The sequence below is a fragment of the Bradyrhizobium sp. 154 genome (assembly GCF_023073875.1).
Lineage (GTDB): Bacteria > Pseudomonadota > Alphaproteobacteria > Rhizobiales > Xanthobacteraceae > Bradyrhizobium.
Genome location: NZ_JADPKG010000058.1, coordinates 114890 through 226446 on the forward strand (window position 1 = coordinate 114890; position 111557 = coordinate 226446).

Below are 111557 nucleotides of genomic sequence, written 5' to 3' on the forward strand. Positions count from 1 at the left end.
CGCCCGCGTAGGCTTTCCGCTGGTGATGAAGATCCAGTCGCCCGACATCGCGCACAAGAGCGAAGTCGATGGCGTGCGGGTCAACATCACCACCAAGGGCGAGGTCTTCCTGGCATTCGAAGCGTTGCTCAACAATGCGCGCAGGCAGCGGCCGGCGGCGGTCATTCAAGGTGTGCTGGTCGGGCCGATGGCGAAGAAGGGCGTCGAGATCATCGTGGGAACGATGACGGACAAGACATTTGGCCCGATGGTGATGGTGGGGCTCGGCGGCGTCACGACCGAGCTATTCCGCGATGTGATCTATCGTCCGGCGCCTGTCGGTGCGGAGGAGGCCGGCGCGATGCTGGCAGGATTGAAGGCTGCGCCGCTCCTGAACGGTTTTCGCGGAGGGGCGAGGGCGGATGTCACGGGTCTGGCGCAGCTCGTCGCCGATATCTCCGTGCTTGCCGCACGGCATGCAGCGGAGATCGCGGAGATCGAGCTCAACCCGGTGCTGGTGCACCCGGAGGGGCAGGGCGTGACGATCGTCGACGCGCTGGTGGTGGGGCGCACTTAAACCCTCTCCCCTTGTGGGAGAGGGGGGCTCGCCGCATCCCGGCGAGACGGGTGAGGGGTATCTCTCCGCAAATACGGACTTGATCGCATGGATAGATACCCCTCATCCGGCGCTTCGCGCCACCTTCTCCCACAAGGGGAGAAGGAACAAAGAGGTGCCTTCACCCGACGAGCTACCTTCCCCTAAAATTCGCCACGCGCCGTTCTTCCGTCGCCTTCACGCCCTCCTTAAAATCCTCCGTCGCGCGCAGCCGCGTCTGCTCGGCGAGTTCGTGATTGGTCGCCGCCATGACGCGGTCGGCCAATCCGGCGCGCATCGTGGCGCGGGTGGAGAGCAGGCCGAGCGGGGAGCATTCGGCGATCTCGCTGGCGAGCTTCATCGCGGCCGCCTTGACCTGGTCCTGCGGCACCAGCTCGTTGGCGAGGCCCCATTTGTAAGCCTCCTCGCCGGTGACGCGGCGGCTGGTATAGAACATCAGCTCGGCGTTGTTCTTGCCGATCAGCTCGGGCAGCGTCACGGTCAGGCCGAAGCCGGGATGGAAGCCGAGCTTGGTAAAGTTCGCGGAGAAGCGGGCTTCGGGACAGGTGACGCGGAAGTCCGCGGAGACCGCCAGGCCCAGGCCGCCGCCGATGGCAGCGCCCTGCACGGCGGCGACGATCGGCTTCTTGGCGCGGAAGATGCGCACGGCCTGGATGTAGAGATGGTTGATCGGCCCGAGACTGTCGGCCGGATCGCCCTTGGCGGTCTTCTCCGCTTCGCGCGCTTCCTGCGCCTGCCGCGCCGGATCGCCGAAATTGGCGCCGGCGCAGAATGCCTTGCCCTGTGCCGATAGAACCGAGGCGCGGATTTCGATGTCGCGGTCGAACTCGTCGAGCGCATCCGCGATCTGGTTGATCAGCGAGATGTCGAAGAAGTTGAGCGGCGGGCGGCGGATCTCGATGGTGCCGACATGTCCGACCTTCTCGACGCCGATGTCATTATAGGTGCTCATAGGTTGTCTCCAAACATCTCGATCTCTCAGTAGCGAAGAACCACCTCTCCCATCGGGAGAGGTCGGCGCGTAGCGCCGGGTGAGGGGCTGCGGTCCTGGTGAGGGCGTAACCCCTCACCCGATTTGCTGACGCAAATCGACCTCTCCCTATGGGAGAGGTGGCCGGAGCGAGCCGCGATCGTGTCGTCCATTCGTCCTAACGCAAGCCCAGTCCGCGGGCGATGATGCCGCGCAGCACCTCGGTGGTGCCGCCCTGGATGGTGAGTTTCGGTGCGGTCTTGATGGCGAAATCGAGCTGCCGCTCCAGCGTCTCGCGGTTGGTCGCGGTCTCCTCGACGAAGGCGGCGAGATCGCGCACCCGGTGCGGCAGCTGCTGCTCCCAGACCGTGCCGATATCCTTGACGATGGACGCTTCCACCACCGGCTCCTTGCCGGCCTGCAGCATGCCGGCAACCGAAACCGACATGCGCCGCATGGTGTGGAGCTGCGCAACCAGGCGCCCGATGCCCTCGGCGCTGCGCGTGTCCGGGTTGGGGCCGATCGCGCGCACCAGCTCGGTCAGCACGTAATAGGTTTCGAGGAAGCGTTCGGGGCCTGAACGCTCATAGGCAAGCTCCGATGTCGCCTGCTTCCAGGCGCCATCGACCTCGCCGAGCACATGATCGTCGGGAATGAAGTGATCAGTGAAGACGACCTCGTTGAACTCGTACTGGCCGGTGATCTGGCCGATCGGGTTCACCTTGATGCCCGGCTGCTTCATCTTGACCAGGAACTGGGTCAGGCCGTGGCGGCGGTTTTCCTTGGTCGGCGGCGAGGTCCGGAAGATCGCGATCATGTAGTCGGCAATATGCGCCGACGAGGTCCAGATCTTGGTGCCGTTGATGAGATAGCCGCCGTCGGTCTTGGTCGCGCGTGTCTTTGCCGCGAACAGGTCGGAGCCGGAGTTCGGCTCGCTCATGCCGATAGCGAAACAGATCTCGCCGCGGCAGATGCGCGGCAGGATCTCCATCTTGATGTGCTCGGGCGCATATTTCAGCAGCACCGGTCCGCTCTGGCGATCGGCGACGAAGAAGCGCCGCGTCGGCGCATTCGCCACGCGCATCTCTTCGGTCACGACGTAACGTTCGAGGAACGAGCGCTCCTGGCCGCCATATTTTTTGGGCCAGGTCATGCCGAGCCAGCCCTTGGCGCCGACCCGGCGCGAAAATTCCGGCGCGTCGGTGTCCTCGCGGTTGGGCTTGTGCGGATCGAAGGTGCCGGCGGCAATTTCTTCGGCGAGGAAGGCGCGCACTTCCTTGCGCAATTGCTCGCATTTTTCGGGGAGGCGGATCGGATCGAAACGGAGGGCAGCGGTCATTGTGGTCGTCCCCTGATCAGCGCGAAGCCACGAGCGGCCACAATTCATCGGCGCCGCGGTTTGCAACGAGCCTGCCGAGCTCGACGGCCCAATGGCTCTCCGACCCGAAATCGTCGCGCCATGCCAGCGCCCGCAGCGAGTAGCGGTGCAGGATATGCTCCATGGTGAAGCCGATCGCGCCGTGGACCTGGTGCGCGATGGCGCCGCCCTTTTCCGCAGCTTCCGCGCAACGGATTTTTGCGGAGGCGGCTTCGAGATAAACCTCGTCGTCGAACGCCTTGGCGTTCGCAATCGCATCGGCGGCAGAGGTCGCGGCCGCCAGCGCTGCGGCGGATTCACCAGCGAGGCGTGCGAGATTGTGCTGCACCGCCTGGAATTTCGAGATCTTCTTCTCGAAGGCGACGCGCTCGTTGGAATAGCGAACGGAGATATCGAGCATGGATTCCAGCGCGCCGGCGATCTGAAGGCTGCGCGCGACGCCGCCCATCAGCATCAGCGTGGTCTGCTCAAAGCTTTGTGGCGCGGGCTTGAGGGTGACGGGCTGAACCTTATCGAGCGTCACGGTGTCGCTGTGGTCGTAGCCGACATTGAGCCCGGCTTCGATCCGGGACTTGTTCGCATCGACCAGCGCGATGGACATGCCGTCCTTGCCCCGCGCCAGCACCGCAAAATGCTTCGCCGCCTTGGCAAAGGGCACGCCGCGCGCGCGGCCGAAGAGCGCGCCGTCGGCATCGAGCGTGATGTGATCCTTTGGCGAGGCCGGCAGCACCGTCATCTCGCCCTCGGGCGAGGCAATCTTGGCCTGCGCGAGCAGCCAGCCCGCGAGCATGGTCTCGGCCAGCGGAACCGCGACCGCAAAGCGGCCCGCAGCGTTCAGAAGGGCAAAGCCGTCGGCAAGGCTGGCGCCGGAGCCGCCGAGGTCGTCAGGCACCCACGAGAGCGGCAGGCCGGCCTCGCTCAGCGCCTGCCACAGCGGCGCCTGCCACGAATTCTTCTTGTCGTTGTTGATGGTTTGCGGATCGGCGAGATCAGCGAAGATTTTTTCCGCGGTCTCGACGACGATATTGTCACTCTCCGCCACAGCGTTCCCCGTGCTTTGCCATTGGCGCGTCCGCCCGTGGATGGGCGCGCGGTGTCTTCTTGCGCCCGATGATCGGAAAAAGCCATGGCCCTGACAAGCGTTGATCGCAGGCCAACCTGCAGCGCCGGCATGGGCGACAAGCTAATTCCGCTTAGCGGAGTTTGCTCGATTTGCAGGGCGCGGCAAACTCGCTAAACAAGACGCCGACATCAGATCAGGGAGGAACATCAGGGATGGCAAAGGACAGCTTGTGCGCAGTCGTGACGGGGTCGGCATCCGGCCTGGGTGCTGCAACCGCGGAAATTCTCGCGCGGAGCGGGGCCCGGCTCGTCATCAACTATTCCTCGAGCCAGAAGGAAGCCGAGGCCACGGCTGAGCTCTGCCGCAAGGCCGGCGCCGCGGAAGTCCTGGTCGCGCAGGGCGACGTCTCAAAGGATGACGATTGCCGCAAGATCGTCGCAGCGGCGGCCGGGTGGGGCCGGCTCGACGTGCTCGTCAACAATGCCGGCACCACCAAGCACGTCGCTCACGCCGATCTCGACGGCTTGTCGGCGGAAGATTTCCAGCGGGTCTATGGTGTCAACACCATCGGATCGTTCCAGATGGTACGCGCGGCACGCAGCCTGCTCGAGGCCGGCGCCAAGGCTTCGGGCCGGTCGTCGGCGGTGGTCAACGTGTCCTCGGTCGCCGGCATCAGCGGCGTCGGCTCGTCGATCGCCTATGCCGCGAGCAAGGGGGCGCTCAACACCATGACCTTGTCGCTGTCGCGCGCGCTGGCGCCGCTGATCCGCGTCAATACGGTCTGCCCCGGCTATATCGACACGCCCTGGTTCACCAAGGGCCGCGGCGAGGCCGGCGCAAAACAGGTGCGCGACAGCGTGGTGGCGAAAGTGCCGCTCAAGGTCGCCTCGAGCGCGGAAGACATCGCGCAGCTCGTCTGCTTCCTCGCGATGCCGGCCTCCAGCAATATGACCGGCGAGGTCGTGCGCATGGATGCGGGGATGCATTTGATTACGTGACCCTGTCATTGCGAGCTAAGCGAAGCAAATCCAGAAAGCGTCCGCGGCGACGGTCTGGATTGCTTCGTCGCAAGAGCTCCTCGCAATGACGCCGTGTGAGGCGGCAGGCTCCCCTACGGCCTGCGGCGATCATCCCTTGATCACGCCGCTGGCCACCAGGCGGTGCCAGATGAACAGCACCACCACGGCGCCGATCGTGGCCATGATGAAGCCGGCGCCCTGGTCGGGGCTGTAATGGCCGATGGCCTGGCCGACGAAGGTCGCGAGAAACGCGCCGGCGATGCCGAGGATGGTGGTGAGGATGAAGCCGCTCGGATTGTTCGGCCCCGGCGCGAGCCAGCGCGCGATGAGGCCGGCAACGAAGCCGACGAGGATGATCCACAACAGGCCGCCCATGCTCATGACAGTGCTCCCCTCCCTTTGACGACAATCAGATGCGGCCCGAGAGCTCGTCCTCGGTCGGCAGCCTTCCGTCCGGCGTCAGATGGTCGACCACCTGCGGCAGATACTGGCTGAGGCCGGAGAGCAGCTCCTCGCGCGACAGGCCGCTCTGGGCGGACAGGCTGTCGATCTGGTCGGCGCCGAGCGCGCTGGCGAGATCGCCCGGTGCAATCGGCTTGTTCTCGCCCTTGCCGACCCAGGAATTTGCGGCGTCGCCATGGCCGCTCTGCTGGAGCTGGTTGAGGAGATCGCCAAGCCCGCCGCTCAGCACGGTGCCGGCCGCGCCGCCCGCTAGCAGGCCGCCAAGGCCGCCCTTCAGCAAGCCTCCGAGACCGCCAAGCCCACCGCTGTCTGCGGTGTTCACCGGCGGCGGCGCAGGCGTCGGCGACGGTTGCGGGGCCGTGCCAGATTGGTTTGCGGTGATATGCTTGAAGGCTTTCCAGGCGAGCAGGCCGAGCAGCGCCATGGTCATCGGCGACATGCCGCCGGAGGATTGCTCGGAGCTGGGCGTGCTGGGGCCGCGCGGGCCGTTCTGCATGCCGTTGAGGACGTCGAGTAGACCCATCGTGCTCTCCCTTTGGCGTCTCGTTCGGCGAGCGCTCGCCGCTGACAGGCCCCCGGGGCGAGAACATATGGGGCAGTCATGACGGTTACAAGGCGGCTGCGACGCGATGGGCAGCCGGCTTCGCCTCTGCTATCGAAGGCCGGTCATTCAGGGAGCGAGATCAGTGCTTACGGATCGACCGATCGTGGTGGCCGGCGCCGGCGCCATCGGCTGTTTCGTCGGCGGCATGCTGGCGGCCGCGGGCCGCCGCGTCGCGCTGCTGGTGCGGCCGCGGGTGAAGGGCGAGATCGAACACTTCGGCCTGCGGCTGACGGACCACGATGGCTCCGAGAACAAGCTCGGTGCTGGCCAGCTCGCTTTGTCGGAGGACCCTTCGATCTTCCACAGCGCCGGCATCGTGCTGGTGACGGTGAAGAGCGCCGACACCGCCGATGTCGCGGAGCAGATCGGGCAGCATGCGCCGCACGACGCCGTCGTGGTCTCGCTTCAGAACGGCATCGGCAATGTCGCGGTGCTAGGCGAGCGTCTCGGCGGCCGGCGCGTGCTCGCCGGCATGGTGCCGTTCAACGTGATCGCGATGGGTGAGGGCCGTTTCCACCGTTCGACCTCCGGCGATATTCATATCGGAGAGGATGCGGAGAACACGGCCGCGGCGCTCTCGGTTCCGGGGCTCACCATGCGCGCGAGCCGCGACATCACCGGCGTGCAATGGGGTAAGCTGATCATCAATCTGAACAACGCGCTCAGCGCGCTCTCCGACATGCCGCTCGCCGCTCAATTGGCGAGCCGCGACTGGCGAAGGCTGTTCGCGGACCAGATGGCCGAGGGCCTCGCCGCGCTGAAGGCCGCCGGCATCGCGCCGGTTTCGGCAACGCCGATCCCAATGGGATGGACGCCGACCTTGCTGAGGCTGCCAGATGTAATCTTCAATGCGATCCTGGGCCGCACGATGAAGATCGACCCCGAGGCGCGTTCCTCGATGTGGCAGGACCTGAAGCAAGGGCGCAAGACCGAGATCGACTATCTTCAGGGCGCGGTCATCGCGCTGGCCGAACAGAACAATATCGACGTGCCGCTGATGCGCCGCATTGTTGCGTTGATCAAGGAAGCCGAAGTCGCGGGCAAGGGCTCACCCGGGCTGACGCCACGGCAGATTCGCGGATCAGCGTGAGCGCGAAGGAGCAGTGCGATGAAGCGTTGTTTGATGATCGGGCTCGCGCTGGCTGCGCTCTGCGGCGCATCCACGTTCGCTGATGCAAGACCGCCGACGGTCGTGAACTCTCCGGGCTATGACGCGCGATTGCAGGAGAGCCGCAAGGCGTTGAGCGCTCCGCCAACGGCAGCGGCGCCCGCAATCAAACCCAAGCGCACTAAGAAGAAGCACGCGAACTGACGCCACGCTCTGCGCCGCCGTCCCGGACAAGCGCGCCCAAAGCGCGCGCCGATCCCCGACCCATAATCACAGGATTGGGTGTGGCGAAGACTCGTGGTTGCCGACTGCGTGCGACAACTCCTCCCTGTGGCGATGGGTCTCGGATCTGCGCTTAAGGTTGTCCGGGACGACAGCGGAGTTGGGAGCGGCCAGCTAACCCTTCTTCGCCGGCTTGCTCTGCGTTGGATTGAACAACTTCTTCAAATCGTTCAAGCTTTCCGACAGGCGCGGCCACTCGCAGGAGAACGAGCCCTTGGTGCAGGGCGCGCCCTTCGGCTTCGGGCCGACAGTCTGCTGCACCTTCGGCCGCTCAACCGGGACGGGCACGCGTGCGCGTTCGACCTCGGTTCGCAGTGCGATCTGCTGGAGCTGCTGGACCTGTTGTTCCTGCTGCTCGCGCTGCTGTCGCGCGGTGGCTTGGGCCGCTTCATTGCTGCGGCGCTGACTGGCGAGATAGGCGGTGTAGGCTTCGTCGATCTTCTTCTGCTCCTCGGGGGTCGGATTCGGCCCGGCGATGTCGAAGGTGCGATCCTGGAGGAAGTCGTAATAGGAATAGCCGCCGCCTGCCTTGCGGCGGCCAGCGAACTTGGCGTTGCAATCGGCGAGCGCCGCCGTCTTCTCAGCCTTGGTCGGAGATTTCTCGGCGGCGTCAGCGCATTGCTCGAAGTCGACCGGCGCGCGCTTCCACCATTGCGCCCGGGCATGCGGCAGCGTCAGCAGAAATAATCCTGCTGCGGTAACGAGAAGCGGCGCCGCACGACGCGATGCAACTACGACCGACATTTTACGAGAGCATTCCTTGCACGACTCAACCCCACCTGAGTCGAGCCGGATTTTTGCCTCTTTATCGCCGGCTTGTCACCCATGGAACCCGGGAATTTCATGGCTGGGCTGCTGACATTTTTTGCTTGACGTGGCGCGGGAGTCACAGCCGCGCGGCAGGTGATGCGCTTAAACTTTTATTGGTCTGAATTCGAAGGAGAATGTCCGTTGCGAGCGCTGGCAGGTATCGTCGCAACCGCCCTGGTGCGAACGTGGCGCCGGCCGCGCTCGAACAGCGCTATGTCGAGCGCGAGGTGATCTATCTGCTCGGCACCCTCGAACCAATCCGGAGCATCGCGCGCTCGACAAGAGCTGCATGGCGAAGGCGCAAGGCGCCACGCGCTACGCCCGCGGACATGCCTATGCGGAGGCGATGGCCAAGCGCAACCACCGCACGCCCAATCACAAGATCTGGACGTTCCCGGCGTCGGCCATGACGGCGACCAGATGCTGACCTCGCGGTGCGGGCTCGCGGCACTGTTCGATAGTGCGGGCTGCAGCGCGGAGCGCTGATGCGCATGCCTTGAAGGCTTGTGCCTTGAAGGCTTGGCTTTGGCTGTTACACTTCGCACTGTGAGCGCCTCATCGTGAGGCGGCGCCAAAAAGACGAAGTGGAAACGCCTGATGCTGCTGCCTCTGTCCGACGTGCCGCGCTGGTACGCTGAGCGCAAACCGCACGGCACGATCGCCGTCCGTCATGGGCAGGAGACGCTGACATGGGACGAGCTCGAGCGTGGCGCCAACCGGCGCGCGCGGGCGTTCATGGCCAAGGGCGTCAAGCCCGGTGACTTCGTCGCGATCGGATTACCCAACAGCAACGCGTTCTTCGAGACATCCTTTGCGGTGTGGAAGTGCGGGGCAACGCCGACCTCGCTGTCGTGGCGGCTGCCGCGCGGCGAAGCCGCCGCGGTGCTCGACATCCTCAAGCCGGCGCTGGTGGTCGGCGGCGAGGCCGATTGGAACGCGCCGAACCGTCTCCCGGCTGATTTCGTGCCGCAAGGTTTTTCGGACGAGCCGCTCGACCCGCCGGTGGCGCGCTACTGGAAGGCCATGACCTCAGGCGGCTCGACCGGCCGTCCCAAGGTGATCCTCGACCATCATCCGGCAGTGACCGACACCGTCGCTGCGCCGCCGCTGAATATCCCCTTCGGGGTCTCACTGCTCAATCCCGGCCCGCTGTATCACAATGCGCCGTTCATCGTGTCGCATTACGCGCTGTTCGCCGGCGGCAAGCTCACCGGCCTCGTCAAGTTCGACGCTGAGGAGACGCTGCGGCAGATCGAACGCGAGCGCGTGCAATGGGTCAATTTCGTGCCGACCATGATGCACCGGATCTGGGCGCTGCCGGAGACCGTGCGCAACGCCTACGATGTATCGAGTCTTCAGACGGTTTTCCATATGGCTGCTCCGATGCCGCCCTGGCTGAAGGAGAACTGGATCGCCTGGCTCGGGCCCGAGCGGATCTGGGAGCTCTATGGCGGCACCGAGCGCCAGGGCGCCTGCATCATCTCCGGTACGGAATGGCTGACGCACAAGGGTTCGGTCGGCAAGATCGGCGACATGGCGAAGCTTCGCATCATCGGCGAGGACGGCAACGATGTCGCGCTTGGCGAGACCGGCGAGATCTATTTCCTCAACAATGACGGCACGGACGCGACCTATCACTATCTCGGCGCCGAGCCGAAGCGCCGTGCCGACGGCTGGGAATCGCTTGGCGATATCGGCCGGCTGGATGCGGAAGGCTATCTCTATCTCGGTGACCGTCTTGCCGACATGATCCTGCGCGGCGGCGCCAACATCTATCCGGCCGAGGTTGAGGCCGCCGTCTCCGCCTGTCCCGGCGTGCGTTCCTGCGTCGTGGTGGGATTGCCCGATCCGGAATTGGGCCAGCGCGTCCACGCCATCATCGAGCCGGAGCCCGATGCCGACGGTCAGGCCATCGCTGATGGCGTGGCCGATTTCCTGAAGGACAAGCTCAGCCGCTACAAGCACCCGGAGAGTTTCGAGATCGTCAACGCGCCGCCGCGCGATGATTCCGGCAAAGTCCGCCGCACCCTGTTGCGCGACGAGCGCGCGGCGTGGATGAAGGAGGGGCGCGCCTTCCGGATTTGGCCGGCGAAGGCGCGGGCGCACGCCGAATAAGACAAAAACACGGACAAGAACACGGAAGGACGACATGACGATCACCATCGCAGCGAGCAGCGTGCCGAAGCCGCCGGCGAGCATCATCGCAGGTTTCGGCGACGCGCCGACCTCGGTGATCTCAGACAATCTGGCCCGGCTGCCGGGCGCAGTGGGGTTAAGGCCCTTTCATCGCGGCGGCAAGCTGGTGGGAGCGGCCTTCACGGTGCGCACCCGTCCCGGCGACAATCTCGCCATCCACCGCGCGCTCGAGCTGGTCGGCCCTGGCGACGTCATCGTGGTCGATGGCGGCGGCGACGAGTCGCGAGCCCTGGTCGGCGAGATCATGAAGAACATCGCGCAATGGCGCAAAGCCGAAGGCTATGTCATCGACGGCGCGATCCGCGACGTTGCGGCGTTCGCGGCCGACGACTTTCCCTGCTACGCCCGCGCGGTGATCCATCGCGGCCCCTACAAGAACGGCCCCGGCGAGATCAACGTGCCGGTCACGATCGGCGGCAGCGTGATTGCGCCCGGCGATATCGTCGTCGGCGACGAGGACGGCGTGGTGTCGTTTCCCGCCGCGGGCGCCGCGGCTCTGCTGGAGGCGGTGCGCGTCCAGGTCGCGCGCGAGGAGGAGACGCTGAAGGCGATTCGCGAGGGGCGCTACCAGGGCTCCTACGGCAAGTCCTGATCAGGCGACGACAAGAGAGGATGGCATGAGCCAGAAGAATGAATTCCACAATATCGATGATCCCAGCGACGGGCTGTTTCGCGAACTCGCGGCTGGGGTGACCACGCGCATCTTCTCCGGCGAGCAGGCGATGCTGTCGGTGGTGACGCTCGCGCCGCACGCGCAGGGCACGCTGCACCATCATCCCGAGGAGCAATGGGGCGTGCTGCTCGACGGCTCCGCCATCCGCGTCCAGGGCGATGAGGAAATCCCGGTCAAGAAGGGCGATTTCTGGCGCACACCCGGCAACGTGCCGCACACGATGCGCGCCGGCCCCGACGGCGCCCGCGTGCTGGACATCTTTAGTCCACCAAGGCCAGAATACAGGAAACCGGGATCCGGTTTCGGGACGACCTGAAGCGCTCAAAAGAAAAAGCAAAGCGCGCGGGGATCAAAGGGAGGGGACCATGACGATCACGCGACGTACGCTCCTGGCTGCGCCGGCCATCCTCGCAATGGCGCAGGCGGCGGCGCAAGGGAGCAAGATCACGCTCGTGGTGCCGTTTCCGCCGGGCGGATCGACCGACGCGATGGCGCGGCTGTTGCAGTCCAATCTGCAAACCAGGCTTGGCCGCATCGTCGTGGTCGAGAACAAGTCGGGCGCCGCTGGCGCGCTCGGAGCGGCGCAGGTGGCCAAGAGCCCCGCGGACGGCTCGACATTTTTGGTGACGTTCGATTCCCATGCGGTGATTCCATCCATCCTCGACAAGCCGCCGGTGGATGTCGAGCGTGAGCTGATGCCGGTCCTGCTGATCGGCACCGCGCCTTACGTCATCGCGGCCGGCGCCGGCCGTCCCTACAAGAGTTTCGCGGACGTGGTGGCGGCCTGCAAGGCGACGCCCGGCGCGGTGAAATATGCCTCGGTCGGCATCGGCACGCTCGGCCATCTCGCCATGACCGTGCTCGGCAGCAAGGCCGGTGTCGAGATCATGCACGTACCCTATCGCGGCGGCGGCCCGGCGATGAACGACGTGCTCGGGGGCCATGTCGATCTGATTGCGGGATCGGCGGCGCTGGTCGCAGCCCAGCTCGGCACCAACATGCTGCGACCGATCCTGCAGCTTGGCCGCGAGCGGCTGCCGGCACTGCCGGACACGCAGACCGCGATCGAGGCGGGCTTTCCGGACTTCGAGACGCTCGCCTGGTGGGGCATCTTCGCGCCCGCCGGCACGCCGCCGGACATCGTTTCGGCCATGGCGACGGCCTCCAAGGAGATCCTGAGTGAGCCCGCGACCGCCGCCCAGCTCAAGGACACCCAGCACATGACGCTGCTGCTCGAGGACGGCGCCGCGTTCAAGGGCTTCTTCGACAAGCAGGTCGCTTATTGGGGCAAGGTGGTAAAGGATAACAATATCAGGGCTTAGCTATCCGGCCTCTTCAAACTCCGCGGAGCGGCCGCGCGAAGCTGAGCTCATGGCCATCGGGGTCGGTGAGATGGAAATAACGTTCGCCCCATTCCGCATCGCGCGGCGTGGTCGAGGGCCGCCATCCGGCGGCGCGCGCCTGCTCAAAAGTCGCGTCGACATCGGCGACATAGAAGATGACGCGGCCCCACCAGGACCAGCGCTTGTCGTCCGGCTGTGCCGTCAGGTTGAGATAGCCGGTCCCGGCGCGAAAGCTGGTAAATGCCGCGGCTTTTCCGCCATAGAGGAGCTCGAACCCCAGCGAATGATAGAAGTGAACGGCGCGCGCCATGTCGTGCGTGCCGAGGGTGATAGCGCTGATGCTTTCGATCATGGGAGCTGCTCCGCAGGGTCAACCCAGACGCGATTGTACAGCCTCCTCGCTCGGCTTGGCGATGACCCGCCTTGCGGCTGGCGAACGGCATCCTGCTCTGCTATGAGGGGGCCGAACCCGCAACTCCGGGTTCCGCGGTCCCGTAGCTCAGCCGGATAGAGCGGCGGTTTCCTAAACCGTAGGTCGGAAGTTCGAGTCTTCCCGGGATCGCCATTTTCAGGGCACCGTTACGGTTTGCCACGCCGCTCGGCGCAAAAATTGCTAGAAGCGAGCGGCTTCCTTCCTTGCTGGCCCGGCCGACGTGCCCGCCACACCTCACAGCACTATCCGGAGACGACGATGCCTTTCGACCTGATCCTGCGCGGCGGCCGTGTGGTCGATCCGTCCCAGAAGCTCGATGCCGTGACCGATGTCGCTTTTGCCGGCGGCAAGGTGGCAGCGGTCGGCAGCGGGCTCAAGGCCGATCCGGGCACCGAGGTCCGTGACGCGTCACGCTACATCGTGACGCCGGGGCTGATCGATCTGCACACCCATGTCTATTGGGGCGGCACCTCGCTCGGCATCGATGCCGAGGAGTTCTGCCGCCTCTCCGGCGTCACCACGGCGGTGGATACCGGCAGCGCCGGGCCGGGCAATTTCGCAGGCTTTCGCAAGCATGTGATCGAGCCGAGCCAGGTCCGCATTCTCGCTTATCTGCACGTCTCGCATGCCGGCATCTTCGGCTTCTCGCACCGGATCATGGTCGGCGAGAGCGAGGAGCTGCGGCTGATGAATCCGATCGACGCGGCCAAGGTGGCGGATGCCAATCGCGATCTCATCGTCGGCATCAAGGTGCGTGTGGGCCTGCACTCCTCGGGCACGTCCGGAACCGTGCCGCTCGACATCGCGCTCCAAGTCGCGAACGAGGTCGGCATGCCCCTGATGGCGCATATCGATCACCCGCCGCCGAGCTATGAGGAGGTGCTGGCCCGCCTGCGCCCAGGCGACGTGCTCACCCACGCGTTCCGCCCCTTCCCCAACACGCCCGCGACCGCGCAGGGCACGGTGAAGAAGGCGGTGCTGGATGCACGCGAGCGCGGCGTGCTGTTCGACATCGGTCACGGCAAGGGCTCGTTCGCGTTCAAGACCGCGCGCGCGATGCTCGCCAACGGCTTCTATCCGGACACGATCTCGTCCGACATCCACATGCTGTGCATCGACGGCCCCGCCTATGACCAGGTCACGACCATGTCGAAATTCCTGTGCATGGGCATGGAGCTACCGGATGTGATTGCGGCTTCGACGGTGAATGCGGCGATGGCGCTGCGCCGCCCCGAGCTCGGCAGCCTCAAACCGGGCAGCGTCGGCGACGCCACGCTGATCTCGGTCAAGCAGGGCCAGTTCGATTACGAGGACGTCGTCGGCGAGCACCTGATCGGCGATCGCAAGATCGTCTCCGACGGTGTCGTTATCGGCGGCCGCTGGTGGCATCCGAATTGAGCAGGACGCGATTACAGCGACCTTGCAATCAACAGCTTCATGATCTCGTTGGTGCCGCCGTAGATCTTCTGGATGCGGGAATCGATGAAGATGCGTGAGATCGGGTATTCCTGCATGTAGCCGTAGCCACCGAACAGCTGCAGGCATTCGTCGGCGGTCTCGACCTGCTTCTCCGAGCACCAATATTTCGCCATCGACGCCGTGACCGTGTCGAGGTCTTTTGCGATCAGGCGCTCGATGCACCAGTCGACGAAGACGCGCGCGATCATCGCCTCGGTCTTGCGCTCGGCGAGCTTGAACGCGGTGTTCTGGAAGTCCATCAGCGGTTTGCCGAAGGCTTTCCGCTCCTTGGTGTAGTCGGTGGTGAGCTTGATCGCACGCTCCATCGCGGCGACGGCGCCGACCGCGAGCGCGAGGCGCTCCTGCGGCAATTGCTGCATCAGCTGGACAAAGCCCTGGCCTTCCTCCTTGCCGAGCAGGTTGTCCGGCGGCACGGTGACATTGTCGAAGAACAGCTCCGACGTGTCGGAGGCGTGCAGGCCGATCTTGTCGAGGTTGCGCCCGCGCCGATAGCCTTCAGTGCCCGCCGTCTCGACCACGATCAGCGAGATGCCTTTCGCGCCCGCCTCGCCGGTACGTGCGACCACGATGACGAGATCAGCGGCCTGGCCGTTGGTGATGAACGTCTTCTGGCCGTTGATGACGTAGGAATTGCCCTGCTTCTTCGCCGTGGTCTTCACGGCCTGCAGATCCGAGCCCGTGCCGGGCTCGGTCATGGCGATGGCGCCGACCATCTCGCCCGAGGCCATCTTCGGCAGCCAGCGCTTCTTCTGCTCCTCCGAGCCGTAATTGAGAATATAGTGCGCGACGATGGCGCTGTGCACGGAGACCCCCGTCGTCAGCTCCGGCACCGTGCTTTCGAGATCGTCCAGCACCGCCGCGTCATAGGCGAAGGTGGCGCCCAACCCGCCATATTCCTCCGGCACGCTTGCCAGCAGCGCCCCCATCTCGCCGAGCCCGCGCCAGGCGAAGCGGTCGACCATTTTCTGCTCGCGCCATTTTTGCGCGTGCGGCGCCAGATCCTTGGCGAGATATTTCCGGAACTGGTCGCGGAAGATTTCGAGCTCTTCGGTCATCCAGGAGGAGCGGTAGGACATGGTTACCTCGGTTAATGCGGCTGTCCGGCTTGGTAGGCCGGCAGGGCGCGGCAATTATTGTGTTTTCAGGCTGCGCCAGTGACGCTACCAAGGCGGCCGGAAATGCATCAGGGTGTCTGATTTTGGCTGCCAAAACTCAAGAGCTCAAGCTCGACATCGAGCGCATCGGCACAGTCTCGGCGATCCTGACGCAGCCGGCCGAGGCGCGCGCCTGCTACGTGCTGGCGCACGGCGCAGGCGCCGATATGCGGCATGCGTTCATGGAGAAGGTCGCACAAGGTCTCGCTGACCGCGGCATCGCGACGCTTCGCTTCAATTTCCCGTACATGGAGAAGAAGCAGCGGCGTCCCGATCCACCGGCGGTCGCCCACGTCGCGATCCGCGCGGCGGCCGTGGAGGCGGCGCGGCTGTGCCCGGGATTGAAGCTCGTGGCCGGCGGGAAGTCGTTCGGCGGGCGCATGACCTCGCAGGCGCAGTCCAAGGCCCCATTGCCTCACGTCAAAGGGCTCGCCTTCCTCGGCTTTCCCCTGCATGCCGACAAAAAGCCGTCGGTCGATCGGGCCGAGCATCTCGCCGCCATCGCAATCCCGATGCTGTTCCTGCAGGGGACGCGCGACGGGCTTGCCGATCTCGGCCATCTCAAGCCGGTCGTCGCGCGGCTCGGAGCGAAGGCGACGCTGCATGAGATCGAGGGCGGCGATCACTCCTTCGCGGTCCTGAAAAAGTCCGGCCGCAGCAATGACGAGGCGCTGACAGAGGTGCTCGACACGCTGGCGGCTTGGATCGATGGGCTTGCCTGAAGCTCACGCCGCATAGAGCCCCTTGTCGCGCGCCTTCTGGATCGCCAGCGCGGCGATCAGGTCGAGGGCAGGCGTCGATAGGCCGGCGGCGCGCGCGAAGGCGGCCGGCGCCTTCACCAGCACGTCGATCTCCATGGCGCGACCGAGCTCGTAATCCTGGAGCAGCGATGGCTTGTGATTGGGGGCGGGGCCGCTGCGGGTCACGCGCTTGACCTCGGGGATGAAGTGCTGGGCGATGTCGTTGGCCTCGTTCAGCATGCGCGGAATGACTTCAGTGAAGGCGGGATCGTCGCGCACGCCGCGCGCGGTCTGGCCGGTGAGCAGGCACAGCACCGACAGCGACATGTTAGTCAGGAGCTTTGACCAGATCGCCTCGCGGATCTCGGCCACCGGCGGCGATTCCAGCCGGGCATCGTTGAAGACACCGCGCAGCCTGGTGATGCGCTCGGAATTGCGGTCGTCGCATTCGCCGATCAAGAGGCGGTTGCGGTCCGGGGTGAGGTTCTGCACCACGCCGGGCGCGATCACCTCGTTGGACGAGAAGACGATGCCGCCGACGATGCGTTCCTTCGGGATGCAGGCGCGCAAGCGCCCGCCGGGATCGAGAAACGAAATGTCCGGCGGCGTGGGGTGTCGCGGCGGCAGGCCGATGCCGTACCACCAGGGAATGCCGTTCTGCGCGAACACGATCGCGGTGTCGTCTTGCAGCAGCGGCTTGATGCTGGAGACCAGTCCCTGAAGCGCGGTTGCTTTCAGCGTCGAGATCACGACGTCCTGCGGCCCGAGTTGGGCCGGATCGCCGGACGCGTTCACCTTGGCGCCGACCTCGGAATCGCCGACGCGCAGCTTGAGGCCGCCGGCGCGCGCCGCCTCCAGGTGCGCCCCCCGCATCACGCAACTGACCTCATGGCCCGCGCGTGCCAGCCGTACCGCAATGTGGCTGCCGACGGCGCCCGCGCCGAAAATGCAGATGCGCATGTCTGTGTCCCGTCCTGATCTCTTGCCGCCTGGTGCCAGCATGACACAAGCCGCCATGCGATGGACGCGGCCGCCCCACGCCGGAAAGATATGGATCAGGGCGCGCGGCCTCGGCCATAGTGCGCGGCAAACAAATCGACCGGAGGATCGCCGATGACCGCCAATCCAGTGTTGTGGACCCTCGACGAGCGCGGCGTTGCGACCGTCACCCTGAACCGTCCCGAGGTCAACAACGCCTATGACGGCGCGTTGATCGCGAGCGTGCTCGCGGCCATGGACGATCTCGGCAAGAAGCAGAGCCTCCGCGTCGTCGTGCTCCGGGGCAATGGCAAGCATTTCCAAGCCGGCGCCGACCTCAAATGGATCAACGGCGTGCGACCGCAATCGACCCAAGCGAACGAGGCGGCCTCGCGAGCGACCTTCGAGGCCGTGCAGCGGCTCAACACGCTGCCGGTTCCGACGGTCGCGCTGGTGCAGGGCGGCTGCTTCGGTGGCGGCACCGGCGTGATCGCGGCCTGCGACGTCGTGATCGCCGCGGACAACGCCCTGTTCTCGATCACCGAGGTGCGCTGGGGCCTGACCGCCGCCATCATCATCCCGCAGCTCTGCGACGCAATGAGTGTACGGCAAGTCCGCCGCTACGCGCTGACCGGCGAGCGCTTTGGCGCCGAGGACGCCCGCCGCATCGGCCTCGTCCACGAGGTGGTGCCGCTCGCCGAACTGGAGGCCGCAGGCAGCAAGGTGGTCGAGCAGTTGCTCGCCAACGGGCCGGAAGCGATGGCCGAAACCAAAATGCTCGCGATGGAGAGCTCGTTCGGCGGCATGGCGGTGGACGATGCCGCTTACACGCGCCTCGTGCACCTGCATTCGGTCAAGCGCCAGAGCGCAGAGGCGGCGGAAGGGCTGGCCTCGTTTGCCGAGAAGCGGGCGGCGAATTGGCGGGGCGGCAAAGGTTAGGCGTTCAGCAGCCGCGGCAGATGTTGTTGATGCTGCGATAGACGGCATCATCGTCCTGCCGCATCCGGCGCAGCGTTTCCAGTGTCCTGCGCTCGTCGATCGCGAGCTTTTTTGGTGGATTGTAGCTCAGTGCGCACTGATCCATAGTCGGCCTCAAGCAAGAGAGTTGTGAACAGGGACGCGTCATGCGGGCGATGATCGAAGAACCGGCACGACAGGTGCCGCTCTATGGCGAATATGAAGTCGTCGTGCTCGGCGGCGGCCCGGCCGGCATCGTTGCGGCGGCGTCAGCGGCGCGCGCGGGGCGGAAGACTCTGCTGGTCGAGCGCTACGGCTTTCTCGGCGGCATGGGCACGGCAGCCGGCGTCACCAATTTCTGCGGCCTGCACGGCAATGTCTACGGCGAGCATCGCCGCTTGGTGCAGGGCATGGCCTCGGAGCTGCTGGCGCGGATCGATCGGCTCAACGGTCTCAATGCGCCGCACCTGATCCTCGGCAAGGTCTTTGCCCAGGCCTATGACACCGCCGCCTACAAGATCGCGGCCGACGAGCTGCTTGCCAGCCATAAGGTGCACATCCTCTTTCACGCGCTCGGCGCCGGCGTGGTGATGGGCGATGACCGCCGCATCGATGCGCTGATGGTCGAGACCAAGGCGGGCCGGCAGGCGGTGCGATCTGAGATCTTCATCGACTGCTCGGGCGACGGCGATCTCGCGGTGTGGGCCGGCGCGCCGTTCGAGATCGGCGACGAGCATGGCCATCCGATGTACCCCTCGATGATGCTGCGTCTCAACGGCATCGATCCTGCGAAGGCAGGGGAGGCCTGGCGAACCATTCCGCAATTGATGGAGAAGGCCACTGCCGCCGGCACGCACAAATTCCCACGCAAGAGCGCGATCGTGCGGCCGCAAAAGTCCGGCATCGAATGGCGGGTGAATTTCACGCAAGTCGCGCGCGAGGACGGCCACGCCATCAATGGCGTCGAGCCCGACGACCTCACCCGCGGCGAGATCGAGGGCCGCAAGCAGGCGCTCGCCGCGTTCGAGTTCCTGCGCACTGTGCCGGGCTTCGAAAATTCCTACATCGTCGACCTGCCGCCGCAGCTCGGCATCCGCGAGACCCGCCGCATTAGCGGCGGCTACCAGCTCAGCGGCGAGGACGTGCTCGGCTGCGCTTCGTTCGAGGATTCGATCGGCGTCAATGGCTGGCCGATCGAGGCCCATGTGCCCGGCGACGTGGTCTTCACCTTTCCGCCGATCCCGGACTCGCGCGGCTATAACGAGCTGCCGTACCGGATGCTGGTGCCCGAAGGCGTCGACAATCTCCTGGTCGCCGGCCGCTGTGCCTCCATGACCCATGAGGGCCAATCGGCGGCACGGGTCTCCGGTGCGTGTTTCGTGATGGGGGAGGCGGCCGGTTCCGCTGCCGCCCTGGCGCTGGCCGGAAACCGGATGCCACGTGACATCGCCGTTGAAAAATTGCAGGAAACGTTGAAACGGCAGGGCGCCTTCATCGGGCGGGACCAGACGGTGCCCAAGGGCCTGTAGCGGACTGCAAGAGAATGCCCAAGAGAAGCACTGGAGGAAATGGGATGATGGGGATGGCGCGGCTCGCGCTGGTGGGCCTTTTGGCGATCACGGCGATGAGCACGGCCCGGGCCGAAGACGCGCTGAAGGCGAAGATCGGCGTGCTTCGTCTGTCGTCCTCCGCGCCGGTCTTCATTGCGCAGGACAAGGGCTATTTTCGCGAGGCCGGCTTGGAGGTCGAGCTGAAGTTCTTCGACGCGGCGCAGCCGATCGCGGTCGCCACCACATCGGGCGACGTCGATTTCGGCATCACCGCCTTCACCGCCGGTCTCTACAATCTCGCCGGCAAGGGGACGCTGAAGGTGATCGGCGGCATGAGCCGCGAGAAGGCCGGCTATCCCCTGATCGGCTATTTCGCCAGCAACAACGCCTATGCCGCCGGCCTGAAGACGCCGAAGGATCTTGCGGGCAAGCGCGTGGCGGTGACGCAGGTCGGATCGAGCTTTCATTACTCGCTCGGGCTGCTCGCCGACAAATATGGCTTCAAGCTCGCGGACGTGAAGATCGTGCCGCTGCAATCGCTGTCGAATGCTGCGGCTGCGCTAAAGGGCGAGACCGTCGATGCGGCGCTGCTTCCGGTCTCGACGGCGCGAAAGCTGATCGATGAGGGCGGCGCGAAATTTTTGGGCTGGGTCGGCGACGAGACGCCCTGGCAGTTAGGGGCGGTGTTCGCTTCGCCGAAGACGCTGACCAACAAGGCGCTGGTGACAAAACTGCTCGCCGCTCTGGCGAAGGCCGATCGCGAATATCACGACGTCATCCTCGCGGCGATGAAGGACGGTGTTGCGCCGGTCAACGACCAGACCAAGCCGCTCTTGGAGATCATTGCCAAGTATACCAACCTCCCGGTCGAGCAGGTGGTTGGCAACTGTGCCTATATTGACCCCGACGGCAAGCTGGATGTGAAGAACGTCGACAACCAGATCAAATGGCTCCAGGAGCAGGGTTTTGCCGACAAGGGCTTTGATGCGAACGCGATCATCGCGAAGGACTATGTGAAGGCGGATTGATGCTGACGATGCAGACTCTCGTGACGGGCAACCTGCCACCTTCCCCTGAAGGGGGAGGGTCGATCGTGCCGGCGATGCGCAGCATCGTCCGGAGCGAGCGGGGTGGGGTGAGCCATGGCGGTGGTCTGTCCGTCGTTCGCTCCGAGTACTCGCGGAAAGTCCGGGAGCAGGCATTGTCAGCATCCATGTGGATAGACCGCCACCCCATCCCGGTTTGCATTTCGCTTCGCCGCATGCAAACCGACCCTCCCCCTCCAGGGGACGGTGAAGAAGGCGGGCGCGCATGGATCTGATCGCCAACCACATCTCTCATCGCTTCGGCGACCTCGCCGTGCTCGACGACGTCTCGTTCACCGTCAGCGCCGGCGAGGTCGTGGCGATCGTCGGTCCCTCCGGCTGCGGCAAGAGCACGCTGCTGTCGATCCTCGGCGGCCTCTTGCAGCCGAGCTCGGGTGCGCCCGAGCTGCGCGGCCAGCCGCCGGCGGACAGCCTCAATCCGCTGACCTTCGTGTTCCAGGATTTTGCGCTGCTGCCATGGGCGACGGTCGAGGAGAACGTCGAATTCCCGTTGCTGCACACGCAGCTTTCAGCAACGCAGCGTCGCGCGCTGGTCGAGGACGCGCTGCGCCGCACCGGCCTGACTGAATTTCGCAAGACCTTTCCAAAACAGCTCTCCGGCGGCATGCGCCAGCGCGTCGGCATTTCGCGCGCGCTTGCGGTCAAGCCTGCGATCCTGCTGATGGACGAGCCGCTGTCGGCGCTGGATTCGCAAACCCGCGAACTGCTGATGGAGGATTTCGTTCGCCTGCTCGCCGACGGCGGCATGGGCGCGGTCTACGTTACCCATAATCTCGAAGAGGCAGCGCGGCTCGCCGACCGCATCGTGGTGCTGTCGCGGCGGCCCGGCCGCATTCGCGAGGTCGTGACCGTGCCGATGACGCGTGCAGAGCGCGGCGAAACCGCTGCGCGGGAAAAGCTGCTGGCGCTGCAAAGCCAGATCTGGTCGCTAATCCGCAACGAGGCGATCGACGCCGAACGCGAGGTTCAGCATGCTTGACCGTGCGCCGGCGGAAGGCGCTTCGAGGGACCAAGCGACTCGACGCGTCCGCTTCCGCGGTGCGGGCTTCGTGCCTGCGTCGAGCCGCTTCGGCGGCTGGATCGCGCTCGCGCTCGTCATCGCGATCTGGCAGGCCGCCGGCACCGCGGGCTTCGTCAATCCGCTGTTCCTGCCGGCGCCGTCGGCGATCGTACGTGCGATCTATCAGCTCGCGATCTCTGGCGCGCTCTGGCAGCACGTTTCGGCCTCGCTGCTGCGCATCGGCATCGGCTGGTTGCTCGGGACGGCGGCGGGCGTTGCCGTCGGGTTCGCCATCGGCCTGTCGCGGCTCGCGCGCAGCGTCGGCATCACCTTGATCTCGGCGCTGTTCCCGATCCCGAAGATCGCGCTGCTGCCGCTCCTGATCCTTTGGCTCGGCATCGGCGAAGAGCCGAAGATCGCGACCATTGCGCTCGGCGTCTTCTTCTCGACCGCGATCTCGGTCTATAGCGGCGTCGACGCGGTGCCGCGCAACCTGATCCGCATGGCGCAGAGCTTCAACGTTCCGTTTGCCACCATCGTGCGCAAGGTGATCTGGCCTGGCGCGCTGCCCGCGATCCTCGCTGGCTTCCGCATCACCGCCTCGGTCGCGCTGCTGCTCGTCGTCAGCGCCGAGATGATCGGCGCGCAATACGGCATCGGGGCCTTCGTGCTCCAGGCCGGCAATCTGATGCAGACGGATCAGCTGCTTGCGGGTGTGGTGATTCTGTCGGTGTTCGGGCTGGCCGTGGGGAAGGTGATCGGCTGGCTGGAGACAAGGCTGCTACACTGGCGGTGAGCACCGCTGTCATTCCGGGGCCCGCGAAGCGTGAACCCGGAATCTCGAGATTCTCAGGTGCGCAAGAGCGCACCATAGTTCGATGCTTCGCATCGTCCCGGAATGACGGGTCAACCCTCACGCGTTCCCGCGATCTTCCCGAAACAGATCCAGCTTCTGCTGCACCGGCCGGTCCGAAAAGCTGAACAGCACAGCGTCCTCATCCGCCTCGTGCGTGACCCAGTGCCAGCTCGGCACCACGAACAGATCGCGCGGGCCCCATTCGAAGGTCGCTTCCCCAATCCGGCTGCGGCCGCGGCCTTCGATCGGGCAGAACACCGTGGCATCGGTCGAGCGATAACGCGCGGTCTTAAAAGCCTTCGGCAGCAGCTGGATGAAGGTGCCGATGGTCGGCATTGCGAAATCGCCGGTCTCGGGATTGCTGAACTTCAGCTTCAGGCCGTGGCAGGCGTCCCATTCCTGACACACGCGGGCTTTCTCCAGCGCTTCGCGGGTGTAGGCATAGGGATAGCTGAAGATCGGCGAGGTCTTCGAGCTCCGCTTTACGTCGACCGGCAGCAGGTTGTGGCCGTAGCGCGCAAAGCTGTCGCCGGCAGGTCTTGTGATCTTCTGCTGGTCCTCCTTTGAGCCTTCCGCAAAGGAGCAATCGAAGAACTGCACCAGCGGGATATCGAGGCCGTCGAGCCAGAACATCGGCTCGCTGGTCTCGTTGGAATGATCGTGCCAGGTCATCGACGGCGTGATGATGAAGTCGCCGGGCTCCATCGCAGTGCGCTCGCCGTCGACCGCGGTGTGTGCGCCCTTGCCTTCGAGCACGAAGCGCAGCGCGGACTGGCTGTGGCGGTGCGCGGGCGCGACGTCGCCGGGCACCACCATCTGAACGCCGGCATAGAGCGAGGTCGTGATCTTGGACTGGCCGCGCAGGCCCGGGTTCTCCAGAACAAGCACGCGCCGCTCGGCTTCCTTGGCAGTGATCAGCTTGCCGGCTTCCGTCATGTAGTCGCGGATGATGTCGAACTTCCATAAGTGAGGCCGGCAGGCGCTCTTCGGCTCCGGCGTGATCAAGTCGCTCATCACCGTCCACAGCGCGGTGAGATTTTCGCCGTCGATCTTCCGGTAAAACGCCTCGCGTTCCGGCGTCTTGGTCACGGCTTCCATGGTGCGGCTCCCGCTCGTTTGTTGATTTGACAGTATACTGACGATATAGGTAGCGTCAACGTGAGGGATGTTGGTCGTACATTTCGGGGCGATGCGGCAGCATCGCACCCGGAATCTCGAGGTTCCGGGTTCTCGCTCCGCGAGCCCCGGAACGACAAGAACCAAGGGAGGTCTCAATGAAGCTGCACGGCTATTTCCGCTCCAGCGCCGCCTATCGCGTGCGGATCGCGCTGAACCTCAAGCGCCTCGGTGCCGAGCATCTGCCGCATCATCTGCGCAAGGGCGAGCAATGCGCGCCCGCCTATCTCGCCATCAATCCGCAAGGCCTGGTGCCGGCGCTGGAGGACGATGCAGGCGAAGTGCTGACCCAATCGGTCGCGATCATCGAATGGCTCGACGAAACGCACCCCAATCCGCCGCTGCTGCCGAAGGACCCGCTGCGCCGAGCCAAGGTGCGCGCGTTCGCGCTCGCGATCGCCTGCGACACACATCCGGTGCAGAACCTGAAGGTGCTGGCGCGGCTGCGCGAGCTCGGCCTTGCCGAGGAGAAGGTCCAGGACTGGGCGGCCTGGGTCAACCGCGAGGGGTTGTCGGCCTGCGAGGCGCTGATCAGGGACGAGCCGGGCCCGTTCTGCTTCGGAGACGCGCCGACGCTGGCCGATCTCTGTCTGGTGCCGCAGCTCGCCAATGCGCGCCGTTTCGGCGTCGATGTGTCGGCCTATCCACGCCTGCTTCAGGCAGAAGCCGCCGCCAAGGCAATGCCGGCCTTTGCCAATGCCGCGCCGGAGAAGCAGCCCGATGCCGAGTAAGCCTCTTCCTCCGATCACGATGGATGCGGTCTATGCCGCGCCAGGCTATCTGTTCCGGCGCATGCAGCAGATCGCGGTCTCGATCTTCATGGAGGAGTGCAAGGCGTTCGACCTGACGCCGGTGCAATATGCGGCGCTGATCGCGGTCCACACCCATCCCGGCATCGACGCGACGCGTCTGTCGGCGGTGATCGCCTTCGACCGCTCCACGCTCGGCAGCGTGATCGAGCGGCTTCAGGCCAAGGCCTATATCGAGCGCAAGCCGGCGCCCGAGGACAAGCGGATCAAGCTGCTCTATCTGACCAAATCAGGCGCCGCGATCCTGCGCGACATCATCCCCGCCGTGGAGCGAGCCCAGGCGCGCATGCTGGAGCCGTTGAAACCCGCCGACCGCAAGGCGCTGCTGGAGCTCTTGGTGCAGCTGGTCGATCTCAACAACGAAGCCTCACGCGTGCCGCTGCGGGCCGAGGATGCGCTGGAACATCTGGGGAAGGGCGGGTGACGGACTCCAGTTGTGTAGCGACGCTGTCGCCTCGATCTCAACTGTCATTCCCCGCGAAGGCGGGGATCCAGTACGCCGCGGCTTCTCGGCTGAATCACATTTGTCTCGGAATACTGGATCGCCCCCCTTCGCGGGCGATGACAGCGTGGTATGGTCACGTGAGCGTATCCCTCACATCCTCGGCCTCACATTCGCAGCAACGCCTGCCGGTCGATCTTCCCCGTGCCCGTCTTCGGCAGCTCGTCGATGAAGATCACCTCGCGCGGATATTTGTAGGGCAATAGCTTACCCTTCACATAATCCTGGAGCTTGCGCGTCGTCTCGCTCTGATCAGTGGTGCGGTTGTTCATCACCACCACGGCCTTCAGCGTCATGCGCCGGTCCGGCAGTTCGGCGGCGAACACCGCGCATTCGCGAATATCAGGGTGGTCGGCGAGGCAGAGTTCGACCTCCAGCGGATAGACCCACTGGCCGGAGATCTTGATGAGATCGTCGGCGCGGCCACGGAAGAAGTGGAAGCCTTCGGCATCGCGCACGAAGCGATCGCCGGTGTAGATCCAGCCGCCCTCGCGGATCGTCTCGGCGGATTTGTCCGGCCGGTTCCAGTACAGCGGCGTGTTGGAATCGCCGCGCACCCACAAGATGCCTTCCTCGTTGTTGGCGACGTCGCAGCCGTCCTTGTCGCGCAGCGCAACCTCGTAGCCGGGAACGCGCAGGCCGGCGGCGCCGAGCTTCTTCCGCTCGGGACGGTTGGAGAGATAGATGTGCAGCACCTCGGTCGAGCCGAGGCCTTCGACGATCTCGAGGCCCGTGAGCGTCTTCCAGCCGTTGAAGACTTCGGCCGAGAGCACCTCGGCGGCGGAGAGCGCCATACGCAGCGACGAGAAATTCGTCTTGTCCGCGTCTTCGGCCTTGGTCAGCGATGTATAAAGCGTCGGCAGGCCGAAGAACACCGTCGGCTTGTATTGCTCGATCGCCGAAAAGATCGATGCGGGCTTCGGCTGGCCTGGCAACAGCAACGTTGCCGCGCCCGCCGAGAATGGGAAGGTGACGGAATTGCCGAAGCCATAGGCGAAGAATATCTTCGGCACCGAAAAGCAGATGTCGCCAGACGTCAGCTTCAACACGCTCCGGGCAAAGGCGGCTTCGCTATAGGCCATATCGTGCTGGAGATGCACGATGCCCTTGGGCCGGCCGGTCGAGCCGGAGGAGTACATCCAGAACGCCATCTCGTCGCGATCGGTGTTGGCTTCCGCGAGTTCGGCCGGGAACTGCATGAGCCAGCTTGCCGCTGCGATCGCAACAGGCGCGGCGTGGTCGCGCACCTCGCCATTGACGACGATCAGCGTGTGCAGACCCGTGTCCCTGCAAGCTTCCGCATTGAAGCGCGCGCAGAATTCGGCATCCACCACCGCAACGGCAGCGCCGGAATCGGCAAGATAGAACTGCAAGAGGTCCGGCGGCGTCAGCGTGTTGATCAGGAGCGGCACGAAGCCGGCGCGCACCGCGCCGAAGAAGGCGGCGGGATAGGTCGGCGTGTCGTCGAGAAACAAGAGCACGCGGTCGCCGCGCTTGAGGCCGAGCGAGGCAAGCCCGTTGCCCCAGCGGCAAGCCTCGGCGCAGAGCTCGGCATAGGTCCGCGTGCCCGCCGGGCCGATGAGCGCGAGCTTGTCGCCGCGCCCCTTGTCGAGATTGTCGAACAGCACGCGGCCGGCGTTATAGATTTGCGGAACGGCAAAGCCGATCTCGCGTGCGCCGGGGCTGTCCGCGGGCACCTGGTCGCGAATCTCGTTGCTCATGCCGCACCCCCGCCGTTCTTGGCCGCCTCGTAGCGCGCCATGAAGGCCGGGGACATCGCCCGCAGCCGGGAATCGTCGATACGGCCGGACCGGGTGATGTAGCTATAGGCGAAATCCATCACGGGCAGCTTCATATGGTCGGCGAAGTGCTCGTACCAGAACGCGCTGGTGCGCGCGGCATCGACGAGTTTTTGCACGATCGGCTTGCGCGCGGCCTGGTACCGATGCAGCGCGGTCGACAAATGCGCATCCGATTCCAGCGCCTTGACCAGCGCGATGGCGTCTTCGATCGCGAGCCGCGTGCCCGATCCGATCGAGAAATGCGCCGAGTGCAGGGCATCGCCGAGCAGCACGATGTTCTTGAACGACCAGTGCTCGTTCCAGACCCAGGGAAAGTTGCGCCAGACCGATTTGTTGGAGACGAGGCAATGGCCGCCAAGCGTGTCGGCAAACACCTCCTCGCAAACGCCCTTGGACTGCTCGACGTCCTTGTAGGCGAAGCCGTAGGCCTGCCATGTCGCGTGGTCGCATTCGACCAGGAAGGTGCTCATGTTCGGCGAGTAGCGGTAGTGATGGGCGTTGAAGGCGCCGCGGTCGGTCTTCACGAAAGTCTGCGACAGCGTGTCAAAGCGTTTCGAGGTGCCGTACCAGACGAACTTGTTGGAGGAGTAGGACAGCGAGGTGCCGAAATCGCCCTCATAGGCCCGGCGCACCAGCGAGTTGAGGCCGTCGGCGGCGACGATGAGATCGTGGCCGTTCAGTTGGTCGATCGCATGGATCTGGGTGTCGAAGCGCGGGGTGACGCCGGCATCGAGCGCGCGCTGCTGCAGGAACTTGAGCAGCTCGAGCCGTCCGATCGAGGAGAAGCCGACCCCGTCGATGGCGACGCTGTCCCCGTGCAGGTTCAGCGTGATGTTCTCCCAGCTCTCCATATGCGGCGCGATCGCGTCGACCGTTTCGGGGTCGTCGGCGCGCAGGAATTCCAAAGCCTGGTCCGAGAACACGACGCCAAAGCCCCAGGTCGCGTCGGCCGGGTTCTGTTCGAACAGGTCGACTTGATCCTCGGGGTGACGCCTCTTCCAGAGATAGGCGAAGTAGAGCCCACCGGGCCCCCCGCCAATCACGGCGATCCGCAACGTCTGCCTCCCTAATTGACAGTATACTCACTATCTAGGGGTAGACTAATGTGCTCCGGCGTCCGGCGCCAGCGGAATTATGAAAGACGAGGCGCGCCGAAGCTCAGTCCCGAACGCGCGTTTGGCGCGTGTCCGAAGCAGTTTCGCGCCCAAGCATAGCCAAACCACGCGGGCTTGGCCATGCGCACCGTCAGACGCAGCGCTTCACGTAGACCCCGTTCACCAGCACCCTGGTGCAGCGGACGGCCGGAACCGGCTTGCGGACCACGACCGCCGCGTTCGGCCCGGCGCAGCCGGCGCGATACACGCCGCGGGCGCAGACCACCGCATTGGCGTCGGTGGCCTCGAACGTCATGGTTGCTGCGAAGGCGAGGAGTGCAGAAGCGACGAGCAGCAATGAACGCATGTTGTCCTCCCGGTCTGGTCGTGATCGAAATCGGATCCTTGCAAAAGACTTGTCGTTGCAGGCGTGCGGGAATTCATTCGCGCACGCTGCCAATCATTGCCCCTGTGCCTTGGCGCGCGATCGTGCGCCGCCTCATCGCACTGCGAACGGGGCGAGCACGTCCTTGCACGCGGGCGATAGCGAGGCGGCATTGCTGGAGATGCATTGAATGATGCGGCCGCCGCCGGGCGCGACGCCGGCGCAGAGCGTGCGGATGTCGGCGCCGCAGGCCGACCTTGCGATGAACAGTTCTTCGCGCGGCCGCAGCGGGCGCAAAGCGATCGCCGCTGGCGCGGCCGCCGGCGCTGCTGCCGCGGGAGCTGCACCCGCGGGCGCTGCCGTTGCAGCCGCGCCACCGCCGGACGCCGCACTCAACGCGCTCTGGCAGGCCGGCGAGACCTTGGCCTTGTTCTTCTCCAGGCATTCGAGCGCGGGGGCGCCGCCCGGCGGCACGCTGGCGCACACCTTAGGATAATCGGCGCGGCACGCGCTCCTGACCGCCGCAACCTGCGCGCTGCTCGGCTGCGTGGCGGCAGCAGCCTTCGGCGCCGGCGCGGCGGCCGGCTTTGCAGCGGGAGCGGAGTCAGCCTTCGGCGCGGCAGGCGCCGCTGCTGCCTTGGGCGCAGCCTCGGTCTTCGGCGCAGCGGGCGCAGCTTCGGTCTTCGGAGCCGAAGCAGGCTCTACCGCGCGGACCGCGATCTGGCATCCCGATGACAGGCTGGACATGTTCTTTGCCAGACATTGATACGCTTCCACGCCGCCGGGCGTCAGGCTCGAGCAATGCGCCATGAAGTCCGAGCGGCATGCCGAGCGGATGGCGCTCTTCTGCGCCTCGGTCGGCGTTTGCGCCAACGCGCCTGTTGCAGTTGCGAAGAACGCTGCCGTCAGCAACACCTTGCGCGTTGATGCATGTTTCAACGTGTTGAACATCTGGCTGATTTCCTGCCCTGTCGGTCACGCCGACGACTCTTAAAATGTAATGCAATCGCAATCGTCGCGAATGATGCCTCGCGCGTGGCATCATTCGCCGCTTTGATCTCTCCTGCAAGTCAATTATGCTGGTGCAATTGCGCCGTGGCGGCGTCTCAGAGCCTTATCATGCGCTTGCCGCGGTTCTCGCCCGCCAGCAATCCAATCAGCGCGTGCGGTGTGTTCTCGAGGCCATCGATAATGTCCTCTTGCACCTTCAGCTTGCCCGATTTGACCCACGCTTGGAGGTCTGCCAGTGCGCGCTGGCTGTCCTTCATGTAGTCCATCACGATGAAGCCCTGCATGACGAGCCGCTTCACCACGATCAAGCCGGGCACGCCGCGCGGCCGTGTGCGGCGGGCGCGCCGTCATATTGCGAGACCGCACCGCAGCAGGCGATGCGGCCGTAATTGTTCATCTGCGGCAGGCAGGCTTCCAGAATGTCGCCGCCGACATTGTCGAAATAGACGTCGATGCCCTTGGCTGCAGCTGCGCGCAGCGCCTTGAACACCGCGCCGTCCTTGTAGTCCACGGCCGCATCAAAGCCGAGCTCGGAGGTCAGCCAATTGCATTTGTCGGCGCCGCCGGCGATGCCGATCACGAGGCATCCTTTGATCTTGGCGATCTGTCCGACGAGTGAGCCGACCGAGCCCGCGGCCGCGGAGACCACGACCGTCTCGCCCTCCTTGGGCTTTCCGATCTCCAGCAGGCCGAAATAGGCGGTCAGGCCGGCGATGCCGAACACGCTGAGCAGATGCGTCATCGGCTCGAGTTTCGGCATCTTGGTGAGATGCTTCGCCGGCACCGCGGCATATTCCTGCCAGCCGGTGTCACCGAACACGATGTCGCCCGCCGCCAGCTCCGGCGCCTTCGAGCTGACAACCTCGGCAATGGCGCCGCCGGCCATCACGCTGTTGGCTTCGACGGCGGAGCGATAGGTCGCGCCGTGCATCCAGGCGCGGTTGGCGGCGTCGAGCGAGATGTATCGCACGCGCAGCAGGGCCTCGCCGTCCTTCGGCTCCGGCACTGCGTTCTCCACCATCTTGAAATGCTCGGGCCCGAGCTTGCCGCTGGGCTTTTCCACCAGGAGAATCTGGCGATTGATGTTGCCGCTCATGGCGTTCCCCTCTCCGATCGTTTTATTGATGCAGCGGCAGCCAAGAAAACGTGCAAGCCGCATTTGTTGTGCGCTGCATGAAAGCTAGATCGCGGCGTTCCATTTCACAACGAGAACATCCGGCCAACACGAGCACACGCAAAGCGTGTTGCGTCGCTGTGATATCTGCGACATCATGAAGCGCCGGTGTACGTGGGGGTAAGCGATGTCCAACAGGTTCACGCAATACATTCTGGCCGCGATGGTGCTGGGCATTGTCATGGGCTCGGCGATCTACAATTTCCTGCCCGACACGCGCGCCGACTGGGCCTCGTCCATCAACCTGATCGCCATGATGTTCCTGCGCCTGATCAAGATGATCATCGCGCCGCTGGTGTTCGCGACCCTGGTCGGCGGCATCGCCCATATGGGCTCCGGCTCCAAGCTCGGCCGCATCTTCGCCAAGACCATGGGCTGGTTCGTCAGCGCCTCCTTCGTGTCGCTGCTGCTCGGCCTCATCATGGTGAATTTGCTTCAGCCCGGCGCGAACTTCCCCGGCACGCTGCCCGCGGCGGGCCAATCGACAGGCCTGCCGGTTTCCGCCTTCTCAATCGAGAAATTCTTGACCCATTTGATCCCGACCTCGATCGCGGACGCGATGGCGCAGAACGAAATCCTCCAGATCGTGATCTTCGCCGTGTTCTTCTCGGTGGCGATGGGCGCGATGCCCGAGCGCTCTAAGCCGATCCTGGCGCTGATCGACGACATCGGCCACATCATGCTAAAGGTGACGAGCTACGTGATGTTGTTCGCGCCACTCGCGGTATGGGCCGCCATCACCGCGACGGTCGCCAAGAACGGCCTCTTGGTGCTCTGGAAGCTCGTCGTCTTCATGGGCGGCTTCTATCTCTCGCTGGCGATCCTGTGGACCATCCTGGTCATCGTCGGCTTCATTGTGATCGGGCCACGCTACGGCCATCTGCTGAAGCTGATCCGCGAGCCCCTGATGATCGCCTTCTCGACCGCGAGCTCGGAAGCGGCCTATCCGAAGACGCTGGAGGGCCTCAACCGCTTCGGCGCCTCGTCGCGGATCTCGAGCTTCGTGCTGCCGCTCGGCTATTCGTTCAACCTCGACGGCACGATGATGTACTGCACCTTCGCCAGCGTCTTCATCGCGCAGAGCTACCACATCGACATGCCGCTCGGCACCCAGCTCGCCATGCTGGCGACGCTGATGATCACCTCCAAGGGCGTCGCCGGCGTGCCGCGCGCCTCGCTCGTCGTGATCGCCTCGACGCTGGCGCAGTTCAACATCCCCGAGGCAGGCCTCTTGATGATCATGGGCATCGACACCTTCCTGGATATGGGCCGCAGCGCCACCAACGTGATCGGCAACACGCTGGCGACCTCGGTCGTGGCCAAATGGGAAGGCGAACTCGGGCCCGAGCACGAGCTTGGACCTAGTGATGCGGTGCCCGAGGATATGGTGCCCGGTGAAGTGCCCGCAATGGCCGGCCATGGGTAGGAGCGAACCATGGGCCAGTTCCTGGCGAGGTCACTGACCTCATTCTGCCTGTGGCTCGCGGCATGTTTGCTGACGACTTCGTTGTTCGTGAGCTCGGCATTCGCCCAGACCGGCAGCGAAGGGCTCAGCCCGACGCTGTCGGCCATCAAGAAGGCGCACGCGGTGCGGCTCGGCTATCGCGAGAGCTCGCCGCCGTTCTCCTTCCTCGACCAGGCGGGTCGCCCGATCGGCTACAGCCTCGAGCTCTGCGAAGCCATCGTCGAGGAGATCGGCATCGAGGTCGACGATCCCAATCTCAGGATAGATTACGTCAAGGTCACCTCGGACGACCGCATCGAGGCCGTGCTCCAGAACAAGATCGACCTTGAATGCGGCTCGACCACCGCCAATGCCGAGCGCGGCAAGCGCGTTGCCTTCTCGCCACTGATGTTCGTCGCCGGCACCAAGCTGATGGTGCCGAAGGCGTCGAACGTCCGGTCGCTGACAGATCTGAAGGGCAAGACCATCGTGGTGACGAAGGGCACCACGAACGAGCAGGCGATCCAGGCAGCCGACAAGAAGCTCTCGCTCGGTCTTAACATCGTGACCGCGCCGGATCACGAGCAGTCGTTTCAGATGGTGAACGACGGCAAGGCGGATGCGTTCGCGACCGACGACATCCTGCTCTACGGCCTGATTGCGCGTCACAAGGCCCAGGAATATTTTCGCGTGGTCGGGGACTATCTGTCCTACGATCCCTACGGCATCATGTTCAGGAAGGGCGAGCCGCAACTCGCCGCCGTGGTCGAGCGCGCCTTCCGCAAGCTCGGTTCCAACCGCGACCTCATCCCGCTCTACAACAAATGGTTCACAGCCAGGCTTCCCACCGGCGAACGGCTGAACGTACCGATCTCGCTGCAACTGGAAGAAGCCTTCAAGGCGATGGACGATTCGCCGGGCGCGAATAATTAGGCGGCTTTCTCTCTTACCCTCCCCTTGAACGGGGATGGTCGAAGCGCGAGCGGGGGTGGGGTAATCTCTCCCCACGGGCAGTGTTCGAAGTGGAGAGATCACCCCACCCCGCTGCGGATTCCGCTTCGCGCCGTGCACAGCGACCCTCCCCCTCCAGGGAGGGTGGGCACCTGCGCCGCCGCTGCTAACGTCCGGCAAACACCCGGTCCAGCGCCGCGTCGTACGTCGCCTGCACCAACTCCGGATGCAGCTTCGCCAGCGACTCCATCATCACGCCGGAATTGATCTCGAGCACGCACCAATCGGCGTCGACGCGCACCACGTCGATCGACGCAAAGGCGATGCCGATCGCGCGCGCGGCATCGATCGCGAGCTTCACGCAAGCCGTTCGAACCTCGCCGCTCTCCAGCAATACCGGCTTTGCGCCGCCATCAAGATTGTGTCGCCAATCTCTGCCACGCTGCTTGCCGTAGACGACGAGGGGTACATCATCGAGCAGCACCACACGGACCTCGTCCTCGATCGCGACATAGGGCGAGATCACGAGGCCGGCACTCATCGAAAAAACCTCGCCAACCGCGTGATCCAGTTCCGCCTCCGTCGTCACCTTGAACACCGAGCGCCCCGATGTCCCCTCATTCGGCTTCACCACCACGCCTTGCGGATGGCCGTGAAGCAGCTCAAGCATTGCACCTCGCCAGGTGGGGCCAACGACATTCTGGCCGAGCTTCGGGTTGAGGAACAGTTGATGCGGAATGCACGGCACGCCCTCCAGCGCCAGCGCCTCGGCGGTGGCCGATTTGTCGTTGGCGAGACGATGCGCGATGGCGCTGTTGAGGCCGATGTCGTAGCCGAAGGCGAAGCGGCGCGTCTTGCCCCGGCGCATCGCAACCAGCCAGCCGCTGGCATGGACATCGACCGCAATGCCATGGTCCGCGCAATAGCGCCTGATCGCCTGGATGAAGATCCGCTCGCCGCTCGCCATGGTTTCGGTCGTTCCTGTCGCCAAAAGCCGCGAAAATGCGGGAAACGGCGCCAAACCGGGGTCAAAATCAGAGCTATTCTTAATGAAATTCTCGTTAGCGCCACGGAAATTAACTGCTGCCATCGAGCCCCCCAGGGAAAAGAAATTGCCCGCCGCGCGCGCGGGGCAGCAAATCCATTAATGATGCGCCCAATTCCGCCCAAATGCCGGTTTGGTCGGCACCAATTGCTTCCGAAACGAGGTTGATTATTGGTCTCAATGGCGTAGATCACACACGCGAAATCCTCCGCCAGGCAAATGGTGCTCGCCCCGCCGTCAGGGGCAGGGCGATGCTTTTGCCCGAAAACCGCAAATATTCGGAAGATCGAAAATCATGAGCGCGTTTTACCGAGAAAAGGTTCTTTCCGTCCACCACTGGACCGACACGCTGTTCAGCTTCCGCGCCACGCGTGATACCGGCTTCCGCTTCCAGAACGGCCAGTTCGCCATGATCGGCCTCGAGGTTGATGGCCGCCCGCTGCTGCGCGCCTACAGCATGGCGAGCGCCAATCACGAGGAACAGCTCGAGTTTTTCTCGATCAAGGTTCAGGACGGTCCGCTGACCTCGCGCCTTCAAAAGATCAAGGAAGGCGACACCATTCTGGTCGGTCGCAAGGCGACCGGGACGCTGATCACCGACAATCTGCTTCCCGGCAAGCGGCTGATGCTGTTGTCGACCGGAACCGGCCTTGCGCCGTTCGCGAGCCTGATCAAGGATCCCGAGGTTTATGACCAGTTCGAGTCGATCGTGCTGGTCCATGGCTGCCGCCAGGTCTCCGAGCTCGCCTATGGCGAGAAGCTGGTCGCGAATTTGCGCGAGGACGAGGTGTTCGGCGAACTGCTCGCGGACAAGCTCGTCTACTACCCGACCGTGACCCGCGAGCCGTTCCGCAACCGCGGCCGCATCACCGACCTCATCAACTCCGAGCAGATCTTCAACGACATCGGTCAAAGCCCGCTCGACATCGCAACCGACCGCATCATGATGTGCGGCAGCCCGGCGATGCTCGAAGAGCTGAAGCTGATGTTCGAAGGCCGCGACTTCGTCGAAGGCTCCGGCAACAAGCCTGGCCATTTCGTGATCGAAAAGGCGTTCGTCGAGCGCTAAGCCCTCGCTCTGTGTCGTCTCGGTGTCGTTCTGGCGAAGGCCAAGACCGGTACCCACCGTGAAGTTTGGCGAAGGCTGGTCGTTGCCAGTCTTCGCAACAACCCCCGCTTAGGGGTGTTGCTGGCTTTGCCCTGGCTTTCGCCAGGAGGACAGCGGCGGGTGAGGCGCCTTTGCCCGCTTAGCCGCGTCCCTTTCCCCTTCTGCTGCACTGCAAAAGCCCGCCCATCGGGCTGATTGATTTGTCTCAGCCGAATTCGCTAGCCTGAAACAAGGGCCGCGTCATATCCGTATGACAGGCACAGGCGTATCGTATCGCCTCATGCTGGCGAGAGGATCGGATCGTGGCCGAGGACAACAAGACGCACGAAGCTCCCAAACGCCTGCCCCTGGCGGAAGAGGGGGTCATGGAAACCCTGCTGCTTCCGTTCTCCCCGCGCTTCATCGTGCTGACGATCTGCGCGGTCGTCACCGCGCTGCTGATCGCCATCGGTATCGTCGACCGCAAGATCTTCGACATCCTGCTGGTCCCGATCCTGATCTTCGGCGCGCTGACCCTGCTCGGCGTCCGCGATCTCTTGCAGAAGAGTCACGCGGTGCTGCGCAACTATCCGATCTCCGCGCACATCCGCTTCCTCCTGGAAGAAATCCGCCCCGAGATGCGGCAATATTTCTTCGAGAGCGAGAAGGACGGCATGCCGTTCTCGCGCGATACCCGCGCGGTGGTCTATCAGCGCGCCAAGATGGAGCTCGACAAGCGTCCGTTCGGCACCCAGGAGGACGTCTATCGCGAGGGTTACGAGTGGATGCATCACTCGGTCTCGCCGAAGGCGCATGCCGAGGAAAAATTCCGGGTCGTCATTGGCGGACCGGATTGCGCAAAACCCTATTCGGCCTCGGTGTTCAATATCTCGGCGATGAGCTTCGGCGCGCTCAGCCCGAACGCGGTGCGTGCGCTCAATGCCGGCGCGAAGAAGGGCGGTTTCGCGCATGACACCGGCGAGGGCGGCGTCAGCCCCTATCACCGCGAGATGGGCGGCGACATCATCTGGGAGATCGGCTCCGGCTATTTCGGCTGCCGTCATCTCGACGGCAGCTTCGACCCTGAGGCGTTCGCGCGCGTCGCCGGCGAGGACCAGATCAAGATGGTTGAGCTCAAGATCAGCCAGGGCGCCAAGCCCGGCCATGGCGGCGTGCTGCCGGCCGCAAAGGTCTCGGAAGAGATTTCCAAGATCCGCGGTGTCGCGATGGGCGAGGATTGCATTTCGCCGGCCTCGCACCGCGCCTTCTCCACGCCGGTTGGCATGATGCAGTTCATCGCCGAGATGCGCCGCCTGTCCGGCGGCAAACCGGCCGGCTTCAAGCTGTGCATCGGCCATCCCTGGGAGTTCCTGGCGATCTGCAAGGCGATGATAGAGACCGGCATCTATCCTGATTTCATCGTCGTCGACGGCAATGAGGGCGGCACCGGCGCGGCGCCGCTGGAATTCATGGATCACCTGGGCATGCCGATGCGCGAGGGCGTCAATTTCGTCCACAATGCGCTGGTCGGCATCAATGCGCGCGACCGTATCAAGATCGGCGCGTCCGGCAAGATCGCCACCGCCTTCGACATGGCGCGCGCCATGGCGATTGGCGCCGACTGGTGCAATTCGGCGCGCGGCTTCATGTTCTCGCTGGGCTGCATCCAGTCGCTGAGCTGCCACACCGACCGCTGCCCGACCGGCGTCGCGACGCAGGACCCGACGCGCGCGCGCGCGCTCTACGTGCCGCTCAAGATCGACCGCGTGCACAATTACCACCATGCGACGCTGCACTCGCTGACCGAGCTGATCGCCGCTGCCGGCCTCGAACATCCGCAGCAGCTGCGTCCGATCCACTTCAGCCAGCGGACGGCGACAACCCAGGTGCAATCCTTCGCACAGCTCTATCCGGCGCTGCGCCCGGGCGAGCTGCTCGAAGGCACGGAAGATCCTCGGTTTCGCGACGCCTGGCGGATGGCGCGCTCCGAGACGTTCCAGCCCGCGCAGTGAGCGTCGCGCCGCCCCGCAAGGACGCCGGTCCCGGCGCGTAAAATCATCGCGAGCTGGACCGCGTTTAACTCTTGGTTCAACTTTGGGTGTAAATTGTGCCCATGGACGAACGGCGCGACAAGGCGAGACATCGCGTGCTGAAGGCCGGGACGATCGAGTTCGGCGGCGGCGCGATCGACTGCACCATCCGCAATCTGTCCGATACCGGCGCAGCCCTCGACGTCACCAGCCCGGTCGGCATCCCCGAACATTTCACCCTGTTCGTCCAGTCCGACGGGACGCATCGATCGTGCGCCGTGGTCTGGCGCAAGGAAAAGCGGATCGGGGTGAGGTTCGGGTGAAGGTTTTGCGTTTGGCCTGCGCCGGGACGAGTGGGTGCGGCGTCCCGCGCTGGTGCATGCAATGGCGCACCCTCACGCCGCCGCCTGTTCGCCCCTCCGGCTCGCCAGAATCTTGTCGATCCGTCGCCCGTCGAGATCGACCACCTCCATGTGCCAGCCGGCGAAATCGAAGGCGTCTCCGACGTTGGGCAGCATGCTGAACTGTTGCAGCACGAGGCCCGCCACCGTGTTGTAGCGATGCGGCGGCAGCTCGATGCCGAGCAGTTCGCCGAACTCATCAACCGGCATCCAGCCGGAGATCAGGAGCGAGTCGTCGTCGCGCCTGATAAAGGCCGGCTCGGGCGGTCCTTCCTCGGAATGGAAGGCGCCGACGATCGACTCGAGGATATCGGCGGCTGTCACCATGCCTTCGAAGGCGCCGTATTCGTCGTAGACGAAACCGACGTGAACCGGCGCAGCTTTCAGGATGGTCAGCACGTCGCGGGCATCGGCCGAGGCCGGAATGCCCGGCGCCTCACGCACCAGCGCGCGCAGATCCGGCGTGCGCTCGTTCATATAAGCGATCAGCAGGTCCTTGGCCTGGAGCACCCCGATCGGCTTGTCGCGATCGCCGTCCGAAACGGGGAAACGCGAATGCGGGCTCTTCGCGATGATCTCGTGAATGGTCTTCACATCGTCGTTCAGGTCGATCTCGTCCACCTCGGTGCGCGGCGTCATGACCGCGCCGACTGGCCGATCGCCGAGCCGCATCACGCCGGCGATCATCTCCTTCTCGCCGGGCTCGAGCACGCCGGCGCTTTCGGCCTCGCTGACGAGGTGATGGATTTCGTCCTCCGAGACCTTTTCCTCGGCTCTGCCGCCGCGACCGAGCAGCGCGAGGATCACCTTGCCCGAGACATCGAGCAGGAAGACGAGCGGCAGCGAGATCCGCGCCAGCAGGTGCATCGCGGGCGCGACCCTGACGGCGATGCTTTCGGGGTCGCGCAGTGCCACCTGCTTCGGCACCAGTTCGCCGACGATCAGGGTGGCGTAGGTGATGAGCGTGACGACGATGCCGACGCCGACGATGTCGGCAATGCCTGGGGACATGCCGAGCTCAAGCAGCCATTGCGTCAGCCGCTGCCCGAGCGTCGCGCCGGAGAATGCGCCGGAAAGCACGCCGACCAGCGTGATGCCGATCTGCACCGTCGAGAGGAATTTGCCAGGATCGGCCGAAAGCGTCAGCGCCCGCTCGGCGCCGCGCACGCCCTTGGCGGCGAGCAACGACAGCCGCGCCGGGCGGGACGACACTACGGCGAGCTCGGACATGGACAGCAGGCCGTTGATGACGATCAGGACGACGACGATGACGAGTTCGATCGAGAGCATTGATGTTCCGAGGTAAGCGAGTGTGCTGGGCGCCCAGGCCTTGATATAGGTATTCAGCGAGACACAATCCCGCCGCATCTGGCGCCGCGGGAACCGCATGATCGATGGTTCCTGCGCGCTGGACGCGCGCAATGCGCGCTCCTCACAGGATGAGGACTGAGTGCGCGGTCGCAATTCGACAAGCACCGGCGTAGCTTAGCCTCATCCTGAGGAGCCCGCGCAGCGGGCGTCTCGAAGGACGAGGCGCGCATTCTGTCGCCAAGAAGCCTTGCGGTTGGCTCGCTACTCAGAACTCCCCGTGCAGCCGTCCCGAAAACACCGACACCGGTCCGCGGTCGGCGTTGTAGGCGGGATTGACGATGAGCTGGTAGTCGGCTGTGACGGTGAGGTTCTTGTTCAGCGCGTAGGCGTAATACGTCTCGAGGATGCGCTCCTTGCGGTAGTTGAGCGCGCCGTCGCCGATGAGCACGCCGAGGCCACCGGCGGCCAGGAAGTCACGATAATCCTGCGAGATCGCATTGACGGCGCCGCCGATGCCGATCACGTCGTCGGGCCGGCCCCATCTCGTGCCCTTGATCGAAAGGCCGGCGGACAGGCTGCGGTTGATGTCGGTGAAGGCAATCGTCTCGAACTTGCCGTCGTTCCAGCTCCAGCGGCCGAACAGTCCGAGGTCGTCGGTGATCGCCTGCTCGAGATTGACGACGTAGCCGACCTTGATGCGGCCGCGCCGGGTCTGCGCGATGTCGAGATTGAGCGCGGGATTGTCCAGCGTCTCGCGGAAGCTGCCCATGTTGGCGCTGTCGAGCCAGCCCATGGTCCTGAGCTTGCCGGGGTGGCCGAACAGCGAGAAGCGCGTCTCGAGCTCGACCACGTACTGGCCGCGCTCTGCGACCTTGGTGTCGAAATGATTCGAATTGGGCTCTGCGACCATCAGGAAATAGCCGCCGCGCAACGCCCATTGCTTCTGGTTGAGCTCGGCGGTGACGCCATAGGTGAGGCCGACCTTGTCGGCGGAATAGTCGAAGGCGCCCGGCGCCCATAGCGACCAGTTCATGAAGTCCTTGCGGGTGTCCTTGGCGTAGGCATTGCCGTCGAACACGTCGACCACCGCGAACTTGCCGGCCTGCAAGGTGAGGCGGGACACGTCGACCTTCTGCCCGAGCTGCAACTGGCCGCTCGCGAGCTCCTCTTGCTCGCCGCCGAAGCCGAAGGTCTGGCGCACGAATAGGCGCGAGGTATTGTAATGCGGATAGGGGAAGTTCGACTTCTGCGCTTCGCCGTTGGGGAAGCCGGCGGCGCCAACGGTGTCGTTCAGTCCAAACCCCTGGAGCAGCTCGGGATTGTAATAGACCTCGCCGCCGTCCCAGAGCCGTGCGTTCAGGAACAGGCTGTTGCTCCAGGTCGCTTTGGCCTGCGCCGACGGGGAGAGCGAATTCGGCCCCGTGTAGAGGGCGGGGAACGACGGATAGCCTTGCGGCAGATAGGTGCTCTGGCCGTGAATCTCCCAGCGATCCGATTCCGTGTCGGTCAGGGAGCTCTTCGGGACGTAGCTCGGCAGGCCCTCCCAATCGACCTTGCGGTTGAGGCCGAGCCTGATCTGCTGGAACTCCAGCGACGATGAGCTGTATTGGGCCCCCGTCGAGAAGGCGACGTTGGCGCCATCGAAGCGGCTGTAGAGATATTCGAGCCGCGCACTCCAATGGGGCGCGAAGCCGTATTCGATGCCGGCGCCTGCGACCCAGCCGGGCCGCGTGTTCAGGATTTTTGGGATTTCGGCACTGGAAGCCGGCGCGTCGAAATAGCGCTCGCCCATCCAGGCAAAGCCGCCGGTGACGTAGAGCAGCCACGGACCGCTGGTGTAGCCGACGCGGCCACGCAAGCTCGCGGTGTAGTCCCATTGCTGCGTGACGGTGTTGGCGGGGGTCGAAAGGAAGGAGACGATCGAGTTCGAGGTGATGTAATTGGGAAACGAAAAATCGCCTTCGATACCAACCAGCCACCCGGAATTGAGCCGGTAATTGTAGCCGGCCTGCACGCCGCCCATCATGCCGCTGAAGACGCCGCTGTCGCTGATTGCAGCCCCGTCGTTCAGCGCAAAGTGCGACGAACCTCGGCCATAGCCGGCATGCGCGCCGATATAGAGCCCCGTCCAGTCATAGACCGCTCTCAGCGCCGGGGCCTTCAGCGGCAGATCGGCCGCGGTGCCTGTGGCGGGAAAAGCCAGCACGCCCGTCGCAATCGCCGCGGCCGTCCGCAAGTACCGGTAACGGTGACCTCTCAACGTCAAAACGCACGCCCCCAAACGCGAATGTGTCCCGATGCTGCGGCATCCCTGCCGATTCGTGGCGACCCTGTCATCAGGTCTTGGTTGGCATGCGATCGGGCGAGATGATCTCGATTCGACGCGATTCCGTCCCAAGCACCTGTGCCTGTTGCGAACTTTATTGCGAGTAATTCTCAATAGCAACTGGTGTCAATTGCCGCAGGTGTTGGTTCGCACCCTCATGTGACGGGCCTGCAACAGGGTCGCGGCCCGAAAACAGATGACCCCGCCCGGGGGGACAGCCGGGCGGGGTCGGGGGCACGACACGGGGTGGATGAGGCGCCCGTGTCGGACGCAGGATCCACGTGAGATCGGCCTCAGGTACTCAAGTCAGTAGCAGGTACGAACGCGGCCGACGTACTGGCCGAAAGCGTTGTACTGGGCGACCCAGCCGCAGCGGTGATAGCCGTAGTAATAGGGATCGTTGCTGACGGCGATTGCGGAGCCGACGACGGCGGCAGTGGCGGTGCCGGCGCCCACACCCCAGCCCCAGCCAAGCGGCTTGGCTTCGGCCTGCGAGGCGGTGGACACGATGCCGCCTGTCACGGCGAGGGCAGCGAGAGCGACAGCGGCAATCCTGGTCTTGATCGACATGTGAAACTCCATCCGGGGTTGAGGCGGTCCGTTGTGGCCCGCGTGCCCAATTGGACGGAGGCTGCGCGCGTCCGGTTCGAAGCCGGCAGATGCGGTCGCGGAGCCCTGTGCTTTCCTGAACAATTCCAGGAGCATGGGATCTAGCCGAGGGGCCCCTTGGCGAGCCTGTTCACGTCGAAGTTATCGACTTCAATCAGCAGCTTGCAAAAGGCCGTCGCGCCCTGATCGATCAGGCGTTCGCCCTTTTCTGCAACGGCCAAAGTCGCATTGCCGACTGCGCCACTGGCGTTGAGATCCTGCGCCTGCCAGGCGAACGGCGCGGGGCGCTGCGTCGACAGCCAGCGATATTGCTGCTCGATCGCGATGCTGCTCGCGGGAAAATCCGCGATCGCATCTTTGCGCACCTGATCGGGGTAGCGCGCCAGCATGATCGAGGTCTCGATCGCACCGCCATGAATGCCGTGGCGAACTTCGTCCGCCGAGAACAGTTTGTCGGCGCCCGACAGCCGCGACCACGACGTCGTCACCACGAACAGTTTCTGGTGCGCGCGAAGATCCTGCGCCACCAGCATCATCGCCGCGCTGTTGCCGCCATGGCTGGTGATGATGACGAGCTTCCTTAACCCGCGTCGGGCGACGTCTTCGCCGATGCCTGTCCATCGCTTCAGCGCAACGTCGGTCGGCAGCGTCTGCGTGCCCGGATAGTCGATATGCTCGGTGGAGATGCCGACTGGTTCAACGGGCAGGAAACTGGCCGGAACAGTTTCGGGCAGCAGCTCGCGCACGCGCGCGAGATAGGCATCCGCAATCAGCACGTCGGTTTCGAGCGGCAGATGCGGGCCATGCTGCTCGGTCGCCGCCAGCGGCAGCACCGCAATCCAACGCGAGGCCTCGGCCGGGGCAACATCGGCCCAGCGGATCTCGGTCCAGTCGCGGGACGGCATCATTGAACTTTCCTTGGAGGTTTCTTTGCCCGAATTTGTCACGTAATTTGGGGTATGAGGGGACGCGGGCCCGGACGGCTCGCGTCCCCGAACTTCATGCGGTTTTATCGCGTTGCGTTCACATGAGCCAGACGCGATTGGGCCAGCAACGATCGACGGAGTCCCTTCATGAGCCCTTCTCATCTGCGGCGAGCGTTAACGGCGGGCTTGATGGCCGCTTTGATCGGAAGCGTCCCGGTGGGGGCCGAAACGCTCGACAAGGTCACCTTCGGCACCAATTGGGTCGCCGAGGCCGAGCATGGCGGCTTCTTCCAGGCGGTCGCCGACGGCACCTACAAGCGTTACGGGCTCGACGTCACCATCGTCCCCGGCGGGCCCAACGAGAACAATCGGATGCTGCTGATCGCCGGCAAGATCGATTTCTTCATGGCCGCGAACACGCTGATGTCGTTCGATGCGGTCGCCAACGACGTTCCCGTCATCACCATCGCCGCGATCTTCCAGAAAGATCCGCAGGTGATGCTGACGCAGCCCGATGCCAAGGTCGCCAAGATTGAGGATCTCAAGCCGCTGACGCTGTTCGTCTCCAAGGAGGGCATGACCAGCTACTTCCAGTGGCTGAAGTCCGAATATGGATTCAGCGAGAAGAACGTCCGCCCCTATAATTTCAATCCTCAGCCCTTCATCGCCAACCCCAAGAGCGCCATGCAGGGCTACGTGACATCCGAGCCCTTCGCAGTCGAGAAGGCGGCCGGCTTCAAGCCCAACGTACTGCTGCTCGCCGATTACGGCTTCAATACCTATTCGACCCTGATCGAAACCCGCCGCGACGTGGTCGAGAAGAAGCCGGATCTGGTGCAGCGCTTCGTCGATGCCTCCATGATCGGCTGGTACAATTACATCTACCGCGACAATTCCGCTGGAAATGCCATGATCAAGAAGCTCAATCCCGAGATGACCGATGATCTGCTCGCCTACTCCGTCGCCAAGATGAAAGAGCACGGCATCGTCGATTCCGGCGACAGCCTGAAGAACGGCATCGGCGCCATGAGCGACGAGCGCTACGCTTCCTTCTTCAACAAGATGGTGAAGGCGGGCGTGGTGAAGCCCGATCTCGACTTCCGCAAATCCTATACGCTGCGCTTCGTCAACAAGGGCGTCGGCGTCGAGCTGCGCCCGAGCAAGCCGTAACGCATGTTGAGATCTGGCGCAGGCGGCTCGGTGTCCTACACCTCTCCCGAAGGGAGAGGTCGCATCGCATCGTCAGATGCGATGCGGGTGAGGGGTTACGCTCCCTGGTGTGACCTGAGCCCCCTCACCCGGCGCTGCGCGCCGACCTCTCCCCGATGGGGAGAGGTGAAGGACGCGGCCCGACCGCGTCTCACAACAGCCTGCGGCCAATGCTAGAGAGCTCAACCTCGCCCGCCGTCGAGGCCAGCCTGACGGCGCTCGCCGTCAGCCTCCGCGGCGTGACGAAAGCCTATGACAACGGCGTCATGGCCCTCGGCCCGCTCGACCTCGCCGTGCGCAAGGGCGAGTTCATCTCGCTGCTGGGTCCGTCGGGTTGCGGCAAGTCGACGGCGCTGCGGCTGATCGCGGGGCTCAGCACGCCCTCGTCCGGAATCGTGCGGGTGGCGCGCCGCGAAGGCGTGCCGCAGCCGGGCCACGGCATCGGCTTCGTGTTCCAGGAGCCGACCCTGATGCCCTGGACCAGCGTGCGCGAGAACGTGCGGCTACCCCTGAGGCTTGGTCGCGTTCCGAAGGCCGAGGCGTGCGCGCGTGCCGAGGCGGCGCTCGCCAGCGTCGGCCTTGCCGATTTTGCCGAGGCCTTTCCGCGCGAGCTCTCCGGCGGCATGAAGATGCGGGTGTCGCTGGCGCGCGCGCTCGTCACCGATCCCGATATCCTGCTGATGGACGAGCCGTTCGCGGCGCTCGACGAGATCACGCGCTTCCGCCTCAACAATGATTTGCTCGCGCTGTGGCGCAGCCTCGGCAAGACGGTCATCTTCGTCACCCATTCGGTGTTCGAATCCGTTTACCTGTCGCAGCGCGTGGTGGTGATGACGGCGCGGCCCGGCCGCATCCAGGCCGACCTCCGCATCGAGACGGTCGAGCCGCGGGGCGAGGAGTTTCGTACTTCAGTCGCCTATTCCGATTATTGCCGCAGGGTGTCGGCGGCCTTGGCGCCGTCCTATGCGGGGCAATCGACGCTATGAACGTGCAAGCTGCGGTCACCGCAAAGCCGTCCGGCGCGCAACGTGCAATGCGCCTCGTGCCGCCCGTCCTCGTGTTCGCGGCCGGCCTTCTCGCCTGGGAACTGGTGGTCCGTATCAAGGAGATTCCGCCCTACGTGCTGCCGGCGCCCTCCGTCATCTTTCTGACGCTGATCAAGGATTGGGCGGTGCTGTCGCAGTCGCTCGCCACCACGCTTCTGACCACGCTAGAAGGTTTTGTGGCAGCGAGCATCGGCGGCATCGGGCTGGCGCTCTTGTTCAACCAGTCGAAATGGGTGGAATATTCGCTGTTCCCCTATGCCATCGTGCTCCAGGTGACGCCGGTCATCGCGATTGCGCCGCTCTTGCTGATCTATCTGGAGCAGCAGACCGCGGTGGTGGTCTGCGCCTTCATCGTTGCCTTTTTCCCGGTGCTGTCCAACACCACGCTCGGGCTGAATTCGGTCGACCGCAATCTCGCCGGCCTGTTCCAGCTCTATGGCGCATCAAAGCCGCAGACGCTGCGCTTTCTCAAGCTGCCCGCGGCGCTGCCCCACATCCTCGGCGGCTTGCGCATCGCCGGCGGCCTGTCGCTGATCGGCGCGGTCGTGGCCGAGATTGCAGCGGGAACGGCCGGTGCCGGCTCCGGGCTCGCCTACAGGATCGCCGAGTCAGGCTATCGATTGAACATACCCCGCATGTTCGCTGCGCTGCTTTTGCTGTCGCTCGCCGGGATTGTCATCTATGGGGTGCTGGCGCTAGTTTCGCACCTCGTTTTACGGCGCTGGCATGAGAGCGCGCTTGGAAAGGAAAACTGATGACCGCCGGTTCGATTTCGTCCGAAAAGATCGATCTTTTGATTTATGGACCGGTGCGGCCGATCCTCGAGAACGGGTTTTCCGACCATTTCGTCGTGCACAAGGCCGAGACGCGCGGTGACCTCGAGCGGCTGACGGCGGCGGTCCGCGACAGGATCCGCGGCGTCGCCGTGACGTATCACACCGTGCGCGCCGACAAGGATTCACTGTCGCAGCTGCCGAAGCTGGAAATGGTGGCGAGCTTCGGCGTCGGCTATGATCACATCGACGCCAAATACGCGGCCGAGCACAATATCATCGTCACCAACACGCCCGATGTCCTCACCGAGGAGGTCGCCGATGTCGCGATGGGCCTTCTGATCTCCACGCTGCGCGAGTTCATCAAGGCCGATCGCTACGTCCGCTCCGGACTGTGGCAGACGCAGAACTATCCGCTCAGCGTCGGCTCGCTGCGTGACCGCAAGGTCGGCATCGTCGGCATGGGACGGATCGGCCAGGCCATCGCGCGCCGGCTCGATGCCTCGCTGGTGCCTGTGGTCTACCATTCCCGTAACCCATCCAAGGATGTCTCCTACAAGCACTACCCTGATTTGATCGAGATGGCGAAGGCGGTGGACACGCTGATGGTGATCGTGCCCGGCGGCGCCAGCACCGACAAGATGATCAACGCCGAGGTGCTCAAGGCGCTCGGCCCGCGCGGCGTGCTCATCAACGTCGCGCGCGGCTCGGTGGTCGACGAGCCGGCGCTGGTCCAGGCACTGAAATCAGGCACCATCCTCGCCGCCGGCCTCGACGTGTTCGCGGCGGAGCCGAACGTGCCGGACGAGCTCAAGACCATGCAGAACGTGGTGCTGCTGCCGCATATCGGCTCGGCCTCGGTGGTGACGCGCAACGCGATGGACCAACTCGTCGTCGACAATCTCAAGGCCTGGTTCGCCGGCAAGGCGCCGCTGACACCGGTTGCGGAAACGCCGTTTAGGGGGCGCTGATGAGAGCTCTTCGGGGCGTTGCATTGATGATCGCGGCATGTGCTGCCGCGATCGATCCTGCGCACGCGCAGGATGCGGCGACCCTGAAGAAGCAGATGCCCGGGCAGTGGGAGCTCTCGACAACCGAGCGCAACAAGACCTGCGTCGTCACCCTCAAGGGCGACGCCAAGGGCCAGGGTTTTAAGCTGGAGCTGGAGCCGGCCTGCAAGACCGCGCTGCCCTTCACCAAGGACATCGTCGCCTGGAACGTCCGGGGCCTCGACATCGTCCGCTTGCAGGACGCCACCGGTGAAGCCGTGATCGACTTTACCGAGGTCGAGGCCGGCATCTTCGAGGGCCTGCGCCAGGGCGAGGGTGTCTACATCCTGCAGGATCTCGCCGCGGCGCGATCGATGGCCAAATCGATGGACCAGATGATCGGCGACTGGTCGATGGTGCGCGGCAACGGCCAGCCGGTGTGCGGGCTGACGCTGACCAACACCGAGGCGGGCGCGGACAATTTCCAGGTCTTCCTCAAGCCGAAATGCGACGCGGCGATCGCGCAATTCAACCCGACGCAATGGCGGCTCGAGCGCGGCCAGATCCTCCTGATGTCGAAATCAGGCGAAGCCTGGCAGTTCGAGGCCGACGACAACGCGCAGTGGCGGCGCGTCCCCGATACCGCCGATCCCTTGATCATGCTGCGTCAATAGGCAAGCCTTCCGCGCTGCCGAACGACGGGTGTGAACGCGGAACCCGCTGCAGGGCAGCCCGTTGACGAAAGAGCGATTTCGTTGGGAGATCCGCATGGCCAAGCGCATCCTCGCGATCGGCATCGAGCCCGGCAATGCGGATTATAGCGCATTCCCGCAGCTCACGCCCGAACATGTCCGCAGCTACATCGAGGCCCAGCTCCTGCGGCTGCGCGGTCTCGGCTTCGAGGTCACGAGCTGTCTGATCGATCTCGATGCGACTGCGGAGGCTGCCGTGACGGCGGCGCTGCGCGACGAGCGCTTCGACTGCATCGTGATCGGCGCCGGGCTCCGCGAGCCGAAGGAACGGCTGCTGCTGTTCGAGAAGGTGCTCAACCTCGTCCACCGCCTGGCGCCGGAAGCCGCGATCTGCTTCAACACGACGCCGGCCGACACAGTCGAAGCGGTGCAGCGCTGGGTCGAGCCATGAATTGACGTCCCGGCCTGCTAGATCAAGCGCATCCCGCGCAGGCTGGCGTGGCCGCTTCTGCCGACGATGATGTGGTCGTGCACGGAAATCCCGAGCGGCTTTGCGATGTCGATGATCGCTTTCGTCATCTGGATATCGGCTTGCGAGGGCGAGGGATCGCCCGAGGGATGGTTGTGCACCAGGATCAGCGCGGTCGCGGAGAGTTCGAGCGCGCGCTTGATCACCTCGCGGGGATAAACCGGGGTGTGGTCGATGGTGCCGGTCTGCTGCACCTCGTCGGCGATGAGCTGGTTGCGCTTGTCGAGGAAGAGCAGGCGGAATTGCTCCTTGTCGGCGAAGGCCATGCTGGTGCGGCAATAGTCGATCACCTCGTTCCAGGACGAGAGCGCGTTGCGGCTGTTGACGTCGCCTTTGGCGACGCGGTGCGCCGCTGCTGCGATCAGCTTGAGCTGGTTGATCGCGGATTCGCCGATGCCCTCGACCTCGCGCAGGCGCGCCACCGGCGCATGCACGACCTCGGCGAACGAGCCGAAAGTCTTTATCAAGGTCTTTGCGAGTGGCTTGGTGTCGCGCCGCGGCAGCGCGGCAAACAGCGCCATCTCCAGCAGCTCGTAGTCGCTGAGCGCATCCGCGCCGGCGCTGTAGAAGCGCTCGCGCAGCCGCTCGCGATGGCCGTGATAATGCGGCGCGTCCTCAGGTTTGCTCTTGTCGTGGTCGGATTTGGCGGGCATCGGCCGCCAGCATTGCCGCGGAACCGCAGCTTTGCAACCGTCAATTGCGATAGCAAGCGCCGTTCATTGTAGGCCGGCGGCCCAAAGCCTCACCCGATCTGCTTCTCGCCATGCCGCTCCGACAGCGTGAAGATCTCGACGCCCGTCGCCGTCACGCCGACCGAGTGCTCGAACTGCGCCGACAGCGAGCGGTCGCGGGTCACCGCGGTCCAGCCGTCGGAGAGGATTTTGACATGCGGCTTGCCGAGATTGATCATCGGCTCGATGGTGAAGAACATGCCGGGCTTGAGCTGGACGCCCTCGCCGGGCCGGCCGATATGGATGATGTTCGGCTCGTCGTGGAACATGCGCCCGAGGCCGTGCCCGCAGAAATCGCGCACCACGCTCATGCCCTGCGGCTCGACGAAACTCTGGATGGCGTGGCCAATGTCGCCGGTGGTGGCGCCGGGCTTCACCGCGGCGATGCCGCGCATCATCGCTTCATAGGTGACTTCGATCAGCCGCTCGGCTTTGCGCGCGATCGGGCCGACCGCATACATCCGGCTGGAATCGCCGTACCAGCCGTCGACGATGAAGGTGACGTCGATGTTGACGATGTCGCCTTCCTTCAGCGGGCGGTCGCCGGGCATGCCATGGCAGACCACGTGGTTGAGCGAGGTGCAGGTCGAGTAACGGTAGCCGCGGTACATCAGCGTCGCCGGATAGGCGTTGTGGCTGAAGGCGAAGTCGCGGACGAATTCGTCGATGCGCGAGGTCGGCACGCCGGGGCCGACGATATCGGTGAGGTCGTCGAGGCACTTGGCCACCAGCGCCCCCGCCTTGCGCATGCCGGCAAAGGCGCTCGGCCCATGCAGCTTGATCTGTCCGGTCTTGCGCAGGGAGGTCTCGGTGGCTTCGACGTAACTCATGCGGGCGCGATCTTCCAAAGGGGCTCAATGTCGGCGGAAAGGCTTGATTTCAGGCTCCAATCTAATGATTGCGGGCCTTCATGCAAGCCAAGCGTGATGTTTGCACCCGAAAGCGGGCCTAATTCGGGACTTCTACGGCCGTTTCGACCGGCAGGGCGCCGCGCACGCGGATTTCGCGGACGGGGTAGGGAACCCGGATGCCCTCGCGCTTGAAGGCGTCCCACAGCGCCAGCATCACGTCGCTCTTGACGTTATCCATACCGTCGGGGTCCGCGATCCAGAACGTCAGCGAGAACTTCATGCCGGCCTCGGCGAACTCGGTCAAAATGCTGTTCGGCGGCTTGCCCTTCTGCGCGCGCGGATGGGCGGCGGCGGTCTCGGCGGCGAGCTTGCAGACGAGGCGCGGGTCGGCGTCGTAATTGGTGCCGAAGGCGATCTTCACCAGCGTGTTCTTGTCGGTATAGGTCCAGTTCACGACTTTCTGCGTCACCAGATCCTCGTTCGGCACCAGGAATTCGCGCCCGTCGCCGGCCGCGACGGAAATATAGCGCGTCTTCATCGCGCTGATCCGCCCGGTATTGTCGCCGATGGTGACGAGGTCGCCGGGCTTCACCGACTTGTCGGCGAGCAGGATGATGCCGGAAATGAAATTGGCCACGATCTTCTGCAGGCCGATACCGATGCCGACACCGACCGCGCCGGAGAATACCGCGAGCGCCGACAGATCGATCCCGACCGCCCCGAGCGCGATCACGATCGCGACCGCAAGCAGCCCGATGCGGATGATCTTGACCAGCAGCACCTGCACCGACGGCGTCAAATCGGTGGTCGCATTGATCCGGCTCTCGGCGAAATTGCTCGCGATGTTGGTCAGCCAGAGCGCGATCAGCAGCAGCGCGCCGGCCTTGAGCGCCAAGAGCGGGGTCAGGCGCAGGCCGCCGAGCACGATCGCGAAGGAATCGAGCAGCTCGACCGTCGCATCGAGCTGGCCGAGGATGGAGAGCGCGGCGATGAACCACGCCGTGATCGACACTAGCTTGACGATGAAGGCGTTGCGCAGCACCGAAGTGAGGAGCCGGATCACCAGCCAGGCCAGTCCGAGCTTGGCCGCGACCATCAACAGATAGCTGCGGCTCGGCCAGGTCGCGTGGTACATCACCACGCGCGAAATGATCACGAGCAGGGTGAAAACCGCCGTCGAGGCGCTCGCGACCATCACCCGGACGAAGTGCCGGAGCGGCAGCGGCCAGCGCATTGCCAGCGACGTCATGTCGAGGCGGCTGCGAATGGCGGCCTCCGCGGCATAGGCCATGCCGGCGGCGGCCAGGATGAGACCGAATTGCAGGTAGAACCAGGGTGAGGAGATTTCCGCCCCGACGCTGCGCGCGGTCGTCTGCACGAACTCCATGAAGTCCTTGAGGTCCATGTCCATCGGGTCGGTCTCGTCGGGAAGCGGGCGGGAGGATTTTGATTCGAGGGCGCCGCAGAATCCCACAAAGGGCACGGCCGGACCATCGATACACCGCGAAGTGATGCGCGTTAAGGCCGCAAAATGCGGGCAGATTGCCGCGAGCGGGAGAAAATAGGTTGGCGCGCGAGTCCGCCGACGATAAGGATGCAAATCCAGCGATTTTTACCCGGAAGGTGGATGGCCTCCCTCGACTCCGTCAGCCTCGCCATATTGCTCGGCGCTGTTCTCGTCATGGCCGGCATCCTCTCGAGCCTGCTTGCGCTGCGCTTTGGCGCGCCATTGCTGCTTGTCTTCCTTGCGATCGGCATGCTCGCCGGCGATTCGGGGCCCGGGCAGCTCCAGTTCGACGACGTCCGCACCACCTATCTGGTCGGCTCGGTGGCGCTCGCCCTGATCCTGTTCGACGGCGGCCTGCGGACGCGCTTTGCCAGCATCCGCACCGTGCTCGCGCCCTCCGTGGTGCTGGCGACCATCGGCGTGCTGCTGACGGCGCTGATCACCGCGCCATTCGCGAAATACGCGCTCGATCTCAACTGGTCGGAATCGTTGCTGGTCGGCGCTGTGGTCGCCTCGACCGACGCCGCCGCGGTTTTTCTGCTGGTGCACACCCAGGGCCTGCGCCTGCGCCCGCGCGTCGGTGCGACACTGGAGGCGGAATCCGGCACCAACGATCCGTTTGCGATCTTCCTCACGCTCATGCTGGTCGAGTACATCTCGCTCGGCTCGAGCTCGCCCGGCCATGTGCTGATGGAGTTCGTCCAGGAGGCGGTGCTGGGTGCCGTCGTCGGCGTGATCGGTGGACGCCTGGTCGTCATCGCGCTCAACCAGGTGGCGCTGCCGCAGGGCCTGCATGCGCCGTTCGTGACGACCGGCGCGCTCGTCATCTTCGGCGGCTCGCAGATCATGCACGCTTCCGGTTTTCTTGCAGTCTATCTCGCCGGAATCATTATCGGCAACCGGCCGACGCGCGCGCATAATTCGGTGGTGGCCTTCCTGGACGCCGCGACCTGGCTGGCGCAGATCGTGATGTTCGTGCTGCTCGGCCTCTTGGTCTCGCCGAGCCGGCTTGGCGCCAGCGTGCTGCCGGCCGTCGGCGTCGCGCTCGTCTTGATGCTGGTCGCGCGGCCGCTTGCCGTGTTCGTGTGCCTTGCGCCGTTCCGCTTCAAGTGGCGCGAGAAAGTCTTCATCGCCTGGACCGGCCTGCGCGGCGCGGTCGCGATCTTCCTGGCCTCGATCCCGATGCTGGTCGGCCTGTCCAAGGCCTATCTCTATTTCGACGTCGCTTTCGTCGTCGTCATCATCTCGCTGCTGCTGCAAGGCTGGACGCTGGCGCCCGCCGCGCGCAAGCTGCACGTGGCGCTGCCGCGCGCCGAGCGCGGCCCGCGCCGCGTCGAACTCGATCTGCCGGGCCAGCTCGAACAGCAACTGGTCGGCTATCCGGTGCGGCCGAAGAGCTTGTATTTTCGCCGCGGACTGATTCCATCCTGGTCCAAGCCGACGCTCGTCATCCGCAACGAGAACATCCTGACGCCGGTGGAGGCCGATCCAATCGCGCCCGGCGATTACATCTACCTGCTGGCGCCGCCGGAAAAGGCGGAGGCACTCGACCGCTTCTTCGTCGACATGCAGCCGAGCTCGGCGCCCGATCCGCATCTGCTCGGCGACTTCATGGTCTCGGGCGAGCACACGCTCGCCGAGCTCGCCGAGATCTACGGCGTGAAGGTCGACAAGGAGGAAAGTAAGCTGACGCTGGCTGATTATTTCGACGTTCATCTCGATCACGCGCCAAAAGAGGGCGCCGAGCTTGCGCTGGATACGATTGTGCTGGTCGCGCGCTCGATCTCCGGCGGCCGCGTCAACGTCGTTGGCCTGCGCCTGCCGGAAGAGGACGAGACCCCGACGCCGCTGACGCGTGCGCAGGCGCTACGGCGCAAGCTCGCCGACGTCTGGGCGTCGGTGGCGGGGGTCTGATTTGGGTGTCGTCCTGGCTTTTGCCAGGACAATCACGATGAGGAACCGCCACCAAATCGCCGCAACCGCCGAAGATTTGCGCGGTTTCGTGACGTCGAAACCCGGAACACTCTGCCATGCCGCTCGTTCTAAGCCGCGTAACAGCTTGGACCGCAGGAGTATGCCAATGCGAAAGTTCATCCTTCCGATCGCAACAGCCCTCGCGCTCGGCGCTGCCGCACCGGCGATGGCCTACGATACCGGCGATCAGATCTCGATGCAGGTCGCGCTCGACGTCGCGACAGATCTTGGCGTCGTGACGGTCTCCCACACCAACTTCCTCGGCGACGAATGGGAGGTTGATGGGCGGGATCGTGCAGGCCGCTGGATGGAAGTCTACGTTGACGCGAGGACGGGTGAGGTGCGCAACGTCGAGCGAGGCTGGTAGCTCTGAATGATATGGCCGCGCAGCCGGATTTCCGGCTGCGTCTTTATGTCAGCACCTTCACCCCGCCGAACGACGTCACGCGGCCCTGCTTCAGCATCACGATCTGCGTGGCGAGCTGGCGCAGCTCGGCGGCGTCGTGGCTGACATAGACCATCGGCACGTTGGCTTCATCGCGGAGCCGCATCAGATAAGGCAGGATCTCGAGCTTGCGGCCTTCGTCGAGCGCGCCGAGCGGCTCGTCAAGCAGCAGGAGGCGTGGCTTCGACAGCAGCGCGCGGCCGAGCGCGACGCGCTGGCGCTCGCCGCCGGAGAGCTTCCCGGGGCGGCGGCCGAGCAGGGTGCCGATATCAAGCAGGTCGACGATGCGCTTGTGCTGGGCCGGATCGGGTGCGAGGCGGTTCATCTGCCGTCCATAGTCGAGATTCTGCGCGACATTGAGATGCGGAAACAGCCGCGCATCCTGGAAGACGTAGCCGACGCGGCGGCGCCAGGTCGGCACATGGATGCCGGCCGCGGTGTCGTCGACGGTTTCGCCGTCGATCACGATGCTGCCGCGGTCGGGCCGCAACAGGCCTGCAATCATGTTGACCAGCGATGTCTTGCCGGCGCCCGAGGCGCCGAACAGCCCGATGACGCGTCCCTCGCCGGTGAAGGACGCGTGCAGCGAGAATTCGCCGAGCTGTTTTTCGACATCCACACGCAGCATGGTCAATTCCCGTGCAGCCGCGCGGTGGCGCGGCGGGCGAACCACTCGGCCGCGATCAGAGCGCCGAGCGCGAGCACGATCGAGACGATGACGAGTCGTCCCGCCGCGGCGTCGCCGTCGGGGGTCTGGATCAGCGAATAGATCGCAGACGAGATCGTCTGGGTCTCACCGGGAATGTTGGAGACGAAGGTGATGGTGGCACCGAACTCGCCGATCGCCTTGGCGAAGCCGAGCACCATGCCGGCGAGCACGCCGGGCAGCGCGAGCGGCAGCGTCACCGTGAAGAACACCTTCCACGGCGCCGCGCCAAGCGTCTCGGCGGCCTGCTCGAGCCGGCGGTCGATCGCCTCGATCGACAGCCGCATCGGCCGCACGAGAAGCGGAAACGACATCACGCCGCAGGCGAGCGCAGCGCCGGTCCAGCGGAAAGCGAAGACGATGCCGAGATTGTCGGCGAGGAAACCGCCGAGGAGGCCGCGGCGGCCGAAGCTAAGCAGCAGCAGATAGCCGGTGACCACGGGCGGCAGCACCAGCGGCAGATGCACGAGTGCGTCGAGCAGCGACTTGCCCCAGAAATCGCGCCGCGCGAGCAGCCATGCCAGCGCGATGCCGAACGGCGTCGCCACCAGCGTTGCGATGACGGCGACCTTGAGCGAAAGCAGGATCGCCGTCCATTCCGCGGGTGAAATCTCGGACATCAAGCCGGAGATATCATGTGGTGGGGCTGATAAGGAACTTGAAGCCGTATTTCTCCAGAATGGTCTTGGCGACCGTCGAGCGCAGGAAGGCAAGATAGTCGCTGGTCTCGCCCTTCGCGGTCGTGGTCGCGGCGACGGGATAGATGATCGCGGGATGCGAATCGGCCGGGAAGGTGCCGACGATCTTCACGTCCGGCTCGACCTTGGCGTCGGTCGCATAGACGATGCCGAGCACGGCCTCGCCGCGCGCCACCAGCGTCAGCGCGGCGCGCACGCTCTCGGCCATGGCGAATTTCGGCTCGGCGGCCCGCCAGGCGCCCAGCTTCTCGAGCGCAGCCTTGGCGTATTTGCCGACCGGCACGGATTTCACGTCACCGGTCGCGATCCTGCCGTCGCCGGCGAGCTTGGCGAGGTCGAGGCCTTGCGCGATCGTGACGTTATCGACCTTTGAGTCCTTCGGCGCGATCAGCACGATGCTGTTGCCGAGCAGGTTGACCCGGGTGGATTCGTTGACGGCTTTCTTGGCGATGGCGTAATCCATCCAGTCGGTGTCAGCGGAGACGAACACGTCGGCCGGCGCGCCCTGCTCGATCTGCCTCGCGAGCACCGAGCTCGCAGCATAGCTGACGCTGAACTTGACGCCGGTCTTGGCGGTGTAGGTCGCGTCGATCTCGTCGAGTGCGTTCTTCATCGAGGCGGCCGCGAACACGGTGATGGTCTTGTCCTCGGCACTAGCGGGCGACAGGCTCGCGCCCGCGAGGATGCCGAAGGCGGTGACAAGTGCGGCAATACGAAACATGGATAGCGCTCCGTGCGAGCTCGCGCGCGGTGACGCGCGCAAATTTGGCGTTGGGTGGGTCTGATGCGACGGGCGGACGCGCTGTTCCACGGAGCCCCACGGCGGCTTACGGCCGGCAGGGATATCGCTGCTCAAAGATAGCAGGCACACGTCTTAGGTCAAAGGCGACCGTTTGTCTAACCAGGGGGCGCCTATTGCGCCGGCAGGATCGCGATCGAGACCGAATTGTCCTTGGCGCCGCTGACCTGGAGCACGAAGGGCTGTGCCGACAGCTGATATTTCATGCTCTTGCGGATGCCGTCGCAATCGGTCGCGCCGCTAAAGGCAACGGGCTTGAGGACATGCCCGTCCTGGACCACGTCAACCCAAGCCCCGGCCGAGAGGCTGATCGAGTAGAGCCCGGCCTTCGGCGCCTTGACGCTGGTGAAGCCCGCGAAGGTGCCGTCCTTGGGCGCGCGCTCAGGCGGCGTCGGCAATTTTGCGTCCGCGGGCGGGACCAGCCCCAGCGTGATGGCGGATGACGGCACTGCCGCCTGTTCGCTGCCCGATGCGAATTTCGCACGGTCCGGCGCGGTGAGCGCCGTGCGGTCGCGCTCGATCGGCCATTTGAACTTGTCGCAGCCGCTGGGCTCCTCAGCGACAAGAACGGGGGCCGTGCCAAGCAGCAGCAGGGCCACGAGGAAAGACGATTTCATGGTCAATCTACGGCAATCATGACATCGGAGGCCTTGATCACAACGGTGACCTTGCCGCCTGCCCTTATGCCGAGGTCGTCGACGGCTTCGTTGGTGATCGAGGACGTCACGATCGTGCCGTCGCCGATGTCGACGCGGATGTGCGAGGTCGTGGCGCCCTTTGTGACCTCGACGACATTGCCTTTGATCTGATTGCGTGCACTGATGCGCATGGAGTTCTCGCGGTGGCTGGTGCTCGGCGATAGCGCCGCGCATGCGGACGGGATGGGCTGGAGCGGGATGCGCGTCCCGGCGGGTGTCGCACGCTTACGGCAGCGCAACGCTGCACCATAGCGCATTCGTGAGGTCATGGATCAGCCGCTGACGGAGTTTTTACCGCGCGCCTGTCACGGCTTCGCATCTGGCGCGTGCAGCACCGCCTTGCATGCGGCCGGCATCTCGGCCAGCGTCATCGGCGGCTTCGGTTTCGGTGGCTCCGGCGGCGGCTTTGGGTGCAGCACCGCATCCGAGAACCAGTAAGCAAGATCGGAAGGCTTGCAGCCTTCGTCCTCGGCTTGCGACGGCTGGCCCTCGCAGTCGCCAGCGCCCGCCGGGCAGTGCATGCGGATGTGGAAGTGATAGTCGTGGCCCCACCAGGGGCGGATCTTCGACAGCCAGGCGCGGTCGCCCTTGGCCTCGCGGCACAACGCCTTCTTGATCGCGGCGTTGACGAAGATGCGCTGCACCGCCGGCTCCCGCGCCGCGTCGCGCAGCACCAGCACATGGCCAGGTGTGAACACTTTCGGATCGATATCGAGTCGGTCGGGACGCACCATCATCACCGCCGACATCTCCTCGCGTTCCTCGCGCGAGAGCCGGCGGTCCGGCATCGGCGTCAACCAGATGTCGGCATCGAGACCGATCTGGTGGCTGGCATGGCCCGACAGCGCCGGCCCGCCACGCGGCTGGGCAATGTCGCCGACCAAAATGCCAGGCCAGCCGGCGTCCTTGTGCGCCTTGGCCGCGAGCCGCTTGATCAGGGCGATCATATCGGGATGGCCGTAGTTGCGGTTGCGCGACAGCCGCATCACCTGCCAATTGTCGCCGTTGAGCGGCATCTGCATGGCGCCACCGATGCAGCCCTTGGTGTAGGAGCCGAAGACATGCGCCAATCCTTTCGACGGCAGCAGCTTGCGCGCGAACAGCTCCTTGGCAGCGAGCGTGGGATCGTTCGGATTGCCGAGCGGCGGCAGCGGCTTCGGGGTGACGCTGCCCTTGTCCTGGGCCAGCGCGGTGCCGGCGATCAGAAGCGCAGCCAGAAGCAGGAGGAGGGTGAGACGGCGGGGACTCATGCTGGGGCTTTTATAGCCCAACGCCGTCTCAAGGGCCAAGAATTAGACTTTCAGCCCGCCGTAACCTGTATCTTCTGATGCCGCCGCGACGACCTTCGGCGCGGCATTCTATCTTCCGAACCGCTCGATGACCTTCGCGAGTTCAACGTCGCCCGCGCGCGCCCCGTTTCCACGGTTGGTCCCCCCTTTCTCCAGATCGGACGCATAAATGACGGCGGGATCGGCTTCCAGCCGCTGGCGCAGAGTCGCCATCTTCGGCCACCGTTCCTTGTCGGCAACTTTATGAAATTCGAGCCAGCGGGCTACGCCGATGAACGCGGCATCGGCCAAGGTCGGGCGGTCGCCGACCAGGAAGGTGCTTCCCTCAATCATCTGCTCGAGCTTGTCGTGGCGCTCAATCACTCGCTCGCGACCCCAGGTCCGCAACGCCGACTGCACCGCCGGGTCGGGCGACTTCATTTCCATCGCAAACCACAACGGGCTGAATGCGGCCGTGAAGCCGGTATTTAGGAATGCCATCAACTGGTGCATCCGGTCGGCCTCACGCGAGAGCGGGTCGAAGCTGATGCGCCGCTCCGGGTCTCGGGCCTCGAGCCAGGCGGCGATCGCCATGCTCTCCGTCAGCACGTGTCCCTCCGCGGTGATCAATACCGGCGTCTCGTGTCGGGCGTTTATGCGGGCGTAGGAAGGCTCGCGCATCTCGCCGAGCATATCGACGCGACACAGCCGGTAGGGTTTCCCCAGCCATTTGAGCGCGGCGACGAGCCCAATAGAGCTTCCCAACGGGAAGCCGTACAATAAGATCGGTTCCATGGCCTTTGTTCTCCGTGACTTCTGATGATCACGCTGCGCAGCGCAGTCAGACCCTACTCGGCCGTGCCGCCGAGTAAATTACGCACTTTTTGGTAACCACGAGCCCTCAATGAAAGATCTCGTTTCCCGCTGTCCCATCGAGGAAGTGATGCAGGTGCTCAGCGGCCGCTGGCCCACGCTTCTGATTTACTATCTGAAGGAGGGCACTAAGCGATTCAGCGATCTGCGCCGGGACAACCCTACCATTTCGCACAAGATGCTGGCCCTGGAGCTTCGCAAGCTTGAGGACGCCGGCATTGTCCAGCGCGCGGAATTCGAGGGATATCCGTTGCGCGTCGAATATGATCTGACCCCATCCGGCCACGCACTCGTGCCGCTGATAGATGCGCTGGGTGAGTGGTGGGCAGCGACCGACAGCGCTCGCGCGGAATTGGCGGATCGCAGCGAGATGGCGGATCGTCACGATTAGAGGAAGCCAGCTTAGGGATTGGACAGTACGAAGCGCCAGCGATCATCCGCTCCATGGTCAGCCTCGGCAAGGTCTCGGGGTCGCCATCACCGCCGAAGGCGTCGAGACCGAAGCCGAGCTCTGCTGTCTCCGCACCGAGGGCTGCGATGAGGGTCAGGGCTTTCTGTTCAGCAAGGCAAGGCCGAATGCGGAGATCATCAGCCTCCTCGCCGCACAGCGCGGCATTGATGCGGACGACGAGGACGCTATCAATGCCCCGCCAGAATCGCCTTTCCGACATCCTCATAATGCGTATCGCGCGCCTGGATCTGCTGCGCGATGGCATGCATGTCGCGAAACCGTCGCTCAAACGGATTGCTGCGGAACACAGCCGTCGCACCGGCCATGTGATAGGCGGCGTCGACCACCTTCGCCGATTGGTGGATGGTCCAGGTCGCGGCGAGGCGAACCGCGCTGCGATGCGTCGGACTGAATTCGCCGGTCGCGCTGAGATCGCGCCACATCGCGTGCGCGGTGGCGTAGAGATAGGCGCGGGCGGCGCGAAGATCGCCCTCGGTGCGGCCGATCAGTCCCTGGACCGCCCCGTTATCGCGCATGGCGCTGACCGCGAGTGACTGGTGTTTTCCACGCGCCAACGCGATGGCCGCATCCAGCGTGGCGCGCGCCACGCCGAGCGAGACTGCCGCAAAGCCGAGGCTGAAGGTCGAGCCGGTGCCGATTCTGTAGAGAGGACCCTGTTCGCGCAGCGCGGACGGCACGTCGCGGAACGCCGTGAAACGCTCGGGGATGAAGAGATCGGTGACCTCGTAGGAGTCGGTGCCGGTGCCGGCGAGCCCGATCGCCTGCCAGACGTCGTGCAGCACGGCGCTCGCGACCGGAAACAGAATGGTGCGCACCTCCGGCGAGCTATCGGCATTTTTCCGCGGCGTGCCGTCGGCATTAACGATACGGACATGCGCCCCCAGCCAGCTCGCCTGCCGCGAGCCGGAGGCAAAGTCCCAGCGCGCCGTGACGCGATAGCCGCCGTCCACGATGCGCGCCTCATGCCCGATCGCGCCCCAGGCAAGGATGCCGGGCGGCGTATTGAAGATCTCCTGCGCAGTATCATGATCGAGCCAGGCGGCGATCATCGCGCAGACGCCGCACTGGCCGAGACACCAGGCGGTCGAGGCGTCCGCCGTCGCGATCTCCTCCAGCATTTGCATGAAGATATCAATCGGGGCTTCAGTGCCGCCGAGGCTTTGCGGCAGCAGCGCGCGGTAGAGCCCGTTCTCGATCAGTGCGGCGACCACGGCAGGCGTCAGCCGCCGCGACTGCTCGATCTCGTCGGCTTCACGCGCGATGAGCGGCGCGATCGCCCGGGCACGTTCGACGAGATCGAAGGCCTGCGATCTGTTCATGCGCGACCTCGTCAGGCCGCAGCGCGGCCAAAGTCGAGCGATGGCCGGCGTCTGGTCGGAAAGCTCAGTGCCACCGCGACCGCTGCGAGCCCGATCGTGAACGAGCCGGCGTGCAGCCACGTGTAGCGCTGGAAATTGTCGAACACGAGCCCGCCGGCCCATGGCCCCAGTGCCATGCCGAGGCTGGCAAAGGCCGACACCGCGCCGAACACCGTGCCCATGATGCGTGCGCCAAAGAATTCGCGGACCAGCACCGCATAGAGCGGCATCACGCCGCCATAGGCGAGGCCGAACACGACCGAGAGCGCGTAGAACTCGCCGAGCTGCGCCACCGCGAGATAGGTCGCGATGCACATGGCTTGCACGAGCAGCCCGCCGACCAGCACGGGCTTTGCGCCGCTGCGATCGGCCAGCGCGCCCAGCAGCAGGCGGCCGCCGAGGCCTGAGACGCCGGCCACGCTGTAGACCGTCACGGCCGTCAGCGGGGCGATACCGCAGACCATCGCATAGGACACCATGTGGAAGATCGGACCGGAATGCGCGGCGCAACAGGCGAAATGGGCAGCGGCGAGCGCGACGAACTGCGGGGTGCGCAGCGCCTGCGCCGCGGTCAGCTCGACCTCCGGCGCCGCGTCCGCCGTTGCAGGGGCCGCCACTGCGGGTGCCGGACGCACCAGGAAGCAGGCGGGGATCAGCAGCGCCCAGGCGGCGATGCCGATCACCAGCATCGCGGTGCGCCAGTCATAGGCCGCGATCAGCCAGCTCGCGGTCGGCGCGATTGTCACTGGCGAGACGCCCATGCCGGCTGAGACCAGCGCCACCGCGAGGCTGCGGTTCTTCTCGATCCAGGCGCTCGCGAGCGCCATCATCGGCGCGTAGAAGCTGCCGGCGGCAATGCCGATCAGTACGCCGAAGCAAAGCTGGAATTGCCACAGGCTTGCTGCCTGACTCGCGCTCACGAGGCCGAGCCCCAGCAGCAGGCTTCCGGCAAGCACCACGATGCGGGTGCCGAACCGGTCCGACAGCGTGCCCCAGAGGAACGCGGCCACCCCCATGCAGAGAAAATCCAGCGTCGCGGCCGCCGACACGCCGGCGCGCGACCAGCCCATCGCTTGCGAGATCGGCTGCAAAAACACCGCCAGCGACAGCATCGTGCCGAATCCGACACAGGTCATCAGCGCACCCGCGGCGACAACGACCCAGCCATAGTCGAAGCTTGACGGCTTGCTCATGCGTTTCCTTAGCGCTTTTGATTTTGTTGATGGTGCGCGCAGGGGATGGTGGCCTATCTGCCGGGCGAGAGCAAGGCGGGTTGCCACCGCGGGCGACACGGCCCGTCCGCAATGATATCATATCTCACGTCACCGGCCTGCGATGTTGTTCTCACAAGCGCACACACATCAACGTGCGAGGAGGCAAATCCAATGAAATGGGGAGCGCTGTGCAGGCCGCGTGGGCGCCGCAGGCTTGCCTTGCCCGTCATTTTCGCCGCCGCAGTCTGGGCACCTTCAGCATGCGCAGAGGACATCCGAAGCGCCGAGCCGGGGCCGGTCTTTTCAGACAGCGGTCCCGATGCCGATCTTTACGGCGCGGCTGACGGCTATCCGGTCGGCACGCGGGGAGGCGTCCCTCAGCTCGACAAGCTCGTCGGGGTCTACAGCCATTTCGGCGAGATCTATCCCTCGCGCGCGGTCGTTCGCGCCACGGCGCCCTGGCAATTCAAACGCGCGCCGGAGCCGTCGATCGCCTACAGTTTTGGCACCGAACGTCTGAGCATCGCGGACTACCTCAAGCGCAACCCGGTGACGGGACTCCTGATCGCCAGGGACGACACCATCCTGTACGAGCACTATCAATATGCGCGGACCGACCACGACCGCTTTGTCTCGCAGTCCATGGCCAAGACGCTGGTGGCTATGCTGGTCGGGATCGCGGTCTCGGAGGGACGAATCAAATCGATCGACGACCTCGTCTCGACCTACGTTCCCGGCCTTGCAGGCACGGAATATGGAAACACATCGATACGCGCCTTGTTGACCATGTCTTCGGGCGTCCAGTTCTCGGAAATCTATGATGGGAACGACGACGTCGCCCGGCTTGGACGGGCCCTGTTCGTCGATGAGCCGAAAGATCCCGCGGCCATCGTTGCGCAATTCAACACCCGAACCGCACCGCCGGGCACCAGATGGCACTATGCCAGCGTAGAAACCGAAATCCTCGGCCTAGTCCTGCGCTCGGCCACGGCCATGCCGGTTGCCGACTATCTCCACGACCGGATCTGGGACCCCATCGGCGCCGAAGCGGATGCGTCGTGGGCGATCGACGGGAGCGGACAGGAGATTGCCTTTTGCTGCTTCAACGCAACCTTGCGCGACTATGCGCGGCTGGCGCGGTTGCTCGCACATGACGGCGCCTGGGAAGGTCGCCAATTGATCCCCCGGCAGTGGCTGCTGGATGCCACGACCGTCAGACCAGCCGATGGCCATCTCGCGCCCCGCGTGGCCACACCTTATTTCGGCTACGGCTACCAGGTGTGGCTGCTCCCTGGCGAGCAGCGCAGATTTGCCCTGCTCGGCATCCGCGGTCAGGTCATCCTGGTCGACCCGGCCTCCAAGCTCGTCATGGTGCACACGGCCGTTCGCCAAAGGCCATCCGAGCCGGCAGCCCTCAGGGAGCCGCTCGCATTGTGGTCCGCCGTGCTTCAGCAGCTCGGGCAATGATGATCCGACAGCTTTGAAACCCCATGAGGGCGCGTTTGCTCGCCTTCAGCGCTGCAGCGTCCGACGACTGGCATACGACCAAGGCGACGGTGACCTGCGGGAAGGCGGCGCCTTCTCGTCCCGGATGGAAGCCAAGGACGGCGGCATGGGCTTCGACTTCGCCGGCACCTACACCAAGATCGTCGAGCACAAGCGGATCGAACACGCGTTCGGCGATCGAACAGCCGAGGTCGAGTTCGTGCCCGGCCCAAATGGCACTGTCGTCCGCGTCGTCTTCGATAGCGAAGCGACTCACTCGGTCGAGCAGCAGCAAGGCGGCTGGCAGGCGATCCTCAATAATTTCGCGCGCTACCCGAGCTGCTCGCCTGCCACGAGCCCGAGGCAAGATCCCAGCGTGCCGTGACGCGATAACCGCCCTCGACCGCGCGCGCCTCATGCGCGATCGCGCCCCAGGCTAGGATGCCGGGCGGCGTATTGAAGATCTCCTGCGCAATGTCGTGATCGAGCGAGGCCGCGATCATCGCGCAGACGCTGCACTGGCCGAGACACCAGGCGCTCGTCCCGCTGTAGGGACGTCAGTAAATTTGGTCGACTGGGAGCCCAAGAGCCATTGCACCCGTATATCTTGCTTGGGCGCCGGGCTGCAGGGGATGATAGCGTGCGGCCTGTATGTCGCGGAAGCGCCGTTCTAGACCGGCCGCGCGATAGAACCCCGCGCCGCCAGCGAGCTCCATTGCTAACTCCACCGCTGCAATTGCATGCCGCGCTACGAGATGGCGGCCGATCACCACCTGGTTCACTGTTTCGGCCGACGGCTTATTCAGGCGCACAGCTGCAAGCATGGTTTGCCGTGCCATCCGTGCGCCAGCAAGCTCGGTATCCATGCGGCCAGCCAGCTGTATAACGTTATGATCGAGCTCTTTGCGCCGCGCGAGCAAGAGAGCAATATCCCGTGCGCTCTCGGCAACGCCCACATAGACCGAGTAAATCAGTGGCAGTGCGATGGTTGCGATCGTCTGGAATAAGGGATCCCACTCACCAGCCTTGCGACGCGCCGATACGGCACTTTCAGGCACTACGTAGCCATCAATCATCACGTCATTCGAACCGGTCGAGCGCATACCCAAAACTCGCCAAGTGTCCAAGATCTTCACCTGGGGTGAGCTCATCGGCACACCAAAGTGAAGCACCATTGGCGGCTCACACTCCTGTTGCAGCACCGCGCCCGTCATCATGAGAGTCCCGGCTGGCGAGCCCGAGGAGAAAACCTTTCGAGCGGTGATCTTATAGCCGCCGTCCACCTTCTCGGCTTTGCCGGAGCCGCCGACCCAATCCGAACCGCCGCTTGAGAGTAGGAAAATGCGTTCCTGGGCGATACGTGTCAGTAGGTTCTCCACCGCCGTCACTTTCTGATGCCGCCAGCGCCAAGCGGTGATGGCGACCTGGTGGGTGTGCATGGAGAATGCAAGCGCTGTGGATCCGCAGTGATACGCCAGGACACGGAGCATCTCGGCCAGCTCATCGACCTCCGCCCCACGGCCCCCGAGCTCGGTGGGGACGCCGGCTTCGACCAATCCCGACGATTTCAAGTCCTCATAGTTTTCGGCTACAAAGCAATCTTCGTCCGTCGCCTGCTCGGCCCGTCGTTGAAACACGGGCCCGAGTTCCCGCGCAACGTCGATCGAACTGCGCGGGCTCGCTGATTGGATATCGTGACCTTGATTGAGGCTCATGGCGGTCCTCCTCCGAGAAGATAGGAGAACCGTAATCCTCTAGGGCCGGACCTTTCCAGTTCAAAATCCGTACTAGCGGTAGCCCAGCTGGGACGGGCTCGATGCCTTCACGTCGGCCTGAGCCCCTTCGCAGAAGTCGAACGACACGTGCGGTGACGCGGCGGAGGGAGCTGTTCTTATGCCGCTAATTGACTCGTGGCGGATGATTATGCGTCAACACAGCTTTCCTGATGCATGAGCCGATACCCGCTATTCAGCAGGCGTCGCCATTTTGCGCGAATGCGAGTTCGCGACATGCTCCGCAACAGTCCGCTTTCTCGCGGCAATCCGAAATCGCAACCAACCGCCCCCATCGGCGCATTTGACCCTGAGCGGAAATGGAACCGCCCCTGTATCGTCATCTCTCCCTGCCACAAGCGGTGAGCATCGTGGCCCGGCCTGCACGAAGATCTTGGCGACATTCAATGACAAGAATGCGTTCATCACTTATCGCCTCACGACCAGCCTTCCATGAAGGCTGCATGGCAGTAGTGGACGCCGGTGTAAGCTTCACATCAGATTCACCTAACGTTCTTGGCCTGGCCACGCTGCAATCAGAGTCCGAACGGATAGGTGTCTGGGACAGCGCTGCGACGATGCTCAGGACCCAAATGTGTCACCGCATGTGTCTCGTCAAACCACACCAGCGCGTTAAACTGTTGAGGCAGTGAGGCCTCGGCATAATGGCTTTGCAGCTCGGTGTCCGGTCGATAGATCACGCCGATAAAGCGTTCCAGGCGCGGTTCGAGCAAGCGACGACGAAGGGCCTCCTCGCGGCGGAATTCGATCAAGCCGCGCGTCGCACCGGCATCGTGAAACAGCCGCTCATAGCTGTCTGGTCGAGACGGCCGAACCTGCATCACTTCCATTTCGGCGTCCCAATCTGAGGCCGCTGCCACCGTGCCGGTATGCGTGCTTAATCCGATCAGCGACGCCGCTTCATCGAATTTCTCCCGACAGAGCTGACCAATGTTGAGCTCGTTGCGGACCGCGCCCATGCTGGTAAAACGCGCATTTCCGATATGGGAATTGTGCGCCCAGACCACGGCCTTGGATTGGGGACCATGTGCGTCAAGTACATGGCTTAGCGTCTCGAACATATGCGTATCCCGTAGATTCCAGGACTCCGCGCCGCCGTAATACATGATCCGGTAGTAGCGCTCCGCTGACGCGATCAAGCGGGCGTTCTGCGCGGCATCGAGGAAGCTGTCTGGATCGTCCGCCGCATAGTCGAGCTGCTTCTTCAGAATATCCTGGCACTGCCGAACCACCTCCGCCTCGCATTTCCGGTAGCGCTCGGTCAGGACGGCGCGGCCATAGGTCGAAGGCTCGCGCTGCCACGGCGTCAGGCAGCCGTAGCGTTCGCGCGCCACCGCTGCCGATTGAGGATCGACCTTGTCGAGGTAAGTGAGAACGGCCGCGATCGAGTCGCGCATGTTGTAAATGTCGAGCCCGAAGAACCCGGCTCGATCGGTTGCCGGCATTCGTTCATTGCGACTGCGCATCCAGTCAACGAAGGAGGCGACATCCGTATTTCGCCACATCCAGGTCGGAAAGCGTTCGAACGGGGTCTGGCTTGACGCTCCGCGGTGCGTTCGACCGCGAACGTACCGGTCGATCGCTGCGGCGTCGGGCCAATCCGCCTCGACGGCGACGATCGTAAATCCGTGTTTTTCGATCAGGCGGCGCGTAATCGCTGCGCGTGCCTGGTAGAACTCCGACGTACCGTGACTGGCTTCGCCCAGCAAGACGATGCGCGATTGTCCGAAGCGATCGAACAGCACACCGAATGCAGGATCATCGAAGGCAGGCAACGGTTCGATAGTAGCACGGATCATGTCTGTCAGCGATTGCAACCGCGTATGACCGGGGATGTGGTTGCTGGCCGAGCGCGTGCCATCCTCGGCCCATCCTTGCTCGCCGATCAACGGCACGAAGCGGACGGCCCCGAAGGTCTCCTCATCGTAATCAGTCTGGCTCCGGCGCGTAATCCGGAGCAGCGATTGTTCGTGCCCGAAATTGCCGACGGGAATGACGAGACGGCCGCCGACGGCCAACTGGCGCTTAAGCGCGTCAGGCACCGAGGGGCCGCCGGCAGCGACCAGGATCGCGTCGAATGGCGCCTCATCGGCCAGGCCGCGGGTGCCGTCGCCGGTATGGACAATGCAATTCGCACATCCGAGCGCAATCAGCCGCTGCGCTGCGATTCTGGCCAGGGCGCCATGTCGCTCGATCGTGTGAACCGTTTTAGCAAGCCGAGAAGCAATTGCGGCAGCATAGCCTGAGCCGGTACCGACCTCGAGCACCTTGTCCGTCGGCTTCAATTCGGCAGCCTCGGTCATCAGCGCGACAATGTAGGGCTGCGAGATGGTCTGGTTGTTTGCGATCGGCAGTGCGCCGTCCTCGTAGGCAAATTCCTCAAAACCGGCTTCCACAAACCGCTCCCGCGGGACCTGTCGCATAGCCTCCAACACGCGACGATCACGGATACCACGGCGCGCGAGTTGAACGTCGACCATACGGTCGCGAAGATCTGAAAATTCGCTCATGCGACCCGTCCATCAAGAATGCCCAGTGCATAAAGCCAATGGGAACGGACGTGACGAGTTCCTTTCCATGGACTGAATCGCGCCGGAACCAAGGCCGGAACCAAGGAGAGAGTTTACCGGTTCCGATCACCCGCAAAGTGAAACGAAATCATACGCATGCGTTGTTCAGTATGGTTCGTGAAGGTCCAGCGCGGACGCCTCCTCCTCACAAGGAGCCTTATCCGACGGAGCGAGCGAGGGGCGGAGAGATCATTCTCCGGACATCGGCAAGGAGAGCAATCTTCCTGACCGGGCTGCTCGGGGCCGTCGTGCTCGCGGTGCTGATCCTGGTTATTGCGCACTGATCGCGCTGGGTTTTGAGGTTGTTGAAGAAGCCATCAGTGGACCGCGATCCATACTCCTGGCTGCCATCATCAAATGGCATCAGGTTCAAAAGTTGGTTCGCCCGATACTTTCCCGTAACATTGTTGGTACAACTTGTTCGACTGATTGCGGCGGGATTCCAAGCTCGGAAAATCCTGGCATTCCCACCGACGCTATGTTGTCGAGCTTCATCAACTCCACCTGATTCCGGGTGATGGGTGGCCTTGGAAGCAGCTCCGAAATCCATCCCGCTGCATGCCAAGCAGCAAACGGCACTGGAACGAGCATGGGGCTGCGGCCGGCTGCGTGCGCAACCTTTTTGAGAAGCTCTTCGTATGTGTAGATGCGAGGACCAGCGCATTCATATGTGATTGCGCTTGTTTCGGCTCTCAGAAGCGCTCTTGTGATCGCGTCGGCCACATCGTCAACATAGGCCGGCTGCAATCTCGTCAACCCGCGGCCGAACATCGGATAGATCGGATATCGGCGGAGTAGCTTGAGGATGACGGTGAGAAACGCGTCATCCGGGCCGAACATTACCGCCGGGCGAACCAGCGTAGCCTGAGAAAATACTGCGCGGACCGCGAGTTCGCCTTCGCCACGCTTGCGAATATAGAGGGACGGCGAAGTGGCGTCAGAGCCGATTCCGGAAACGTGGATGAGCCGCTTGACGCCAGCTCGACGTGCCTGGGCCGCCAGTCGCCGGGCTGATTCCACATGTACGGAATGAAAAGTCTCCTGTCCGTGTTCGACATAGAGGCTGACCGTGTTGATGGCGCCGTATGCGCCATCAACAGCAGCGGCTATCGAACCCTCGTCGCGTAGATCGACGTTCACAGATTGGAGGCGTGGGTCGTCGTGACCAAAAAGCTGTCTGCCCCGTTCGGGATGTCTTGATGCAATCCGAACGAAAAACTCAGGTGCCCGGAGCAGGTGTTGAACAACGCGGCGGCCGAGAAACCCCGTTCCACCGAACACCGTAACAAGGCGATTATGTGCGGGCGCCATGGCGCAACTCGTACTGAGATCGTCTCAAGCAAGGCATGGCCAGCGGAGACCGCAGGCTCGTCGGTCGTCCATTACACACGATCGCGGAGGTCGGTCACGCCTTCCTTCTGGGCGCAGTGGTCGCAGCAATAGTAGGTGCCGCTCTTTTCCAGGCCGTGCCCCACGATGCGCGTTCCGCAATGCTTGCACGTTGGCGCCAAGGCATGAATTGCGCACTCGAAGCTGTCGAACGTGTGCGCCTGGCCGTTCATCACCACCTGAAAAGCCTTGTCATAATCATTGCCGCAGGTTTCGCATGTCGACATTGTGCCTCCTTCACGCCGCGCGGCGTTTGCGAGTTTGAGCAGCCTTCTTGGCTGACCTGGTACGTTCATCGGCCGGTCGGCTGGCTGGTGCTTTTCCGCCAAGTCTGCCGCCCTTGCGTGACGGCGAGGTGTCTGCTTCGGTCCCTCTGCCGGACCCGCTCTTCTTGCCGCCATGGATTTCTTTGTTGACGGTCGCCCAGGCCCGCCGTTCAGCTTCAGTGTCGGGTACACCTCGGGATTCGTAGCCTTCCTCGATGTGTTCGGCCTGTCGCTTCTGCTTATCGATGTAGCTGCGTTTGTCTCCGCGTGGCATCACGGCCTCCCTCTTCAGGTACGCCTCCCTCGCGCCACGAACGGCGAAGTTCACTAATTGTTCCTATTCGACCTGACTTACCGCAGACCGTGTAGGAGCCGGTGTGCACCGCCCGCTGAGACACTCAGTTAGCATCCAGGGCGTAGAGAGGCGGGATCAAGTTGATTGGTCGAACCGTCAACTTGCGCCATGCCTTTCGGAAGTCCGAGGATGTTCGCGGGTCTTTGCCAATGCAGTTTGCCGACCGCGGCGAATTGTTTCGCCGGCATTCCCGCAGGGGGCCCGGAAGCCGACGGAAAGCCATCACCGCTGTGGCGTTCGGATCCCGAGATCGAAGGCTAATCGGTCGGCGTCGAGATGTTGCGTGCTGATGGGCGCCGGCCTCACGCCCGTTGCGATGATGCCATCATGCCCCTGTTTTGCCCGACGGGTCAAATGGATTTCGTAAAATCGAAAAACGCAATACAAACAAGACTCCGGCTACTGTGCATGGGGTTGTTTTTCGATATTTTGTTCTTCGGGTCCCAAACGTCCCGGACCGGCCAATCTCGTCACGCTTGAAACAGGCCTAAGCCCCGCTCAGCTATCCACCTTCAGCGCGGCAATGAAAGCTTCCTGCGGGATGTCGACCTTGCCGAACTGCCGCATCTTCTTCTTGCCTTCCTTCTGCTTCTCAAGAAGCTTGCGCTTACGCGTGATGTCGCCGCCGTAGCATTTTGCGGTGACGTCCTTGCGCAGGGCGCGCACCGTCTCGCGCGCGATCACCTTGCCGCCGATCGCGGCCTGGATCGGGATCTGGAACATGTGCGGCGGGATCAGCTCCTTCATCTTCTCGACCATGGCGCGGCCGCGCCCTTCCGCGCGGGTGCGATGCACCAGCATCGAGAGCGCGTCGACCGGCTCGGCATTGACCAGGATCTGCATCTTGACGAGGTCGGCCGGCTTGTAATCGGTGAGGTGATAGTCGAACGAGGCGTAGCCCTTGGAGACCGACTTCAGGCGGTCGTAGAAATCGAACACGACCTCGTTGAGCGGCAGGTCGTACTTCACCATCGCGCGGGAGCCGACATAGGTGAGCTCCTTCTGCGCGCCGCGGCGGTCCTGGCACAGCTTCAGCACGCTGCCGAGATATTCGTCGGGCGTGAGGATCGTCGCCTCGATCCAGGGCTCGTCGATCTCGGCGATCTTGACCACGTCGGGCATGTCGACGGGATTGTGGATCTCGATCTCCTGGCCGTCGGTGAGCTTCATCTTGTAGATGACGCTCGGCGCGGTCGCGATCAAATTGAGATCGAACTCACGCGACAGCCGCTCCTGGATGATCTCGAGGTGCAGCAGCCCGAGGAAGCCGCAGCGGAAGCCGAAGCCGAGTGCAGCCGAGGTCTCCATCTCGAAGGAGAAGCTGGCATCGTTCAGCCGCAGCTTGCCCATGGCCCCGCGCAGCGTTTCGAAGTCGTCGGCATCGACAGGGAACAGGCCGCAGAACACCACCGGGATCGCCGGCTTGAAGCCGGGCAGCATCTCCGTCACCGGCTTCCGATCGTCGGTAATGGTATCGCCGACGCGGGTGTCGGCCACTTCCTTGATCGCGGCGGTGATGAAGCCGATCTCGCCGGGACCGAGCTCGTCGACCTGCTGCATCTTCGGCGTGAAGAAGCCGACGCGCTCGACGTCGTAGGCAGCACCGGTGCCCATCATGCGCACGCGGCTGCCCTTCTTCATGACGCCGTCGACGACGCGGATCAGCACGACGACACCGAGATAGACGTCATACCAGCTGTCGACCAGCAGCGCCTTCAAGGTCGCCTCGCGATCGCCCTTCGGCGGCGGCAGGCGGGTGACGATCGCTTCCAGCACATCGGGGACGCCTAAGCCGGTCTTGGCCGAGATCATCACCGCGTCGGAGGCGTCGATGCCGATGACGTCCTCGATCTGCTGCTTGATCTTCTCGGGCTCGGCGGCGGGAAGGTCGACCTTGTTCAGGACCGGGACGATCTCGTGGTTGTTGTCGAGCGCTTGGTACACGTTGGCGAGCGTCTGCGCTTCGACGCCCTGGCTCGCGTCGACCACCAGCAGGGAACCCTCGCAGGCCGCCAGCGACCGCGAGACCTCGTAGGCGAAGTCGACATGGCCGGGCGTGTCCATCAGGTTGAAGATGTAATCCTTGCCGTCCTTGGCGCGGTATTGGAGCCGCACCGTCTGCGCCTTGATGGTGATGCCGCGCTCGCGCTCGATGTCCATGGAATCGAGCACCTGCTCCTTGCCCGCCATCTCGCGGTCGGACAGGCCGCCGGTCATCTGGATCAGGCGGTCGGCCAGCGTCGATTTGCCATGGTCGATATGGGCGACGATGGAGAAATTGCGGATGTTGGAAATGGGGACGGTCGTCATGGGCGCGGGATACCACTCACATCCCTGTGCGGCAACCATATTGCTGTATTTTCAGGGCCTTTGTTCACGCCAAGCTGATTCCACGATCGCCCAAAACACGCTAGGCAACCGCTCATGTCGACGACTTCGATCCCCTCTGCCAAAGCGCGCGCGAAGACCCGAGTGAGCTATGCCCGCTTCCGGGCCTGGTTGGTTGCCTGCGCGATCCGCCCCGAGGCCCGCCTCTGGTTGGTGATCCAGCTCGCCATCCTGCATGCAGTGCTCTGGACCTTCATCCTGATCAATCTCAAGGCGGCGCAGGACGTTCACATGGACGTCGCAGAAGCTTATGCTTGGGGCCAAAAATTCCTGTGGGGTTACGGCAAGCATCCGCCACTGTCGGGCTGGGTCGCCGGCCTCTGGTTCAAGCTGTTTCCGGCGGCGGATTGGGCTACCTATGCGCTTGCGATGGCGACCGTCAGTATCGGCATGGTGGTCTGCTGGATGGTTGCCTTGCGCGTGGTCGACGCGCGGCGCGCGTTCCTGGTCGTGGTGATGATCGCTCTCTATCCGATCTTCAATTTCAAAGGCTTCAAGTACAATCCGGATCTGCTCCAGCTCGTCACGCTGCCGCTGCTCGTGCTCGCTTACCTCAACGCCTTCGCGAAGCGGAGCTGGCAATCCGGAATCCTTCTCGGGCTTGCCGGCGCGCTGGCGCTGATGACCAAATATTGGGTGCTGACCATGATCGGCGCCATCGGCCTTGCCGCGCTGATCCATCCCGAGCGGCTGCGCTTCCTGTCGTCGCCGGCGCCATGGGTCGCGATCGCGACGATGGCGGTGGCGATGATCCCGCACTTCGTTTGGCTGGCGAATGCGCATTTCGTGCCGCTGACCTATGCCGGCGACACCTACAGCCTCCAGGACTCGAGCCAGGTGCATCAGCTCGTCGCGGGCTACGTCTTGCATAATTTGGCGCTGCTGGCCCTGCCGGTCGCGCTGGCCGCCCTCGCCATGGCGCTGGCGCCGCCGTGGCTCACGCTGCTGGTGCGGGCGCCGTCGCGCATCGTCACGCGGGCCTGGGCGCGCGGGGTCAATCCGGGCGTCAACCTCTCGCAGGCGCTGAACATCTGGATCATCCAGATCATCGTGGCGTTCGGTCCGCCGCTCGGCGCGCTGGCCTTCAGCATCTACATGAAGACCGATTGGGGCATCTCGCTGTTCTTCCTGGTGCCCTTGGCGCTGGTCGCGATCCCCGCATTGCGGGTGCAGAGCTCTGTGCTGTTCAACATCGCCGCGATCTGGCTCGTGCTCAGCGCAGCCACGCTCGCTGCCTCGCCGTGGATCGCCGCGCGCGAGATGGCGGCCAATGCCGGCAATACCGCAACCTATGGCGCGCGTTCGGAGCTCGCGCGCGAGCTGACGCAGGCCTGGCACGCGCGCTTTGCCTCGCGCTGGGCGGTCGTTGCCGGGACGATGGAGACGATTCAGCCGATGGTGTTCTACAGCCCCGATCACCCCAGCCCGTTCACGCCGAACGAAGCCTGGGCGTCCGGGCTGACCTCGCTCGACGATGTCAAGACATACGGCTTCATCGGCGTGTTCGATCCGACCGACGAACGCCTGCCCGCGTTCGAGAAATGGATGTCGGGGATCGCGCCGAATGCCGAGCGCATGGTGATGACGACGCGCCGCTTCACCCACGGCAAGGCCGGCCCGGCGATGAGCTGGAATATCTACATCGCCCCGCCGGCGAAGTGATCGGGATATCGTAGGGTGACAAAGCGAAGCGTGCCCACCAATTTCAGCACACGATGAGAGAGATGGTGGGCACGGCGCGTCGCGCCTTTGCCCACCCTACGGCGTCGAGCGCTTGGCTCAAATCCCTTCCTCGTTGAACTTGCTCTCGACCAGTTCGGTGATCGCCGCGAGCGCCGCTTCGGCTTCCTCGCCGGCCGCGGCGACCGTGATGGTCGTGCCGGGACCCGCGGCAAGCATCATCAGGCCCATGATCGAAGTGCCGCCGACGGTCTCACCGCCGCGCGTCACCCACACTTGCGCGTTGAAGCGCTCGACCGCCTGGACGAATTTCGCCGAGGCGCGGGCGTGCAGACCGCGCTTGTTGATGATCAGGAGCTCCTTGGAGATCGCGCCTGCGGGCACGCCCGCTGCGGCTTGCGGCGCGTCGTCGCTCATTTGCCGGCGAGCACGCGGCTGGCAATGGTGACGTATTTGCGGCCCGCTTCCTGGGCCATCGCGATCGCGTCGGGCAGCGGACGCTCCTCGCGCACCTTAGCGAGCTTCACCAGCATGGGTAAGTTGATGCCCGCGAGCACTTCGACCTTCGGCCGGCTCATGCAGGATATTGCGAGGTTCGACGGCGTGCCGCCGAACATGTCGGTGAGGATCGCAACGCCGTCGCCGGAATCGACGCGGTTAACCGCCTCGATAATGTCGCTTCGGCAGAGATCGGAATCATCTTCGGCACCGATCGTGATCGCTTCGATTTGCTTTTGTGGGCCCATGACATGCTCAAGCGCTGCCTTGAATTCGTCGGCAAGGCGCCCGTGGGTCACAAGTACTAGACCAATCATCGGAAAACTCCTCGCGGGCGCTTTTGGTGCACCGCACGAACGCGCCACTTTGACCATCCAGAGCCCCCGCGCAAGAGGGGATGTTGCGTATCTCCCTGAACCTAGACGGATGGATGAGGGAAGCTGCGCCGGTCTACTCGGTCGCGATAGTGGGGTTCATATGGTTACCATTTCCCTTCAAACAATCGCCTGAGGGGTTAACGGAAGATGAACTCTTGGTAGTGGTCAAGGCCGCGACAACCAGCGGGAGGGGCGAATAGCCGCGCTCGACCGGGATGCGCGGTATTTCGACACCAGAAATGCTGGCTTTCAGCGATTCTGTCGCAGGCAGACGCTCGGCATCGGCTGCGTCCAGATCGACCACGAGGCCGACGATCGCATGCTCCACGAAGTCGCAGCGGCGAATTCCCAAGCCCCGGATCTCGATCAGGCCAGCCAAGACCGGAGCGGGGCGGACTTCAATTTCATGGCCGACTGTCGCCAGATGGACACGGTCATCTCCGACCAGAACGGCCCTTTCGATCAGGCCTGACCGGCCCGCCATGATCAAATCGAAGGCAAGGCGCGACTTGCCGGAACCGGAGGGACCGCGGATCAGCACGGCAAAAGTCCCGACCTTGACGGCGGAGGCGTGCACGCTGGGGCCGCCGTCGCTCATAGCGCCGGCAGCCTCACCACGAAGCGCGCGCCGGCGACGGTCGGCGCGCCTTCGGCATCCAGCGGGCCTGCGCGGTTCTCGGCCCAGATCCGCCCGCCATGGGCATCGACGATCTGCTTGGAAATCGACAACCCGAGGCCGGAGTTCTGGCCAAAGCCCTGGTGCGGACGATCGGTATAGAAGCGCTCGAAGATGCGCTCCAGCGCGTCGTCGCGGATGCCGGGCCCGTCGTCGTCGATCACGATCTCGATCTCTCCGCGCACGCGGCGGCAGGTGAGGCGCACCTTGCTGCCGGCTTCCGAGAAGGATTGCGCGTTGGACAACAGGTTGGAGACCACTTGTCCGAGCCGCGAATCGTGGCCGGTCACGGAGAACGTGTCGGTCGGGCCGCGGCCCTCGAAGCGGGTCTCGACCGCGACGTCGTGGCCGAGCTTGGTCTCGTTGGCGACCGACACCAGTGTCGTCAGCAGGCGACGCACGTCAACCGGGATCGCATCCTGACGCTGCAATTCGGCATCGAGGCGGCTGGCGTCGGAGATATCCGAGATCAGACGGTCGAGCCGCTTGACGTCGTGCTCGATCACCTCGAGCAGGCGTGCGCGGCTGGTCTCGTTGCGCGCCAGCGGCAGCGTCTCGACCGCCGAGCGCAGCGAGGTCAGCGGGTTCTTCAGCTCATGGGCGACATCGGCGGCGAACATCTCGATCGCCTCGATGCGGCTGTAGAGCGCGCTGGTCATGTCCCGCAGCGCGCCCGAGAGGTGGCCGATCTCGTCGCGGCGGCGGGTGAAATCGGGAATCTCGATGCGGGCTTTGATACGGCGGCGGACGCGCTCGGCGCTGTCGGCGAGCCGGCGCACCGGACCTGCGATCGTGCTGGCAAGCAGCAGCGACAGCATGATCATGACCGCTGCGGCAACGCCGCCGACCTTCAAAATGGCGAGGCGCTCGGCAGTGACCATCTGGTCGATGTCGTCGCCCTGGGTCGACAGCATCAAAGCGCCGTGGATTGCGCGCGAGCGCAGCACGGGGACCGCGACCGAGACGATCACCTCGCCGCGTGCGTTGACCCGCACCATCGAGCGCTTCTGGCCTTGGAGCGCATCGCCCACCTCCGCGTAGCCATTGCCATTCTCGGGCCCGAGCTCACGGTAGAGCGGCAGGTCGCCGCGGTTCAGCCAGGTTCGCACCGCGACCATGCCGCGCTCGACGATGCCGGGCTTCTCGGCCGGTGGCGGCAGGTTGTAGCGCAGCACGTTTTCGAGGTTGCGGCTGTCGACCAGCAGGCTGCCGTTCGGATCGTAAATGCGCGCGCGCGTCTTGGTCGGCGAGATCAGCGTGCGCAGCACCGGCGCCACGCGCTCCGGATTGATCGGGAAATCCAGCGGCGAATATTCGTCCGAGCCGCCATAGGTCTCGCCCGGCTTGAGATCGAGCAACCGGTCGGGGTCGATGGTGATGGCGTTGGTCTGCACGGTCGCAGAGGCCGCGATCGCGCCGGCGATGATCTCGGCCTGGACCAGCAGGCTCTGCGCGCGCGCGTCGATCAGGCCGGCCCGGAATTGCGACAGATACAGGATGCTGGCGACCAGCGCGACCAGGCCGGCGAGGTTGAGCGAGACGATGCGGCGCGTCAGGCTCGAGAAGGACAGCGCGAAGAAGAACTGACCGGCGCGCTTCAGCCAGTTCAGCGGCCGCCAGCCCTGCGGCTTGTCTTCGCCAACGTGCTCCGGAACGCCGTCGGATGCGATATCCTCGGCGCTCTGGTTTGGATCAGGCTGCGTTCGGTCAAGCAATGCTTACGCCCGCGTTAGGACAGCTCGTTGAGAAGGTCCCCGCATCCTAGAGCCATCCCGGTTCCGATGGAATCAGAACCAGCGATGCTCTCCTCTTTCGTGAAACTGCGCGAGTCTCAGGCTTCCTTGAAGCGGTAGCCGACGCCGTAGAGCGTTTCGATCATCTCGAACTCGTTGTCGACCACCTTGAATTTCTTGCGCAGCCGCTTGATGTGGCTGTCGATGGTGCGGTCGTCGACATAGACCTGGTCGTCATAGGCGGCATCCATCAGCGCGTTGCGGCTCTTCACCACGCCGGGCCGGGTCGCCAATGCCTGGAGGATCAGGAATTCGGTGACGGTCAGCGTCACCGGCTCGTTTTTCCAGGTGCAGGTATGCCGTTCCGGATCCATGCGCAAAAGGCCGCGATCGAGCGCCTTGGCGTCGTTCTCCTTGGGCGCGACGGTCGGGTCCTTCGGCGCCGAGCGGCGCAGGACCGCCTTGACGCGCTCGACCAAAAGGCGCTGCGAGAACGGTTTGCGGATGAAGTCGTCGGCGCCCATCTTGAGGCCGAACAGCTCGTCGATCTCCTCGTCCTTGGACGTCAGGAAGATCACCGGCAGGTCGGACTTCTGCCTGAGACGGCGCAACGTCTCCATGCCGTCCATGCGCGGCATCTTGATATCGAGGATGGCGAGATCGGGCTGGGTGGTGCGGAAACCGTCAAGTGCGGAAGCGCCGTCGGTGTAGGTCATGATGCGGTAGCCTTCGGCTTCCAGCGCGATCGAGACGGATGTGAGAATGTTGCGGTCGTCGTCGACCAAAGCGATTGTGGGCATGAGCCTCTGCTTTCTGCTTTCCGTTTTGGGTCGTGGCTTGAAACGGCGAGCAATCAGTGATGCGCCGCATACATGGGTGCCGAAGTCGGCATTCGAACCTTGTCACCGAGCAATGCAAGCTGGGCTGAAGTGTGACCAAGTTCCACGAAACGCGGCAGATTCGCCGCATCTCGACCCATAACCTGGCCCCCGTTTACCCGAGAAAAGGCCTCTATTGCAACCACCCGACCCGAGAAAGCCGATGCAACCGACCCCGGATTTCGATCCCGCAAAACTCGCCAAATCGCTGCTGCGACGGTCGCGGCAGGGGGCGCTGGCGACCCTGATGGCCGGCAGCGGCGATCCCTATTGTTCCCTGGTCAATCTGGCGAGCCACCCCGATGGCTCACCGATCCTGCTGATCTCGCGCCTCGCCGTGCACACCAGGAACATCCTGGCGGACAGCAGGGTCTCGCTGATGTTGGACGAGCGCGCGGCCGGCGATCCCCTAGAGGGGGCCCGGATTATGCTGTCCGGCCGGGCCGAGCAGGCTGACGCCGACAAGGACTTGCTTCTGCGGCGGTATCTCAATGCCCATCCGTCGGCGGAAGGCTTTGTTTCGTTTAAGGATTTCTCCTTCTTTCGGATCCCGCCCACGGGAGCCCATCTGGTCGCCGGCTTCGGCCGGATCGTCGACCTCAAGCCGGAGCAGTTCCTCACGGACCTCACCGGCGCCGAGGATCTGCTGGCGGCGGAACAGGGCGCCGTCGAGCACATGAATGCCGACCATCGCGACGCCATGAACCTCTATGCCACGAGGCTGCTCGGCGCGGCCGAGGGCGGCTGGCGCTGCACCGGCTGCGATCCGGAGGGCCTCGACATGCAAATGGATCAGACCGCGCTGCGGCTGGAGTTCCCGGAGCGGGTGACGGATGGCACGGCACTGCGCAAGATGCTGGTCCGCCTCGCCGGTGACGCGCGCAAGAAGCTGGACCAAGGCGCAACACGTTGATCGTCGCGGCTCATCGCTGCGATCCAAGACCGTAATCGGTCCGACGGTGCAGCGAGAGTGGTGATGGCAAGATGAAATCGGCCGGCGCTGATCGCAGGGGCTCGCGCTCGCGGCGAGCGCATTGCTCGCCACGCCAGAAAGGAAGTCTTGCCGCGGCGGGCGCGTGATCAACCCGCTCATGGGGGCCTGCAAGTATTCGGAAGCGCGCTTCCGCTCGCGCAGGCGATGGTTGCGACCCTGGAGAAAAGCGATATCGGCCGCGAACTCGCCGCGACGCTCAAGATGCTGTTGTCCGCGGTCACGCGCGGCTGGCAAAGGCGCTGTGGCAATTGCCGAATACCGCCGAGTTGAACGCGGTGGCGAGCGATGTCGGCAAGGGATGCCGACATCCATCTCGGTTGCGACGCCGGCGAAACGACGCTCAAGCGTGCAGCGCTTGCTCAATATGGCATCATCAACTTTGCCACCCACGGCCTCTTCGCGGCGACATCAAAGGACTCGGTGAGCCCTCGCTTGCACTCTCGATCCCGATCAGCCATCGGAGCTCGACGGCCTTCTCACTGCGAGCGAAGTCACCCAGCTCAAGCTCAATGCGGACCGGATTGTGCTGTCGACCTGCAACACATCGCGGGCGACAAGCCGAGGCCGTGGCCCGGTCGGGATTGGCGCGCTCGTTCTTCTATGCCGGTGCCTGCGCGCTTCTTGTGTCGCATTGAGCGGTGGATTCGGAAGCTGCCACGCGTTTGACCACGTCGACGTTCGAGCTGCCCAAGACGAACTGAAGATCGGTCGCGGCAAAGCCTTGCGCGTGCGATGCTGACTTATCTCGCCGCCGCCTCGTCTCGTCACCGCAATGCCTATCCCGCGATGTGGGAGCGGTTCGCACGCATCTGCAAAGCCGAGTTACGATGGGAAGCCAACTCGAGCATTGTGCGTCGCAATAACCGGAAGTAACGCGCAAACGCGCGTTTGGTTGCGCGATCATTCGGACTTTTTGATGCGCTTGCTCAGAGCTGACATGCGCGACGTTTGGCGCGGTCTTTGAATAAACCAAATCCTACGGGATCAGCTTGGCAACGCCAGCGTTCATCAGTATTAGGTCGTTCCAGCCGAGGCCAAACGGGCCTATTATTCACGGTGACCGCGATGGTGCCAAAGCTTGGTCGCGCTGAGTGTCGCGGGTTCTAGGAGGACTTTTTCGTGCAAGAGACGGGCGTGCGCAACGGTGCCTTCGGCGCCGACAAATTCGGTTTAAAGAATCTCAAGCAGGTTCACTGGAACCTCGGTGCGCCGCAACTCTATCAGTACTCGCTCTCCGCGGGCGAGGCGGTGCTGTCAGCGGACGGTGCACTCTGCGCCGATACTGGCGAGTTCACCGGCCGCAGCCCGAAGGACAAGTTCACGGTGCGTGACGCCACCACCGACAAGAAGATGTGGTGGGCCGGCAACCAGTCGATCACCGCAGAGCAGTTCGAGACGCTCTACCAGGATTTCCTCAAGCACGCCGAAGGCAAGAGGCTGTTCGCGCAGGATCTCTATGGCGGCGCCGATCCGGCCTACCGGATCAAGACGCGCGTCTTCACTGAGCTCGCCTGGCACTCGCTGTTCATCCGCACACTTCTGATCCGCCCCGAGGCGATCGAGCTGTCGACCTTCGTGCCTGAGCTCACCATCATCGACATGCCGAGCTTCCGCGCCGATCCTAAACGTCACGGCTGCCGCTCGGAGAACGTCGTCGCAATCGATTTCGCCCGCAAGATTGTCCTGATCGGCGGGTCTTATTATGCCGGCGAGATGAAGAAGTCGGTCTTCACCACGCTGAACTACTATCTGCCCGAGCGCGGCGTGATGCCGATGCACTGCTCGGCCAATGTCGGCGCCAAGGGCGATACCGCGATCTTCTTCGGCCTGTCCGGCACTGGCAAGACGACGCTGTCGGCCGATCCCAACCGCACCCTGATCGGCGACGACGAGCACGGCTGGGGCCCGAACGGGGTGTTCAATTTCGAAGGCGGCTGCTATGCCAAGTGCATCAAGCTGTCGAAGGAAGCCGAGCCCGAGATCTACGCGGCGTCGACGCGCTTCGGCGCAGTGCTCGAGAACTGCGTGCTCGACGAGGACACCCGCATCGTCGATTTCGACGACGGCTCCAAGACCGAGAACACGCGTTCTGCATACCCGCTCGACTTCATCCCGAACGCCTCGCACACCGGCCGCGCGCCGCAGCCGAAGAATGTGGTGATGCTCGCCGCCGACGCGTTCGGCGTGCTGCCGCCGATCGCCAAGCTTTCGCCGGCGCAGGCGATGTACCACTTCCTGTCCGGCTACACTGCAAAGGTCGCCGGCACCGAGCGCGGTCTCGGCAACGAGCCGCAGCCGGAATTCTCGACCTGCTTCGGCTCGCCCTTTCTGCCGCTCGATCCATCCGTCTACGGCAACATGCTGCGCGAGCTGATTGCCCAGCACAATGTCGATTGCTGGCTGGTCAACACCGGCTGGACCGGCGGCAAATATGGCGTCGGCTCGCGCATGCCGATCAAGGTGACGCGCGCGCTGCTGACCGCCGCACTCGACGGATCGCTTCGCAACGTCGAATTCCGCACCGACAAATATTTCGGCTTTGCGGTCCCGACCGCGCTGCCGGGCGTGCCGGCCGAGATCCTCAATCCGGTCAACACCTGGAAGGACAAGGACGAGTTCGACAAGACCGCCCGCGCGCTGGTCGGCATGTTCCAGAAGAACTTCGCCAAGTTCGAAGCTCAGGTCGACGCCGAAGTGCGCGCAGCCGCGCCCGACCTGAAGCTCGCGGCGGAGTAGGGCTCGCGCCTTGTAATGCAAAGGGCGGCCGCGAGGCCGCCCTTTTTGTTTACGCGATATCTCTCCAGCGTCATTGGCAGCGCAGCGAAGCAATCCAGACTGTCTCCGCGGAGAGATTCCTGGATTGCTTCGCTGCGCTCGCAATGACGAGTTTGCGGAAGCAGCTACGCTTTGAAATACGCGATCTGCGTCGTGGTCGCGAGCAGCCGCCCGTTCGGCGACCACAGCTCGCCGTTCTGGTCGCCATAGCTCTTGTGGAAAATCTTGGCGTCAGCGGTGGCAAGCACACGCGTGATGTCTTCGGCGGCTAGCTCTTCGGCATCGGTGTGGAAATAGGTCGTCAGCGATACCGTACCGAACGGCACCAGCTCGCGCCGTGCGTGGAAGATGCGGCCGAAGAAGGCGTCCGACATCGACATCAGCGACAGCATGTCGAGCTTGCGCGGCGTGCGGTCGCTGATCCAGATTTTCGAATAGGTGCTGGCGGGCTCGGTCTGTGGCGGGCCGATCCGCATCTCGCCCTCTACGAAGCGGAATTCATACTGGTTGGCCCAGGAGGCCGAGATCTTCGGAAACGGCAGCGTCTGTTCGAACGGCTTTGCGTCCGGCACCTTCGCCACCCTATGCTCCCAGGACGGTCGCCGCTCGGCGAACACGGCGGTGGCGAGCGTTGCCACCCCGCCGCCGCCTTGGCTGAGCTCGACGCTCCAATGCTGGCTGGAGCGATTGGCCTTCACCAGCCGCAGGTCGAGATCGAACGGACCCTTGGCGATCGGCGCGCAGTAATTGACGGTGAGCGCGAGCGGATCGCCGGCGCGGTCCGGATGGTCGATCAGCGCGCGCAAAATCGTCGCGGCAGTGACGCCGCCGAACGGACCGACAAAGGCCCAATAATCGTCGCTGGTGTGCCCCTGCCAACTGGAGTCGCCGGCGCTGACGCGGGTGGCGTCATCGAAGGGGTGCGGGAGCTTGGCGTGCATTGCTGGTCCTCGGTGTCTCACCAACGTCATTGCGAGCGCAGCGAAGCAATCCAGACTATCTCTGCGGAGGGATTCTGGATTGCTTCGCTGCGCTCGCAATGACGGCGCTTGAGGTAGCGGCCTCGATATCGACGCCTTAGAGATGATGACGACCATATCATCATCCGCGGCGCCCGATGCAATAACCTCGCAGGTAACGCCGATTTCACCCCGCGGAAAATCAGCCTGCGACATCGCGCAGATTTGGCAGCAGCGGCGTGGTCGGATTGACCGGCACGTTCCAGATCTCCTCGGCATATTCGCGGATGGTACGGTCCGACGAGAACCACGCCATGCGCGCGACGTTGAGGATCGAGGCGCGCGTCCAGGCCGGTGCCACCTGCCAGCGCGCATCGACCGCGCGCTGCGCCTCATAATAGGAATCGAAATCGGCACTGACCATGTAATGGTCGAGATAGCGCAACGCGTGCGCGATGGATTCGAAACGGCCGGGATCGCCGGGCGAGAACTCGCCGGTCGCGATCGCATTGATGGCGCGCTGGAGCTTCGGCGAGTTGCGGATGACGTCGGACGCATCCAGGCCCTGCTTGCGGCGGATCATCACGTCGCCGGCCTCCAAGCCGAAGATTGCGATGTTCTCAGCTCCGACATGGTCGCGGATCTCGATATTGGCGCCGTCGAGCGTGCCGATGGTGATAGCGCCGTTCAGCGCCAGCTTCATGTTACCGGTGCCGGAGGCCTCCATGCCGGCGGTCGAGATCTGCTCGGACAGATCGGCCGCGGGAATGATCACTTCCGCGAGGCTGACATTGTAGTCGGGCAGGAAGGCGACCTTGAGCTTGCCGCTGATGGCGGGATCGTTATTGACGGCCTCTGCGACGTCGTTGATCAGCTTGATGATCAGCTTGGCATAGCGGTAGCTCGCCGCCGCCTTGCCGGCAAAGATCTTCACCCGCGGCACCCAATTGCCGTTGGGATCGTCCTTGATCGACTGGTACAGCGCGACCGTCTCGATGACATTGAGGAGCTGGCGCTTGTATTCGTGGATGCGCTTGATCTGCACGTCGAACAGCGCGCCGGGATCGACCTTGATGCCGAGCCGCTCGCCGATCAGCCGCGCCAGCGCCGCCTTGTTGGCGTGCTTGACGGCGCGGAATTTCTTCTGGAATTCGACGTCGCTGGCGCGAGCTTCGATCAGGCTGAGCTGGGTGGGATCGTCGAGCACTGCTTCGCCGCAGGTCTCGCGCAACAAATCGGTCAGCTTCGGGTTCGCCAGCATCAGCCAGCGGCGGAAGGTGATGCCGTTGGTCTTGTTGGTGATGCGGCCGGGATAGAGATGGTTGAGATCGTGGAACACGGTCTCGCGCATCAGGTCGGAATGCATCGCCGAGACGCCGTTGATGCGGTGCGAGCCGACGAAGGCGAGCTGGCCCATGCGCACGCGGCGGCCGCTCTTCTCGTCGATCAGCGAGACCGAAGCGCGGAAGTCGATGTCGCCGGGGCAGCGTGCTTCCGCGAGCGCCAGATGCTGCACGTTGATGCGGTAGATGATCTCCAGATGCCGCGGCAAGAGTCGCTCGAACAGCTCGACCGGCCAGGTCTCCAGCGCCTCGGGCAGCAGTGTATGATTGGTGTAGGAGAGCGTGGCAACGGTGATCTTCCAGGCCTCGTCCCAGCGGAAATTATGCAGGTCGACGAGGATCCGCATCAGCTCGGTGACCGCAAGGCTCGGATGCGTGTCGTTGAGCTGGACCGCGACCTTGCTGGCGAGGCTGCGGAGCTGGCCGTCGGAGGCGAGGTGCCGTTTCACCAGATCCTGGAGCGAGGCGGAGACGAAGAAATATTCCTGGCGCAGCCGCAGCTCGCGGCCCGCCGGGCTCTCATCGTTCGGATAGAGGAATTTGCAGATCGCCTCCGCGCGCGCCTGCTCGGCGCTGGCGCTGACATAGTCGCCCTTGTTGAAGGCATCGAGCCTGAGAGGATCGGGCGAGCGTGCCGACCACAGGCGGAGCGCGTTGACGTGCTGGCCGCGCCAGCCGACGATCGGCGTATCGTAGGCGATCGCCTGCACGGTCTCGCCCGGATGCCAGATGGCGCGGTCGCGGCCCTTATCGTCGACATGCTCGACGGCGCCGCCGAAATTGATGTCGTAGATCACCTCCGGCCGCTGCAATTCCCAGGGATTGCCGAAGCTCAGCCATTCGTCCGGATATTCCTGCTGCCAGCCTTGATTGATGATCTGGCGAAACAGGCCGTAATCGTAGCGGATGCCGTAGCCGATCGCAGGGATCGACAGCGTCGCCATGCTCTCCATGAAGCAAGCGGCGAGCCGACCGAGGCCGCCATTGCCGAGCGCCGCATCCGGTTCGCATTTGCGCAGCTCGGGCAAGGAGACACCAAGGTCGCCGAGCGCGACCTCGAAGATCTTCAGGAGCCCCATATTGTTGAGCGCGTCGGTGAAGAGGCGGCCGATCAGGAATTCGAGCGAGAGATAATAAACGCGCTTGCGCCCGGCGTCGTAGCTCAGCTTCTCCGCGCTCAGCCAGCGATGCACGATGCGGTCGCGCAGCGCGAGCGCTGCGGCCTGATACCAATCGTGCCGGGTCGCCATGCCTGCGTCCTTGCCGATGGCAAGGCGCAGCTTGGCCAGGATCGCGCCCTTGATCTCAGCCAGCGCGAGCTCGTCGATGGGCTGGCCGGGAGCGGGAAAATTCGGCTGGAACGATTGATCTTGCAAGGCCTTCACTTCCTGGTCGACTGAACACTCACCCTACGCGTCCTGCTTCCGTGCCGGAACCGTCACTGGTGCGGCCGTGCACTGCGCTGGCGTAAATTTATGCAAGGAACGGGCCGGCTTGGGAACCCGGACGAGCACGGAGAAAGACGGATCTGCTGTTAGAATGCAGGCCAATTCAGCCATCACTGTGGAGGAGACCGTTGAGACCTCTGATGAGACTGCTGATCGAAATCGCCACTGCGACCCTGCTCGTCGTCTGCATCACCGCCGCCTCCGCCGCCGGCAGAACGGGCCGCAGCGCCGATGGCCTCAGTTGCGCCGTCTCGCTTCCGCAAAACGCAACGCCAGCAGCACGCTGCGCCGCCATCAAGCGCCAATGCGGCGGCAAGTTTTATGCGAGCGCGTGCGGAGACAAGTTGATGTCGGCGGCGAGGTGAGGCGAGTGATCGTACCGCAGAATCCGCGTTCGTTTGGCGAACGCTTTCACGCGGTTGTTTCTCGACGAAGGCCGGGAGGACTTTGTGGACGCATCAGAACAAATTAAGAACAGTTTAGCAAGTCTTTGATATCATCGTGATTCGGCATCGTGCCGACACAATATCTAGCGTCCGTCAGACTTTGCGAGGACTACATGTCCACCATTGCCTTCGATCAATTTGCCCTCACCCGGATCGCCGATTTCGCGCGCTCGCTGTCGCTTCTGCATCGGGCGGCGCGGCGCCAGAGGATCGATGACGACCAGTTCGACCGCGAGTTCAATGCGGTGTGCCAGTCGATCTGGGGCTACACCATCGACGATATCAGCGACGAGCTGTTTTCGACCGACGACCATCTGTTCCTCGACACGCTGGACGAAGCGCATGCGCGCATCTTCGCGGCCGAGCAGGGTTATGACCTCGTCGACGATCAGGGCATGCTGACCGATTGGTGGGGCTTTTGCTGGATGATCCTGGCCGAGAAGCGCGGCCTCCTCACGCCGGAAAACCGCGCCGCTGCGCGCACCGCGATCGAGGAGAAATATCTGGCGGCGCCGAATGTGATCGGGGTGATCATCGGGAGGTGACGGCTCAGTTGCCGTCATTCCACTAATCCAACCCCGCCCGCTTCGCCGGTTTTTGCGTCTTCGGCACCGTGACGTCAGGCAGCGCCTCGCGCACGATCTCTGCAGCCGGGGCATCCGCCGCGACGGTCTCGGCCCGCACCGGTGCCACCTTCATCTCGCCGAGCCGCGCGCGGACCTGTGCGGTGAGGCCGGGATAGGAGGCAACCGGGGTGAAGTCCGCAGCCTGATCGTTGCCGACACGGATGCCGGTATAGGCAACGAGGCCGTCGGCCGTGGCAATCACGTCCCCGGCTTTCAGCGATGAATCCAGCGCGAGATCGACCGGGGCGAGGCCGACCGGCTCGCGGCCGTTGCAGGTGCAGTCGGCGCGCAGCGCCTTGCGATAGGCGAACGCGTTCTCACTTTCGGTGTAGCGCTCGCCGGTCTGCGACGCGGCACCCTCGATCGAGGAGCCGAAATAAACCTTCGTCGCACTGGCAGGACAGAACGCCTGACACATCTGGGCAGGCGAGGCGAGTCCGCGCATCAGCGGGAAATATTTACCATCGCAGCTGCGCACGCAGAAGGCCGGGCCGGAGCCGCCGGCCGCCGCCGAACGGGTTGGCGGCACGTATTGCGGAGTTGCGGCATTCTGCTGGCCGGTGAAGGGATCGGCGTAGGAGCCCGCCTGCTGCGGCACCTCGCGCTGCGGGCGCTGTTGCCGCATGCCGCCGAAGAAGAAATCGAACAGCCCTTCGGCCGCAACCGGGGACGGCGCCGCGAGCAGCGGAGCGCCAAGGCTGGCGGCTACAAGCATCGCGCGACGCCGCCGGCGCGCATGGGACGAGATTGTACGCAACGCGCTGCTCCACCCGACGCTACTGAATCAGCCGAGACCAGCGAGGTCTTGGCACATGATTCACCATAAAGCGGGATGGTAAATGAGCAGTTGAGCGGAGGCGGTTTCAAGTCGAGGCCGTGACCTCTTTGAGGCCGGGCACAGCTTCCGACAAATCGTTGCTTCCGGGCCACGCCCGGACATGACGGCCAGGGCTGTTTCGCGGCCTCAAGCCTTCAAGAACTCGGATGCCTTGTACAGCGAGCGGAACGGCAGGCCGGCTGCACCGAACGTGTCGGTGGCGCCTTCCTCGCGGTCGACCATGGTCAGCACCAGCACCACATTGGCGCCGGTCTCGCGCACGGATTCCACCGCCTTCATCGCCGAGCCGCCGGTGGTGGTGACGTCCTCGACGATCACGACGCGCTTGCCGGCCAGGGTCTCGCCCTTGGGCAGGCCCTCGATCGCGAGCTTGGCGCCGTGCTCCTTCGGTTTCTTGCGCACGAAGAATGCCGCGATCGGATGGCCTTTGATCCAGGAGATCTGCGCCAGCGCCCCGGCGAGCGGCACCGCGCCCATCTCGAGCCCCCCGATGAAATCGAGCTGGTCGTCCTTCAGCGCCTCGTAGGTGAGCTCGGCGAGCAGCGTCGCGCCCTCGGGGTCGAGCATGGTCGGCTTCAAGTTGAAGTAGAAATCGCTCTTGCGGCCCGACGCGAGCGTCACCTCGCCGCGGCCGAAGGAACGCCGGCGGATGATTTCGAACAGGCGGGCGCGGGAGGCTGATTTCGACACGGCGGTCCCTCGGAAGCATTTTTGGAGGAGGCGGAATTTATCCGCGACCGCCGCCACATTCCAGAGGGGGCGTCCCCCGTCAACAGAGATCGGCTATCCCGGTCCGCCGGTTGTGGGGGTGCAACCTTCTGGAGTAGGTGAGGGCCGAACCTGTCAGCGGCAAGGAAGCAAGGCATGACCATCGAACTGCACACCTGGAACACGCCGAACGGCCGCAAGATCTCGGTCGCGCTGGAGGAGATGGGGCTGCCTTACAAGGTGATCCCGGTGAACATCACCAAGGGCGAGCAGATGGCCACGGAGTTCCTGAAGCTCTCCCCCAATAACAAGATCCCCGCGATCGTCGACCCCGAGGGTCCCGACGGCAAGCCCGTCAGCATCTTCGAATCCGGCGCCATCCTGCTCTATCTCGGCGAAAAGACCGGCAAATTCCTGCCGAAATCGCTTGGCGGGCGCATCCCCGTCTATGAATGGCTGATGTGGCAGATGGGCGGTTTCGGCCCGATGCCCGGACAGGTGCACCATTTCATCGCGCTCGAAAACGAGCAGGACCGCGCCTATGGCCTCAAGCGCTTCATGGCGGAGACGCGCCGGCTCTATGGCGTGCTCGACCGCCGGCTGGTGGGCCGCGACTTCGTCGCCGGCGACCTCTCGGTTGCCGATTTTGCCATCCTGGGCTGGGCCTGGCGCCATCCTCGCCACAAGGTGGACCTCGCCGACTTCCCCAACGTCAAGCGCTGGTACGACGCGCTGATGGCACGGCCCGCCGTGAAGCGCGGGATGGAGGCGAAGCTGGATTGATCTTTCTCTTACCCTCCCCTCGAAGGGGAGGTCGATCGCGCGTAGCGCGAGCGGGGTGGGTGAAGGTCCCTCCGCATCGAACCGTCCTCGTGGGGAGAGATCACCCACCCCGTCTCACATTTCGCTGCGCTCAATGTGAGCCGACCCTCCCCCTCCAGGAGAGGGTCAGAAATCTCACACCTTCTTCGCCTCGACCGCCATCCGCACAGCGAGCCCGGCCAGCACCGTGCCCATCAGCCAGCGCTGCACCAGCATCCAGCTCGGCCGAGTTGCGAGGAACAGCGCAATCGATCCGGCCGCGAGCGCGATCATCGCATTCACGCTCACGCTGATTGCGATCTGGATCGCCCCTAACACCACCGACTGCGCCAGCACGCTGCCGGCGGTGGGATCGATGAACTGCGGCAGCAGCGCCAGATACAGCATCGCGATCTTCGGGTTGAGCAGGTTGGTGACGAAGCCCATCGCGAACAATTTGCGCGGGCTGTCGATCGCGAGCTTCCTGACCTGGAACGGCGAGCGTCCGCCCGGCTTCACCGCCTGCCAGGCGAGCCACAGCAGATAGCCGGCGCCGGCGAAGCGCAGCGCGTCATAGGCGAAGGGAATCGCGAGCAGCAGCGCCGTGATGCCGAAAGCCGCGCACAGCATGTAGAACACGAAACCCAGCGCCACGCCGCCGAGTGAGATAATGCCCGCCGTCGGCCCTTGCGTGATCGAGCGCGAGATCAGGTAGATCATGTTCGGCCCGGGCGTGAGCACGAGACCAAGGCAAACGAGGGCAAAGCCGAGCAGGGCGGGTGTGTGGGGCATGGGGCGACCGGTGCGAAGGACGGCACGGTTCTAATATGCGCGCCGACGCGAGGCCATTGCGCAATTGCTCGGAGGACAATCGAGGCGGGGCGCGCTCTCTTTGCTCCCTCTTCCAGCAAGGGGCAGGACTGTCACAGACTCTGCGTTTGCCGCCATCCTTCGAGACGCCCGCCTTTGGCGGGCCCTCAGGATGAGGAGCAACTGTGCGACAGCAGTTTCAACGCGTACCGACGCTGCTTAGCCTCATCCCGAGGAGACCGCGCGGCGGTCGTCTCAAAGGACGAGGCGTGCGCTCAGCCGCCTCCAAAGTGATATGCGATCGCTCTGCCGCCAACAAGGAGAGGTTGGGAAGAGCTCAATGCGCCTCGTCCCAGTTCGTCGCTGCCCGCGCATCGACATGCAGCGGCACTGATAGCAGCACCGCCGGGAAGGGCGCGTCCTGCATCACGTGCTGCACCACCGGCAGCGTCGCCTCGACCTCGTCGTCCGGCACCTCGAAGATCAGTTCGTCGTGCACCTGGAGCAGCATCTGCGCCGAGAGCTTCTTCTCTGCCAGCGCGTCCTCCACCCGCGTCATGGCGCGGCGAATGATGTCAGCAGCGGTGCCCTGGAGCCGCGCGTTGATCGCGGCGCGCTCGTTGAAGGCGCGCACCGAGGCATTGGAGGCCTTGATATCCGGATAGTGGCATTTGCGGCCGAACAGCGTGGTGACGTAGCCGTGGCTGCGGCAGAAGTCGCGCGTCTCGTCCATATAGGCGCGGATGCCGGGGAAGCGCTCGAAGTATTTCTTAATGTAGGCGGCCGCTTCCTCGCGCGCGATGCCGAGCTGGTTGGCGAGGCCGAACGCGGAGATGCCGTAGATGATGCCGAAATTGATCGCTTTGGCTCGGCGGCGGATTTCGCTTGGCATGCCCTTGATCGGCACGCCGAACATTTCCGACGCCGTCATGGCGTGAATGTCGAGCTCGTCGCGGAACGCCTGCTTCAGCACGGGAATGTCGGCGATCTCGGCCAGCAGCCGCAGCTCGATCTGCGAATAGTCGGCGGAGACCAGCTTGTGTCCGGGCGTCGCGACGAAGGCCCGGCGGATCTTGCGGCCGTCCTCGGTGCGCACCGGGATGTTCTGCAAGTTCGGCTCGTTCGAAGACAACCGGCCGGTCGTAGTCGCGGCCAGCGCGTAGGTGGTGTGGACGCGGTGGGTCTGCGGATTGACGTAGGTCGGCAGCGCATCGGTGTAGGTCGATTTCAGTTTCGAGACCTGGCGCCACTCCAGGATCTTCTTCGGGAAGTCGTGGCCCTGCTCGGCGAGCTCGTCGAGCACCTGGGCGGTTGTCGACCACGCGCCGGTCTTTGTCTTGGAGCCCCCGGGCAGTCCCATCTTGCCGAACAGGATGTCCCCGATCTGCTTGGGGCTGCCGACATTGACCGGCTCGCCCGCAATCTCCTGGATCTCGGCCTCGACCCGCGCCGCGGTCTGGGCGAATTCGCCCGACAACCGCGACAGCACCTGGCGGTCGATCGAGATGCCGCGCCGCTCCATGCGCGCGAGCACGGACACCAGCGGCCGTTCCAGCGTCTCGTAGACGGTGGTCATGTGCTCGGCGACGAGACGCGGCTTCAGCACGCGCCAGACTCGCAGGGCGATATCGGCGGCTTCCGCCGAGAGCGGCGCGGCCTTGTCGATCGTCACCTGGTCGAAAGTGATCTTGCCCTTGCCGCTGCCGAGCAGCTCGCTCTCCTTCAGCATGGCATGGCCGAACCAACGCTCGGCGAGCTGCTCGATCGCATGCGAGCCACGGCCGGCGTCGAGCACGTAGGAGATGAGCTGCGCATCGTCGATGTTGCGCAGGGTGATTCCGTGCTGCGCCAGCATCACGGCGGTGAATTTGACGTCGAAGCCGACCTTGAGGATGCCTGATGATTCCAGCACCGGCCGCAGCGCTTCGATGGCATCAATGTGCTTGATCTGGTCGGGTGCCAGACCCGCGTCGAACAGGCCGGCACCACCGCCGGATTGCTTGTGCGCCAGTGGCACATAACAGGCCTCGTTCGGCGCCACCGCCAGCGCGATGCCGCAGAGATCGGCCTGCATGGGATCGATGGAGTTGGCTCTCGTCTCGATCGCGACGTGGCCGGCGTCATGGATGCGGGCGATAAAGGCGTTGAGCTCCTGGAGCGTCTTGATCGCCTGATACTTGCTGCGGTCGACCGGAAGCTTGCGCAGCGCCTCTTCGCGCGCGGCGGCCAGCGAGATCGGGGCACCCTTCTGGCTTGCGGCCTTGTCCTCCTTGCTCGCCGATTTATTGCGTTGGCCGGGAGCCGCTTGTGCCGGCGTGCCGGTGCCCGGCGCGGGCACGACGTCCGAGGGCGGCAACGGCGAGAACACGCTGGCGCCGCTCGTATAGCCGGGATCGGCATCGACATTGGCGGGATCGATCTGAGAATATTCGGCGACGCGCCGCGTCAGCGTCGTGAATTCCATCGCCTTCAGGAAGGCGATCAGCTTGCGTGCATCCGGCTCGTGGACGGCGAGGTCGTCGAGTGGCACATCGAGGTCCACCTTGTCGTCGAGCAGCACGAGCTGCCGCGAGATGCGCGCCTTCTCCGCATTCTCGAGCAGCGCCTCGCGCCGCTTGGGCTGCTTGATCTCGCCGGCGCGGAACAACAATTGGTCGAGGTCGCCATATTCGGTGATCAGTTGCGCCGCGGTCTTGATGCCGATGCCGGGCACGCCGGGCACGTTATCGGTCGAATCGCCCGCGAGCGCCTGCACCTCGACCACCTTGTTCGGCGGCACACCAAACTTCTCGATCACCTCTGATATGCCGATGCGGCGATCCTTCATGGTGTCGTACATCGTGACGCAATCGGTGACGAGCTGCATCAGGTCCTTGTCGGAGGACACGATGGTCGCGCTCGCGCCGCGCTCGCAGGCCTGCCGCACATAGGTCGCGATCAGATCGTCGGCCTCGAACCCCACCTGTTCCAGGCAGGGCAGGTCGAAGGCGCGCACGGCCTCGCGGATCAGTGAGAATTGCGGGATCAGATCATCAGGTGCCGGGGGCCGGTGCGCCTTGTAGTCGGGATAGATCTTGTTGCGGAAAGTGATTTCAGACTTGTCGAAGATGATCGCCAGATGCGTCGGCCGGTTGTCCTCGGGCATCTCGCGCAACAGCTTCCACAGCATGTTGCAGAAGCCGAGCACGGCATTGACCTGGAGGCCGTCGGACTTGCGGTTCAGCGGCGGCAGCGCGTGATAGGCGCGGAAGATGTAGGAGGAACCGTCGACCAGGAAGACATGGTCACCCTTGCCGGCCGCCTTCGCCGCGACCGGCTTGGCAGCAGCTTTGGCAGCAGCGGATTTGCTCTCGGCGGCCGCCTTTGGCGCGGCCTTGGTGTCAGCTATGACGGTGGTCTTCGGGGATGTCTTGGGCATGGCCGCAATGTATGAGCTTTTGCGGGCTTTGACAGCCTTGGGAGGCGGATTTTTGGCTCGCTATCCCCACGGTCTCACAGGACCCATCCAGTAATCGGGAGGCCGCCGGCGCCCCATCCTTGAGGAGGATGGCGACACAATCATGCAATCCAGTGCGCCGCGGCTTTTCCGTATCCGACTGATGCCTGTGGAATACTGGATGCCCCGCCCCCGCGTGGCATGACCGCTATTCCGCCGCCTGCAACACCGCCCCGGCTTTTTTCTTCGGCGCGAGCCAGAACGCATCGGGCCGCTCGAACAGGAAGTGCGCATGGAGCCGCAGCGCAAACTGCCAGATCGCGAGTGCCCCGAGCACGCCGAGAACCGTGACGATCAGCGACACCGTGCCGATGTCGCCAATGACGCCCGTGCGCAGCAGCAGCGTCCGCGTCGCCGCCATCGGCAGGAAGAAGGCGAGATAGATCACGATCGAATGCTCGCCGCAGAAGCGGAGAAAGTTCAGCCACTGCGCGCGCGCGAGCAGCGTGCCGATCGTGATGATGGCGCAAGCGCCGGCGAAGCCGAGCACGAGCGAGACGATCTTCCATTCGCTGGCCCCATGCCCGACGAGGCCGGCATTGACCAAGGCCCAGCTCGCGAGCGCTGCAAGCGCAAGGATGGGATGGCTGCGGGCGCGATCCGACAGCGCGAACACGTGAGGCGCGAACAGATAGCCCGAATAGAAATAGACAAAGCGCGCGCAGAACTCGTCGATGACGGTCCAGCCGGTCGTGATGCGTGCCGTCTCCAGTGCCGCGGCGGCGAGCCAGATCGCGAGCGGCGGGATTTTGCGTGTCAGTTTCGTGACGACGAAGAAGATCGGCAGGAGATAGATGAACCAGAGCGTGCCGAACGGCTCGATGAAGGATTCGAGGTACAAGAGGCCAACCTCGCGCCAGCTCGTTTCCGCCGCGAAGGCCGGCGCCTTGAAGCCGAACTGGATTGTCACCCAGACGACATAGAAATAGGCGAAATGCACCACCTTGCGGTCGAGATAGGTTCGCCAGTCCCGATCGATCACCAGGGCCAGGAACAGGCCCGAAATCAGGAAGAAATCCGGCATCCGGAACGGCTTTGCGAAGGCGACGGCGACATGCATGAAGCCTGTCTGGCCAGCGGCGAGCTCAACCCCGAGCACCGAATGCATCATCACCACCATGACGATGCAGATGCCCTTGGCGTAGTCGACCCAGTCGACACGCGCGGCAGAAGGGGGCTTGGAACGGCCGCCTGCAGCGATTGTGCCTGATCGTGCCATGGTGTCCCTTTTTGAGGCGTGTTCCGCCGCTCTCCGTCTGTCAGCGGGGCAGTGTGGCGCCTTGCGGTTTCAGACTTCTTTACCGGTTCAATTCCCGTGCCGCTTTTTTGCATGCGGACTCTTCCCTCGCCTCGGGAAAATGCTAAACCGCCCCGCGTCGGGGTTTCATTAACCAATCTAAGACAGGGATTTTCATGCGCATCGCGATGATCGGCACGGGCTATGTGGGATTGGTGTCCGGGGCCTGCTTTGCGGATTTCGGTCACGACGTCACCTGCGTCGACAAGGACGAGAAGAAGATCGCGGCGCTTCATCGCGGCGAAATCCCAATTTACGAGCCCGGGCTGGACGAGCTGGTGGCGAACAATGTGAAAGCCAAGCGGTTGGACTTCACCACCGATCTGTCCAAACCGGTCGCGGAGGCCGATGCCGTGTTCATCGCGGTCGGCACGCCCTCGCGTCGTGGTGATGGGCACGCTGACCTTTCCTACGTCTACGCCGCCGCTCGTGAGATCGCGCAGTCGCTCACCGGCTTCACCGTCGTGGTGACGAAGTCGACCGTTCCGGTCGGCACCGGCGATGAAGTCGAGCGCATCATCCGCGAGGCCAATCCGTCAGCCGACGTCGTGGTCGCCTCCAACCCCGAATTCCTGCGCGAAGGCGCGGCGATCCGCGACTTCAAATTCCCCGACCGCGTCGTAGTCGGTACCTCCGACGAGCGTGGCCGCAAGCTGATGGGCGACATCTACCGCCCGCTATCGCTGAACCAGGCGCCGTTGATGTTCACTGCGCGCCGCACCGCCGAGATGATCAAATACGCCGCCAACGCGTTCCTGGCGACCAAGATCACGTTCATCAACGAGATCGCCGATCTGTCGGAAAGGGCCGGCGCCAACGTCCAGGAGGTCGCGCGCGGCATTGGCCTGGACAACCGCATCGGCACCAAATTCCTGCATGCTGGCCCCGGCTTCGGCGGCTCGTGCTTTCCGAAGGACACCAAGGCGCTGATCAAGATCGCGCAGGACTATGACGTGTCCCTGCGCATCGTCGAATCCGTGCTCGCGGTCAACGAGAACCGCAAGCGCGCGATGGCGCGCAAAGTGAGCCAGGCGCTCGGCGGCTCGCTGCGCGGCAAGACCATCGCGGTGCTCGGCCTCACCTTCAAGCCTGATACCGACGACATGCGCGATGCGCCCTCGATCCCGCTGGTCACCGGCCTGATCGACATGGGCGCGAGCGTCAAGGCGTTCGATCCCGTCGGCATGGAGCAGGCCAAGAGTGAGCTGCCCAACATCACCTATTGCGAGGATGCCTATTCCTGCGCGCAAGGCGCCGATGCGCTCGTCATCGTCACCGAATGGGTGCAGTTCCGCGCGCTCGATCTCGACCGGCTGAAGGCGACCATGGCAAAGCCCGTGGTCGTCGATCTCCGCAACATCTACCGCCCCGAGGACATGGAAGCCGCCGGCTTCGTGTACGAGAGCATCGGCCGCCCGTCGGTTCAGGGCTGACGATCTGCCGCCAAATAATTCCGTCATGGCTGGGCTTGCCGTCTTCGCCTAGGCTTCGTCGGCCCGATTCTGTAAGCCCGGCGAAGCATTCGCGGAGCCGGGTCCCGGCCATCCACGTCTGTTTTCTAGTCCAATGATGTGGATGCACGGGACCAACCCCCGGGCACGACGAACGGATAGATACTTGCCCCGCAGCTTCGACACGCCCCTCCCGATCGATGCCGTGCTCGATGACCTCTCGCGCACGCTGGAGGCGCATAACGCGGCCGTGCTGGTGGCGCCGCCGGGTGCGGGCAAGACCACGCGGGTGCCGCTGGCGCTGCTGGATGCGCCCTGGGCCAAGGATAAGAAGATCATCGTGCTGGAGCCGCGCCGCATCGCCGCCCGCGCTAGTGCCGACCGCATGGCCAAATCGCTTGGCGAGCGCGCTGGCGAGACCGTCGGCTATCGGGTCCGCTTTGGCTCCAAGATCTCGCGCGCCACGCGCATCGAAGTCGTGACCGAAGGCATCTTCACCCGTCAGATCCTCGATGACCCCGAGCTTTCGGGCGTTGCCGCGATCCTGTTCGACGAATTCCACGAACGCTCGCTCGATGCCGACATGGGCCTGGCGCTGGCGCGCGATGCGCAAACCGGCCTGCGCGAGGATCTCCGTATCCTCGTGATGTCGGCCACGCTCGATGGCGCGCGCGTGGCAAGATTGCTCGGCGAGGCGCCCGTCGTCGAGAGCGAGGGCCGCGCCTTTCCGGTCGAGACCCGCTATCTCGGCCGCAAAGCGGACGCGCCGCTAGAGCGGCAGATGGCCGACGCGATCGCATCGGCACTGCGCGCCGATAGCGGTTCGGTGCTGGCGTTCTTCCCCGGCGCCGCCGAAATCCGCCGCACTCAGAGCTTTCTCGCCGAACGCGTGCAGGACGCTTCGATCGAGATCGTGCCGCTGTTCGGTGCGCTCGATGCCGCCGTGCAGGACCGCGCCATCGCGCCGGCGCCCAAGGGCATACGCAAGGTGGTGCTGGCGACATCGATCGCCGAGACCTCGCTCACCATCGAGGGCGTGCGTATCGTCGTCGATTCCGGTCTCGCCCGCGTGCCGCGCTACGAGCCCGACATCGGGCTGACCCGGCTCGAGACCGTGCGCGCCTCGCGCGCGGCGGTGGACCAGCGCCGCGGCCGCGCCGGCCGCACCGAGCCCGGCGTTTGCTACCGCCTCTGGGACGAGCCGCAGACGGCTTCGCTCGCGCCTTATACCCAGCCGGAAATCCTCAGCGCCGATCTGTCGTCGCTGGTGCTCGATCTCGCGCAATGGGGCGTTGCCGATCCTGCAGCGCTGTCGTTCCTCGATCCGCCGCCGCAGCCGGCCTGGAAGGAAGCCAAGAGCCTGCTCTTGGAGCTCAACGCGCTCGATGGCGACGGCCGCATCACCGCGGAGGGCAGGAGCCTGCGCGCGCTGGCGCTGCCGCCGCGGCTGGCGCGCATGATCGTGGATTCGCATCGCGCCGGCAGCGGCGAGGCGGCTGCCGAGATCGCGGCCATCATCACCGAGCGTGGGCTCGGCGGCGACAGCGTCGATCTCGAGCACCGGCGCGACCAGTTCCGCCGCGACCGCTCGCCGCGTGCCGCGAGCGCGCGCGACCTGGCGCGGCGCTGGGCCTCGCAGGTGGCGGCATCGGAGACAGCGGGGCAGCAGGAGGAACTTTCGACCGGCCTGATGCTCGCCTATGCCTTTCCGGATCGTGTCGCGCGCAACCGTGGCAATGGCAGTTTCGTGCTGGCCAACGGCCGCGGCGCTTCCGTCGAGCAGACCTCTTCGCTGGCCCGCGCGCCTTACATCGCAATCGGCGAAATGACGGGAACGGCGGCGAGCGGACGCATTCTGCTTGCCGCGCAGATCACGCAGGACGAGATCGAGCGGCATTTCGCTTCGCATATCGAGAGCACCGACGAGATATTCTTCGATCGCGGCGCGATGGCGTTGCGGGCGCGGCGCAAGCGCGCGCTGCACGCGATCACGCTCTCCGAGGCGACGCTTGCCGTGTCGCCCGCGGAGGAAACGGCGCGCATCTTCGCGGATGGCCTGATCGCCGCCGGCCTCGACCGGCTGCCCTGGTCAAAAGCCGCCAAGCAGTGGCGCGATCGGGTGATGTTCCTGCGCAAGGCCGAGGGCGAGAGCTGGCCTGACCTGTCGGACGATGGATTGGTCGCGCGGCGCGACGAATGGCTGGTGCCGGCGCTCTATGACAAGACCGCGCTCAAGGATGTTTCCGCCGGCGATCTCTCCGATGCGCTGATGGCGCTGCTGCCGTGGGACATGCGCACGCGGCTCGACCGCGAGGCGCCAACACATTTCGAGGCGCCAACTGGCACCATGCTGGCAATCGATTACGAGGCCGAGCAAGGGCCGACCATCGCGGTGCGGCTGCAGGAATTGTTCGGCCTCAAAACCCATCCCTCGATCGCCGCCGGCAAGGTGCCGTTGGTGCTGGAATTGCTGTCACCGGCGCAGCGCCCGGTGCAGGTGACGCGCGACCTTCCCGGCTTCTGGCGCGGCAGCTACAATGCGGTACGCTCCGACCTGCGCGGCCGCTACCCGCGCCATCCCTGGCCGGATGATCCGGCCAGCGCGCTGCCGACAAGGCGGGCGAAGCCGCGTGGGACGTGAGATGTCTTCTCCCTCTTCCGCAGGCGGCAGGGCTATCGCAGTTGAAGATTGTTCGCCTTGGGCCATCCTTCGAGACGCCCGCCTTTGGCGGGCCCTCAGGATCAGGACGGAGTGTACGGCAGCAGTTTCAACGAGCACCGATGCCGCTTAGCCTCATCCTGAGGAGACCGCGGAGCGGTCGTCTCGAAGGACAAGGCGCGCGCTCACTCGTCGCCAAAAGCCATATGCGATTGCCCTGCCGCAGGCGGGGAGAGGTCAGGCGGCCGCATTAACCGTCCGCTCATCCTTTTCGTCAAAATGGCATCGGTCCAGCCGTGGCTTCGCTCGCGGACGGGCGTGCCGCGTGGTGAAATCGAGCTTTCCGGCTCGGAAGTGATGTGATGCGTAACATAGTGATCTTCGCGGCTGTCATGATCGGCCTCGGCACCTTCATGGCGCAGATGGCGGACAAGATGAGCTCCGCCTCCGCCACCTCGGTGCCGCGCACGACGGTGGCAGTCGCTTCCTCCGCGCCGGCCGGCGGCCGCAGCCTCGCCATCTCTCGCGACGGCCGCGGTCATTTCCAGGCAGAGGGCCGGATCGAAGGCCAGCGTATCGGCTTCATGGTCGACACCGGCGCGTCCGTCGTTGCGCTGAACGAGACCTCGGCCGCCCGCTTCGGTCTGCGTCCCTCGCGCAGCGAATACAACGCGACCGTCTCCACTGCCAACGGCACCATCAAGGCCGCGCGCACCCGCATCGCCATGCTGGAGGTCGGCGGCCTCGTCGTGCGTGACGTCGATGCCATGGTGCTGCCGGACGCAGCGCTGTCGGAGAACCTGCTCGGCCTTTCCTTCTTGTCCCGCCTCAAGCGCTTCGAATACGCCAACGGCCAGATGGTGCTCGAGCAGTAAGTTCGCTTTAGCGGCCCGAAGAGGCTCTCCCACCGGAGCAGGCGGGGTGCTATATTCCATCCATGAACGGCCCCGATGCGATAGCGATTCTGCGACAGTTCGAGCCTGCCCTGCGCGAGCGGGGCGTTTTGCATGTCGCGTTGTTCGGCTCGGTGGCGAGGGGTGAAAATCATCCCGGCAGCGATGTCGATATCATGGTCGAGATCGATCCGAATAAGCGGATCACGGTCTTCGATTACGTCGAGCTCAAGGAATATATTGCCAAGCTCTTTGATGAACCCGTTGACGTCGTCAACCGTGACGGCCTGAAATCATACGTCGCTCCCGCCGCAACGGCCGACGCTATCTATGCCTTCTGATCGCATCCCCGGGGCACTGCGAGACATCTTGCATCACATCGATTTGGCGGCTGAATTCGCCGGACGTCTTGATCGCGAGGAATTCGCGGCGGATCTGCGGACCGTCTACGCAGTTACGCGGTGTCTGGAGATTATTTCAGAAGCATCCCGCCGTCTGCCCGAGGAGTTGAAGGCGAGGCACCCGGCGATCGCGTGGAAACAGATGGCAGCCGCAGCAATGTCTATCGCCACAATTATGAGGACGTTGCCGCCCATTTCGTGTGGGAGACTGTTCAACGGGCTCTGCCGCCTCTCAGGGAGGTCCTTGAAGAGGAGGTTGCACGACTACAGCGTTAGCCCATTCTGGTCAGACATCTATATCGCGCGCGCTTCGTTACCAAACTGCCGCAATTATCGGCCATAAGCCTTTATTCCCGCCTTCCGCTGCGGTCCGGCATTCGCTAAGGCTGCAGCAAATCCTGCCCCCCCCCCTTTTCACGAGACCGTCTCAATGTTCCCGAAGCCGAAATCCGTATTGTTGCCCAACACCTATGCCTTCGAATCCGAGCCGATGGTGAAGCCGACGGGCTTTCGCGAGTACGACGCGCGCTGGTTGTTCCAGAAGGAAATCAACCTGATGGGTGTGCAGGCGCTCGGCATGGGCCTGGGCGCGTTGTTCGCCGAGCTCGGCGTCAGGCAGGAGATCGTCACCGGCCATGATTTCCGCGGCTATTCGGCCTCGATCAAATACGCGCTGATCTCCGGCCTGATGGCGGCGGGCTGCAAGGTGCACGACATCGGTCTTGCCGTGACGCCGATGGCCTATTTCGCGCAATTCGATCTCGACGTGCCCTGCGTCGCCATGGTGACGGCCTCGCACAACGACAATGGCTGGACCGGCGTGAAGATGGGCGCCAACCGCCCGCTGACCTTCGGTCCCGACGAGATGACGCGGCTGAAGGAGATCGTGCTGGGCGCCGAGTTCAAGAACAAGGCCGGCGGCTCCTATCAGTTCCACGAGAACTATCCGGCGCGCTACATCGCCGATCTCACCTCTCGTCCGAAGCTGACGCGCAAGCTCAAGGTCGTCGCGGCCTGCGGCAACGGCACCGCCGGCGCGTTCGCGCCGCAGGTGCTGGAGGCGATCGGCTGCGAGGTGATCCCGCTCGATACCGAGCTCGACCACACCTTCCCGAAATACAATCCAAATCCTGAGGACATGGAGATGCTGCACGCGATCCGCGACGCGGTGTTGCATCACAAAGCCGATGTCGGCCTCGGCTTCGACGGTGACGGCGACCGCTGTGGTGTCGTCGACAACACCGGCGAGGAGATCTTTGCCGACAAGGTCGGCGTGATGCTGGCGCGCGACATGTCGGCGATCCACAAGGACGCGCAGTTCGTCGTCGATGTGAAGTCGACCGGCCTGTTCGTCACTGATCCCGTGCTCCAGAAACAGGGCGCGAAGGTCGCCTATTGGAAGACCGGTCATTCCTACATGAAGCGCCGCACTAACGAGATGGGCGCGCTGGCGGGCTTCGAGAAGTCGGGACACTTCTTCTTCAACAAGCCGTTCGGCCGCGGTTATGACGACGGCCTGGTCTCGGCGATCGCGATCTGCGACATGCTCGACCGCGCGCCGGGCAAGTCGATGGCCGACCTGAAGAACGCGCTACCAAAGACCTGGTCGTCGCCGACCATGTCGCCGCACTGCGCCGACGAGGTCAAATACGGCGTCATCGACGCCGTTGTGAAGCATTTCGAGGGGTTGCAGGCGAAGGGCGCCAAGATCGGCGGCCAGGCGATCCGTGATCTCGTCACCGTCAACGGCGTGCGCGTCACGGTCGAAGACGGCAGCTGGGGCCTGGTGCGCGCTTCCTCCAACAAGCCCGAACTCGTCGTCGTGGTCGAGAGCCCGGTCTCGGAGCAGGGCATGCACGACATGTTCGAGATGGTGAACAGCGTGCTGCGCACGCATCCCGAGGTCGGCGAGTACAACCAGAAGATCTGAAGCGCGCCGTACCGCGGCGGCCCGACTCGAGGCGAGTGCAGCCGACTATGCCATGCGCGGGCGGCTCACGCCGCCTGCAGCGCACCGAGGAAGCCGTTCACCTCGGATTTCAACTGATCGGATTGCGACGACAAGCCGTTGGCTGCCTCTAGCAGCCGGTCAGTGGCCTTGCTCGCGTCTTCCGATGCCCGGCTGACACTGAGGATATTCTTGTTGACGTCTCTGGTCCGGTCGGCAGCCTGTTGCAAATTGTTGGCAATCTCACGCGTCGCTCCGCCTTGCTGCTCGACCGCAGCGGCAATCTCACCGGAGATCCGGTCGATTTCGGCGATGGTGCCGCCGATCGCCTCGATCGCGCCGACGGCCTCACCGGTGGCCGCCTGGATGTCCTGGATCTGGGCGGAGATCTCTTCAGTTGCCTTGGCGGTCTGATTGGCCAGTGCCTTGACCTCGCTCGCGACGACCGCAAAGCCCCGGCCATGCTCACCGGCTCGCGCCGCTTCGATGGTCGCGTTCAGGGCCAGCAGGTTGGTTTGGCTGGCAATACTCTGGATCAGCGTCACCACCTCCCCGATCTTTTGCGTGCCGGTTGCGAGCATTTCGACAACCGTATTGGTCCGACGCGCTTCCTCAGCGGCTTTCGCGGCGATTTGGGCCGATCGCGTCACCTGCTCGGAGATGCTGTTGATCGAAGCCGTGAACTCTTCGGTTGCCGCCGCAACGGTCTCTACATTGGCCGTCGCGCAGGTCGAAGCCGTGGCAGCAGCCGTGCTCTGCCGCATCGCTTCGACGTTACTGCCCCGCATCGATGCGGATAGGTCCTGCATCTCGCCCGCAGCGCGCGCCACTGCTTCGACGACACCGCTGATCCTGTGCTCGAAACCGGCTGCAAGGTTGCGACGGGCGTCGTCCCGCTTTTGTTTGGCGCGTGCGGCCTCCTGTCGGTCTGCGTTGGCGCGGGCTTCAGCGGCGCTCGCAGCCTGGGCCTCGACGGTTTTCTGAGCCGCCATTGCGAAGATCCCGGTGACCGTATGCGCGAGCCAGATCAGGACCCCGGCCTCGATCAGAACGATGACGGCGTGGAGCACCACGCGGCCGAGATCCGCGCCGCCGGGGTAGATGGCCGCCGGCAGAACGAAATTCAGCGTCAGGTGATGCAAAGCGACTGCAACCGTGCCGGCGACGATCGGACGATAGTCGCAATACGCGACGAGACAGGCTAGCGCCGCGAAGAAGTACATGTGCATGTCGACCTGCCATGGGTGACCGGCGAACTGGAACACCAGCATCGAAACGCCGCCCATCAGCGCAACGGCGACGATCATTTGGGTCGAAGGTCCGTTTCCTCCAGCCGACCACGCGATGCTTGCGGCCGAGGCCATCGCGGCCATGAAAATGGCCGGTAGCAACCACCCGGTGCCCAAGATCACCCCGACCACGACCGCGAGCGGGACATGCAGCCAGAGCGCCACGAGCAGGATCTTGCTCGTGCTCGCGCGCAGGACCGCCAGTTCATCACCTTCGAAGGTCATTCCCCAGTCCCCAATGGCTTGTTCGTGAAACAGGCATCGATCGCTTGCGGGTCGAGAGTCAGCCAGGCCCCCGCCTCGTGCAGCTTCTTCAATCCATCGTGGCTGTCGGGACGCAGCACCAGAACGGCCGGCGCAGCCGTCATCCGCACCAACGCCGCGTTCGCCGATGCGGCGGCCAGCAACGCCTGCTGGGCGTCCCACCAGGGCGGGAATGCCACTGCCACCACCTCAGCGTCCGGTCGCGCCTGCAGCGAAAGTGCTGCGACCGCGACCCAGCTCACCAGCAGCAACGCTGCTGCGGGCAGCCAGCTTCTTCTGAGGACGTTCCCCGACTCCATCTCCGAGGATCATAGCTTCACGAAGCTAACCGAGGGTAAATCTCTGGTAGAAGAAAGCCGAGCCCTCGCGAGGCTGCCGCGCTATGCCGCGACCACCGCCGGGATCGGCAGCGCAGTGACCGACTTGATCTTCTCCATCGCGAAGCGCGAGGTGACGTTCTTCAGCGGCACGGCGCTGATGAGCTTCTTGTAGAACACGTCATAGGCCTGCATGTCCGCCACCACCACGCGCAGCATATAATCGACGTCGCCGGCCATGCGATAGAACTCCATCACCTCGGGCATGGCGCTGACGGCTTCGGCGAACCGTTTCAGCCAGGCGTCCGAGTGATCGGCGCTCTCCACCGAAACGAACACGGAGATGCCGAGCCCGATCTTGTTCTGGTCGACGAGGGCCACGCGCTTGATGATCACGCCGTCGGCCTCAAGCCGCTGGATGCGCTTCCAGCAGGGGGTCGAGGACAGGCCGACGCGGTCGCCGATCTCGGCGACGGAGAGGGAGGCATCTTCCTGGAGCACCATCAGGATCTTGCGGTCGATGGCATCGAGGCGGCGGCTGGTCTCGGGGATCTGGACGGCAAGGTCGGTCATTTGAAGAACTTTGTTCCATTTCAGGGGCGAATTCCCCTGATACATAGAAAATCATTCTATCGCAAGTCTATAATGTTGGCGCCTGACCGGGCATCGCCGCCTGCTGCCTTCTCAAAAGCTCTTCAACTTCAACGCGTTGTGGGGCGGCTAGGCCACCGCCATGGCGGGTGCATTTCAGCGCCGCGGCGGCCGCGGCGAATCGCAGCGCCTCCCGCGTCCCCTCACCCTCGGCGAGGCGCAGCGTGAATGCGCCATGGAAGACGTCGCCGGCGCCGAGCGTATCCACCGCATGAACAGGGAAGGCTGGCGTCTCCTTCAGCTCGCCTGTCTCGTTCAGCCAGATCGTGCCGAGGGGACCGCGTGTGGCGGCGAGGAAGGCCGGCGTCAGCTTGGCGAGGCGCTTCAATGCCTCGCCGTCGTCGGCGATGCCGGCGGTCTCCTGCACCTGTTCGCTGGCGAACAGCAAATGAGAAGCGGCCGTGAGCAGGCCGTCCTGCAACGACATCGCGCGGTCCACGCCGACGATGAGGGGAAGGCCGCGCCGCCGTGTCTCGGTGCAGAGGGAAGTCGCGAGCGAGGCGCAGCGGCTTTCGACGAGGACCGCGCGGCAATCGGCCAGCAATTCGTCCAGGTCCGGCAGTTCTACGGTCCACAAAGCGGGATCACGATAGATGGTGATGGTCCGCTCGCCGGAGGGCTCGATCATGATCGCCGAGACCGGCGTGGCCAGGCCCGGCATGCGAACGATATGGCTGATGTCGATGCCCTCCAGCGCCATCCGTTCGAGGATGAAGCTGCTCGACGTCTCCCGCGCATCGCCCATCGGACCAGCGAACGCGACACGACCGCCGAGTCGCGCAATGGCAATCGCGGCATTGAGCGCGTTGCCGCCGCAGATCTCCGCAAGCTGGTTCGCATTGGCCTTGCTGCCGCGCGCTGGCACGTGTTCGACGCGGAAGGTGAGGTCGCGCACGGGAATGCCGATGCAGAGGATGCCCGGCGCAAGTCCCGTTGCGGTCATGGACGCTCTCAGTTCAGGTGCGGCTCTTGTCGTGCACCCAGCGGCCGAGCAGGTGATGGGCGATCGCGAAGGGATGAGGTCCGGCGAGCCCGTCGGGGTGCGTCCGCGCCAGCATCAGCGCAGCCTCCTCGCGCGTGAACCAGCGCGCGTCTTCCAGCTCCATGCGATCGACGACGATGTCCTCGTTCAGCGCCCGCGCGCTGCAGCCGATCATCAGCGACGACGGATAGGGCCAGGGCTGCGTCATGTAATAGTGCACGTCGGTGCAGCGGATCCCGGACTCTTCCAGGATCTCGCGGCGCACCGCGTCCTCGATGGTCTCGGCCGCCTCGACGAAGCCGGCAAGGCAGGAATACATGCCGGGTGGAAACTGCTTCTGGCGGCCGAGCAGGCATTTGTCGCCGGAGGCGACCAGCATGATCACGACGGGATCGGTGCGCGGAAAGTGCTCGGCCTTGCAGGCAGGACAGTCGCGCTTCCAGCCGCCTTCCTTCATGCTGGTGCGCGCGCCGCAATTGGCGCAATAGCCGTGGCGCTGGTGCCAGCTTACCATCGACTTCGCCATTGCGATCGCCGACAGCTCCTGTGGCGGAAGCGCCCCCTGCATCGCCATGCCGCGCAGCTCGGTCACGGTGTAGTCGTCGCGGCCGACGAGCTTCTCGGCCGCCGCCTGCGACATCCCCATGCCGAACATTGCTGCGCCGTCGCGCAGCCCCAGAAAGACCGTGCCGGGATTGGCGCCGCATTTCACTGCCTCGTCAATTCCCAGCAGCGCCCGCACCTTCTCGCCCTCGCGCTTCACCAGGAGCGAGTCGCGATAGACCACATAGGCGCGCGATGACGGCTTCTGCTCCAGCGCGAACAGCTTTTCGTCGTCACGGCGCAGATGCGCGGCACGGTCGAGGACGTTGGTGACGAAGGCCGGCTGTCCCAGCGGGAACGCGTTGAATGCTGACATTTTTTCTTTCAACCCAACCAAATCTTGCGGCGGAGCGCGCTGATGAAATTCTGCACTTCAGTGGCGTCGTGCGCCAGCGGCGGCATCACGCCCCACACCGGCCGCGGCCAGGCCGCATCACTGGTGCGGCGCGCGATGATATGAACATGAAGCTGCGGCACGAGGTTGCCGAGCGCGGCGACATTGAGCTTGTCGCATTTGGTGATCTCCTTCAGCGCGCGCGAGACGCGGGAGATCTCGGTCATCAGCTGCGCCTGCTGCACCTCGTCGAGATCGATGATCTCGATCGCGTCGGGCCGCCGCGGCACCAGCAGCAGCCAGGGATAATGCGCGTCCTTGATGACCAGCACCTTCGACAGCGGCAGATCGCCGATGTCGATCGTGTCCTCTTTCAGGCGGGAATGCAGCGACCAGGCGGGTTCGGGCATGGAGGTTCCGGATGGGCCCGATGGGTTCGGGCTTGTTGGAGCCGACCATACGATACGGAGTCAGCGAGGGGAAGGTTGAGGCTCCGCCGCCACTGCATACGCGATCGTCGTCCTGGACAAGCGCGCGCCGCGCTCGTCGCTGCGTGAGCTAGGGCGGTTTGTCAGTATCGAACGGTTTCTCTATCAATGATGTGTGAGCGCAAGGCGGCGCGCCGCGACATGATGTCGGTCCCGAGGGCTCAGCCGTGCCAATGGGAGTTGCGGATGACGCTGCAGAAATTGCCGCGATGGAAATGCGGCTCCTTGTCGGCGATGACGTCGGCCTTGACGTTGCCGAACGTCGTCTGGGGCCGATGCTTGATGCCGTCGTAGAACGACTGGATGATGTCTTCCTTGAAGTGCGCCGTTCGCGGAAATGCCTTCACCACGGCCTCGCGTTCCTCATCGGGATATTCGTCGTAGGTGAGCCCGAGAACGTCCATTTCGACGCCAGCGGTCACCAGCGCGACGACGGGATGCATGTGCTGGGGAATGCCCGGCGTGGTGTGCAGCGCGATCGCGCTCCAGACCGTGTAGGCATCCGCTTCCGGGATGCCGTGGCTGCGCAGGAAATCGCGCGCCGCATGGGCGCCATCGACTTCGAACCGCTCGTGCTTGCTGCCATGGCCGGGCATCAGGCCGATATCGTGAAACATGGCGCCGGCGTAAAGCAGCTCGCGGTCGAACTTCAGCCCGCGGCGGATGCCTGCCAGCGCCCCGAAATGGTAGACGCGGCTGGAATGGTTGAAGAGCAGGTCCGTCTCGGTGTCGCGGATATATTCGGTAATGGCACGCGCCAGCGTGCTGTCGGGAATCTGGGCGGCTTCGTTGATTTTCGACATGACGTTCTCCTGAAAATCTCTGGTGGCTGGCAGGCTAAGTCTGGGCTATTCTGTCTGCAATTGACGCGATACGTCCAAAACGGACAAATCTGCACCGAGGCGGACATGAATGGGAAGCCAAAATCGAGGACTGTTGTAATCGTTGCGCTGCCAGGGGTGCAGCTTCTCGACGTCGCCGGGCCGCTCGACGTGTTCGCCGAGGCCAACGTGCAGGCCGGCCGTGCGGCCTATGCGCTTTTCGTGGCTGCGACCGAGCCGGGCCCGATTCTCAGCTCCTCCGGCGTTCGCTTAATGCCGGACCGAATCATCGACCGCGACTTCCAGGAGCCCATCGACACCCTGCTGGTCGCCGGATGCCCGAACGCTACCGAGATCCCCGCGAATGCCAATGTGGTCGGCTGGCTTCGCCGGCGAGCGTCGAGGACGCGGCGGTTCGGGTCGGTGTGCAGCGGCGCATTCTTCCTTGCGGCGGCCGGCCTTCTTGACGGCCGGCGGGTTACGACGCATTGGGCAGTCGCCGATACCCTCGCGAGTAAATTTCCGTCGGTCACGGTCGACAAGGATGCGATCTACGTCATCGACGGAAAACTTCGCACAGCAGCCGGCGTGACCGCAGGGCTCGATCTCGCGCTTGCACTGGTGGAGGAAGACCTTGGACGCGAGACCGCGATGAAAGTCGCTAGCCAACTCGTGATGTTCTTCAAACGGCCCGGTGGGCAGATGCAATTCACCCGCAAGGGCGCGGCCGTTCCTGCCGGGCGTGCGGCATTGCAGGAGCTCCAACGCTGGGTCGCCGCCAATCCTGGTCTGGACCATCGGGTTGCGAATCTGGCCAAACGCATGGAACTCAGCCCGCGGCATTTGGCGCGGCTGTTCCATGCGGAGGTAGGCATCACGCCTGCGACCTGGGTCGAAGAAGCCCGCGTCGACGCCGCGAGGCGGCTGCTTGAGTTCGGTAACGAAGCGCCAAAGCAAGTGGCGATTCGTTGTGGATTTGCGGATGCCGATACGTTGCGGCGCGCTTTCGCTCGCCACGTCGGCGTGACGCCGGCCGAATATCGCAAGCAGTTTGCGCACATGGCCGAGGTTCCGGGGCAGGTGCCCTGACCACGCTCGGCATCCGATCTGGCGGTACCCGGCAGGTATGCTGGATTGGGGATGGCCCCGACAGGGAGACCATGTCCGTGGACAGCCGACTTGCTTTCCGCTTCCTTTGGCCCCAAATAGGGACCGGGAGATTGGCGGTGGACGAGCCACTCGCCAACCGGGTCAGGTCCGGAAGGAAGCAGCCCTAACGAGGTCCGGATCGGGTCGCTCGTCAGTCTCCTACCTGTTTTTCGAGCGAATTGCGCCGGCGGCCCCCGCCGGCGCGCTCCTTTCCGCAAAAGCCGGCCAACAGACATTTCATTGCGGATCGACCGATGACCGACGCTGGCGCCCCTCCCGATCCCGACAGAGCGAGCCAGGCCCCCACACCCTACCGCGTGCTGGCGCGGAAATACCGCCCTTCCTCTTTCGATGATCTGATCGGCCAGGAGGCTGTGGTCCGCACCGTCTCCAACGCATTCGAGACCGGGCGCATTCCGCAGGCGTGGATCCTCACCGGGGTCCGCGGCGTCGGCAAGACGACCACCGCGCGTATTCTCGCCCGTGCGCTCAACTACGAGATGCCGGATGCTTCGGTGAAGGGTCCGACCATCCACATGCCGATACTCGGCGTGCACTGCCAGGCGATCATGGAAAGCCGGCACATGGACGTGCTGGAGATGGACGCCGCTTCGCACACCGGCGTCGACGACGTCCGCCAGATCAATGACAGCGTGCGCTATGCCCCCGCCAGCGCCCGCTACAAGGTCTACATCATCGACGAAGTCCACATGCTGTCGACGGCGGCGTTCAGCGCCTTCCTGAAGACGCTGGAGGAGCCGCCGGAGCACGCCAAGTTCGTGTTCGCCACGACCGAGATTCGTAAGGTTCCGGTGACCGTGCTGTCGCGCTGCCAGCGCTTCGACCTGCGCCGCGTCGAGGCCGACGTGCTGATGAAGCACCTCGCCAACATCGCGGCCAAGGAAAGCGTCGAGATCGAGCCCGAGGCGCTCGGCATCATCGCCCGCGCCGCCGAAGGCTCGGTGCGCGATTCGCTGTCGCTGCTCGACCAGGCGATCGCGCATGCGGCTGGCACCGTGAAGGCCGATGCCGTCAGGCAGATGCTGGGCCTCGCCGATCGCACCCGCGTCATCGATCTCTTCGATTCACTGGCGCGCGGCGACATCGCGGCCGCTTTCAAGGAGTTCCGCGACCAGTACGATGTCGGCGCCGATCCCATCGTGGTGCTCTCGGACCTCGCCGAGTTCGTCAATTTCGTCACCCGTGTGAAGATCGTGCCGGCGACCGCCGACAACGTCGCCTATGGCGAGACCGAGCGGGTCCGCGCACGGGACTTCGCGTCCAAGATTTCCATGCGCGTGCTGTCGAGGATGTGGCAGATGCTGCTCAAGGGCATCACCGAGGTGCAGGCCGCGACGCGTCCCGCCGCGGCGGCGGAAATGGTGCTGGTGCGCATTGCCTATGTCGCCGACCTGCCGACGCCGGACGAGGCGATCCGGATGCTGGAGCAGAACGGCGGCGGTTCGCCGGTCGTGAGCAGCGGCAGTGCCACGCGCAGCGCGCCTTCCGCACCGGTCGCGTCTGCTGCGCCGGTTCGCATGCCGACATCCTTGCCATCCTCGTTCGGCGCCGGCGCCCGGCCGCAGATGGCGGCCCCCGCGTCGGATCCGCAAGGTGCAGCGCCGGTGCTGCGCGTCACCAGCTTCACCCAGCTCGTCGCGCTGGCCGGGCAGAAGCGTGACATCATGACCAAGAGCGCGCTCGAAGGCGACATGCGCCTCGTCCGTTTCGAGGAGGGCCGGCTGGAAGTCGCGCTCGAGCCCAACGCCTCCAAGACCATGATCTCCGAGCTCGCGAAAAAGTTCGAGCTGTGGACCGGGCGCCGCTGGACCGTGATCGTCTCCAACGAGCAGGGCCAGCCGACGCTGCGCTCGGTGAACCAGGCCGCGAAGCAGGAGCATGCGCGCACCGCCGAGGCCGATCCGCGCGTGCAGGAGGTGCTGTCGCGTTTCCCCGGTGCGAAGGTCGTCGAGGTCCGCAGGCTTGCCCCCGAGGTGCCGGAAACCAATATTAACGCCGACTATGGCAGTGACGATCCGCCCGACGGTTCCGACGGCGACGATGATCTCTGAGCCATTCTTTCCAAGGACGAGCACCGATGGCTGATTTTCTCGGCATGATGAAGCAGGCGGCGCAGCTGCAATCCAAGATGCAGGAGATGCAGGACCAACTCGCCAACGTGGAAGTCGAAGGCATCTCTGGCGGCGGCCTCGTCGCCGTGCGCATGACTGCGAAGATGGACGTCAAGGCCGTCAAGATCGACCCTGCGCTGATGAAGGCGGACGAGCGCGAGGTGCTGGAAGACCTCCTCGTCACCGCCTTCGGCGATGCCCGCCGCAAGGCGGAGACTGCGATGCAGGAGAAGATGCAGGCCCTCACCGGCGGGCTCGGCCTGCCGCCGGGGTTGTTCGGCCAGTAATATGGGCGCCGTTGCAGGTCCCGAGATCGAGCGGCTGGTCCAGCTCCTCGCGCGGCTGCCGGGCCTCGGCCCGCGCTCGGCGCGACGCGCGGCGCTGCATCTGATCAAGAAGCGCGAAGCGCTGATGATGCCGCTTTCGTCGGCCCTCCAGGTCGCGCTCGACAAGGTCGAGGTCTGCAAGACCTGCGGCAACATCGATACGCAAAATCCCTGCACCGTTTGCATCGATCCGAAGCGCGATCCCTCCATCATCGTCGTCGTGGCCGACGTCGCCGACCTCTGGGCGCTGGAGCGGGCCAATGCCACCCAGGGGCGTTATCATGTGCTCGGCGCGACATTGTCGCCGCTCGACGGCGTCGGCCCGCAGGACCTCACCATCGACGCGTTGGTGGCGCGCGCGCATGATTCGCAGGTGCACGAGATCATTCTGGCGCTTAATGCAACTGTGGACGGCCAGACCACGGCGCACTACATCACCGACCTGCTCCAGGACGCCAATGTGAAGGTGACGCGGCTCGCCCATGGAGTTCCTGTCGGCGGCGAGCTTGATTATCTCGATGAAGGTACGCTATCGGCTGCGATGCGGCA

General features: G+C 64.3%; 105 protein-coding genes, 1 tRNA gene, 1 other RNA gene and 5 pseudogenes (2 of these 112 running past the window's edge). 53 read left to right on the top strand and 59 right to left on the bottom strand.

What is annotated here, in order from left to right:
* On the top strand, window positions 1–556 hold the final stretch of the coding sequence (locus IVA92_RS16000) for an acetate--CoA ligase family protein (protein WP_247276329.1). The gene continues 1559 nt to the left of window position 1, outside the view; the window shows 556 of its 2115 coding nt (coding positions 1560–2115); its start codon lies beyond the left edge, outside the window; the stop codon is at window positions 554–556.
* 172 nt (window positions 557–728) lie between these two features.
* Here the strand turns inward: IVA92_RS16000 and IVA92_RS16005 are convergent, their stop codons facing one another.
* The 3 genes from IVA92_RS16005 to IVA92_RS16015 all read right to left on the bottom strand — a co-directional run bounded on the left by IVA92_RS16005 (window position 729) and on the right by IVA92_RS16015 (window position 3985).
* A complete protein-coding gene (locus tag IVA92_RS16005) occupies window positions 729–1547 on the bottom strand; it encodes an enoyl-CoA hydratase/isomerase family protein (RefSeq protein WP_247276330.1) in 819 nt (272 codons plus the stop codon).
* Between the two features lie 196 nt (window positions 1548–1743).
* Window positions 1744–2904, bottom strand: coding sequence for an acyl-CoA dehydrogenase family protein (locus tag IVA92_RS16010; RefSeq protein ID WP_247276331.1), 1161 nt, complete (start codon window positions 2902–2904; stop codon window positions 1744–1746).
* Window positions 2905–2920: 16 nt separating this feature from the next.
* Entirely contained in the window at window positions 2921–3985 is a 1065-nt protein-coding gene (locus tag IVA92_RS16015; protein WP_247276332.1) for an acyl-CoA dehydrogenase family protein, read from the bottom strand.
* A 233-nt stretch (window positions 3986–4218) separates the two neighbouring features.
* Between IVA92_RS16015 and IVA92_RS16020 the strand changes: the two genes are divergently transcribed.
* Entirely contained in the window at window positions 4219–5004 is a 786-nt protein-coding gene (locus tag IVA92_RS16020; RefSeq protein ID WP_247276333.1) for an SDR family oxidoreductase, read from the top strand.
* Window positions 5005–5133: 129 nt separating this feature from the next.
* Here IVA92_RS16020 and IVA92_RS16025 read toward each other — a convergent pair whose 3' ends face one another.
* Window positions 5134–5406 (bottom strand): GlsB/YeaQ/YmgE family stress response membrane protein, encoded by a 273-nt coding sequence (locus tag IVA92_RS16025; RefSeq protein ID WP_247276334.1) that lies wholly within the window; start codon window positions 5404–5406, stop codon window positions 5134–5136.
* Between the two features lie 28 nt (window positions 5407–5434).
* Window positions 5435–6010 (bottom strand): YidB family protein, encoded by a 576-nt coding sequence (locus tag IVA92_RS16030; protein ID WP_247276335.1) that lies wholly within the window; start codon window positions 6008–6010, stop codon window positions 5435–5437.
* A gap of 163 nt (window positions 6011–6173) precedes the next feature.
* Here IVA92_RS16030 and IVA92_RS16035 point away from each other — a divergent pair, with 163 nt between their 5' ends.
* Together IVA92_RS16035 and IVA92_RS16040 are read left to right on the top strand one after the other, a co-directional pair.
* The gene (locus tag IVA92_RS16035) at window positions 6174–7181 is read left to right on the top strand and encodes a 2-dehydropantoate 2-reductase (RefSeq protein ID WP_247276336.1); all 1008 of its coding nucleotides are present in this window, start codon (window positions 6174–6176) and stop codon (window positions 7179–7181) included.
* Window positions 7182–7199: 18 nt separating this feature from the next.
* Entirely contained in the window at window positions 7200–7403 is a 204-nt protein-coding gene (locus tag IVA92_RS16040; RefSeq protein WP_247276337.1) for a hypothetical protein, read from the top strand.
* Window positions 7404–7595: 192 nt separating this feature from the next.
* Here IVA92_RS16040 and IVA92_RS16045 read toward each other — a convergent pair whose 3' ends face one another.
* The gene (locus tag IVA92_RS16045; protein ID WP_247276338.1) at window positions 7596–8225 is read right to left on the bottom strand and encodes a hypothetical protein; all 630 of its coding nucleotides are present in this window, start codon (window positions 8223–8225) and stop codon (window positions 7596–7598) included.
* Between the two features lie 260 nt (window positions 8226–8485).
* On the opposite strand from IVA92_RS16045, the pseudogene IVA92_RS16050 reads away from it, so the two are divergent.
* From IVA92_RS16050 to IVA92_RS16070, 5 genes and pseudogenes are all read left to right on the top strand, one after another.
* Window positions 8486–8777, top strand: a pseudogene (locus IVA92_RS16050) (alpha/beta hydrolase); the annotation flags it as partial.
* A gap of 111 nt (window positions 8778–8888) precedes the next feature.
* Window positions 8889–10406 (top strand): AMP-binding protein, encoded by a 1518-nt coding sequence (locus tag IVA92_RS16055; RefSeq protein WP_247276339.1) that lies wholly within the window; start codon window positions 8889–8891, stop codon window positions 10404–10406.
* A 34-nt stretch (window positions 10407–10440) separates the two neighbouring features.
* The gene (locus IVA92_RS16060; RefSeq protein WP_247276340.1) at window positions 10441–11079 is read left to right on the top strand and encodes an RraA family protein; all 639 of its coding nucleotides are present in this window, start codon (window positions 10441–10443) and stop codon (window positions 11077–11079) included.
* A gap of 25 nt (window positions 11080–11104) precedes the next feature.
* A complete protein-coding gene (locus tag IVA92_RS16065; protein WP_247276341.1) occupies window positions 11105–11476 on the top strand; it encodes a cupin domain-containing protein in 372 nt (123 codons plus the stop codon).
* A gap of 49 nt (window positions 11477–11525) precedes the next feature.
* Window positions 11526–12482: a tripartite tricarboxylate transporter substrate-binding protein gene (locus IVA92_RS16070; protein ID WP_247276342.1), complete on the top strand. Its 957-nt coding sequence runs from the start codon at window positions 11526–11528 to the stop codon at window positions 12480–12482.
* 13 nt (window positions 12483–12495) lie between these two features.
* On the opposite strand, the gene IVA92_RS16075 is transcribed toward IVA92_RS16070, so the two are convergent.
* Entirely contained in the window at window positions 12496–12855 is a 360-nt protein-coding gene (locus IVA92_RS16075; RefSeq protein WP_247276343.1) for a VOC family protein, read from the bottom strand.
* A 136-nt stretch (window positions 12856–12991) separates the two neighbouring features.
* Between IVA92_RS16075 and IVA92_RS16080 the strand changes: the two genes are divergently transcribed.
* Window positions 12992–13068: transfer RNA gene (locus tag IVA92_RS16080), tRNA-Arg, on the top strand.
* Window positions 13069–13194: 126 nt separating this feature from the next.
* Window positions 13195–14334, top strand: coding sequence for an amidohydrolase/deacetylase family metallohydrolase (locus IVA92_RS16085; RefSeq protein WP_247276344.1), 1140 nt, complete (start codon window positions 13195–13197; stop codon window positions 14332–14334).
* Window positions 14335–14345: 11 nt separating this feature from the next.
* Here IVA92_RS16085 and IVA92_RS16090 read toward each other — a convergent pair whose 3' ends face one another.
* Entirely contained in the window at window positions 14346–15491 is a 1146-nt protein-coding gene (locus tag IVA92_RS16090) for an acyl-CoA dehydrogenase family protein (RefSeq protein ID WP_247276345.1), read from the bottom strand.
* Window positions 15492–15613: 122 nt separating this feature from the next.
* Between IVA92_RS16090 and IVA92_RS16095 the strand changes: the two genes are divergently transcribed.
* Window positions 15614–16291, top strand: a complete 678-nt coding sequence (locus tag IVA92_RS16095; RefSeq protein WP_247276346.1) for an alpha/beta family hydrolase — start codon at window positions 15614–15616, stop codon at window positions 16289–16291.
* Window positions 16292–16294: 3 nt separating this feature from the next.
* Here the strand turns inward: IVA92_RS16095 and IVA92_RS16100 are convergent, their stop codons facing one another.
* Window positions 16295–17269 carry a ketopantoate reductase family protein gene (locus IVA92_RS16100; RefSeq protein ID WP_247276347.1) on the bottom strand — a complete coding sequence of 325 codons (975 nt, stop codon included), beginning with the start codon at window positions 17267–17269 and terminating at the stop codon, window positions 16295–16297.
* Between the two features lie 153 nt (window positions 17270–17422).
* On the opposite strand from IVA92_RS16100, the gene IVA92_RS16105 reads away from it, so the two are divergent.
* Entirely contained in the window at window positions 17423–18226 is an 804-nt protein-coding gene (locus IVA92_RS16105) for an enoyl-CoA hydratase-related protein (protein WP_247276348.1), read from the top strand.
* Between the two features lie 4 nt (window positions 18227–18230).
* On the opposite strand, the gene IVA92_RS16110 is transcribed toward IVA92_RS16105, so the two are convergent.
* Window positions 18231–18371, bottom strand: a complete 141-nt coding sequence (locus IVA92_RS16110) for a hypothetical protein (protein ID WP_247276349.1) — start codon at window positions 18369–18371, stop codon at window positions 18231–18233.
* A 40-nt stretch (window positions 18372–18411) separates the two neighbouring features.
* On the opposite strand from IVA92_RS16110, the gene IVA92_RS16115 reads away from it, so the two are divergent.
* From IVA92_RS16115 to IVA92_RS16130, 4 genes are all read left to right on the top strand, one after another.
* The gene (locus IVA92_RS16115; protein WP_247276350.1) at window positions 18412–19773 is read left to right on the top strand and encodes an FAD-dependent oxidoreductase; all 1362 of its coding nucleotides are present in this window, start codon (window positions 18412–18414) and stop codon (window positions 19771–19773) included.
* A gap of 44 nt (window positions 19774–19817) precedes the next feature.
* A complete protein-coding gene (locus IVA92_RS16120) occupies window positions 19818–20822 on the top strand; it encodes an ABC transporter substrate-binding protein (protein WP_247276351.1) in 1005 nt (334 codons plus the stop codon).
* A 283-nt stretch (window positions 20823–21105) separates the two neighbouring features.
* Window positions 21106–21879, top strand: a complete 774-nt coding sequence (locus IVA92_RS16125) for an ABC transporter ATP-binding protein (protein ID WP_247276352.1) — start codon at window positions 21106–21108, stop codon at window positions 21877–21879.
* The gene (locus IVA92_RS16130; protein ID WP_247276353.1) at window positions 21872–22696 is read left to right on the top strand and encodes an ABC transporter permease; all 825 of its coding nucleotides are present in this window, start codon (window positions 21872–21874) and stop codon (window positions 22694–22696) included. The genes IVA92_RS16125 and IVA92_RS16130 overlap by 8 nt, the downstream gene beginning before the upstream one ends.
* 117 nt (window positions 22697–22813) lie before the next feature.
* Here IVA92_RS16130 and gtdA read toward each other — a convergent pair whose 3' ends face one another.
* Entirely contained in the window at window positions 22814–23854 is a 1041-nt protein-coding gene (gene gtdA, locus IVA92_RS16135; RefSeq protein ID WP_247276354.1) for a gentisate 1,2-dioxygenase, read from the bottom strand.
* A gap of 176 nt (window positions 23855–24030) precedes the next feature.
* Between gtdA and maiA the strand changes: the two genes are divergently transcribed.
* Both maiA and IVA92_RS16145 read left to right on the top strand, forming a co-directional pair.
* A complete protein-coding gene (gene maiA, locus IVA92_RS16140) occupies window positions 24031–24663 on the top strand; it encodes a maleylacetoacetate isomerase (RefSeq protein WP_247276355.1) in 633 nt (210 codons plus the stop codon).
* A complete protein-coding gene (locus IVA92_RS16145) occupies window positions 24653–25165 on the top strand; it encodes a MarR family transcriptional regulator (RefSeq protein WP_247276356.1) in 513 nt (170 codons plus the stop codon). The genes maiA and IVA92_RS16145 overlap by 11 nt, the downstream gene beginning before the upstream one ends.
* A 185-nt stretch (window positions 25166–25350) precedes the next feature.
* On the opposite strand, the gene IVA92_RS16150 is transcribed toward IVA92_RS16145, so the two are convergent.
* From IVA92_RS16150 to IVA92_RS16170, 5 genes and pseudogenes are all read right to left on the bottom strand, one after another.
* Complete coding sequence (locus tag IVA92_RS16150; protein WP_247276357.1) at window positions 25351–26964, bottom strand: benzoate-CoA ligase family protein; 1614 nt, start codon at window positions 26962–26964, stop codon at window positions 25351–25353.
* Window positions 26961–28100 (bottom strand): FAD-dependent monooxygenase, encoded by a 1140-nt coding sequence (locus tag IVA92_RS16155; RefSeq protein ID WP_247276358.1) that lies wholly within the window; start codon window positions 28098–28100, stop codon window positions 26961–26963. Before IVA92_RS16155 ends, IVA92_RS16150 begins: the two co-directional genes overlap by 4 nt.
* 190 nt (window positions 28101–28290) lie before the next feature.
* On the bottom strand, window positions 28291–28506 hold the full coding sequence (locus IVA92_RS16160) for a hypothetical protein (protein WP_018316432.1): 216 nt from the start codon (window positions 28504–28506) through the stop codon (window positions 28291–28293).
* Between the two features lie 132 nt (window positions 28507–28638).
* Window positions 28639–29475, bottom strand: a complete 837-nt coding sequence (locus IVA92_RS16165) for a cysteine rich repeat-containing protein (protein WP_247276359.1) — start codon at window positions 29473–29475, stop codon at window positions 28639–28641.
* Between the two features lie 155 nt (window positions 29476–29630).
* Window positions 29631–30631 (bottom strand): annotated as a pseudogene (locus IVA92_RS16170) (NADP-dependent oxidoreductase).
* A 205-nt stretch (window positions 30632–30836) separates the two neighbouring features.
* On the opposite strand from IVA92_RS16170, the gene IVA92_RS16175 reads away from it, so the two are divergent.
* Window positions 30837–32135 carry a dicarboxylate/amino acid:cation symporter gene (locus IVA92_RS16175; RefSeq protein ID WP_247276360.1) on the top strand — a complete coding sequence of 433 codons (1299 nt, stop codon included), beginning with the start codon at window positions 30837–30839 and terminating at the stop codon, window positions 32133–32135.
* A gap of 9 nt (window positions 32136–32144) precedes the next feature.
* Window positions 32145–33086 (top strand): amino acid ABC transporter substrate-binding protein, encoded by a 942-nt coding sequence (locus tag IVA92_RS16180; RefSeq protein ID WP_247276361.1) that lies wholly within the window; start codon window positions 32145–32147, stop codon window positions 33084–33086.
* 184 nt (window positions 33087–33270) lie between these two features.
* Here the strand turns inward: IVA92_RS16180 and IVA92_RS16185 are convergent, their stop codons facing one another.
* Window positions 33271–34071: an ATP-grasp domain-containing protein gene (locus IVA92_RS16185; protein ID WP_247276362.1), complete on the bottom strand. Its 801-nt coding sequence runs from the start codon at window positions 34069–34071 to the stop codon at window positions 33271–33273.
* 373 nt (window positions 34072–34444) lie between these two features.
* On the opposite strand from IVA92_RS16185, the gene IVA92_RS16190 reads away from it, so the two are divergent.
* The 3 genes from IVA92_RS16190 to IVA92_RS16200 all read left to right on the top strand — a co-directional run bounded on the left by IVA92_RS16190 (window position 34445) and on the right by IVA92_RS16200 (window position 37589).
* Window positions 34445–35218, top strand: coding sequence for a ferredoxin--NADP reductase (locus IVA92_RS16190; RefSeq protein ID WP_247276363.1), 774 nt, complete (start codon window positions 34445–34447; stop codon window positions 35216–35218).
* Between the two features lie 404 nt (window positions 35219–35622).
* Window positions 35623–37248: an FMN-binding glutamate synthase family protein gene (locus tag IVA92_RS16195; protein ID WP_247276444.1), complete on the top strand. Its 1626-nt coding sequence runs from the start codon at window positions 35623–35625 to the stop codon at window positions 37246–37248.
* A gap of 101 nt (window positions 37249–37349) precedes the next feature.
* Window positions 37350–37589 carry a PilZ domain-containing protein gene (locus tag IVA92_RS16200; protein WP_247276445.1) on the top strand — a complete coding sequence of 80 codons (240 nt, stop codon included), beginning with the start codon at window positions 37350–37352 and terminating at the stop codon, window positions 37587–37589.
* 72 nt (window positions 37590–37661) lie between these two features.
* On the opposite strand, the gene IVA92_RS16205 is transcribed toward IVA92_RS16200, so the two are convergent.
* The 4 genes from IVA92_RS16205 to IVA92_RS16220 form a co-directional block, all read right to left on the bottom strand.
* A complete protein-coding gene (locus tag IVA92_RS16205; RefSeq protein WP_247276364.1) occupies window positions 37662–38957 on the bottom strand; it encodes a hemolysin family protein in 1296 nt (431 codons plus the stop codon).
* Window positions 38958–39243: 286 nt separating this feature from the next.
* Window positions 39244–41214: a carbohydrate porin gene (locus tag IVA92_RS16210; RefSeq protein WP_247276365.1), complete on the bottom strand. Its 1971-nt coding sequence runs from the start codon at window positions 41212–41214 to the stop codon at window positions 39244–39246.
* Between the two features lie 396 nt (window positions 41215–41610).
* On the bottom strand, window positions 41611–41874 hold the full coding sequence (locus IVA92_RS16215; protein WP_247276366.1) for a hypothetical protein: 264 nt from the start codon (window positions 41872–41874) through the stop codon (window positions 41611–41613).
* 140 nt (window positions 41875–42014) lie between these two features.
* Window positions 42015–42821 carry a creatininase family protein gene (locus IVA92_RS16220; RefSeq protein ID WP_247276367.1) on the bottom strand — a complete coding sequence of 269 codons (807 nt, stop codon included), beginning with the start codon at window positions 42819–42821 and terminating at the stop codon, window positions 42015–42017.
* A 165-nt stretch (window positions 42822–42986) separates the two neighbouring features.
* On the opposite strand from IVA92_RS16220, the gene IVA92_RS16225 reads away from it, so the two are divergent.
* The 6 genes from IVA92_RS16225 (at window position 42987) to IVA92_RS16250 (ending at window position 47999) form a co-directional block, all read left to right on the top strand.
* A complete protein-coding gene (locus IVA92_RS16225; protein ID WP_247276368.1) occupies window positions 42987–44009 on the top strand; it encodes an ABC transporter substrate-binding protein in 1023 nt (340 codons plus the stop codon).
* A 209-nt stretch (window positions 44010–44218) separates the two neighbouring features.
* The gene (locus IVA92_RS16230; protein WP_247276369.1) at window positions 44219–45034 is read left to right on the top strand and encodes an ABC transporter ATP-binding protein; all 816 of its coding nucleotides are present in this window, start codon (window positions 44219–44221) and stop codon (window positions 45032–45034) included.
* Window positions 45031–45849, top strand: a complete 819-nt coding sequence (locus tag IVA92_RS16235) for an ABC transporter permease (protein ID WP_247276370.1) — start codon at window positions 45031–45033, stop codon at window positions 45847–45849. Before IVA92_RS16230 ends, IVA92_RS16235 begins: the two co-directional genes overlap by 4 nt.
* Window positions 45849–46838 (top strand): 2-hydroxyacid dehydrogenase, encoded by a 990-nt coding sequence (locus IVA92_RS16240; protein WP_247276371.1) that lies wholly within the window; start codon window positions 45849–45851, stop codon window positions 46836–46838. The genes IVA92_RS16235 and IVA92_RS16240 overlap by 1 nt, the downstream gene beginning before the upstream one ends.
* Window positions 46838–47530, top strand: coding sequence for an AprI/Inh family metalloprotease inhibitor (locus IVA92_RS16245; RefSeq protein ID WP_247276372.1), 693 nt, complete (start codon window positions 46838–46840; stop codon window positions 47528–47530). The genes IVA92_RS16240 and IVA92_RS16245 overlap by 1 nt, the downstream gene beginning before the upstream one ends.
* Window positions 47531–47624: 94 nt before the next feature.
* Window positions 47625–47999 carry a hypothetical protein gene (locus IVA92_RS16250; RefSeq protein WP_247276373.1) on the top strand — a complete coding sequence of 125 codons (375 nt, stop codon included), beginning with the start codon at window positions 47625–47627 and terminating at the stop codon, window positions 47997–47999.
* A gap of 17 nt (window positions 48000–48016) precedes the next feature.
* Here IVA92_RS16250 and radC read toward each other — a convergent pair whose 3' ends face one another.
* From radC to IVA92_RS16265, 3 genes are all read right to left on the bottom strand, one after another.
* Window positions 48017–48730 carry a DNA repair protein RadC gene (gene radC, locus IVA92_RS16255; RefSeq protein WP_247276374.1) on the bottom strand — a complete coding sequence of 238 codons (714 nt, stop codon included), beginning with the start codon at window positions 48728–48730 and terminating at the stop codon, window positions 48017–48019.
* A gap of 89 nt (window positions 48731–48819) precedes the next feature.
* Window positions 48820–49638 carry a type I methionyl aminopeptidase gene (gene map, locus IVA92_RS16260; protein WP_247276375.1) on the bottom strand — a complete coding sequence of 273 codons (819 nt, stop codon included), beginning with the start codon at window positions 49636–49638 and terminating at the stop codon, window positions 48820–48822.
* A gap of 118 nt (window positions 49639–49756) precedes the next feature.
* Entirely contained in the window at window positions 49757–51070 is a 1314-nt protein-coding gene (locus tag IVA92_RS16265; protein WP_247276376.1) for a mechanosensitive ion channel domain-containing protein, read from the bottom strand.
* Between the two features lie 216 nt (window positions 51071–51286).
* Between IVA92_RS16265 and IVA92_RS16270 the strand changes: the two genes are divergently transcribed.
* Both IVA92_RS16270 and IVA92_RS16275 read left to right on the top strand, forming a co-directional pair.
* A complete protein-coding gene (locus tag IVA92_RS16270) occupies window positions 51287–53080 on the top strand; it encodes a potassium/proton antiporter (RefSeq protein WP_247276377.1) in 1794 nt (597 codons plus the stop codon).
* A 166-nt stretch (window positions 53081–53246) separates the two neighbouring features.
* On the top strand, window positions 53247–53507 hold the full coding sequence (locus IVA92_RS16275) for a PepSY domain-containing protein (protein WP_247276378.1): 261 nt from the start codon (window positions 53247–53249) through the stop codon (window positions 53505–53507).
* A 43-nt stretch (window positions 53508–53550) separates the two neighbouring features.
* Here the strand turns inward: IVA92_RS16275 and modC are convergent, their stop codons facing one another.
* From modC to IVA92_RS16310, 7 genes are all read right to left on the bottom strand, one after another.
* A complete protein-coding gene (gene modC, locus IVA92_RS16280; protein ID WP_247276379.1) occupies window positions 53551–54213 on the bottom strand; it encodes a molybdenum ABC transporter ATP-binding protein in 663 nt (220 codons plus the stop codon).
* Window positions 54214–54215: 2 nt separating this feature from the next.
* Window positions 54216–54911, bottom strand: a complete 696-nt coding sequence (modB, locus tag IVA92_RS16285; protein WP_247276380.1) for a molybdate ABC transporter permease subunit — start codon at window positions 54909–54911, stop codon at window positions 54216–54218.
* 13 nt (window positions 54912–54924) lie between these two features.
* Entirely contained in the window at window positions 54925–55710 is a 786-nt protein-coding gene (gene modA, locus IVA92_RS16290; RefSeq protein ID WP_247276381.1) for a molybdate ABC transporter substrate-binding protein, read from the bottom strand.
* A 191-nt stretch (window positions 55711–55901) separates the two neighbouring features.
* Window positions 55902–56405, bottom strand: coding sequence for a hypothetical protein (locus tag IVA92_RS16295; protein ID WP_247276382.1), 504 nt, complete (start codon window positions 56403–56405; stop codon window positions 55902–55904).
* A gap of 2 nt (window positions 56406–56407) precedes the next feature.
* On the bottom strand, window positions 56408–56617 hold the full coding sequence (locus IVA92_RS16300; protein ID WP_247276383.1) for a TOBE domain-containing protein: 210 nt from the start codon (window positions 56615–56617) through the stop codon (window positions 56408–56410).
* A 174-nt stretch (window positions 56618–56791) separates the two neighbouring features.
* Window positions 56792–57736 carry a penicillin-insensitive murein endopeptidase gene (gene mepA / locus IVA92_RS16305; RefSeq protein WP_247276384.1) on the bottom strand — a complete coding sequence of 315 codons (945 nt, stop codon included), beginning with the start codon at window positions 57734–57736 and terminating at the stop codon, window positions 56792–56794.
* A 108-nt stretch (window positions 57737–57844) separates the two neighbouring features.
* Window positions 57845–58549 (bottom strand): glutathione S-transferase family protein, encoded by a 705-nt coding sequence (locus IVA92_RS16310; protein WP_247276385.1) that lies wholly within the window; start codon window positions 58547–58549, stop codon window positions 57845–57847.
* A 109-nt stretch (window positions 58550–58658) separates the two neighbouring features.
* On the opposite strand from IVA92_RS16310, the gene IVA92_RS16315 reads away from it, so the two are divergent.
* Together IVA92_RS16315 and IVA92_RS16320 are read left to right on the top strand one after the other, a co-directional pair.
* Window positions 58659–59018 (top strand): helix-turn-helix domain-containing protein, encoded by a 360-nt coding sequence (locus IVA92_RS16315; protein ID WP_247276386.1) that lies wholly within the window; start codon window positions 58659–58661, stop codon window positions 59016–59018.
* 29 nt (window positions 59019–59047) lie between these two features.
* A pseudogene (locus IVA92_RS16320) lies at window positions 59048–59265 on the top strand (EAL domain-containing protein); the annotation flags it as partial.
* A gap of 1 nt (window position 59266) precedes the next feature.
* Here IVA92_RS16320 and IVA92_RS16325 read toward each other — a convergent pair.
* Entirely contained in the window at window positions 59267–60418 is a 1152-nt protein-coding gene (locus IVA92_RS16325) for an acyl-CoA dehydrogenase family protein (RefSeq protein WP_247276387.1), read from the bottom strand.
* A gap of 11 nt (window positions 60419–60429) precedes the next feature.
* Window positions 60430–61650, bottom strand: coding sequence for an MFS transporter (locus IVA92_RS16330; RefSeq protein ID WP_247276388.1), 1221 nt, complete (start codon window positions 61648–61650; stop codon window positions 60430–60432).
* 240 nt (window positions 61651–61890) lie between these two features.
* On the opposite strand from IVA92_RS16330, the gene IVA92_RS16335 reads away from it, so the two are divergent.
* Both IVA92_RS16335 and IVA92_RS16340 read left to right on the top strand, forming a co-directional pair.
* The gene (locus IVA92_RS16335; protein ID WP_247276389.1) at window positions 61891–63138 is read left to right on the top strand and encodes a serine hydrolase; all 1248 of its coding nucleotides are present in this window, start codon (window positions 61891–61893) and stop codon (window positions 63136–63138) included.
* A 35-nt stretch (window positions 63139–63173) separates the two neighbouring features.
* Window positions 63174–63541: pseudogene (locus IVA92_RS16340) on the top strand (SRPBCC domain-containing protein); the annotation flags it as partial.
* Here the strand turns inward: IVA92_RS16340 and IVA92_RS16345 are convergent.
* From IVA92_RS16345 to lepA, 7 genes and pseudogenes are all read right to left on the bottom strand, one after another.
* A pseudogene (locus IVA92_RS16345) lies at window positions 63498–63698 on the bottom strand (acyl-CoA dehydrogenase); the annotation flags it as partial. The pseudogenes IVA92_RS16340 and IVA92_RS16345 sit on opposite strands and share 44 nt — an antisense overlap.
* 15 nt (window positions 63699–63713) lie before the next feature.
* On the bottom strand, window positions 63714–64871 hold the full coding sequence (locus IVA92_RS16350) for an acyl-CoA dehydrogenase family protein (protein ID WP_247276390.1): 1158 nt from the start codon (window positions 64869–64871) through the stop codon (window positions 63714–63716).
* Between the two features lie 593 nt (window positions 64872–65464).
* The gene (locus IVA92_RS16355; protein ID WP_247276391.1) at window positions 65465–67459 is read right to left on the bottom strand and encodes a protein-L-isoaspartate(D-aspartate) O-methyltransferase; all 1995 of its coding nucleotides are present in this window, start codon (window positions 67457–67459) and stop codon (window positions 65465–65467) included.
* A gap of 429 nt (window positions 67460–67888) precedes the next feature.
* Window positions 67889–68830 carry a complex I NDUFA9 subunit family protein gene (locus IVA92_RS16360; RefSeq protein ID WP_247276392.1) on the bottom strand — a complete coding sequence of 314 codons (942 nt, stop codon included), beginning with the start codon at window positions 68828–68830 and terminating at the stop codon, window positions 67889–67891.
* 71 nt (window positions 68831–68901) lie between these two features.
* Window positions 68902–69135 (bottom strand): hypothetical protein, encoded by a 234-nt coding sequence (locus IVA92_RS16365; protein WP_247276393.1) that lies wholly within the window; start codon window positions 69133–69135, stop codon window positions 68902–68904.
* A gap of 10 nt (window positions 69136–69145) precedes the next feature.
* Window positions 69146–69448, bottom strand: a complete 303-nt coding sequence (locus tag IVA92_RS16370) for a plasmid stabilization protein (protein WP_247276446.1) — start codon at window positions 69446–69448, stop codon at window positions 69146–69148.
* 579 nt (window positions 69449–70027) lie between these two features.
* Window positions 70028–71839, bottom strand: coding sequence for a translation elongation factor 4 (gene lepA / locus IVA92_RS16375; RefSeq protein WP_247276394.1), 1812 nt, complete (start codon window positions 71837–71839; stop codon window positions 70028–70030).
* 114 nt (window positions 71840–71953) lie between these two features.
* Here lepA and IVA92_RS16380 point away from each other — a divergent pair, with 114 nt between their 5' ends.
* Window positions 71954–73579, top strand: coding sequence for a glycosyltransferase family 39 protein (locus tag IVA92_RS16380; RefSeq protein ID WP_247276395.1), 1626 nt, complete (start codon window positions 71954–71956; stop codon window positions 73577–73579).
* A gap of 117 nt (window positions 73580–73696) precedes the next feature.
* Here IVA92_RS16380 and IVA92_RS16385 read toward each other — a convergent pair whose 3' ends face one another.
* The 5 genes from IVA92_RS16385 to IVA92_RS16405 all read right to left on the bottom strand — a co-directional run bounded on the left by IVA92_RS16385 (window position 73697) and on the right by IVA92_RS16405 (window position 77681).
* Window positions 73697–74014 carry an HPr family phosphocarrier protein gene (locus IVA92_RS16385; RefSeq protein WP_247276396.1) on the bottom strand — a complete coding sequence of 106 codons (318 nt, stop codon included), beginning with the start codon at window positions 74012–74014 and terminating at the stop codon, window positions 73697–73699.
* Complete coding sequence (locus IVA92_RS16390; RefSeq protein ID WP_007597752.1) at window positions 74011–74412, bottom strand: PTS sugar transporter subunit IIA; 402 nt, start codon at window positions 74410–74412, stop codon at window positions 74011–74013. The genes IVA92_RS16385 and IVA92_RS16390 overlap by 4 nt, the downstream gene beginning before the upstream one ends.
* 133 nt (window positions 74413–74545) lie before the next feature.
* On the bottom strand, window positions 74546–75070 hold the full coding sequence (locus tag IVA92_RS16395) for an HPr kinase/phosphatase C-terminal domain-containing protein (RefSeq protein WP_247276397.1): 525 nt from the start codon (window positions 75068–75070) through the stop codon (window positions 74546–74548).
* Window positions 75067–76863, bottom strand: coding sequence for a sensor histidine kinase (locus IVA92_RS16400; protein WP_247276398.1), 1797 nt, complete (start codon window positions 76861–76863; stop codon window positions 75067–75069). Before IVA92_RS16400 ends, IVA92_RS16395 begins: the two co-directional genes overlap by 4 nt.
* A 116-nt stretch (window positions 76864–76979) precedes the next feature.
* The gene (locus IVA92_RS16405) at window positions 76980–77681 is read right to left on the bottom strand and encodes a response regulator transcription factor (RefSeq protein ID WP_008542552.1); all 702 of its coding nucleotides are present in this window, start codon (window positions 77679–77681) and stop codon (window positions 76980–76982) included.
* Between the two features lie 241 nt (window positions 77682–77922).
* Between IVA92_RS16405 and IVA92_RS16410 the strand changes: the two genes are divergently transcribed.
* Window positions 77923–78672 carry a DUF2470 domain-containing protein gene (locus tag IVA92_RS16410; RefSeq protein WP_247276399.1) on the top strand — a complete coding sequence of 250 codons (750 nt, stop codon included), beginning with the start codon at window positions 77923–77925 and terminating at the stop codon, window positions 78670–78672.
* A 1200-nt stretch (window positions 78673–79872) separates the two neighbouring features.
* A complete protein-coding gene (locus IVA92_RS16420) occupies window positions 79873–81489 on the top strand; it encodes a phosphoenolpyruvate carboxykinase (RefSeq protein WP_247276400.1) in 1617 nt (538 codons plus the stop codon).
* A gap of 164 nt (window positions 81490–81653) precedes the next feature.
* On the opposite strand, the gene IVA92_RS16425 is transcribed toward IVA92_RS16420, so the two are convergent.
* Both IVA92_RS16425 and IVA92_RS16430 read right to left on the bottom strand, forming a co-directional pair.
* Window positions 81654–82469 carry a thioesterase family protein gene (locus IVA92_RS16425; protein ID WP_247276401.1) on the bottom strand — a complete coding sequence of 272 codons (816 nt, stop codon included), beginning with the start codon at window positions 82467–82469 and terminating at the stop codon, window positions 81654–81656.
* Window positions 82470–82689: 220 nt separating this feature from the next.
* The gene (locus IVA92_RS16430; protein WP_247276402.1) at window positions 82690–85206 is read right to left on the bottom strand and encodes a glycogen/starch/alpha-glucan phosphorylase; all 2517 of its coding nucleotides are present in this window, start codon (window positions 85204–85206) and stop codon (window positions 82690–82692) included.
* Window positions 85207–85418: 212 nt separating this feature from the next.
* Between IVA92_RS16430 and IVA92_RS16435 the strand changes: the two genes are divergently transcribed.
* Together IVA92_RS16435 and IVA92_RS16440 are read left to right on the top strand one after the other, a co-directional pair.
* The gene (locus IVA92_RS16435) at window positions 85419–85643 is read left to right on the top strand and encodes a hypothetical protein (RefSeq protein ID WP_247276403.1); all 225 of its coding nucleotides are present in this window, start codon (window positions 85419–85421) and stop codon (window positions 85641–85643) included.
* A 194-nt stretch (window positions 85644–85837) separates the two neighbouring features.
* Complete coding sequence (locus IVA92_RS16440) at window positions 85838–86269, top strand: hypothetical protein (protein ID WP_247276404.1); 432 nt, start codon at window positions 85838–85840, stop codon at window positions 86267–86269.
* A 22-nt stretch (window positions 86270–86291) separates the two neighbouring features.
* On the opposite strand, the gene IVA92_RS16445 is transcribed toward IVA92_RS16440, so the two are convergent.
* Window positions 86292–87065: a DUF2865 domain-containing protein gene (locus IVA92_RS16445; RefSeq protein WP_247276405.1), complete on the bottom strand. Its 774-nt coding sequence runs from the start codon at window positions 87063–87065 to the stop codon at window positions 86292–86294.
* A 249-nt stretch (window positions 87066–87314) separates the two neighbouring features.
* Window positions 87315–87878, bottom strand: coding sequence for an orotate phosphoribosyltransferase (pyrE, locus tag IVA92_RS16450; protein WP_027575142.1), 564 nt, complete (start codon window positions 87876–87878; stop codon window positions 87315–87317).
* 174 nt (window positions 87879–88052) lie between these two features.
* On the opposite strand from pyrE, the gene IVA92_RS16455 reads away from it, so the two are divergent.
* Window positions 88053–88679 (top strand): glutathione S-transferase family protein, encoded by a 627-nt coding sequence (locus tag IVA92_RS16455; RefSeq protein WP_247276406.1) that lies wholly within the window; start codon window positions 88053–88055, stop codon window positions 88677–88679.
* Between the two features lie 174 nt (window positions 88680–88853).
* Here the strand turns inward: IVA92_RS16455 and IVA92_RS16460 are convergent, their stop codons facing one another.
* From IVA92_RS16460 to IVA92_RS16470, 3 genes are all read right to left on the bottom strand, one after another.
* Window positions 88854–89489: a LysE family translocator gene (locus IVA92_RS16460; protein WP_247276407.1), complete on the bottom strand. Its 636-nt coding sequence runs from the start codon at window positions 89487–89489 to the stop codon at window positions 88854–88856.
* Window positions 89490–89844: 355 nt separating this feature from the next.
* The gene (polA, locus tag IVA92_RS16465) at window positions 89845–92925 is read right to left on the bottom strand and encodes a DNA polymerase I (RefSeq protein ID WP_247276408.1); all 3081 of its coding nucleotides are present in this window, start codon (window positions 92923–92925) and stop codon (window positions 89845–89847) included.
* 226 nt (window positions 92926–93151) lie between these two features.
* A complete protein-coding gene (locus IVA92_RS16470; RefSeq protein WP_247276409.1) occupies window positions 93152–94222 on the bottom strand; it encodes an acyltransferase family protein in 1071 nt (356 codons plus the stop codon).
* A gap of 194 nt (window positions 94223–94416) precedes the next feature.
* Between IVA92_RS16470 and IVA92_RS16475 the strand changes: the two genes are divergently transcribed.
* The 6 genes from IVA92_RS16475 to IVA92_RS16500 all read left to right on the top strand — a co-directional run bounded on the left by IVA92_RS16475 (window position 94417) and on the right by IVA92_RS16500 (window position 101634).
* Window positions 94417–95733 (top strand): UDP-glucose/GDP-mannose dehydrogenase family protein, encoded by a 1317-nt coding sequence (locus tag IVA92_RS16475; protein ID WP_247276410.1) that lies wholly within the window; start codon window positions 94417–94419, stop codon window positions 95731–95733.
* Between the two features lie 184 nt (window positions 95734–95917).
* Entirely contained in the window at window positions 95918–98392 is a 2475-nt protein-coding gene (gene hrpB, locus IVA92_RS16480; RefSeq protein ID WP_247276411.1) for an ATP-dependent helicase HrpB, read from the top strand.
* A gap of 380 nt (window positions 98393–98772) precedes the next feature.
* Window positions 98773–99285, top strand: a complete 513-nt coding sequence (locus IVA92_RS16485) for a TIGR02281 family clan AA aspartic protease (protein WP_247276412.1) — start codon at window positions 98773–98775, stop codon at window positions 99283–99285.
* A gap of 62 nt (window positions 99286–99347) precedes the next feature.
* Entirely contained in the window at window positions 99348–99644 is a 297-nt protein-coding gene (locus IVA92_RS16490) for a nucleotidyltransferase family protein (RefSeq protein ID WP_247276413.1), read from the top strand.
* The gene (locus IVA92_RS16495) at window positions 99634–100047 is read left to right on the top strand and encodes a HepT-like ribonuclease domain-containing protein (protein ID WP_346015471.1); all 414 of its coding nucleotides are present in this window, start codon (window positions 99634–99636) and stop codon (window positions 100045–100047) included. The genes IVA92_RS16490 and IVA92_RS16495 overlap by 11 nt, the downstream gene beginning before the upstream one ends.
* Window positions 100048–100134: 87 nt before the next feature.
* Window positions 100135–101634: a phosphomannomutase/phosphoglucomutase gene (locus tag IVA92_RS16500; RefSeq protein ID WP_247276414.1), complete on the top strand. Its 1500-nt coding sequence runs from the start codon at window positions 100135–100137 to the stop codon at window positions 101632–101634.
* A 65-nt stretch (window positions 101635–101699) separates the two neighbouring features.
* Here the strand turns inward: IVA92_RS16500 and IVA92_RS16505 are convergent, their stop codons facing one another.
* From IVA92_RS16505 to IVA92_RS16535, 7 genes are all read right to left on the bottom strand, one after another.
* Window positions 101700–103166 carry a methyl-accepting chemotaxis protein gene (locus IVA92_RS16505; protein WP_247276415.1) on the bottom strand — a complete coding sequence of 489 codons (1467 nt, stop codon included), beginning with the start codon at window positions 103164–103166 and terminating at the stop codon, window positions 101700–101702.
* Window positions 103163–103504: a hypothetical protein gene (locus IVA92_RS16510; protein WP_247276416.1), complete on the bottom strand. Its 342-nt coding sequence runs from the start codon at window positions 103502–103504 to the stop codon at window positions 103163–103165. Before IVA92_RS16510 ends, IVA92_RS16505 begins: the two co-directional genes overlap by 4 nt.
* 81 nt (window positions 103505–103585) lie before the next feature.
* Window positions 103586–104095: an Lrp/AsnC family transcriptional regulator gene (locus tag IVA92_RS16515; protein WP_247276417.1), complete on the bottom strand. Its 510-nt coding sequence runs from the start codon at window positions 104093–104095 to the stop codon at window positions 103586–103588.
* 67 nt (window positions 104096–104162) lie between these two features.
* Window positions 104163–105116, bottom strand: coding sequence for a sugar kinase (locus IVA92_RS16520; protein WP_247276418.1), 954 nt, complete (start codon window positions 105114–105116; stop codon window positions 104163–104165).
* A gap of 13 nt (window positions 105117–105129) precedes the next feature.
* Window positions 105130–106074: an NAD(+) diphosphatase gene (gene nudC, locus IVA92_RS16525; protein ID WP_247276419.1), complete on the bottom strand. Its 945-nt coding sequence runs from the start codon at window positions 106072–106074 to the stop codon at window positions 105130–105132.
* Window positions 106075–106082: 8 nt separating this feature from the next.
* Window positions 106083–106502, bottom strand: a complete 420-nt coding sequence (locus tag IVA92_RS16530; protein WP_247276420.1) for an HIT family protein — start codon at window positions 106500–106502, stop codon at window positions 106083–106085.
* 239 nt (window positions 106503–106741) lie between these two features.
* Complete coding sequence (locus IVA92_RS16535) at window positions 106742–107383, bottom strand: HD domain-containing protein (protein ID WP_247276421.1); 642 nt, start codon at window positions 107381–107383, stop codon at window positions 106742–106744.
* Between the two features lie 105 nt (window positions 107384–107488).
* Between IVA92_RS16535 and IVA92_RS16540 the strand changes: the two genes are divergently transcribed.
* The 5 genes from IVA92_RS16540 to recR all read left to right on the top strand — a co-directional run.
* Window positions 107489–108490 carry a GlxA family transcriptional regulator gene (locus IVA92_RS16540; protein ID WP_247276447.1) on the top strand — a complete coding sequence of 334 codons (1002 nt, stop codon included), beginning with the start codon at window positions 107489–107491 and terminating at the stop codon, window positions 108488–108490.
* 126 nt (window positions 108491–108616) lie between these two features.
* An RNA gene (gene ffs, locus IVA92_RS16545) (signal recognition particle sRNA small type) lies at window positions 108617–108713 on the top strand.
* A gap of 91 nt (window positions 108714–108804) precedes the next feature.
* Window positions 108805–110622, top strand: a complete 1818-nt coding sequence (locus IVA92_RS16550; RefSeq protein ID WP_247276422.1) for a DNA polymerase III subunit gamma/tau — start codon at window positions 108805–108807, stop codon at window positions 110620–110622.
* A gap of 26 nt (window positions 110623–110648) precedes the next feature.
* Window positions 110649–110969 (top strand): YbaB/EbfC family nucleoid-associated protein, encoded by a 321-nt coding sequence (locus IVA92_RS16555; RefSeq protein WP_247276423.1) that lies wholly within the window; start codon window positions 110649–110651, stop codon window positions 110967–110969.
* A 1-nt stretch (window position 110970) separates the two neighbouring features.
* Window positions 110971–111557: the 5' portion of a recombination mediator RecR gene (gene recR / locus IVA92_RS16560; RefSeq protein ID WP_247276424.1), read on the top strand. The gene runs 16 nt beyond the window's last position; the window shows 587 of its 603 coding nt (coding positions 1–587); the start codon lies at window positions 110971–110973; its stop codon lies off the right edge, out of view.

Coding starts and splice junctions, on each gene's coding strand:
- IVA92_RS16005 (WP_247276330.1), bottom strand. CDS start 1,547: ATGAGCACCTATAATGACATCGGCGTCGAGAAGGTCGGACATGTCGGC.
- IVA92_RS16010 (WP_247276331.1), bottom strand. CDS start 2,904: ATGACCGCTGCCCTCCGTTTCGATCCGATCCGCCTCCCCGAAAAATGC.
- IVA92_RS16020 (WP_247276333.1), top strand. CDS start 4,219: ATGGCAAAGGACAGCTTGTGCGCAGTCGTGACGGGGTCGGCATCCGGC.
- IVA92_RS16025 (WP_247276334.1), bottom strand. CDS start 5,406: ATGAGCATGGGCGGCCTGTTGTGGATCATCCTCGTCGGCTTCGTTGCC.
- IVA92_RS16030 (WP_247276335.1), bottom strand. CDS start 6,010: ATGGGTCTACTCGACGTCCTCAACGGCATGCAGAACGGCCCGCGCGGC.
- IVA92_RS16040 (WP_247276337.1), top strand. CDS start 7,200: ATGAAGCGTTGTTTGATGATCGGGCTCGCGCTGGCTGCGCTCTGCGGC.
- IVA92_RS16045 (WP_247276338.1), bottom strand. CDS start 8,225: ATGTCGGTCGTAGTTGCATCGCGTCGTGCGGCGCCGCTTCTCGTTACC.
- IVA92_RS16055 (WP_247276339.1), top strand. CDS start 8,889: ATGCTGCTGCCTCTGTCCGACGTGCCGCGCTGGTACGCTGAGCGCAAA.
- IVA92_RS16060 (WP_247276340.1), top strand. CDS start 10,441: ATGACGATCACCATCGCAGCGAGCAGCGTGCCGAAGCCGCCGGCGAGC.
- IVA92_RS16065 (WP_247276341.1), top strand. CDS start 11,105: ATGAGCCAGAAGAATGAATTCCACAATATCGATGATCCCAGCGACGGG.
- IVA92_RS16070 (WP_247276342.1), top strand. CDS start 11,526: ATGACGATCACGCGACGTACGCTCCTGGCTGCGCCGGCCATCCTCGCA.
- IVA92_RS16075 (WP_247276343.1), bottom strand. CDS start 12,855: ATGATCGAAAGCATCAGCGCTATCACCCTCGGCACGCACGACATGGCG.
- IVA92_RS16085 (WP_247276344.1), top strand. CDS start 13,195: ATGCCTTTCGACCTGATCCTGCGCGGCGGCCGTGTGGTCGATCCGTCC.
- IVA92_RS16090 (WP_247276345.1), bottom strand. CDS start 15,491: ATGTCCTACCGCTCCTCCTGGATGACCGAAGAGCTCGAAATCTTCCGC.
- IVA92_RS16100 (WP_247276347.1), bottom strand. CDS start 17,269: ATGCGCATCTGCATTTTCGGCGCGGGCGCCGTCGGCAGCCACATTGCG.
- IVA92_RS16105 (WP_247276348.1), top strand. CDS start 17,423: ATGACCGCCAATCCAGTGTTGTGGACCCTCGACGAGCGCGGCGTTGCG.
- IVA92_RS16110 (WP_247276349.1), bottom strand. CDS start 18,371: ATGGATCAGTGCGCACTGAGCTACAATCCACCAAAAAAGCTCGCGATC.
- IVA92_RS16115 (WP_247276350.1), top strand. CDS start 18,412: ATGCGGGCGATGATCGAAGAACCGGCACGACAGGTGCCGCTCTATGGC.
- IVA92_RS16120 (WP_247276351.1), top strand. CDS start 19,818: ATGATGGGGATGGCGCGGCTCGCGCTGGTGGGCCTTTTGGCGATCACG.
- IVA92_RS16125 (WP_247276352.1), top strand. CDS start 21,106: ATGGATCTGATCGCCAACCACATCTCTCATCGCTTCGGCGACCTCGCC.
- IVA92_RS16130 (WP_247276353.1), top strand. CDS start 21,872: ATGCTTGACCGTGCGCCGGCGGAAGGCGCTTCGAGGGACCAAGCGACT.
- gtdA (WP_247276354.1), bottom strand. CDS start 23,854: ATGGAAGCCGTGACCAAGACGCCGGAACGCGAGGCGTTTTACCGGAAG.
- maiA (WP_247276355.1), top strand. CDS start 24,031: ATGAAGCTGCACGGCTATTTCCGCTCCAGCGCCGCCTATCGCGTGCGG.
- IVA92_RS16145 (WP_247276356.1), top strand. CDS start 24,653: ATGCCGAGTAAGCCTCTTCCTCCGATCACGATGGATGCGGTCTATGCC.
- IVA92_RS16150 (WP_247276357.1), bottom strand. CDS start 26,964: ATGAGCAACGAGATTCGCGACCAGGTGCCCGCGGACAGCCCCGGCGCA.
- IVA92_RS16160 (WP_018316432.1), bottom strand. CDS start 28,506: ATGCGTTCATTGCTGCTCGTCGCTTCTGCACTCCTCGCCTTCGCAGCA.
- IVA92_RS16165 (WP_247276359.1), bottom strand. CDS start 29,475: ATGTTCAACACGTTGAAACATGCATCAACGCGCAAGGTGTTGCTGACG.
- IVA92_RS16175 (WP_247276360.1), top strand. CDS start 30,837: ATGTCCAACAGGTTCACGCAATACATTCTGGCCGCGATGGTGCTGGGC.
- IVA92_RS16180 (WP_247276361.1), top strand. CDS start 32,145: ATGGGCCAGTTCCTGGCGAGGTCACTGACCTCATTCTGCCTGTGGCTC.
- IVA92_RS16185 (WP_247276362.1), bottom strand. CDS start 34,071: ATGGCGAGCGGCGAGCGGATCTTCATCCAGGCGATCAGGCGCTATTGC.
- IVA92_RS16190 (WP_247276363.1), top strand. CDS start 34,445: ATGAGCGCGTTTTACCGAGAAAAGGTTCTTTCCGTCCACCACTGGACC.
- IVA92_RS16195 (WP_247276444.1), top strand. CDS start 35,623: ATGGAAACCCTGCTGCTTCCGTTCTCCCCGCGCTTCATCGTGCTGACG.
- IVA92_RS16200 (WP_247276445.1), top strand. CDS start 37,350: ATGGACGAACGGCGCGACAAGGCGAGACATCGCGTGCTGAAGGCCGGG.
- IVA92_RS16205 (WP_247276364.1), bottom strand. CDS start 38,957: ATGCTCTCGATCGAACTCGTCATCGTCGTCGTCCTGATCGTCATCAAC.
- IVA92_RS16215 (WP_247276366.1), bottom strand. CDS start 41,874: ATGTCGATCAAGACCAGGATTGCCGCTGTCGCTCTCGCTGCCCTCGCC.
- IVA92_RS16220 (WP_247276367.1), bottom strand. CDS start 42,821: ATGATGCCGTCCCGCGACTGGACCGAGATCCGCTGGGCCGATGTTGCC.
- IVA92_RS16225 (WP_247276368.1), top strand. CDS start 42,987: ATGAGCCCTTCTCATCTGCGGCGAGCGTTAACGGCGGGCTTGATGGCC.
- IVA92_RS16230 (WP_247276369.1), top strand. CDS start 44,219: ATGCTAGAGAGCTCAACCTCGCCCGCCGTCGAGGCCAGCCTGACGGCG.
- IVA92_RS16235 (WP_247276370.1), top strand. CDS start 45,031: ATGAACGTGCAAGCTGCGGTCACCGCAAAGCCGTCCGGCGCGCAACGT.
- IVA92_RS16240 (WP_247276371.1), top strand. CDS start 45,849: ATGACCGCCGGTTCGATTTCGTCCGAAAAGATCGATCTTTTGATTTAT.
- IVA92_RS16245 (WP_247276372.1), top strand. CDS start 46,838: ATGAGAGCTCTTCGGGGCGTTGCATTGATGATCGCGGCATGTGCTGCC.
- IVA92_RS16250 (WP_247276373.1), top strand. CDS start 47,625: ATGGCCAAGCGCATCCTCGCGATCGGCATCGAGCCCGGCAATGCGGAT.
- radC (WP_247276374.1), bottom strand. CDS start 48,730: ATGCCCGCCAAATCCGACCACGACAAGAGCAAACCTGAGGACGCGCCG.
- map (WP_247276375.1), bottom strand. CDS start 49,638: ATGAGTTACGTCGAAGCCACCGAGACCTCCCTGCGCAAGACCGGACAG.
- IVA92_RS16265 (WP_247276376.1), bottom strand. CDS start 51,070: ATGGACATGGACCTCAAGGACTTCATGGAGTTCGTGCAGACGACCGCG.
- IVA92_RS16270 (WP_247276377.1), top strand. CDS start 51,287: ATGGCCTCCCTCGACTCCGTCAGCCTCGCCATATTGCTCGGCGCTGTT.
- IVA92_RS16275 (WP_247276378.1), top strand. CDS start 53,247: ATGCGAAAGTTCATCCTTCCGATCGCAACAGCCCTCGCGCTCGGCGCT.
- modC (WP_247276379.1), bottom strand. CDS start 54,213: ATGCTGCGTGTGGATGTCGAAAAACAGCTCGGCGAATTCTCGCTGCAC.
- modB (WP_247276380.1), bottom strand. CDS start 54,911: ATGTCCGAGATTTCACCCGCGGAATGGACGGCGATCCTGCTTTCGCTC.
- modA (WP_247276381.1), bottom strand. CDS start 55,710: ATGTTTCGTATTGCCGCACTTGTCACCGCCTTCGGCATCCTCGCGGGC.
- IVA92_RS16295 (WP_247276382.1), bottom strand. CDS start 56,405: ATGAAATCGTCTTTCCTCGTGGCCCTGCTGCTGCTTGGCACGGCCCCC.
- IVA92_RS16300 (WP_247276383.1), bottom strand. CDS start 56,617: ATGCGCATCAGTGCACGCAATCAGATCAAAGGCAATGTCGTCGAGGTC.
- mepA (WP_247276384.1), bottom strand. CDS start 57,736: ATGAGTCCCCGCCGTCTCACCCTCCTCCTGCTTCTGGCTGCGCTTCTG.
- IVA92_RS16310 (WP_247276385.1), bottom strand. CDS start 58,549: ATGGAACCGATCTTATTGTACGGCTTCCCGTTGGGAAGCTCTATTGGG.
- IVA92_RS16315 (WP_247276386.1), top strand. CDS start 58,659: ATGAAAGATCTCGTTTCCCGCTGTCCCATCGAGGAAGTGATGCAGGTG.
- IVA92_RS16325 (WP_247276387.1), bottom strand. CDS start 60,418: ATGAACAGATCGCAGGCCTTCGATCTCGTCGAACGTGCCCGGGCGATC.
- IVA92_RS16330 (WP_247276388.1), bottom strand. CDS start 61,650: ATGAGCAAGCCGTCAAGCTTCGACTATGGCTGGGTCGTTGTCGCCGCG.
- IVA92_RS16350 (WP_247276390.1), bottom strand. CDS start 64,871: ATGAGCCTCAATCAAGGTCACGATATCCAATCAGCGAGCCCGCGCAGT.
- IVA92_RS16355 (WP_247276391.1), bottom strand. CDS start 67,459: ATGAGCGAATTTTCAGATCTTCGCGACCGTATGGTCGACGTTCAACTC.
- IVA92_RS16360 (WP_247276392.1), bottom strand. CDS start 68,830: ATGGCGCCCGCACATAATCGCCTTGTTACGGTGTTCGGTGGAACGGGG.
- IVA92_RS16365 (WP_247276393.1), bottom strand. CDS start 69,135: ATGTCGACATGCGAAACCTGCGGCAATGATTATGACAAGGCTTTTCAG.
- IVA92_RS16370 (WP_247276446.1), bottom strand. CDS start 69,448: ATGCCACGCGGAGACAAACGCAGCTACATCGATAAGCAGAAGCGACAG.
- lepA (WP_247276394.1), bottom strand. CDS start 71,839: ATGACGACCGTCCCCATTTCCAACATCCGCAATTTCTCCATCGTCGCC.
- IVA92_RS16380 (WP_247276395.1), top strand. CDS start 71,954: ATGTCGACGACTTCGATCCCCTCTGCCAAAGCGCGCGCGAAGACCCGA.
- IVA92_RS16385 (WP_247276396.1), bottom strand. CDS start 74,014: ATGAGCGACGACGCGCCGCAAGCCGCAGCGGGCGTGCCCGCAGGCGCG.
- IVA92_RS16390 (WP_007597752.1), bottom strand. CDS start 74,412: ATGATTGGTCTAGTACTTGTGACCCACGGGCGCCTTGCCGACGAATTC.
- IVA92_RS16395 (WP_247276397.1), bottom strand. CDS start 75,070: ATGAGCGACGGCGGCCCCAGCGTGCACGCCTCCGCCGTCAAGGTCGGG.
- IVA92_RS16405 (WP_008542552.1), bottom strand. CDS start 77,681: ATGCCCACAATCGCTTTGGTCGACGACGACCGCAACATTCTCACATCC.
- IVA92_RS16410 (WP_247276399.1), top strand. CDS start 77,923: ATGCAACCGACCCCGGATTTCGATCCCGCAAAACTCGCCAAATCGCTG.
- IVA92_RS16425 (WP_247276401.1), bottom strand. CDS start 82,469: ATGCACGCCAAGCTCCCGCACCCCTTCGATGACGCCACCCGCGTCAGC.
- IVA92_RS16435 (WP_247276403.1), top strand. CDS start 85,419: ATGAGACTGCTGATCGAAATCGCCACTGCGACCCTGCTCGTCGTCTGC.
- IVA92_RS16440 (WP_247276404.1), top strand. CDS start 85,838: ATGTCCACCATTGCCTTCGATCAATTTGCCCTCACCCGGATCGCCGAT.
- IVA92_RS16445 (WP_247276405.1), bottom strand. CDS start 87,065: ATGCTTGTAGCCGCCAGCCTTGGCGCTCCGCTGCTCGCGGCGCCGTCC.
- IVA92_RS16455 (WP_247276406.1), top strand. CDS start 88,053: ATGACCATCGAACTGCACACCTGGAACACGCCGAACGGCCGCAAGATC.
- IVA92_RS16460 (WP_247276407.1), bottom strand. CDS start 89,489: ATGCCCCACACACCCGCCCTGCTCGGCTTTGCCCTCGTTTGCCTTGGT.
- polA (WP_247276408.1), bottom strand. CDS start 92,925: ATGCCCAAGACATCCCCGAAGACCACCGTCATAGCTGACACCAAGGCC.
- IVA92_RS16470 (WP_247276409.1), bottom strand. CDS start 94,222: ATGGCACGATCAGGCACAATCGCTGCAGGCGGCCGTTCCAAGCCCCCT.
- IVA92_RS16475 (WP_247276410.1), top strand. CDS start 94,417: ATGCGCATCGCGATGATCGGCACGGGCTATGTGGGATTGGTGTCCGGG.
- IVA92_RS16485 (WP_247276412.1), top strand. CDS start 98,773: ATGCGTAACATAGTGATCTTCGCGGCTGTCATGATCGGCCTCGGCACC.
- IVA92_RS16490 (WP_247276413.1), top strand. CDS start 99,348: ATGAACGGCCCCGATGCGATAGCGATTCTGCGACAGTTCGAGCCTGCC.
- IVA92_RS16495 (WP_346015471.1), top strand. CDS start 99,634: ATGCCTTCTGATCGCATCCCCGGGGCACTGCGAGACATCTTGCATCAC.
- IVA92_RS16500 (WP_247276414.1), top strand. CDS start 100,135: ATGTTCCCGAAGCCGAAATCCGTATTGTTGCCCAACACCTATGCCTTC.
- IVA92_RS16505 (WP_247276415.1), bottom strand. CDS start 103,166: ATGACCTTCGAAGGTGATGAACTGGCGGTCCTGCGCGCGAGCACGAGC.
- IVA92_RS16510 (WP_247276416.1), bottom strand. CDS start 103,504: ATGGAGTCGGGGAACGTCCTCAGAAGAAGCTGGCTGCCCGCAGCAGCG.
- IVA92_RS16515 (WP_247276417.1), bottom strand. CDS start 104,095: ATGACCGACCTTGCCGTCCAGATCCCCGAGACCAGCCGCCGCCTCGAT.
- IVA92_RS16520 (WP_247276418.1), bottom strand. CDS start 105,116: ATGACCGCAACGGGACTTGCGCCGGGCATCCTCTGCATCGGCATTCCC.
- nudC (WP_247276419.1), bottom strand. CDS start 106,074: ATGTCAGCATTCAACGCGTTCCCGCTGGGACAGCCGGCCTTCGTCACC.
- IVA92_RS16530 (WP_247276420.1), bottom strand. CDS start 106,502: ATGCCCGAACCCGCCTGGTCGCTGCATTCCCGCCTGAAAGAGGACACG.
- IVA92_RS16535 (WP_247276421.1), bottom strand. CDS start 107,383: ATGTCGAAAATCAACGAAGCCGCCCAGATTCCCGACAGCACGCTGGCG.
- IVA92_RS16540 (WP_247276447.1), top strand. CDS start 107,489: ATGAATGGGAAGCCAAAATCGAGGACTGTTGTAATCGTTGCGCTGCCA.
- IVA92_RS16550 (WP_247276422.1), top strand. CDS start 108,805: ATGACCGACGCTGGCGCCCCTCCCGATCCCGACAGAGCGAGCCAGGCC.
- IVA92_RS16555 (WP_247276423.1), top strand. CDS start 110,649: ATGGCTGATTTTCTCGGCATGATGAAGCAGGCGGCGCAGCTGCAATCC.